Source organism: Streptomyces millisiae, assembly GCF_031845425.1.
GTDB lineage: Bacteria > Actinomycetota > Actinomycetes > Streptomycetales > Streptomycetaceae > Streptomyces > Streptomyces millisiae.
On sequence record NZ_JAVREM010000022.1, the window covers coordinates 1 to 97,583 of the forward strand.

Here is a 97,583-nt window from a genome sequence, read left to right on the forward strand (position 1 = left end):
GCGCCCCGCGCCCCGCACCGCGACGACCACGACCGGCACCCCCCCGCGCGCAGCGCGGGTCCGCGCCAAGGACCCGCCGTCAGGCGGGCCGCATGCGGAACTCGTACCGCTCCGGCAACCGCTCCTCGGTGATCGCGGCCCACGTGTCGCTCAGGATCTCGTCGCCCTCCCGCAGGTCGGCGACCTCGAAGCCGGCGTCGAAGACGGCGCGGGCGTCCGCCCGCCGTCCCTCGGCGAGCAGGATCCGGCTGTCGAGCAGCCGGAAGCGGCCCGTCGCGCGCACCTCCGCCGGCAGGCGGTCGAAGGCCAGGCGGGCGTCCTCGACGCGGCCGGCGGCCAGCAGCGCCGGCACCGCCTCACGGGCCAGCGCGGCCAGCGCGGCCAGCGCCGGCTCCGCCACGTCCGCCCGCGCGAGCGCGAGCGCCAGCGCCAGCGCCCGCTGGAAGCGCTCGGCGGCCGACGCCGTGTCGCCGTCGCAGGCGTCCGCCACGGCCAGGCAGCGCAGCGCCCACGGGTTCGGGTCCGCGGCCAGCGCACGCGACCAGCTGCGCCGCGCCTGCGCGCGGTCGCCGGCGTGCCACTGGGCCACGCCCAGGTGGTAGTCGGTCAGCGGGCCGCCGGGCGCGCACTCGAGCCGTTCCCGCCAGGCGGGCGAGACCAGCGAGGGTCCTGGCACGGCGCCGGCCGGCGGTTCGGGGAGCCGGCCGGTGTCCAGCAGGTCGAGCCAGGGTCGCTGCTCGGGCCCGAGCGTGCCCGGGTCGAACGGGGTGCCGGGCAACTCGTGCCCGCCGCGGGCCACTTCGAGGGCGCCCCAGCCGGAGCCGACGTGCAGGGTCTCGGCCGGGTCGAGGTCGGCGTGCGGCAGCCAGGCCGCGTGGGCGGCGTCCAGCGTGGCCGCGGGCAGCGCCTCGGCCAGCCGCCGCTCGACCTCCGTCCTGGCCGTCGCCCAGTCGGCGTCGTGCACGGCCGCCGGGTCGGCGGCGAGCGGGCCGTACGCCTCCAGCCAGCTGAACTCGGCGCCGGCCGGCAGCGGCACGTGCTCCAGCTGGGTGCGGGCCAGGCCGGCCTGGATCTCGGCGTAGCCGCCGGTGCCGGGTTCGGTCAGCCAGCGCTGCCAGCGGCGCCCGCCGGGTCCGGCCCCCCAGACGAACAGCTTGCGGCCGCGCAGGGTGGCGGTGGAGGTCTGGACGAGCCCGGTGCCGGTCTCGTCGAGGGCGGCGATCCACTTCCTGGCGTCGGCCGGCACCTCGTAGAAGTAGTCGGCGGGGAACGCGCCGCGCAGCGGGTAGCTGCGGTCCTCGCCGCCCCAGCGGGGGGTCGGGATCAGCCGCAGGTCGCGCTCGTAGCCGAAGTGCCAGGCCTCGTCGGCGGGGACGAGGACGCGGGTGTGCTCGGTCTCGGGCACGGCGGTGTTGGACCACCAGTAGACGGGGACGGTGGTGTCGTGCGGGTTGCGGATCCGGACGCCGACGTGGAGGAAGTCGGAGCCCCCGGGCAGCCACAGGTCGACCTGGAACGGCGTGTCGCGCAGCCGTTCCCACTCCCACAGGCGCAGCATCTGGCCGCCGTCGGGGGCCGGCAGGACGGCGGCGTGCAGCGGGGCGCAGGAGAGCGTGGTGTGTCCGGTGGCGCCGATGTTCCACTCGATGCCGCCGGAGAACCAGGCGCCGTTGAGGGCGAAGTCGGCCGGCTGCAGGACGGGGTTGCGGTAGAGGAGTTCCCGGTCGGTGGGCTTGTGGCGCAGGGAGTGGACGCGTCCGCCGTAGCCGGGCAGGACGGTGGCCCGCAGCCGGTCGTTCTCGATGACGAGGGCGTCGACGGCGGTGGGGGTGCGGTCCCGGGTGTAGCCGTCGCGGATCCGGGTGGGCAGCACGGTGGTCAGCGGCGCGTAGCCGATCTGGCGGGCCATCTCGGCCGGCAGGGTGGCGCGTAGTTCCTCGCCGATCCGGTGCGGGTCGTCCCTGGGCAGGAGGGGCGGCAGCGGGTTCTCCGGGCCGAGGGCGGCGGCCGGCAGGGTGAGGGTGGTGCGCGTGACGACGGCCCTGGTGGTGCCGCCGGCCGCTCCGCTGGTGCCGGCTGCCGTGTATGCCGCCATGCTCGCTCCCCTTGCTCGCCTCGCTCCGGGCGCCGCCGGACGGCCGCGTGATCACCATTGGACACGTTGAGCCGTTCGGGTGAAAGGGGGCGCCGGGGGCGGCTACCGCCGGGCGCGCCGCACGCGGCGGCGGTGGGCCCAGAACATGCCGGCGAGCATGCCGAGGAAGGCGGTGCCGAGCAGCACCACCCACAGGGGCAGCCGTAGCTCGGGGATCAGCAGGTGGACCTTGACCGTCCTGGTGTTCTGGAAGATGAAGACCAGGACGAGGGCGCTGATCAGCGCGGCGATGACCCGGCTGGTGTTCCAGAAGCCCGGCTGTACCTCGGTCTGGCTCACCGAGACGTGGGTGGGGCCGCCGACGGGGCGGCCCTCCCCGGCGGGGCCGCCACCCGCGGGGCCGCCGGCGGCGCCGCCGCGCGGGGGCTCGTACGGTCCTTCGTCACTGGTGTCGGGTCTCATGGCTCCAGGATGGGAGCGGGTCGCGGATCCCGCCCGTCGGACCGCTCCCATCCGGTGAGAGCCGCCGGTCAGCGGACGGGAATGGTGACCGTCGACTGGTTGCCGGTGCCGAGGGTGCTCGGGCCGTTGCCGATGGCGTTCCACACCTCGACCCTGACCCGGCCGTTCGTCATGTCGCCGTGGCTTCCGGTGGCGGAGGCCAGTCCTCTGGCCTGGGTGTAGTGCTCGTAGCCGGGCACCGGGTCGGTGGCGAAGTACCGGTAGGTCTCGACCCGCTCCCAGCTGCCGTCACCCGTCCGGTCGTAGGAGACGCGCACCTGCTGCCCGTTGGCGACGGTGGTGCCGGCGTCGACGAACAGGTCGAAGGCGGTGGATCCGCCGGTGTAGGCGCCGGTGACGCCGCTGGCGGTGAAGGTCTGCGGCTGGTACGGCGTGCCGTCGTGGTTGACACCGCCGGCGGACGCCAGCGTGGCGGTGGTCGCCGAGCCGGCCGCCGCGCCGAGGGTGCCGTCGCCGCGCAGGTTGAGGGTGCCGCCGGTGGGCGGGGGCGTGGTGCCGCCGCCCCTGGTCCAGACGGCGACGTAGTCGACGAGCATGGAGCGCCCGGGCACGGTGGCGGCCACGGGCGTGGCGCGGCCGGCCACGCCGTCGGGGAAGGCGCCGCCCATGGCGACGTTGAGCAGGATGAAGTAGCCGGCGTGGCTGGTCATGTTGGACCAGGTGGTGGCGTCGAGCTGGGCCTGGCTGACGGAGTGGTAGAGCTGGTCGTCGACGTACCAGCGCAGCTCGTTGGGGGTGACGCTGCGGTCCCACTCGAAGCGGTAGGTGTGGAAGGCGGACTGGCAGCTGGCGCCGGGGCAGGCCCGGCTGCCGCCGAGGCCGTTGTTCTCGTTGCAGGGTCCGCCGGGCGCGGTGCCGCAGTGCAGGACGCCCCAGACGGTGTTGAGCCCGTTGACGTTCTCCATGACGTCGAACTCGCCGATGCCCGGCCAGTTCCAGTAGTTGCCGCGGTAGGGCGAGCCGAGCGCCCAGAACGCCGGCCAGTAGCCGAGGGCGGCCTCTCCGGTGACGTTGGGCATCTGGATGCGGCCCTCGATGCGGAGGGTGCCGCCGGCCGGGGCGGTGAAGTCGGCGCGCCGGGTCTCGATGCGGGCCGAGGTCCAGTTGCCCGCGCCGTCGCGCAGCGGCGTGATGCGGAGGTTGCCGTTGCCGTCGTGGCTGACGTTGTCGGGCGACGAGGTGTAGTTCTGGATCTCGCCGGTGCCCCAGTTCGCCGGGCCGCCCGGGTAGGAGTGGCCGGTGTCGATCTGCCAGTTGGCGCTGGACGGCAGCGTGCCGGCGGCGCCCGTGAAGTCGTCGCTCCAGGCGAGGGTCCAGCCGGGGAGGGACGGCACGGCGCCGCGCGCCGGTGTGGCGGCCGTGATCGAGGCGAGCAGCCCGACGATCAGCAGCAGGCAGGCGCCGGCTAACCGGGTCGTGGGCGCGGTGGCGCGCGAGGGGGAGGGGATCGAGCTCATGCGGGCGCCTTCCGGTGGGGGGTGGCGGACGACTGAGAGCGCTCTCAGAAACTCTTCTGGCCCTCTTATAAGCCCCACCAACTCCCCCGTCAACGCCCCGGCGCCGCACCGGTGTCGACATGCCGAGGGCCCGGCGGGGGGCCGTGCCCCGCCGCCGGGCCGTCGGGACCGCCCGCCCGGGTCAGGCGTAGACGCGCTCGACGAACTCGGCCAGCTGGTCGTCCGACAGGGCCTTGGCCAGGTCGGTCTCGCTGATCATGCCGACGAACCGCTTGCCCTCGTCGATCACGGGCAGTCGGCGTATCTGGTGGGTCTCCATCTCCTGGAGGATCTCGTCGACGTTGGCGTCGATGCTGACCCAACGCGGCGTGCCCTCGCACAGCTCGCCCGCCGTGACCTGGGCGGGGTCGTGGCCCGCAGCGATGCACTTCACGACGATGTCGCGGTCGGTGATGATGCCGCGCATCCGTTCGTTCTCATCGCTCACGGGCAACGCGCCCACGTCGAACTGGCGCATAAGCTGCGCCGCCCGGTCCAGGGTCTCGGTGGCGGGGATCCAGTGGGCACCGGGGCTCATGATGTCGGCGGCCGTGGTCATGGCATCCCTCCTCGTTTGGATGCGTCCTTACGATTTGCCGGATTGCTCCAGTTCCCATCTTCCCCGCTACCGCGGCCGCCCGCCATTCGGCGGAGGGAAGCGGCTCGTCGCCGGTCAGCCGCGCAGGTCGAGCGGCGGCACCCCGGCCGCGCCCTCGCCCAGGCCGAAGGCGAGCGCGTAGAGCGCCAGCTCCGCCTCCAGCGCCCGGCGGATGGTCTCGGCGCGCCGGAAGCCGTGGCCCTCCCCCGGGAAGGCGAGATAGGCGTGCGGCACCCCGCGCCCGGCCACCGCCGCCAGCAGCCGCTCGGCCTGCACCGGCGGGCAGATCACGTCGTCGAGCCCCTGGAGCAGCAGGAACGGCACCCGCAGCCGGTCGGCGAGGTTGACCGGGGAGCGGTCCCGGTAGCGCTCGGGCACCTTGTCCAGCGGGCCGACCAGCGACTCCAGGTAGTGCGACTCGAAGTCGTGGGTCTCGTCCACCGCCCAGCCGGTCAGGTCGAGGATGGGGTAGCTGATGGTGCCGCACGCGAAGCGCCCCTCGGCGGCCGGTGAGACCAGCGCGGCGGCGGCCGTCCAGCCGCCGGCGCTGCCGCCCCTGATGGCGAGCCGCGCCGGGTCCGCGGTGCCCTCGTCGGCGAGCGCCGTGGCCACCGCCGCGCAGTCCTCGACGTCGACGACGCCCCAGCGCTCGCGCAGCCGGTTGCGGTACTCGCGGCCGTAGCCGGTCGAGCCGCCGTAGTTGACCTCGACGACGCCGATGCCGCGCGAGGTGAAGTAGGCGATCTCCAGGTCGAGCACCAGCGGGGCCCGGGAGGTGGGCCCGCCGTGCGCCCACACCACGTAGGGCGGCCGCTCGCCCTCCGGGCCCGTCGCCTCGGGGTGGTGCGGCGGGTAGACCTGGGCGTGGATCTCGCGCCCGTCGGGCCCGGTGATCACGCGGGCGCGCGGCGTCGGGTGGTACGCGGGGTCGACGACGTCGTGGTGCTCCTCGGCGACCACCCGGCTGTGCCCGCTCGCCGTGTCGAGGCAGACGATCTCGTGGTGCCGGTGCGGTCCCGCGGCGATCCCGGCGACCCGGGTGCCGCGCACCGCGAGCGCGGGCGACCACTCGGTCCAGGGGCCGGTCGCGTCGGCCAGCTCGCCGGTGGCCGGGTCCAGGATGCCGAGCCGCGCCACGCCCCGGCCGTGCACCACGGCGACCGTGCCGTCGTCGAGCGGCGCGAACCAGCGGTGGCCCAGCTTCCACAGCGCGTCGCCGAACTCCTCCTCGCGTGGGCAGAGGTTGACGGCGTGCCCGGTGTCGGGGTCGACCCGGTGCAGGTTCCACCATCCCGAGCGGTCGGTGACGGCCAACAGGCTGCCGTCCGGGGCCCATTCGGCCTGCGCCACGGACTCGTCCGGGCCGCCGGCGATGGCGTGGGCGCCGGTCAGCAGTCCGGCGGTGTCGATCTCGGCGATCACCAGCTCGGTGCCGTCCCACGGCATGCGCGGGTGATCCCAGGCCAGCCAGACGGCGCGGCGGCCGTCCGGCGCGGGGCGTGGCGTGGTGACGAAGCGGTGTGCCTCGGCGGTGAGTTCGCGGACCGCGGCGCGGTCGTCGGCGGCCGAGCCGTCCAGCGGCACGGCGACCGCCACCCGCCGCACGTCCCCCGGCGCCTCGCCGGTGAACTCCTCCAGCACGCACCACACCTCGTCGCCGCGCACCAGCGGGTCGGCCCAGCGCAGGCCGCCGCCGACCGGCGAGACGGGGGTGAGCGGGCGCGGCGCCGGGCCGCCGGGCGCGTCGGGTTCGACGGCGTAAAGCCGCTGGTCGGCGAAGTGGGTGAAGACGACCAGCGGGCCGCCGGCGGGGCGCGGCACCCCGGCCCAGGGCACGCCGCCGTACTCGATCACCCGGTTGCGCACGTTCCACGGCGGCGGCAGCACGCTGACGGCGCCCGCGCCGTCGGGGGTGAGCCGCAGCAGGGCGCGCCGCCCGCCCTCCTCGGGCCGTGGCGCGGTCCACCACAACTCCTCGCCCACGGCGCCCAGGTACTCGGGTTTGCCGTCGTGCGCCGCGACCAGGGCGGCGTCGATCGGCGAGGGCCAGGCGCCGTACGGTGCCGGTCGTGGTGTGGTGCCCATGCGGCCTCCTCGGGGCGGGGGTCAGAGCGTCAGCAGCGCGCGGTCGAGCACGCGGATCCCGAAGCGCAGCGCGGAGACGGGCACGCGCTCGTCCACGCCGTGGAACATCGCCTGGTAGTCGAAGCCTTCGGGCAGCCGCAGCGGCATGAATCCGTAGCCGGTGACGCCGAGTCGGGAGAACTGCTTGGCGTCGGTGCCGCCGGTCATGCAGTAGGGGACGACGTGGGCGTCGGCGTCGAAGTGCCGCAGCGCGTCGCGCAGCAGGTGGAAGGTGGGCGCGTCGACCGGCGCCTGGAGGGGGATCTCGTGGTGCACGTACTCCCAGTCGACGTCGGGTCCCGTGAGCCGGTCGAGGGTGGTGGTGAACTCCTCGTCGCCGCCGGGCAGCACGCGCCCGTCGACGTGCGCGGTGGCGCTGCCCGGGATCACGTTCACCTTGTAACCGGCGTCCAGCATCGTGGGGTTGGCGCTGTTGCGGACGGTGCCGGCGACCAGCGCGGCGGCCGACCCGAGGCGGTCGAGCAACTCCTCGACGCCCCGGGCCAGTTCGTCGGGGTCGGGGGCGTCGAGGTCCGGCAGCGGCTGTCCGTACAGGGCGGCCAGCTCGGTGAGGGCGGCCCGGACGGTGGGGCTGAGGCGGACCGGCCAGGTGTGCTCGCCGATCCGGGTGACGGCGGCGGAGAGCCGGGTGACGGCGTTCTCCCGGTTGATCTTGGAGCCGTGTCCGGCTCGGCCTCGGGCGGTGAGGGCCAGCCAGGAGGTGCCGCGCTCGCCGGCGCCCACCGGGTAGATCCGCCGGCCGTCGCCCGGGTGGTAGGTGTAGGCGCCGGACTCGCCGATGGCCTCGGTGCAGCCCTCGAACAGCTCGGGCCGGTGCCGGACGAGGTGTCCGGCACCGAACTCGGCGCTGTCCTCCTCGTCGGCCGTGAACGCGAGCACGATGTCGCGCCGGGGGCGCACGCCGGCGCGCGCCCAGGCCCGCACCACGGTGAGGACCATGGCGTCCGAGCCCTTCATGTCGACGGCGCCGCGCCCCCAGACCACGTCGTCGACGACCTCGCCGGCGAACGGCGGCACGCTCCACTCGCTCGCGTCGGCCGGCACCACGTCCAGGTGACCGTGCACCAGCAGCGCGTCGGCGCCGGGGTCGGTGCCCGCGACGCGCGCCACCACGTTGGTGCGGCCGGTGGCCTTCTCCACGATGACGGGCTCGATGCCCGCGTCGGCCAGCGCCGCCGCGACGTACTCGGCGGCCGGCCGCTCGACGCCGTCCCCCCCGCCCCGGTTGGTGGTGTCGTGCCGGATGAGGTCGGCGGTGAAGCGCACCACCTCGTCATCGGCGCGATCGTCGATGTGACGCGCGTCAACCCGGGCGCCGGTCATGCCGGCGGACGCGATCCGGTCAGCCATACCATTCCTCCACGGCGGCGGACACCATGGTGGTGACGGCCTTGAAACAGCGGATTCCCTCGTACATGGTGGTCGCGGTGAACGCCACCCGGCGCGGCCCGATCTGCTCGACCCCGGGCACCAGGGCGGCGGCGCCCGCCAGGTGTTCGGCGTCGAACCCGACCTCGATCACCCGCTCCCGGGCGGGGGGCGGCGCGTGGCGGGTGGCGAGGCCCACCGCCTTGGCGGCGGCGGCGCGGATGTCGGCGGCGGTGCGGGTGGGGGTGCGGCAGACCGCCGCGTACCGCGAGACGTAGTCCTTGACCGCGACGGTCCTGGCGTCCGGCGCGTAGCCGGCGGCGTCGGCGCAGGCCCGGTCGTCGCCGGTGACCAGGACGACGGGGGTGCCGTACTCGGCGGCCACCAGCGAGTTGAGCAGGCCCTCGCTGGCGCGGACGCCGTCGACGAAGACCCCGGTGATCGAGTTGCCCAGGTAGGTGTGGGCCAGCACGCCCTCGTCGCCGGCGCCCGTGTGGTAGCCGACGAAGGCGATGCCGTCGACGTCGCCGTGCTGGACGCCCTCCACCATGCTGAGGTCCTTGTGCCGGCCGGTGAGCAGCTGGGCCCGGTCGTCGAGCTGTTCGAGCAGCAGGTTCCGCATGGTCATGTGGGCCTCGTTGACGAGCACCTCGTCGGCGCCGCCGTCGAAGAAGCCGGCGATCGCCGCGTTCACGTCGGAGGTGAACATCGGCCGGCAGCGCTGCCACTCCGGCGTGCCCGGCAGGCAGTCGGCCGGCCAGGTGACGCCGGTGGCGCCCTCCATGTCGGCCGAGACGAGGATCTTCGTCATGCCGCGTCACGTTACCCGGTGCGGCCGACGACCAGCCAGCTTGACGGCAGCTCGACACGGGCGCCTTCCTGGTCCCGCACCGTGGTGGCCAGCGGGGCCCGGCCGGCGGCCAGCACGGCGAGGCCCCGCTCGGCGAAGAGCGCCGGCACGGCCTCGTCGGGCATCTCCATGGGCGAGATGCCGTGCGCGAACACGGCGGCCAGCGAGGGCGGCGGCCCGCCTGGCCGGCGCATCAGGCCGGCCAGCGTCTCCCTGGCGGCCGACGCCGGCTCGACGACGAACCCGCGCCCGGCGGCGCCGAGCAGCGCGGCCACCCCGTCGATGATCCGCGCCCGCTCCTCGGGCCGGGCCTGGTGCAGCACGCCCCGCAGGTAGACGTGGCAGTCCCCGCGCCGCTCGTGGAAGGCGGCGACCGCCGGGCCGTCGGCCAGGTCGAGCACCTCGAACTCCGCGCCGCCCGGCCGGCGGCGCGCCAGCTCCACGGCGGCCGGCGACAGGTCGACCCCGACGACGACGCCGTGCCGCTCGCCGAGGTGACGCGTCTGCGTGCCGTTGCCGCAGCCCGCGTCGACCAGCGGCAGGTCGGCCGTCAGATACGGCTCGAACAGCGCCAGATGCCGCGCCACGACCTCCTCCGGCGGCGCGTCCCAGAAGACGCTCTCCGCCGCCGTCGGTGCCTGCGCCCAGAACCCGTCCCAGCCCTCGTCGACGCGCATGTCCCGCTCCCTCCGACGCCGTCCCCCTGGCACCTTGTCCCCGGGAGGGGTGGCCCCTAAGCACTCGTGGGCATGCCCGGAAGCGGGCCCGCCCGCCGCCCGTTCGGGCATCGGGCGGGCCCGGTGGTCAGTCCCAGGCGTAGCCGTCGCCGAAGTTCAGGGTGTGCTCCAGCACGTCCTCCATCGGGTCGTCGATCTGGCCGATGTTGATCAGCGCGAAGCCCGGCGAGGTCAGCGACCCGTCGGCCCGCGCGACCTCGCTCCCGAGCCCCACGACCGTCGCGACGCCCGCGCCGGCGATCGCCCATCGGCTGACATTCCGTACGAGCCTGCCACTCATGGCGTGCCCCTCCGCTCCCGTTGTCCAAGGTCGACCACCCGGCCACGCGCCGGGTTTCGCCCTGCTTATCGGCTTTGCCGATCAAGGAGTCACGAGGAACCACTCGATACTCCGACCGCGGGAGCGCGGGTTGACCCGCCGCGCGCCCCCTGGGGTCAGCGGTAGCCGGGGCGACGCGCCCGTGGGTCGACCTGGTCCCGCAGGCCGAGCTCGAACCAGACGGTCTTGCCGCGCCCGGTCCGCGTCGTGCCCCAGGCCCTGGCCAGCCTGCTGACCACGTGCAACCCGCGCCCGGCGTCGTCCAGCGGGCCGCAGTCGAGCAGCACCGGCAGCTCGTGGCCCTCGTCGGAGACCTCGCACAGCAGCGCGTCGGCCCGGACCAGGCGGAGCTCGACGGGGCCGCTCTCGCCGTGCCGGACCGCGTTGGTGACCAGCTCGCCCACGAGCAGCTCCGCCGTGGCCCGCACCGGCTCCGGCAGGTCCCAGGCCGCCATCCGCTCCCGGACCACGGCCCTGGCCCGTGGCACCTCGGCGCGGTTGAGGCCGAGGCGCCAGGTGGCGACGTCGTCCTCGGCGATGCCGTTCAGCCTGGCCATCAGCAGCGCCACGTCGTCCTTGCGGTCGTCGGGGGCCGTGGAGGCGGCCAGCGCGCGGATGATGGTGTCGCAGGCCGCGTCCATGGAGGCGGCCGGGTGCGCCGCCGACTCGCACAGCGCGGCGAGCCCGGCCCCGATGTCCTGGCCCCGCACCTCGACCAGTCCGTCCGTGCACATGACGAGCCGGTCGCCCGGGCTGACCGGCACCGTGACCGTGGTGAACGCGACCTGCCCGACGCCGATCGGCGCGCCCGTCGGCAGGTCGAGCAGTTCGCTCGACCCGTCCGCCGCGCGCACCAACACGGGTGGGATATGGCCGGCGTTGGCGATGCGCAGCTCGGAGCGGACCGGGTCGTAGACGGCGTACAGGCAGGTGGCCAGGTAGTGGTCGCCGAGCCGCTGCGCCAGGTCGTCCAGGCTGCGCAGCAGCTGCGCCGGGTCGGTGTCGAGCGCCGCCATGGTCTGCACGGCGGTGCGCAACTGGCCCATCATGGCGGCGGAGTTGAGGCCGTGTCCCATGACGTCGCCGACGACGAGCGCGGTGCGGCAGCCGGGCAGCCTGATGGTGTCGAACCAGTCGCCGCCGACGCGGCCGAGCCGGGTGCCCGGCAGGTAGCGGGTGGCGGTGTCGCAGCCGGCCATCCGGGGCTCGATGCGGGGCAGCATGCTGTCCTGGAGGGTGTCGGCGACGTTCTCCTGGTACGTGTACATGCGCGCGTTGTCCAGCACCAGGCCGGCGCGGGCGGCGAGTTCGGCGCCGGTCACGCGGTCCATGTCGTTGAACTCGGGCCGCTCGCGGTGGCGCAGCAGGATCATGAAGCCGAGCACCACCTGCCGGGCCTTGAGCGGCACCACCAGCATGGAGCGGTGGTTGATCAGCGGCCTGATGTCCCGCTTCTCGAACTGGGCGGCGATCATGTCGCCCATCTGTTCGCTGATGCGTGGCACCAGCACCGGCTCGCCGGTGGTCATGCACTGGAAGAACGGGGTGTTGGCGGGGAACGGCATGGACTCGCCGACCGGCACCACGTCGTCCCAGCGGCCCGGCTCGTCGTTGTGCTCCACGGCCACCCGGTGCCACATCGTGCTGGTGTCGGGCGGCCCGTCGGGGAACCCCTCGCCGGCGACGACCTGTTCGCGCAGGTAGGTGCCGGCGACGTCGGTGAAGCGGGGCACGACGGCCTGGCTGACCTCCTGGATGGTGCGGGCCAGGTCGAGGGAGGAGCCGATGCGCCCGCTCACCTCGTTGAGGAACTCGAGCCGCTCCCGCACGGCCGCGTACTCCAGCTCGGAGGCGAGCTCCGCCTCGGCCGCCGCGGCCCGCCGCTCGTCGTGCACCGCCCGGGCCGCGCGGACGGCGCGCTCCAGGCCCTCGCGCCGCACCACCCGCTGCGGCACGCCCCAGTCGGCGGTGACCGGCACCCGCGCGTGGCGGCTGAACTCCAGCACCGGGTAGCCCTGTCGGATGACCTGCCCGGCGATGTGCCCGGCCTCCTGCGGGCTCATGCTCGGCATGATCTCCGGCAGCCGCTTGGCCAGCTCGTCGGCCTCCTCGAACCTGGTGTGCGGCGCGAAGCCGGGCGAGACGCGGTCCTCGGGGGTCGGCTCGCCGGGCTGAGCCGCCGCGCCGTCGGCGGCGAGCACCAACACCCGGGCGGCCCCGGGACCGTTCAGCGGGTAGGCCCACCACAGCACGTCGCGGGTCTCGGCGAGGACGGGGTCCTGGGTCCAGAAACGGCCGGCCAGCGGCTGGGCGAACGCGACGGTGTCGGTGCCGAAGATGAACTCGACCTGCTCCTCCGGGTCCAGCGGCCCCATGCCGCCGGCCTCGGGCCCCGCCTCGTCCGCCGGGTCGCCCTCGGCGGACATGACGGCCGATATCGGCATGACCTCCGCGGCCCGCCGGCCGACGGCCTCGTCCCGCTCGATGCCGAACAGCCGCCGGGCGCCGGTGCTCCAGTGCGAGATCTCCCCGGCGCCGTCGACAACGACCACCGCCAGCGGGATCCGACCGGTCACCGCGGCGGTGGTCCTGGGCTCTTCGTGCTGTGGGTGGTGGGGTTCCGGATCGGGGGCCACCATCTCTCCTTCCCGGAGGGAGCGTTCACCACCGTACGCCCCGCCGGGGCTTCGGCGGGAGCCAATGGCCAAGGTGGTGGTGCGCCCGCGCGCGTTCGCACCCGCGCGACCGGGAGTACGCCCCCTCGACGATCCGCCCGGCCGCCCCGGCGAGGCGCGAAAAGCCACGATCTTCACCCGAACGGGTGAGTCCGGCTCGACCGGCGGACCCACCCGAACGGCCCACGGCTGAGCGCCCGCCCCTCCCCGCCGGCCGCGGCTCGACCGCCGCCCGGTTGCGCCGGCCACCCCACCCGCGAGGCTGCTGGTGAGACCGAGCACGCAGCGCGTCACCGCGGCGCGTCACCGCGTCCACGCGTCACCGAGAGGAGCACGCCGATGACCACCCTGTCCCGCTCCCCCGCCGAGATCCTGGAGCCCGCGGCCCGGGAGCTGGTCGAGGCCACCGCCCCGCACCCCCGGATCTACGAGGTGCCGCCCGACCAGGGCCGGGACATCCTGGCCGACCTGCAGAACGGCGAGGGCGTGCCCAAGCCGACCGTCGACGAGGCGTGGGTGACGGTGCCCGGCGGCCCGACCGGCGAGATCAGGGCCCGGATCGTGCGCCCGCGCGGCGTGACGGGACCGCTGCCCGTGATGCTCTACATCCACGGCGCCGGCTGGGTGTTCGGCGACGAGCGGACCCACGACCGGCTGGTCCGCGAACTGGCCGTGGGCGCCGGCTGCGCGGCCGTCTTCCCGGTCTACGACCGCTCGCCCGAGGCCCGTTACCCGGTCGCCATCGAGCAGAACCACACGGTGGGCGAGTGGATCGTCGCGGAGGGCGCCAAGCACGGCCTCGACCCGTCCCGGATCGCGGTCTGCGGCGACTCGGTCGGCGGCAACATGTCGGCGGTCCTCGCCCTGATGGCCAAGGACCGGGGCACGATCCCGCTGCGCGCCATGGTGCTCCTCTACCCCGTGACCGACGCCGACTTCGAGACCGGCTCCTACCGCGAGTTCGCCGACGGCTTCTACCTCACCAGGGACGGCATGAGGTGGTTCTGGGACCAGTACCTCCCCGACACCGGCCGGCGCACCGAGCCCTACGCCGCCCCGCTGCGCGCCTCGACCGAGCAACTGCGCGGCCTGCCACGGACGTTGGTGATCACCGACGAGGCCGACGTGCTGCGCGACGAGGGCGAGGCGTTCGCCGCCAAGCTCCGCGAGGCCGGCGTCGACGTGACCGCCGTCCGCGTCGAGGGGATGGTGCACGACTTCCTGATGCTGGACAGCCTGCGGAACTGCAACGCGACGTCCGCCGCCCGCCGCCTGGCGATCGACGCGCTGCGCACCGCCCTGCACGACTGACCGGCTGGCGCCGGAACGTACCGTGGCCGGCGCGGCATCCCCTGTGCCACGCCGGCCACGACGACCCGACCGGGCCGTTTCTCTCCCCCCCACGGACGGTGGGTCCCCACCAGACGGCACCCACCGTCCGGGTCACCGCCCGCGCCGTTCCTGGGTGTCCACGGCGGGGGCGGCCGTCATCAGGCGGCCCGGCGAACGCGCCGGCGATCTTGGCGGAGATCCGCCGCGCCGGTTCGGCCGCGGGGCCGTTCGGACACCTTCACTATTGCGAGGCGGGTCCCGGCTCGTCCATGCTGTTGCACCAGGGGACAAATGCCCAGCTCAAGTGGGGGGACCACGGTGCTGCGTATTCACTTTTCCGACGCGGACCTGGCGAGAACGCGAATCGCGGCGGCGCCCGACCCGCTCTGGGAGGTCGCGTCCAGCCTGCACCGATTACAGAGCCGCACCGGCCGCTGGGCATATGCCGGCTGGTACCGGACCACCCGGCAGCGCGTCGCCGAGCACCGCCTGGAACGGCTGGTCAGGGAAGTCCTCGTCCCGCTCTTTCCACGCGCGGCCTACTTTCCGGACTTTCTGACGCCCAGTCAGTCGGAGCAGGGCCTGGCGGCCGGTCTCGAGGCCATCGCCGCCACCCCGACGCCCCGCGTGGCGCGTGAACTGCGGCTGTTCGAACGGCGGGTCGGCGCGCCGTCGTGGATCGGGCGGCTGACCGGCGGCGGCGAGCGGGCGGAACTGCTGGGAGCGATCCGGACCTACCACGCGGTGGCGCTGGCCCCCGCCGACGACCTGATGCGCGCCCGGGTCGACGCCGAGCGTGCCGCCCGCGCCAGGAACCTGCTCGACGGCGGGGTGCACGCCCTGCTGGACAACCTCGGCCCCTCGATCCGCTGGCGGCCGCCGGTGCTGCACGTCGACTATCCGGCCGAGGAGCGCGACATGCGGCTCGACGGCCGTGGACTGCGCCTGGTGCCGTCGTACTTCTGCTGGAGCAGCCCGGTCAGCATGTACGACCCGGAGCTGCCGCCCGTGCTCTTCTACCCGCTGCTGCACGAGCCGGCCCCGCTCGCCGACGATTCCGGCGAGCCGTTGACCGCCCTGCTCGGCCGTACCCGCGCCACCGTGCTGCGCGCGGCCGCGTCCGGCGCCGGCGCCACCACCGGGGAGCTGGCCCGGGCCGCCGGGGTCTCCGACTCGTCGGCCAGCCGGCACGCCAGCGTGCTGCGCGAGGCCGGGCTGCTCAGCAGCAGCCGGTTCGCCACCAGCGTCCTGCACACCCTCACCCCGGCCGGCGCGGCCATGCTCCGGGCCGGGCGCCGGCCGCCCGGATGACGTCGGCCGCGTCCCGCTTGCCCTGGAGCCCGCTCCAGCTCGTAGCGTCGGAGCCGCACGCCGACGCCGACAGAGGGGAACACCGTGCGGTACACGCTTTTCGGCAGGACGGGGCTGCGGGTCAGCGAGCTGAGCCTCGGCGCCATGACGTTCGGCGAGGACCTCGGCTGGGGCGCCGACCGGGAGACCAGCGGGCGGCTGCTGGACGCCTACGCGGACGCCGGCGGGAACTTCGTCGACACCGCCAACATCTACACGGCCGGCAGCTCGGAGCGGATCCTGGGCGAGCTGCTGGCCGGCCGCCGCGACCGGTTCGTGCTGGCCAGCAAGTACACCTGCCCGACCGTGGACGGCGACCCCAACTCGGGCGGCAACCACCGCCTGAGTCTGGTCCGCTCCCTGGAGGACAGCCTGCGGCGGCTGCGCACCGACCGGCTCGACGTCCTGTGGGTGCACGCGCGGGACAACTTCACCCCGGTCGAGGAGGTGATGCGCGCCCTGGACGACGTGGTGCGGGCCGGGAAGGTCCTCTACGTCGGCGTCTCCGACTGGCCGGCCTGGGAGATCGCCCAGGCCAACACCCTGGCGGAGCTGCGTGGTTGGACGGCGTTCGCCGGCTCACAGCTGCGCTACAACCTGCTGGAGCGCACCCCGGAGCGCGAACTGCTGCCGCAGGCTCGGGCGTTCGACCTGGCGGTGCTGGCCTGGAGCCCGCTGGAGGGCGGCAAGCTCACCGGCAAGTACCGGACCGGCGGCACCGGCCGGCTGTCCGGCGAGGGCTGGGACAACGCCGAGGACCAGCGCGAGGCGGCGATCATCACGGCCGTGCTGGAGATCGCCGAGCAGGGCGGCTGGAGCCCCGCGCAGGTGGCGCTGGCCTGGCTGCGCGCCCAGCCGGGCAACGTGATCCCGATCGTCTCGGCCACCCGGGAGAGCCAGCTCGCGGACAACCTCGCCTGCCTGGACGTCGAGCTCGACGCGGACGCGCTGGAGCGCCTGGATCGGGTCAGCGCGGTGCCGCTCGGCTTCCCACACGCGTTCCTGCGCGAGCCGCCCGTCCTCCGCAACGTCTACGGCGACCGCGCGGCCGACATCGTCGACCGCCGCTCGACCTACCGTCGCACCACCACCGAGGTGCGGTAGGAAGGTCCGATGAGTCGGATCAACCATCGGGTCGCCGTGCTGGTGCTGGACGGCGCGAAGCCGCTCGACGTCGGCATCCCGGCGCAGGTGTTCGCCAACCGGCCGAGCATGCCCTACGAGGTGCGGGTGTGCGGCGCCGCGCCGGGCCCGGTGACCGGCGGCGACGGCCTCTCGTACCACGTGGCCGAGGGCCTCGACGCCGTCGAGCACGCCGACACCGTCTTCATCCCCGGCTACCGGGAGCCGGCGACCACCGAGCCGCCGGCGGCGGTCGTCGACGCGCTGCTCGCCGCCCACGAGCGCGGCACCCGGCTCGCGGCGATCTCCACGGGCGCGTTCGCGCTGGCGGCGACCGGCCTGCTCGACGGCAGGCGGGCGACGACCCACTGGCACTACACGCGGGCACTCGCCGAGCGGCATCCGCGGGTGCGGGTGGACGAGAACGTGCTGTTCGTCGACGAGGGCCAGGTGCTCACGTCGGCGGGCGCCGCCTCCGGCATCGACTTGTGCCTGCACCTGGTGCGCCGCGACCACGGTGTCGGGCTCTCCAACCACGTGGCGCGGCGTCTCGTGGCGGCGCCGTACCGCAGCGGCGGCCAGGCCCAGTACGTGCCCCGCAGCGTGCCGGAGCCGCTGGGCGACCTGTTCGCCGACACCCGCGAGTGGGCCCTGGCACACCTCGACGAGCCGCTGACCCTGCAGACGCTGGCCCGCCACGCGCGCGTCTCGGCGCGCACGTTCTCCCGGCGGTTCGTCGAGGACACCGGCTACACGCCGATGCAGTGGGTGCTGCGGGCCCGGGTGGACCTGGCGCGCGAGCTGCTGGAGCGCACCGACCTGGGCGTGGAGCAGATCGCCACCCGCGTGGGACTCGGCACCGGCGCCAACCTGCGCCTGCACTTCCAGCGCATCCTCGGCACCTCCCCGACCGAGTACCGGCACACCTTCTCGGCGTGAGCCACCCCCTGGCGACATCCTTGCGCACGCTGTCGTTCGAGCCAGTGGCGGCCCAAAGCCCCGCCGCCGAGCATGGACGGTGAGTCGAAAGGAACCCGCAATGACCCGCATCGCCGTCAACGGCTTCGGCCGCATCGGCCGCAGCACCTTCCGCGCCCTGCTCGCCCGGGACAGCGAGCTGGAGGTGGTCGCCGTCAACGACCTCACCGCCCCGGAGACCCTGGCGCACCTGCTCGCCTACGACAGCTCGCTCGGCCAGCTCGACCGCTCCGTCTCGGTCGACGGCACCGACCTGGTGATCGACGGCCGCCGCGTCCGGGTGCTCGCCGAGCGCGAGCCGGCGAAGCTGCCGTGGGCGGAGCTCGGCGTCGACATCGCGCTGGAGTCCACCGGCCGCTTCACCGCGGCCGACGCCGCCCGCGCGCACCTCGACGCGGGCGCCAGGCGCGTGCTGGTGAGCGCCCCCTCGGCCGGCGCCGACGTCACGCTGGCCTACGGCGTCAACACCGAGGTCTACGACCCGGCCCGGCACACGGTCGTCTCGAACGCCTCCTGCACCACCAACGCGCTCGCCCCGCTGGCCTCCGTGCTGGACGACCTGGCCGGCATCGAGCACGGCTTCATGACCACGGTGCACGCCTACACCCAGGAGCAGAACCTCCAGGACGGCCCGCACCGCGACCTGCGCCGGGCCCGCGCCGCCGGCGTGAACATCGTGCCGACCACCACCGGCGCCGCCAAGGCCATCGGCCTGGTGCTGCCGAACCTCGACGGCAAGCTGTCCGGCGACTCGATCCGCGTCCCGGTCCCGGTGGGCTCGATCGTGGAGCTGAACACCACGGTCTCCCGCGACGTGACCAGGGACGAGGTGCTCGCGGCCTACCGCACCGCCGCCGAGGGCCGGTTGAAGGGTGTCCTGGAGTACTCGGAGGCGCCGCTGGTCTCCAGCGACATCACCGGGAACCCGGCGTCCTCGATCTTCGACTCCGCCCTCACCCGGGTCGAGGGCCGGCACATCAAGGTCGTCGCCTGGTACGACAACGAGTGGGGCTTCTCCAACCGCGTGGTCGACACGCTGGAGCTGCTGGCCCGCGACTGAGCGGCCGGGTCGTTCAGTCGGCCGAGCGGAAGGCGGCGCGGCCCATCACGAGCAGGCCGATGGTCAGCGCCGCCACCGCGAGCGCCCGCAGGTAGCGCTGTTCGAGGATCTCGTCCACCACCAGGACGCAGCCGGCCAGCGCGAAGATCGCCATCCCGACCCGCACTGTCGTCTTCCGGCCACGCCCCACCTTGTTTCTCCCTCATTCGGAGCAGTCCCGCCGCGCGATCCTAGCCGCCCGCGGATCCGTCACCCGCGCCGCGGGGCCGACCCCCCGGACCGGCCCCGCGGCACGCTCGGGTCAGTCCTGGCGGATCACGTTGTTCCCGGCGCCGCCGGAGAGCTCGTCGGTGCCCCCGTCGCCGTAGAGCCGGTCGTCGCCGCTGTTCCCGAAGACGAGGTCGTCGTCGGCGCCGCCGTGCAGCTCATCGTTCCCGGTTCCGCCGTGGATCTCGTCCTCGCCGGCGTCGCCGTAGGCGACGTCGTTCCCGTCCTGCCCGTAGATCACGTCGTTCCCGGGCCCGCCGTACAGGCGCTCGTCCCCGGCGTTGCCGACGAGCGTGTCGTTTCCGTCGCCGCCGTAGCCCCAGCCGCCCGGGCTCGGGAGGAGGGTGTCGTTCCCCGAGCCGCCGCCCTGGTAGGAGGCGCCGGTGAGCGAGTCGTCCCCGGCGCCGCCCTGGAGCTCCTGGCCCGTGCTCGCGGCGTGGAGGGTGTCGTCGCCGGTTCCGCCGAACACGTAGCCGATGCCGGTGGTGCGGACCGCCGCCTCGTCGTCCCCGTCGCCGAGGTCAAGACCCACATACGGGATGTCGCCGCTGTCGGCGATGTGGCAGGCGACCACGGTCGGGTCGACCTCGTCGGGCCGGAAGCAGTCCTGCCCCGGGGTGATCGGCACCACGTCGTTGAAGACGTACAGCCACTGGTCGCCGTCGTCGGCACTGGCGACCTGCGTGACGGCCACGTCGTTGGCCTGACCGCCGCCCGCCGTGTAGTGGGCCGTGTTGCCCACGGCGTAGACGGTGGCCCCGGTGGCCGCCGACGCGGGGCTCGCCCCGAGTCCCACCCCGGCGAGCACGCCCGCCCCCAGGACAACAAGAACCTTTCGCATGATTCCCCCTCATTTCCCCATTGCGCCTGTCCACCCGTTCGACTCCCGCCACGGCCCTCGGGTTGCGCGAACGGAAGACGAACGGCGGGGGAACGGTCGGGGGCGGGACGCAGGGGAGCGCCGGGGGCTCCCGGGAGGCGCCTACTCGCCCTTCTCCATCTCGCGGGCGAGGTTGGCCAGAATCCGGTCGTAGATTCCGGCCAGCGCGCGCGGCGCGAAGCGGCGCTCGAAGAAGCCGCCGACGCCGCCCGCGCCCTCCCAGGTGGTGCGCACCCTCACCTGCGCCCCCGCGCCCCCGTCACTCGGCGTGACCGTCCAGGTGGTGACGAGCGTGGAGTTGCGGTCCTTCTCGACCAGCGTGTTGTCCTCGGGCTCGGTGATGTCGAGCAGGAGCTCACGGACCCGCCGCGACGTGGCCGCGAAGCGGACGTGGAGCACGGTCCCCTCGCCGTCGCCACCGTCCCGCACCTCGTACTCCGAGAAGTGCTCGGTGAGCAGCCGGGGGTGCACGTCCTGGTAGTCCGCGATCGCGTCGAACACGTCGTTCGGCTCCGCAGCGATGTCACGCTGCGTGACCACTTCGAGCAACGCCATGCCAATGCTCCTGCCGTCGTAGGGACTTGAGCGGAAAGCCAATCACCCCCGGCCGCCGGGGCCCAAATCTGGCTTGACACCGCCTATTCGAACGTGTGTCCTAATACCGGGACGAGCGGGAGGAGAGCCCCATGCGCTGGAACAACCTGAGTGAGGGCCCTGCGGCGTCGGCGACCCCGGCACTGTTCGGCACGGACGTCGTGACCAGGACGTTCGACACCCCCGAGTTCCGTGGCATCACGTTCCACGAGGTGCGGGCCCGGTCCATCGTCAACCGGGTGCCGGGCGCCTCCCGGATGCCGTTCGAATGGACGATCAACCCGTATCGGGGATGCACGCACGCGTGCGTGTACTGCTTCGCCCGCAAGACGCACAGCTACCTGGACCTGGACACCGGGATCGGCTTCGACACCCAGATCGTGGTGAAGGTCAACGCGCCAGACCTGCTGCGGCGCGAGCTGGCCTCCCGGCGCTGGCAGGGCGACCACATCGCGATGGGCACCAACGTCGACTGCTACCAGCGGGCCGAGGGCCGCTACCGGCTGATGCCCGGCATCATCGGCGCGCTCCGCGACTACGCCAACCCGTTCTCGATCCTCACCAAGGGCACGCTGATCCTGCGCGACCTGGAGCTGCTGCGGCAGGCGGCGGCCGTGACGGACGTCGGCATCTCAGTCTCGGTGGGCTTCGTCGACCCGACGATGTGGCGCACGATCGAACCCGGCACGCCGGCGCCGGAACGGCGCCTGGACGTGGTGCGCCAACTGACTGCCGTCGGCATCCCGTGCGGCGTGCTGATGGCGCCGGTGATCCCCTACCTGACGGACTCACCCGCGCAGCTACGGGAAACCGTCCGCGCCATCGCGGCGGCCGGCGCGAACTCGGTGACGCCACTGGCACTCCACCTGCGGCCGGGCGCGCGGGAGTGGTTCATGCGGTGGCTCGCCACGCACCACCCGAGGCTCGTCCGGAACTACGAGGTGATGTACGCGACCGGTGCGTACGCGCCCAAGTGGTACCAGCGGCGCATCACCGGCCAGGTCCACGAACTGGCCGCCGAATACGGCATGGGCCCGGCCAGACCGGGCGCGCACCGCGCGCCACGCGAACCGGTCCCGGCGGAGCCGGAACCGGTGCCCGGGCCGACGCAGCTCACGATTCTCTGAGGTACCGGACGAAGGACGCCCAGGCGGGCGCGATGAAAGTGACCACCTGCCCGACGGGGACCTTGCTGTCCCGGACCGGCAGGGCCCCGGGGACGCCGTCCCCGACCTCCAGGCAGTCCGCGCCATCGCCGTTGCTGTAGCTCGACTTGCGCCATCCCACCTCGACGCAGTCCCCACCGTTCTGATTGCTGTAGCTGGACCGCCGCCACTGGGGCGCGTCATCTGCTGTAGACATCTAGCGGTACTCCTCCAACGCCTTCTCCATGAACTCAAGCGACGCCTTCGGCGAGAGGGCCTGAGCGCGGATGAGATCGTAACGAAGCGAGCACTCGTCCACTGCCACTCTGGACTCGTCGAGCTCGCCCGTGTGGCTGTTCTCGCGGTATGCCACGGAGGGGTTGTCTGAGAACGTCAGCACCGTCAAGGAGCCACCGAGCGAACCGTGTTCCCCCACCTCGAACGGCAGCACCTGGAAGATCACGTTGGGACGGTATGCGAGTTCGATGGCGTGCTCTAGTTGCGCGGCCATCACGCGCCGGCCACCGATCGGCCGGCGAAGGACTGCCTCGTCCAACACGGTCCACAGAAGTGGAGCGTCTTGCTGCTCAATGAGTTGTTGCCTGCTCAGCCGGGCAACGACGAACTCCTCGATAGCCTCTTCGTCCCTTCTGGGCAAGCCTGCCCGCGTGATCGCCCGGGTGTAGTCCCCGATCTGCAGGATTCCGGGCATCGTCTGCGCCATGTACTTGTACATCGCCGAGGCCCGCACCTCCAGTTCGAGGTAGCGCTGGACATAGTCCGCGAAGGTGCTGTTCCGAGCGGCCAGCCAGAGGCGATTCAGGAGGCCGTTCGCACCCAGCGCCTTGTCAATCGCCGCGATGAAAAGCTCGCTGGGAAACTTCTCGGCCCGCTCCACACGGCTGAGGTATGTCTTGTCGCAACTGGCGATCCGCGCGACCTGTGCGAGCGACAGATTCGCGCTCTCACGCAGTCGACGCGTCTCCACCCCGAGCAAAACCTTGGGAGTAAGCGCCACGAGTTCGCCCCGCTGTGCCTGCATCGACATCTCCTTCGATTGCCCAAGTCCGTGAGCAACGCTCAACCCCTGCCCACGCTACTTCCGGAGCGTCATGCTGGTGACACTTTCCGTGAAAGCGAACCCGAAGGAGAGACCCCCATGGCCGCCACCACCACCGCCGAACGACTCAGGGACGCGGAATCGGCCGCCGAAGAGCTGCGGCAGGCGTTGGAGACGCTCGGCGTCGTCCTGCCCTCGCTCCGCGTCGACCTCGCGTCCTGCACCGCGGAGGCCAACCGGCCGCTTGTGGACCTCGGTTGCTGCAACCTCGCCATGGTCCGCAAGCTGGCGTCCGTGCTGCGGGGGTGCGCGTGATGGCGCCGGACCGGCGGCCGTTGCTGTCGTCCCTGCTACGGCAGGCCAACGCCATCAGCGACCGCAACCGCCGTCACACGCTGGGCGGTTACCCGGTCCTGGGCCGGTCCCTCCTCGTCAGCGAGCCGAACCGCGCGGCCGACGCGCCGCCGTTGACCCACCGCATGCGGTGTGACACGTGCGGCCAACGCTCGGCACGGTGCGTGGAGTTCGGCCGGGTGCAGGACTGGCAGCTGCGGCACGCCGCCGCCCATCCCACGCACCACACCTACACCGAGACGCTGACCAGACCCTGGCTCGTCGCGTTCCGGGGATAGGCCCCCGTCCCCTACTCCAGGTCCGTGACGATCGGCCTGAAGCCGTCGTCGGAACGCGCGGTCGCCACGGCGAGACTCGCGGGCCAGTCGTCCCTCGGGATGTCATAGACCTCGATCGGCACCTCTTCGCCGCTCTCCAACTGCGCGTTCCCGGCGCGGGTGTCCAGGGGAACGAGCGCCAGCATCAGCGAGTCACCCTCCGACGCGACGCTGCACTCGACGTAGTGGCCGTTCGGCGTGTCAGGCGTGTCGATCGAGGGGTCGACGAGCGGCCCGGTGTCGCCGCAGCCCACCGGGCCGCCCACCGTCTCGAAGGCCATCTGCCGCTGGCCACCGGCGGCTTCGGTCTCCCTGAGCCAGATCTCCGTGCCCTGGTGCTCGGCCGCGAGGAAGTACCCCTCGGCGGCGAGTTCCTCCGAGCGTGTGGGCTCGTCGTCGAGCGCCAGGTAGACGCCTCCCGCCCCACCCAGCACCACCACGGCCGCGATCCCGCCCAGCAACCACGTCCTGCTCCTCATGGCCTCCCCCTCCGCAAGAAAACTGATCCCAACTGCACATCCGCAAAGGGACCTTACTCGCGAGTAGCGGCGATGGGTTCGACAGAACGGTCACAGAACCACACCGCCTCCGTGACGAAGGCGCCGCCCGGCGCTACTCGCTCGTCCCCTCCCGCCTGGGTCGACTCGCCACCTGGCTCGCCCAGTTCGAGGCCGAACGGCCCGACTGGTCGCAACGCCTGGCGGCCCTGGGCACCGAGGTCCACCGCACCCGCCGGGACCGGACCCGGGTCGAACCGGCCGACGCCCCGCACCACCGCAGAGAGGAAGACAGCGCATGCCCCCTGCCCCCACCGGGCGGCTCGTACTGACACCGACGGGACACGACCTGGTCCTCACCCGCACCTACCGGGCCCCCGCCGTCGACGTCTGGGCCAGCGTCACGGAACCCGAGCGCACCGCCCGCTGGTTCGGCCCCTGGCGCGGCACGACGGAGCTCCGCCTCGCCACCACCTCACCTCCCGGCTGGGAGTACTACCTGGACATGCTCACCGCCGCGCACACGGGCGAGCCCCGGCCCGACTTCGCGGACTACTACCCCGCTCAGCAGGCCTACTTCGAGTCCCTGGCCTGAACGGTTCCCGCGCCGGCGCGCCGCGCGTACACCTCGATCTCGATCCTCATCCGGGGGTCGGCGAGGCCGCACACCAGCATCGTGGCGGCCGGCCGGACCTCGCCGAAGGCGCGGCGCAGGGCCGGCCAGCAGGGCTCGAAGTCCGCCCGGTCGGGCAGCAGGTACCGCACCCGCACCACGTCGGCGAAGGTGCGTCCCGCCTCGGTCAGCGCGGCCTCGATGTTGCGCAGGCACTGCTCGGCCTGCTCCACCACGTCGTCGGAGATGGTCATCGTGCTGTAGTCGAAGCCGGTCGTCCCCGACACGTGCACCCAGTCGCCGTCGACCACGGCACGCGCGTAGCCGATCTGTTCCTCGAAGGTCGACCCGCTGAGGATCGCACGTCGCTCGCTCATGCGGCGAAACGCTAGGTGACCAGCAGCGATACGTCTAATAGCCCAGAAGTCATGGCCTGATATCTCTGGACGTATGGATCGCCCCGAACTTCCCCTCCCGCAGTTGCACGCCTTCGCCGTGCTCGCCGAGGAACTTCACTTCGGTCACGCGGCCGCCCGCCTGGGCATCGCGCAGCCGCCGCTGAGCCAGCAGATCCGCCGGCTGGAGGAGAGGGTCGGGCACCCGCTGTTCCGCCGTGAACCGGGCCGGGTCACGCTCACCCCCGCCGGCCGCGAGTTGCTGCCGGCGGCCCGGCGGGCGCTCGCCGACCTCGCGGCGGGGCTGAGCGCGGCCCGGGCGGTCGGGGAGGGTCGGGCCGGCTGGCTGCGGATCGGCTTCGCCGCCTCGCTGGCCCTGACGATCCTGCCCGGGCTGCTGCGCGCCTTCCGTGACGGGGCCCCCGGCGTCCAGCTGGACATCCGCGAGATGACGACCGCGCCGCAGCTCGTCGCCCTCCATGACGGGGCCATCGACGTCGGGCTGCTGCGCGAACCGCCCGCCGACGAACCGGGCCTCGCCTTCCGGACCGTGCTCGACGAGCCGTTCGTGGCCGTGCTGCCGTCCCACCATCCCCTGACGGCCCGACGGACCGTGCCGGTCGCCGAGTTGGCCGGCTCGCCGTTCGTGTTGCTGCCGCGCGCGGTCGGTCCGGGACTGCACGACCGGATCACCGGCCTGTGCGCCGAGGCGGGCTTCATGCCCGAGGTGGCCCAGCACGCGGTGGAGTGGGGAACCGTGTGCGGCCTCGTGGGCGCCGGTCTCGGCGTCTCCCTGGCCCCCGCCGGCATCCGGCGGATCCGCCTGAAGACCGTCGCCTTCCGCCCGATCGAACCCGGCGACGCCCGCACGCGGGTCGCCGTCGCCTGGCGCGGGAGTGACCAGAACCCCCTGGTCGCCCGGTTGTTGACAACCATCGCCGGTGAGACGTGACGGTCCGGGCCTCACGACCGGCCGGCCGGGTTCCGGGGACCGGCGGCCAACAGCCGGAACGCCCCGGCCAGCAGCGCGAGCAGTTCCGACACGGCCGCCGCGCCCCCGACGTTCCGCTCCGGATCGCTGACCATGACCGAGACCGCGAACGTCCGGCCGTCCGCGGTCCGGGCCAGGAAGGTGCGCGACAGCACGCCCGGCTCGGCTCCGCCCTTGAACCAGCCGACCGGCCAGGCCGTCGGGTCGAGACCGAGGATCCGGGTGCCCATGAGCGACAGCGCCTGGTGCACCGGTTCCTGCCCTTGGTCCCCGCCGGCCTGGCGCCACAGGCCGGCGAGGGCCCGGCACAGGTCGCCGGGGGTGGCGAACCACTCGACGGAGTCGACGTGCCTCGGCTCGCTCCAGGACGTTCCCGGCACCGGCAGCCCGGCCACGACCCGGTCCAGGTAGGCCCGGCGGCCGGCGCCGTCCAGGGCCGTGTAGGCGTCGGCGTGCCGGGGGTAGTCCACCGTCTTGAGCACCGTCAGCTCCCGGGTGGCCAGCAGCGGCACGTTGGCCCGCGGGCTTGTCATGCCGAGGCGTCCCTGCTGCGCCTCGACGGCCTCCCGGCCCAGCCGGCCGATCAGGTGGTCCGTGGCCGAGTTGTCGCTGTGGAAGATCATGTGCTCGGCGTACTCACGCAGGGTCGGCGTGGCGCCCACCGGCAGGTCCCACACCGGGCCGCCCGGCGCCCGCCACTCCTCCCGCACGGCCAGCGGCTCGTCCCAGGACGCCCGGCCCCCGCGCGCCGCGTCGGCCAGCGCGCCGAGCACGTAGAGCTTGACGGCCGACCCCATCGGGCGCGGCACCTCCGCCGCCAGGCCGTGCACCGGGCGGCAGCGGCCCGTCCCGTCGATCTCGGCGGCCAGGAACGACGCCCGGGGGCCGAGCGCCGCGATCCGCCGGTCGATCTCGGCCCAACTGACCGGCAGCGGGCTGAGGTACACGGCGGCCAGCGCCCCCGAACCGTCGGTGACCAGCACCGCGTGACGCGTCCCCGCCCCGGTGAGCAGGGCGTACGCCTCCGAGCCGGCGCGGGGCTCCCGCTGCGCCCGGTAGGAGTCCAGGCGCAGGGTGCCGTGCCCGGCGGCGGCCCGCAGCATGTCGTTCAGCCCGGCGACGCCGAGGCTCTCGAAGAGCGCCGGGGCCAGGTGGGCGCGGGCCTCCGCCTCCGGCACGGGAAGCCGCCGCGCGGCGTCGAGCAGCCACGCCAACTGCCGCCCCACCGGCGTGTCCGGCGGCACCGGCGGGCCGCCGCCCCGGGCCCAGGCGGAGGTGGGCATCACCGCGCCCAGGGCGAGGGTCGGAACGACCGCGAGCAACCGTCGGCGGGTGGTGGCGGGGCTTGGGGTCATGGCGCTGCCGCTCTCCATGGGTCCGGATCGGCCGGTGTCACCGGCGAGTTGTCGCCCCGACCGTAGTTCCGGCCGGAGCGGCCGTCGTCCGCCCGCGGACGTCACCGGCGTCAGCCTGTGGTCCGACGCGACGGCCCGCCCCGTACGCATCGCGGCTGACCCGCCGGGCGCGGTGTCCCTCATCCCCCGGTCGTGGCCCACCCGGTGAGGCCACTGCCCTGGACGAAGGCGACCGCCCGTTCGACGCTCGGACCTCGGCCGCCGCCGAGGTGCCGCGTCAGCGCCGCGGTCACCGTGGCGTCGTCCGGGTGGCGGCCCAGATACCAGCGGGCGCCGTCGAGTTTGGAACAGAGCCTGCCCTCCTCGGCGAACCGCGCCGCCCGGCAGGCGTTGAGCACGGCATAGGCGGCGTGGCCCGCGTCGATCGCCCACCGCAGGTCGGCCGCCATCGCCGCGAGGATCCGCTGCCGGGGCGGCCGGCCGAAGACCTCGCCCGGCGGCGGGCCGAGGACGGCGCGGCCGAACTCCCGGCAGACGGCGGCGTGCAGGACGAGATCGGGGTCGCCGCCCGCGCCGGCACCCGGCACGATCACGGGCTCGGCGCCGGTCGTGTTGACGTGCGCCTCGAACCGGCAGTCGCCGAGCTCGCGCGCCGTCGCGGCCGTGAGGACGCTCAACTCCAGGCCGGCGCCCGGACATCGCGCCGCCGTCGCGGCGACCGCCTCGCCCGCCCGCCGTTGCGCGGACTCCCCCTCCGGTCCCGCCACGACCGCCAACACGTCGACGTCGCTGCGCGCCGGGTCGAAGCCGCCGAGGACGGCGGAGCCGTGGAGGTAGACGCCGACCAGGTCGGGGCGTTGGGTGGCCAGGGTCGCCGCGATCTCCTCGACGTGGCCGACGACTCGGTCCGGCACGGTCAGTCCAGCGGTCTCGGCCACTCGTGGGCCGGCAGCAGTTCGGCGAGGGTCGCCGACCGGTCCCGGCCCAGGACCACCTCGGTGTCGATGTTGGCCTGGTCGACCTGGCGGATGAACTCGCGGCAGCGCCCGCAGGGCGGCAGCACGTGCAGGGCGCCGTCCTCCTCGCGGCGCCACACGGCGACGATCTTCGCGATGCGGTACTCGCGGGCCGTGACCATCGCGGCGATCGCCGCGTGTTCGGCGCAGAAGCCGAGCCCGCAGGGGGTGTCGATGCAGACCCCCGAGTAGCGGTTGCCCGCCTCGGTGACCAGCACCGTGGCGACGTTTCCGAAGAGCCGGTCCCCCGCCCGGTGCGGATGCAGCACGGCCTCGGCCGCCGCGATGAGCTCGTCGTTGGTCACGGTGGTGGTCGTCATCCGCCAGAAGCTACCGGCCACACCCGGGCGTCGGCCACCGGCTTTCCGGGTGGTGAGGCGCCATTGCCGGACGAGACGGCTGAGCCTACCGTTGTGTGACGCACCGTCAGGCGCACGATCTCGAGACGGCCCCGGGGGGCAGACCGTGGCGCGACCGGCCGACTGGAGTCCCGTCGACATGGACTCCGACCCGACGCCCGGCAGTCCGGACGAGGTCCGCGAACTCGCGGACGAGTTACAGACCTTCGCGGACGACGTCGGCGAGGCGCTGGGCCGTATCCGTGGCATGGCCGAGGACCGGGCCGTCCAGGACTGGGCGGGTCTGTCGGCGGAGCGCTTCCGCTCGGAGTTCGACGGGGTCCCCGGCAATCTCCAGAAGCTGCAGACCTCCTACGACATGGCGGCGCAGGCGCTCCAGACGTACTGGCCGAAGCTGGAGACCGCGCAGGGCATGGCCGACCGGGCCCTGGACCGCGCGATCGCCGCGCAGGCCGACCTGTCCGCCGCCCAGGCCGCGTTGACCGACGCCCAGGACTGGGTGTCCCGGGCCGGCGACGAGGCCGAGCGGTTGCAGGAGGCGGGCGAACGCGAGGGCGTGGAGCCGCCGTCCGAGGCCGAGGTGCGCGCCGCCGCCCGCGACGCCACCGCCGCCGGCGAGGCCGCCTCCTCGGCCCAGGGCCGGGTCGACGACGCCGAGGAACGCCTCACGGCCGCGCGGGCGTTGGCCCAGCAGGCCAGGGAGATGCGGGAGGAGGCGGCCCGGGTCTGCGCCGACGACATCGACGCCGCCTCGGACGCCGGTATCCAGAACCGCAGTTGGTGGGAGAACCTCGTCCGGTGGGTGCAGGACGCCTGGGACACCATCGTCGCCATCTGCAAGGTCGTCGTCGCCGTCCTCGGCGTCATCGCGCTGATCATCGGCGGGCCGATCGCCTGGGTCGTCCTCGCCGCCGCCGTCGTCGTCCTCGCCGACACCCTCATCAAGTTCGCGAACGGCGAGGCGTCGCTGTGGGACGTCGCCTTCGCCGCCCTCGACTGCATCCCCGGCATGCGCGGCCTCACCACGCTCGGCGGCCTGGCCCGCGGCATCCGTGGCCTGGCGAGCACCGGACTGCACGGCCTGACCGCCGGCGTGCGCGGCCTCGCCCAGGGGTTCCGGGGGAGCGGCCGAATCATGTCCGCGCTGTTCTGCCGCTCCGACCCGGTCGACATGGCCACCGGGGACATGGTCATGTCCGCCACGGACGTCGAACTGCCCGGCGTGCTGCCCCTCGTCCTCTCCCGCCACCACCGGACGTCCGTCACCACGGGCCGGCTGTTCGGCCCGTCCTGGACCAGCACCCTCGACCAGCGACTGGTGCTCGCCGACGACGGCGTCCGCCTCCACGCGGAGGACGGGATGACGCTGCACTACCCGCGTCCCATCCCCGGCGAGCCGGTGCTGCCGGTCGAGGGCCCCCGCTGGGAGCTCTCGTGGTCGGGCGAGTCCGGCGCGGCGCTCACCGTCCACCAGCGGGAGGCGGGCCTGACGCTGACCTTCCGCCCCGTCGCCGGCCGACCGGGCCCCGAGCTGCCCCTGACCGAGATCGGCGACCGGCACGCCAACCGGGTGCGCGTCGAGTACGGCGCGCACGGCGACCCGACCGCGCTCGTCCACGACGGCGGCCACCGCGTCGGGATCGCGACCGTGGCGCACCGCGTCAGGGAGCTGCGGCTGCTGAGCGACCCCGACCAACCGGTGCTCAGGCGCTACGAGTACGACGACGCGGGACGCCTGGCCGCGATCCGCGACTCCTCCGGCGCGCCGCAGCGGATCAGCCACGACGAGCTGGGGCGGATCACCGGCTGGCGGGACCGGAACGACGGCTGGTACCGGTACGCCTACAGCCCGGAGGGCCGCTGCGTCGGCACCGAGGGGGCGGGCGGGTTCCTGGCCAGCCGGATCGACTACGACCCGGAGAACCGGCGCACGCTGTTCACGGACTCGCTCGGCCACACGACGGTCTACCAGTTCGACGACTGCTACCAACTGGTCGCGGAGACCGACCCGCTGGGCAACACCACCCGCCGGACGTTCGACCGCTACGACCGGCCGCTGACCGTCACCGACCCGCTGGGCAACACCACCCGCCACGAGTACGACGCGCACGGGAACACGACGACCGTCGTCCGCCCCGACGGCTCACGGCTGGCCGTGGAACGCGACGCGTCCGGCCTGCCCCTCGCCGTGACCGAGCCGGACGGCCGCACCTGGCGGTGGGCGTACGACGAGCGCGGCAACCGCACCGCGGAGACCGACCCGCTGGGCCTGGTCACCCGCTACCGCTACGACGAGCGGGGCGGCCCGGCCGCCGTCACCGACCCCGGGGGCGACACCGTCACCATCGAGTGCGACCCGCTGGGGCTGCCGGTCGCCGTCCGGGACCCGGACGGCGGCGTCACCCGGTACCGCTACGACCACTTCGGCCGCGTCACCCGGGTGACCGACCCCGAGGGCGGCGTCGACGAGACGGAGTGGACGCCCGAGGGCCAGCCCGCCCGGCACCGGAGCCCGGACGGGGCCGAGGAGAGCTGGGAGTGGGACGGCGAGGGCAACTGCCTCCGGTACACCGACCCCACGGGCGCGACGGTGACCACCGAGTACGGCCCGTTCGGTCTGCTCACGGCCAGGACCAACGCCCACGGCCTGCGGTCGCGCCACACGTGGGACACCGAGTGCCGGCCGCTGACCGTCACCGACTCGACGGGCGCGACCTGGCGCTACGCCTACGACGCCGCGGGGAACCTGGTCGCCGAGCACGACTTCGACGGCCACACCCTGACCTACGCCTACGACGCGGCGGGCCGGCTGACCGGCCGCACCAACGCGGTCGGCCAACACGTCGCCTACCACCGGGACCCGGTGGGCCGGATCGTCGGCAAGGACACCGACGGCTCGCACAGCGTCTTCGAGTACGACGCGTCGGGGCGGCTGGTCCGCGCCGCCAGCGACCACACCGAGGTCCGCTACGAGCGCGACCCGCTCGGCCGGGTCCTCGCCGAGATCCGCGACGGACGGACCCTCGCCTACGAGTACGACCCGCGCGGCCGGGTCACCCGGCGCCACACGCCGGGCGGCGTGACCAGCACCTGGTCGTACCCCGACGACGGGCGGTCCACGCGGCTGCTGAGCGCGGGCCGCGTGGTCGAGTTCGTGCACGACGCCCTCGGCCGCGAGGTCGAGCGCCGCGTCGGCCCCGGGCTCAGCCTCGCGTCCCGCTGGCGCCCCGGCGGCGGCCTGGCCGAGCTGACCGTCCGGCACGGAGCCCGGGAACCGCGCCGCCGCTCCTACGCCTACCGCGCCGACGGCCATCCGAGCGGCATCACCGACTCACTCACCGGGCACACCGAGATCCGGCTCGACGGGGCGGGCCGGGTCACCTCGCTGAGCGCCCCGGGGTGGGAGGAGTCCTACGCCTACGACACCGCGGGGAACCAGACCGACGCGCACTGGCCGGCCGCGGCGGGCGCGGCCGCGTCCACCGGCGAGCGGGAGTACGAGGGCACCAGGGTCGTCCGCGCCGGGCACCGCCGGTACGAGTACGACGCCGCGGGGCGGCTCGTCGTCCGGCGCGGGACCGGTCTGGCGAAGGAGTCCGACACCTGGCGGTACGAGTGGGACGCCGAGGACCGGCTCACCGCCGTCACCACACCCGACGGGACCCGCTGGGAGTACCGCTACGACCCGCTCGGCCGGCGCGTCGCCAAGAGCCGCCTCGCCCCGGACGGGAGCGTCGCCGAGCGCACCGAGTTCGTCTGGTCGGGGACGCTCCTGGTCGAACAGCTGGATGTCGACGAAGAGTCGCGGGCCACGTCGAGCACCACCTGGGAGTACCGCGGCCACCATCCCGTCCTGCAGATCGAGGGCCGGGCGGCGGGCGGCGACCCCGAACAGGCCGAGTACGACCGGCGGTTCCTCGCCATCGTCACCGACCTCGTCGGCGCCCCGGCGCAACTGGTCGACGACGCCGGCGAGATCGTCTGGGAGCCACGCGTCACGCTGTGGGGCGCGGCCTCGCCCACCCCACCCGGGGCGCCCGACACCCCGCTGCGCTTCCCCGGCCAGTACCACGACCCCGAGACCGGCCTCCACCAGAACTTCCACCGCTACTACGACCCCGAGACCGCCCGCTACCTCACCCCGGACCCGCTGGGACTCGGCCCGGGCCCCAACCCCCGCGCCTACCCCCACAACCCGCAGGTGTGGGCCGACCCGCTCGGCCTCCTCGGCTGCCAACTCGCCCTCTTCCACGGCACGTTCGGCGCGGCCGCCCGGAACATCCGCACGGCGGGCATCAACCTGACGTACAGCATGCGGGCCATGGACTTCGGGCGCGGCGGCTTCTACGTGACCAACGACCTGGCCCAGGCGCGCCAGTGGGCCAACCGGCTGGCCGGCCGCAACGGCGATGTCGCGGAGGTGCTGCACTTCCGGGTGCCGCAGAATGAGCTGACGAGCTTCAACCGGCGCGTCTTCGACGGGCCGAGCTCCGAGCTGGCGGACTTCATCCGGCACCACAGGAACGGCGGCGCGATGCACGACTACGACCTGGTCGAAGGGCCCATGCTGATGAACGTCGGCCCCTTCCTCAGACGCGGCGCCGACCCCGTCTTCGGGGGCCACCAGATCGCCATCTTCTCGCCCGAGGTGGCCAGCCTCTTCAACCGCTCGCTCCTGCCGTGACCCGGAGGCCACCCGTGCCGGACTTCCTCATGGCGACCGACGACCCCGAGATGCAGCAGTACTTCCGCGAGATCGCCGAGTTCATGGTCGACGAGTTCGCCATCGGCTACCCGGAGGCCGTGGCCCGGGTCAACGAGGCGTTCAAGGACCAGGAGTTCGCCCCGTACCCCGACATCATCTGCCACGAACTGCCGGAGCACTGGGCGTACGGCCTGTACTACGGGGACGTCCCCTACTGGGACGAGGAGGCGGACCGCTCCACCTGGACGGCGCGTCCGGCGCCCGACCCGGCCTCGCCGTCCTGGACGGTGCGCTGAGCTTGACTCTGTCGGGGATCTTGGGACCGGCAGGCCGCTGAGTCGGTCCGCTGCCGCATCGACTTCACGTACGCCATGGCGGAGCGTTGCTTCGCATTCGGCTCTTGCTGCCGTGAGTGATGCTCTTGACCCTCACGTGGCGTCAGGCCGCATAGTCGGTGCCGTGGAAGATCACTGGACCGTGGGACGCGTGGCCGAGCTGGCCGGCGTGAGCGTCCGCACGCTGCATCACTATGACGAGATCGGGCTCGTTCGGCCGTCGGCGCGGACCACGGCCGGGTATCGGGCCTATTCGGCGGGCGACGTGGAGCGGTTGCGGGAGGCGCTGGCCTATCGGCGGTTGGGCTTCGGGCTGCGGGATGTCGCGGAACTGGTCGGCGACCCGTCCACCGACGCGGTCGCGCACCTGCGCCGACTACGCGGCCTGTTGCTGGAGCGGCGTGATCGCGTCGACGCCATGGTGGCGGCCATCGACAGGGAACTTGCGGCACGGGCGAAGGGACTGCTGGTGACACCGGAGGAGCAACTGGAGATGCTCGGCGCACGGCTGTACGACGCGATCGGCGGCGCTTACACCGCGACACGGCGTACCGAGCCGCGGATCGCCGCGCGGATCTGGGACGCGCTCGGCGACGCGCGGACGGTGCTGAACGTCGGGGCCGGCACCGGCTCCTACGAGCCTGCTGATCGCGATGTGACCGCGGTGGAGCCATCCGCGGTCATGCGGGGGCAGCGGCCTGCCGGCTCGGCGCCGTGCGTGGCCGCCGCCGCGGAGAGCCTGCCGTTCGAGGACCAGTCCTTCGACGTCGCGATGGCCGTCTCCACCGTTCACCACTGGGGGGACCCGATAGCGGGGCTGCGCGAGATGCGGCGCGTGGCCCGCCGCGTGGTGGTGCTCACGTTCGACACCGACGAGCCCGGATGGCAGGACAGGTTCTGGCTTACCCGCGATTACCTGCCCGAGTTCGCCACCGTCCTCGCCGAGTTTCCGTCGCTTGCCGGAATGGCCGACGCGATCGGCGCCCGCGCTGAGCCGGTGCCTATCCCGTGGGACTGCGCTGACGGCCTCTTCGAGGCGTACTGGCGCCGACCGGGGGCGTATCTGGAGGATCAGGTGCGCCGTGCGATGTCGGTGTGGACGAGGGTCGGGCCGGAGGCCGAGCGGCGGGCGGTGCGAAGCCTCAGCGACGACCTCGACTCCGGCCGGTGGGCCGAGCGAAACAGCGACCTCGCCGACCTCGACGCGGCGGATCTCGGCCTCCGCCTGCTCATAGCTTGACCTGCGTCGCAGGTTCAGCGTCGCTGAAACTTTCGTTCGAAGCGATGGCGACACCGTTGGGTCGATCGAGGCGTTCGGCTACGGCGTTTCCGCAACCCCCTCCCGCGACGCCTCCCGCTGTCGGCACGCACGTGTCCGGCACCGCGTCGAGCAGGACGCCTCCGCTCGTGCCCGCTCGACCCGGGCCGTCCAAGACCGCCCGCACACCGCCTCACAGCCAGGGTTCTCCGACACCTGCGAGCACCGTCCCACCGTTGGCCGCTCAGCGCAGGAGGTCAGCCCAGCCGTCCAGTGCGCGCATCACCCGTGGCATGTCCGCCGCGGCGGAGGTCACGATGCGCAGTCCGAAGTCGCGACGTTCGGGGTCGGCGCCACGGTGGCCCAGCGCCAGCCAGAGGCACCAGGCGATGACGGCGAGTTGGCTGCGCAGCATGCCGGCGAACGCCGAGACGTCGGCGGGGCCGGCCGGTCCTCCCTGATCGAGGTATGCCGTGATCAGCGGGTCGACCACGCGGGGGTCGCCCTCAGCGGTGGGGCCGTTGAACGGGGTGGCGAACCGGAAGGCGACGTTCACCGCCTCCCACCAGGGAATGTCCGCTCGGGTGCCCTCCCAGTCGATCAGCGCGTACCCGCCGGGGGTGCGCAGCACGTTGGCCCGGGAGGTGTCCCCGTGCACCAGGACGGCACGGGGAGCGTCGCGCCGGGCCTCCTGGATCAGCGTCGTCGCCTCCTCGACGAGCGGGAGCAGGGCGCGGGCCGGCGTGGCGACCGGGTGGCCGCTCGCCTCGGCCTCGGCGACCCACTCGTGCCAGTCCGCCAGGGGGTGCGGCGTGGGCTCGTCGTCGGGGCCGGTGTCGTCCTCGGTGCCGAGCAGGGCGACGCGGGCCAGGGTGGCGCCCACCCACCCGGCCGCTTCCGCGAGGGTCGCGGGAGGCGTCGTGCCGGGCTGCCGCAGATCGTGGCCCTCGAGCCACCCACTCACCCGCACCAGCGTCTCGCCTGCCGGGTTGTGCCAGTACCCGACAGCCGGGGCGGGAGGCTCGACCGGCCGCGGCATCGGGATGCCCGCCTGCCACGCCGCGCTCTCCAGGCGGTGCACGCGGTGCGCGTGCCTGCGATGCCAGTCGCTGAGCAACCGGTCTTTCCGCACCACCCACCGCCCCCGGTCGGTGGTCAACACCCGGCTGTCGGAGGGGTGGTCGCCGTTGGCCAGCGGACGCCAGGGGCCCCGTGGCCGCCCCAGTCCGAAGAGGGCGGCCACCTTGTCGGAGTCGAGATCCATCCGAGCAGTGTGCCGCCGGGGGTGGGAGTGACGCAGGTGTTTTGCGCTCGCCGGTGACGGCCCGGCCCGGGACCCCTCCCGGGCCCCCGGTGCTTGGGTGACCGTGCTGCGGCCCGAGTCGAGGGAGGACATCATGGATCGGCGCGACCCGTTGACCAGCCCGAAGCGGCCGACCCTGCGGCGCGGTCGGTCCCGGGTCCGGAGGGCCCGCGGCGGGTTGCTGCTCTGCGCGGCGGTGAGCGTTGTCCTGGCCGGCTGCGGCTCCTCCTCGCCCGACGCGTCCCCGACCACCTCGCGACCGGGCGGCGACGAGCCGGCGTCCGGGACGCCCGACCCCGCGCCGACGACCGAACCCCCGTCCCCCACCGACGTGCCGCCGACGCCGACCGTCCCCGAGGCGGCGGACGGCACGGACCTCGCCGCGTGCGAGGACGGGCGGTGCGAGGTCCGCGTCACCGCGGGCGGGTCGGTCCCGCTCCCGCAGGCTCCGGTGCGCCTGGCGGCCCTGAGCGCCGACGAGTACACGTTCGTCTTCGAACCGTCCGCCGCCGGCGGCTCCATCGCCTGCCACCAGCGTTGCTCGATGAGCAGCGGCCTCGGCCAGGGGCCGACCACGGTGACCGGCACCGGGGGGTCGATCGACGCCTACGGCACACGGCTCACGGTCGTCGCCCACGACGCCGAGGCCATGGTGCTGCGCGTCGAGCCCGTCCCGTGATCCACACCGCCGCGCGGGAGCCGGCGGGTCAGCTCCAGATGATGGACGTGGTCGCGTCGTTCATGCCGCCGAGGTGGTTGTGGATGGGCACGAAACCGGTGTTGCGGCCGCCGAAGCCCTCGTCCGCGAAGTGGTTGGACCAGCAGTTGCCGCCGGTGGTGAACGAGGAGACGCGGTCGTTCCACCACGGGAAGCCCTGCCCGGGCGGGGGCGCGAACTCCCAGCCGACGTTGACGACGGCGTACTCCAGGTCCGTGAGCTCCCCGGTGCAGGGGCCGTCCTCGCCGATCACGGTGATGGAGGCGCCGCCGAGCCATTCGTGCTCGTACTCGACGCCGATGACGACGGCGTCCAGCGCGGCCAGGTCGTCCTGGAGCGCCTCGTCCTCGGCGGCGACGGCCGCCGCCCGCGGGGCGTCGGTGATCTCGCCGTCCGTGACCCAGGAGGCGAGGGCGCGGAAGTCGCTGAAGCAGGCGGTGTCGACAGGGGCGGTCTCGCCCTTGGCGAGAACGGCGACGCAGGTGTCGGGCTCGGCGTCGGCGGACTGCGCCGGGGCGGCGGCGACGGCGACCAGACCGCCCGAGGCGACGGCGAGCACGGCCGCCGCCCGTAAGGCTCTGTTCACGGAGTCTCCCTTCAGGCGTGAGGGCCCGGGTGGCCCTCGTCGCCCCCATTCAGGACGCCCACGGCGTTGTCCGGCCAGCGTGGCCGTCGAGTTGTCGAACAAAGGCCGACAATGCGCTGTTATCCGGGGGCCTGCATGACGATGCTCGGACAACGCGGGCGCCGGGCGGCGCGCCGTCAGAGGGGGTGTTCGATGGGCAGACCCGAGAGACCCTTGGACCCCGCGACCGGCCCGATCGCGCGATTCGCGGCCGGCCTGCGGGAGTTACGCCACGCGGCGGGCAGCCCCAGCTACCGGGAGCTGGCCCGCCGCTGCAACTACTCGGTCACGACGTTGTCCGACGCGGCGGGCGGACGACGGCTGCCGACGCTGGAGGTCACGCTCGCCTTCGTCGAGGCGTGCGGCGGCGACACCGAGGAGTGGCGACAGGCCTGGTGGCTGGCGTCGAGGCGACGCCGCCCGGCCGCGCTGCCTCCGCCGCCCCTCCCTCGCCGACGGCGCTACGGCGCCCGCACGATCGGCCTCGCCTTCCTCACCGGCGCCCTCCTCGGCGCGGGCGCGGCCGTCGCCCTGCCCCGGGGGAACGGCACCAACGGCTGACGCTCCCCGCCCAGTCGCGCCAGCCGGCCGACACGTGCGCCATTGCGCACAGGACTGGCCGCACCTAATCTCGACTCACACAGCGTCAGGTACATGATCATCAGGCGGCCCGGGGGGGGCGGATCATGGCACGACCTTCCGACTGGAGTCCCGTCGACATGGACTCCGACCCGACACCAGGTGATCCGGACGAGGTCCGGCAACTGGCCGACGAATTACAGACCTTCGCGGACGACGTCGGCGAGGCGTTGGGCCGCGTTCGCGGGATGGCCGAGGACCGGGCGGTGCTGGACTGGGCGGGCCTGTCGGCCGAGGCGTTCCGGGCCGAGTTCGACGGCGTGCCGGGCAACCTGGAGAAGCTCCAGACCTCCTACGACATGGCGGCGCAGGCGTTACAGACCTACTGGCCGAAGCTGGAGACGGCCCAGGGCATGGCGGACCGGGCGCTGGACCGGGCGATCGCCGCGCAGGCCGACCTCTCCTCGGCGCAGGCGGCGTTGTCGGACGCGCAGGACTGGGTGTCCCGGGCCGGTGACGAGGCCGAGCGCCTGGAACGGGAGGGCAAGCGCGAGAACGTGGAGCCGCCCTCCGAGGCGGAGGTGCGGGCGGCTACTCGGGACGCGAACGCCGCGCAGAGCGCGGCCAGTTCGGCCCAGTCGCGGGTCGACTCCGCCGAGGAGGCGCTGTCCGCCGCCCGCCAACTCGCCCTGGACGCCAAGGAGATGCGCGAGGAGGCCGCCCGCACCTGCGCCTCCGAGATCGACGCCGCCTCCGATGCCGGCATCCAGAACCGCCGCTGGTGGGAAGACGCCATCCACTGGGTCTCAGAAAACTGGGACACCATCGTCGAGATCTGCAAAGTCGTCGTCGCCGTCCTCGGCATCGTCGTCATGATCATCGGCGGACCCCTCGCCTGGGTCGTCCTCGCCGCCGCCCTCGTCGTCCTCGCCGACACCCTCTACGACTACGCCAACGGCCGCGCCTCCCTCTGGGACGTCGCCTTCGCCGCCCTCGACTGCATCCCCGGCATGAAAGGCCTCACCACCCTCGGCGGCCTCGCCCGAGGACTCCGCGGCGGCCTCTCCGCCGCCCGCACCGGGCTGCGCGGCATCGCGGAGGGCGTCCGTGGCCTGGGCGAGGGCATCCGCAGTGTCGGGCGCGAGATACGTCGCATGCTGTGCCGCACGGACCCCGTCGACATGGCGACGGGTGAGGTGATCATGTCGGTTCGGGACGTGGAGCTGCCCGGCCGTCTGCCCCTCGTCCTCGAACGCCACCATCGGACCAGCGTCGAACACGGCCGCTGCTTCGGCCCCTCCTGGGCATCCACTCTCGACCAGCGGCTCGTCCTGGAGGAGCACGGCGTCCGGCTCCTGGGCGAGGACGGCGTGGTCCTGCACTTCCCCCGCCCGATCCCCAGCGAGACCGAGTCGGTTCTGCCGATCGAGGGCCCCAGGTGGGAACTGGCGTGGACCGGAGTGCCGGGCTCCGCCCTCACCGTCCACCAACGTGACCGCGATCGCTTCCTCCACTTCGCGGCCGCCACCGGGCATCCCGGAAACGTGCTTCCCCTCGTGGCGATCTCGGATCGCCACGACAACCGCGTGCGTGTCGAGTACGGGCTCGACGGGATGCCCACCGACGTCGTTCACGACGGCGGATACCGCGTCGGCATCGAGAGCCACGAGCAGAGGATCGTCGCGCTTCGGCTCCTCAGCCACTCCGACCAGCCGGTGCTGCTGAGGTACGCGTACGACGGGGCGGGCAACCTGGCCGCGATCCACAACTCCTCCGGTCGACCGTTCGAACTCACCTACGACGAACGGCGTCGCGTCACCGGCTGGAAGGACCGGAACGGCAACCGGTACCGCTATCGCTACGGCCGGGACGGGCGGTGCGCCGCCACTCGCGGCACCGGCGGCTACCTCGACAGCGACATCCGCTACGACGTCGAGAACCGCCGCACGTACTTCACCGACTCCCTCGGCAACACCACCACCTACCAGTTCAACGACGCCTTCCAACTCGTGTCGGAGATCGACCCGCTGGGCAACACCAGTCGGTACTCGTGGGATCGCTTCGACAATCCGTTGACGGCGACGAACCCCGCCGGCCACACGCTGACCCACGTCTACGACGACGGGCGACTGGTCGAGCAGATCCGAGGAGACGGCCACCGGACCCGGTTCGTCCGGGATGGTCTCGGCCGGGTGACAGCCCGGATCGAACCGGACGGCACGCGCTGGGAACAGGAGCTGGACGAGCGAGGGAACCGGGTCTCGCTCACCGACCCCTCGGGCGTCCGGACCCGCTTCACGTACGACGGGAACGGCGCCCTGCTCTCCGTCGTCGACGCCCTCGGCAACGCGTTCCACGTGCGCAACGACGCCACGGGACTTCCCGTCGAGGTCAGGGATCCGACCGGTGGCACGACCCGCTACGTCCGCGACGCCTTCGGGCGCCCCATGGAGATCAGCGAGTCCGGCGGCGGGACGACCCGGCTCGCCTGGACGATCGAGGGCAAGCCGCTCAAGGTGGTCGACCCGGTCGGCGGCGTGCGGACCTGGGACTGGGACGGCCAGGGCAACTGCGTCGCGCGCACGGACGAGAACGGCGGCGTCACGCGGCGGACGTACGGCCCGTTCGGTCTCGTGACCGCACAGACGATGCCGGACGGCTCACGCTGTCGGCTCGAACGGGACACGGAGCTCCGCGCCGTGCGGGTGACCAATCCGCACGGACTCAGCTGGAGTTACACCTACGACGGCGCCGGCCGGCTGGTCGGTGAAACGGACTTCGACGGGGCGAGCCTCTCGTACGCGTACAACGAGAACGGAGAGTTGACGCAGCGGACCAACCGGCTCGGGCAACGCACCAGCTACTCCCGGGACGTCCTGGGGCGCATCGCGAGCAAGCAGACCGCCGAGGGCCTCCGGACCGACTTCTCCTACGACCTGCTGGGCCGCCTGGTCGGGGTCAGGGACGAGAACACCGACCTTCGGATCGAGCGGGACGCCGCCGGCCGCATCGTTCGAGAGACCACCAACGGCCAGGCGATCAGGGTGTCCTACGACTCCGTCGGCCGCGTCGCGTCACGCACGACGCCCTCCGGCCACCACAGCCGGTTCGAGCACGATCCGCTCGGGCGTCGGACGCGGATCGACACCGCGGGGCACCGCCTGCTCTTCGCCTACGACGACGACGGGCGTGAGGTGTCACGGAGCATCGACGGGCGTCCGGCGCTGGCACAGGAGTGGGATCCGGCGGGCCGGCTGACCCGGCAGACGTTCGACGCCGCCGACGGAGGCCCGGGCGAGCGCCGCTTCGGATACCGCGCCGACCACCACGTCGACGAGATCTCCGACCGGCACGCCGGCGCGACCGCCTTCCGGTTGGACCCCGTTGGCCGGGTCACCGAGGTGACCGCGCCGAACGGGACCCAGACCTACCGCTACGACGCCCTCGGGAACCAACACTTCGCCCACTGGCCGGACGACTTCGGGCACCCGGAGGCGACGGGTGCCCGCTCCTACCGCGGAACCCGGATCAGCAGCGCCGGAACGACCCACTACGAGCACGACGAGGCCGGCCGGGTGACGCTCCGAAGACAGGACCACCCGACCGACGGCCAGCGGGTCTGGCGTTACGAGTGGGACTCGGCGGACCAGCTGACGGCGGTCACCACTCCGGGCGGCGCGAGGTGGCGTTACCACTACGACCCGCTGGGCCGGCGGATGGCGAAGCAGCGGATCGACGGTCAGGACGTCGTCGAACAGACGCGGTACACGTGGTTGGGCACCGTGCTCGTGGAACAGGTCACGAGCCGGGGCGCATCGTCGTCGGCCGAGGTGACGACGTGGAACCACCGGGGAAGCCGACCGGTGGCACAGACCGAGAGCCGCGCCCCCGCCGCCATCGAGCAGGGGGAGATCGATCGCCGGTTCTCCGCCATCGTGACCGACGTGGCCGGGAGCCCCACCCACCTGGTCGACGAAGCCGGCCGGGCCCACCCGCTGCGGAGCGCCACGCTGTGGGGGGTTCCCAGCGTCACGGAGGAGACCGACGCGGACTGTCCGTTGCGCGACAGAGGACAGATCGCCGACGAGGAAAGCGGCCTCCATTACAACTACCTACGTTATTACGACCCCAGCACGGCCCGTTATCTGACTCCTGACCCACTCGGTATCGCCCCGCAGCAGAACCCCTACGGGTATGTCGTAAACCCGCTCAACTGGTTCGACCGCCTCGGTCTCGAGAGCGAATACATCTACCGGGGTATACCGATGGGGCACCCCAAGTTCGACGAAGCGATGGAGGGTCGCGCCGTTCCCATGGGCGGGCACAGCGATCCGGCACTCCACAACGGCGGCAACACCAACAGCGTCTTCACCTCCTGGACCACTGATTTCGAAGGGGTCGCCCTCGACGCGGCGGACGAGCTGGGGCCTGGTGGTATCGTCATGCGGCTTCCGGAATCGGACGTTCCGGACTCGCGTCTTGTCGAGTCCCCGGACATCTACGACGAGAGCGAGGTGCTGATCAGAGACGAGATCGGCGGAGCGGAAGTATCCACGGATCGTGGAAGGTCGTGGTTCCAGTGTCCCGGCTGACCCAGGCCCTCGCGGAAGCGGCTGCGAAAGGAGTCGTCACCCCGTCTCTGCTGGAAATCCTCGGCGACTCTCCAACGGTCGAGGGGGAGGAATCCGAGATCACCACCGAAAGTCTCCAACACACCTATGCCCGCAGAGCGCGGAGACTCCCCTCGGACAGTTTCGAGCACCGCGAGGCGAGCCGACTGCTCGACATCCTGGAGGAGACGGACGCGGAACACGTGAAACTCCTCTCGGTCACAGGCGATTCCGGACGCCGAACTCTGCTCCTGATGGATACGGCGTGCCACACGGTGCTCTACTGGTCGCCGATGTGGGTGCTACCCGCCCCGACCTGAACGCGAGGCGCCGACAGCAACCCCGTCGCCTGCGCCCGCAGCACCGCGCCGACGCGGTCGGTGACCCCCAGCTTCCGGTAGATCCGCTGCACGTGCTTCTGGACCGTCCGCGGCGAGATCCCGAGGCGGCGGCCGATCGCCACCGCCGACAGCGACTCGGCCAGGAGCAGCAGCACCGTCGTCTCCCGGGGCGTCAGCCTTCGCTCCTCCGCCCGCTCCTCGCCGTCGGCGACCGTGGTCCGCCAGCGCGCCACCAGCCGCAGGTGGGTGTCGAGGCCGGCGAGCAGCGGCTGCGCGCGCCTGGCGTAGAGCCGCTCGGTGGCGCAGAAGTCGCCCTCCGCGTGGTAGACCACGAACCCCCGGGCCGTGCCGGCCGCCCAGTGCAGCGGTATCCCCATGGCGTGCTCGGCCCCGAGGAACTCCCGGGTGAGGCTGCGCGCCTCGCTGTCCCGCCAGGCCGCCTCGCCGACCAGGTCCGCGGCCGTGCGCGGCTCGTCGTCCCGGTGCGTCGAGTAGTGCCGGGCCAGTGGATGCCCCACCCGCACCATCAGCGGCGACAGCTCGGCCAGCCGGCGCGCCGTCAGCCGCTCCCCGGACCAGGCGTGCGCCCGGCCCTCGCGCCGGTGCCAGGTGGCCTCCGTCAGCACCACCGTGGAGGTGTGCAGCGCCCGCCGCAACTCCCCCATCATCTGCCGCCACGGCTGCTCGGGCCCCCGCCCGCGCAGCACGTCGCTCGCCAGGTCGAGCAGGAACTCGTACTCACGCGGCGCCAACCGCGCCATCGCTCACCCCTCGTGCCGACCGGACGACTCCCAGCGAGTCTAGGCCGACACGCCGCCCAGGTACGCACTTCCGCGTACCGAACGCCCTGTCGTACTTGCCCGCCCTTCCCCCGCCGTGCGACAAAGACCACCCACAACGTGGCCGCCCGAGCGCCAGTGGGGGGCGCCCGGGCGGCCCGCCGCGCCGTTCCTCGCGGCGCCCGTCAGATCCGGGAGACCAGGCCGCAGTCCTCGGACTCGGCCACCTCTTCGCTGCGGTCGTACGGGTCCCGCTCCTCCCCGGAGGGCGGCGGTTGCTCCCACAGCTGCGAGTCGAAGAGCGGGTTGAGGAACCCGTCCGTGACGGCGCAGTCGTCGTTGCCCCGGTCGACCCGCCACTCGCCCGGCCACAGGGTGCCCGGGGTGATCTGCCACCGCTCCGGGTCGAGGACCTGGAGGTCGATGGTGCGGCGGACGATGGTGCGGGTGACCTCCTCGGAGCCGTCGGCCGCGACGAGGGGGTAGACGAAGGTGTAGTCGAGGTGCAGGGTGGCGCTGCCGTCCTCGCCCTCGGTGACCTCGGTCCGACCGCGCACCTTGACGACGTCGCCGAGGAGGGTGGCGTGGTCGGCGTGGAACCGGCTGAAGAGTGACGCGGCGTCGTACTCCCGGCTCGGGTCGCTCAACGCCCGGTCCACGTAGTCGTCGACGTCCGCGGTCGGGTCCAGGATGGCCAGCCCTTCCTCGGGCACCTCCCCGGCGATCACCTCCGGGTCGAGGTTGGTCGCGACGAGGAACTCCCGGGCCAGGTCGAGGGCTTCCGCCATCCGCTCAGCGGAGATGACGCCGACCGCCTCGGGCTCCGGCATCTCGATGCCGTCCGCGTTGTCGGCCCACTCCCGCGCCGGGGAGCCGGCGAACGGGTCGTCGAGGGTGGGCCGGTCGGGCAGCGCCTCGCGTGGCGGCGGCGCCGTCGGCCGCTCGGTCTCGGCCGGCAACACCTCCGCCGGCGCGGGGCCCGCGTCTCCCCCGGACAGCCGGTCGGTCAACAACTCGGGCCGCACGGCGAGCACCGCCACCACGACCGTCACGAGCCCGGCCACCGGCCCGGCCCACCACCGTCTCTCCCTCCGCCGCCACTCCGGCCCGGTCCGCCACCCTTCGGGCTCGCCGTGGAACTTGGAGTCGCCGTTCCTGCCCATGTCGTACGTCTCTTCTCCGCAACCGATACGTGGCCAAGATCGCCAGGCGTTGACGCGAGCCGGTCCAACCGGCGGGGCAGGTATGCGAAGCACGATCCCCCCACGCATCACCAACGCGGCGCCCCGAAGATTTCATGATCTGTTCGCATCGACGCAAGTCGACCACCACTTATCCACCGCGCGGTCACCCCGACAATTCGCCCGGGATCGGGGCATCGCACCTCCGTTCGAGACGGGATCGTTACCGGTGTCAGTGGCATGAGATAGGACTGCGGTGTGACCACTCAACCGTCCCGCCCCTTCCAGGGGTTGATTCTCGACTTCGCCGGGGTGCTGGCCACCGGCATCAGTGACGCCATCCGGGCCTGGTCCCTCGCCGAGGGGCTGCCGGCGGGGGCGTGGCGGCACGCCCTGGAGGGGGATCCGGCGGGGCGTGAGTGGTACGCCGCGCTGGAGTGCGGGCGCATGACGCAGCACGAGTGGAACCGGCGGACCGCGCTCGCGCTCGGTCTCGCCGACGGTCACAACCTCATGGGCCGCGCCTGGGCCGGGATCCGGCCGGCCGAGGACATGATCGCCCTGGCGCGCGCAGCGCGGGCGGCCGGGCTGCGGGTAGCCATGCTCTCCAACAGCTTCGGCCTCGACCCCTACGACCCGTACGCGCACATCGGCGTCTGGGACCTGTTCGACGTCGCCGTGATCTCGGAGCGTGAGGGCCTGGCCAAGCCGGACCCGGCCATCTACCGCCTCACCCTGGAGCGGGTCGGACTGCCGGCCGACGCCTGCGTGTTCGTCGACGACCGACCGGAGAACCTGTCGCCCGCCGAGGCGTTGGGCATCACCACCCTCCACGCCGACGGCCACCCCGACACGGCGGACCGGCTGGCGCGCCTCCTCGGTCTCGGGGGATGACGTTCAGCCGGGGCCGAAGGCCCAGTCGCCCGTCGTGGCCAGGCGGGTCAGGCGTTCGGTGAACGGGGTGGGGTCGAGGTCGGTGGCGGCGGGCCAGGTCGGGGTGGGGGTGGTGTCGCCCATGATGGCGACGACGGTGCCCGGGGTGGCGTCCCGGTGGAGGCGGGCGGCGAGGTGGCAGGCGGCCCAGACGGTGGTGCCGGTGGCGGGGCCCGCCGGGATGCCGAGGGTGTGGAGCCAGCGGAGGGCGGCGAGCGTGGCGGCGTCGGGGACGGGGATGACGAGGTCGACGCGGTCGAGGGGGAAGCCGGGTTCGACGCGGGGGCGGCCGATGCCGGGGACGCGGGACGGCATGCCGGTGGCGTAGTCGCGGCAGTCGCTGGCCCAGGCGGCGAAGTAGGCGGAGTGCTCGGGGTCGGCCACGGCCAGGCGGCCGGCGAGCCGGCCGAGGGTGGCGGCCGTGGTGCCGCTCGCGGCGCCGGTCACCAGCCAGGCGGCGGGGGAACCGGGCCGGCTCTCGATCTCGTCGGCGACCGTCGGCCCCGGGAAGTCGGACATCGCGGGGGCGGCGTCGGCGAAGTGGTCGAGAAAGTGGCCGCCGAGGCGGGCCGCCAGCGCGCGGGCCTCCTGTTGGAGCGCGGCCGGCGGGCCCTCGGCGAGCCGGCAGTGGCCGCCGGCGGCCTCGACGCGGGCCCGGACGGCGGCCGGCACCTTGGGCGGGACGAGGGCCGTGAGCGGGAGGTCGAGGAGGGTCGCGAGGTGGGCGGCGGCGACGGCGAAGGGGCCGCCGGTGGCCACGACCAGTGGGGTGCCGGGGCCGACCGCGCCGGTGGCGACGGCCTGGTGGAGCATGGCCTGGGCGTGTCGGTGCTTGAGGCTGCCGGTGGGGAGCGCGGACTCGTCCTTGAGGTGGAGGGCGACGCCCGGCAGTCCGGGGAGCGGCACGGGACGCAGCGGGGTGGGCCGCACCTCCGCGCCGTCGGTGAGGAGGCGGCGCAGCGCCTGCTGGGACCACGTCGACCGCATGGGGAGGATCCTAGACGCGGGCCGGCCCCGCCCGGCCGGGGAGGCTGGGCGGGGCCGGTCGAGGCTCGGACCGTGGGGTCGGTCAGAGCTCCAGCTCGTTGAAGGAGCAGGCGATGTAGTTCTTCTCGGTGCCCTTGTTGGCGACGAAGTCTCCCCAGGTCTGGCCGTAGACGTTGCAGAAGTCCTCGAACTTGGTGATGTCGATGGCCACGATGGCGTCGGCGTGGGCCGTGGTGGTGGTGGCGGCGGCACCGAAGATCGAGGCGGTGATGGCGGCGACGGCGAGCGCGGAACGGATACGCACGGGCATTCCTCTCGGAGAGTGGTTTTTCGGACTCCTCTGCAATTTGCATGATCAGTCCGGTGGGTCCGGCGCCCGACATGCCGGTTTGCTCCCAACGGTGGAGAGGTTGGTCGCCGAGAAGGGCTCGGCCCGCTTCAGTCCGCCTCGGCGGGGCGGACCGGGGTGACGGCCAGCACGGTGACGTCCTCGGCGGCGCAGCCGGTGAGCCCGTCGTGTGGCAGGAAGAGGGCGGCGCGCTGGTCCGGCGGGTAGATCCGCAGGCCGCGGGCGGCGACCGGCTCGCAGGCGTCGGCGGGGTAGTTCTCGGCCCGGGTGACGCGCACCTCGGTGACCGCGGCGGCGCCGGGAGCGAGCTCGACGCGGACCGGGCCGCCGGCGTCGTCCTCGCGTTCCGCCGGGTTGCCGATCTGCTCGCCCTCGTCGCCGGCGACGAGGGAGACGCCGGGGAAGCCGGTCATGGCGCACAGCGAGTCGCCGACGTTAGTGAGGCTCAGGGTGAGGGTGACGGAGCCCGCGGCACCCTCGGTGGCGGCGACGGCGGCGTCGAGCCGGTCGCTCGGGCACACGGGCAGCGTCTCCCGGCCGCCGTCGGGGTGGGCGGTGCCGGGCGCGGGGTGGGTGGGGGTGGGCTCGGCGGGGTCGGCCGGGCTGCCGCGGTCCTCGACGGCGAGCGGCCGGTCGTCGGGCGCGGTGCCCGGCAGCAGGGTGGCGGCGGCGATGCCGGCGCCGGCCAGGCAGGCCACGGTGACCGTGCCGAGGACGAGGGCCCGGCGGCGCCGGCGGGCGGCGGCGCGGCGCCGGACGGCCTGGAAGTGGCCGGCGGGCGGCGCGAGTCGGCGTTCCCGGGCGGCGAGCGCGGCGAACGCCTGGCCGAGGTCGGCCGTTTCCCGCTGCTCCGAGCCGTGCGATGAGCCGGGTGGCGAGCCGGGTGGTGGGTCATGTGGTGAGGTCATGGAGTCCCCTCAGGGCGGTCCGCAGGCGCGCTCGGGCCTTGTGGAGGTCGCTCTTGACGGTGCCTGGCCGGCGCCGCAGCGCGGCGGCGATCTCGTCGACCGGCAGGCCGGCGTAGTAGTGGAGGAGCACCGGAACCCGCAGCCGGTCGGGCAGCGACTCGACGAGGGCCCGCACGTCCAGGCCCTGGTCGGCGGCGGGCGCGTGCTCCGCGCCCTGGTCGAGCCGGCGGGCGGTGTGGCGCTCCCGGTCGCGGTGCCGCCAGTGGTCCTTGACCAGGTTGGCGGCGACGCTGAACAGGTAGGGCTCGGGGTTGTCCACGGTGGTCCAGCGCGACCAGAGGCGGGTGAAGGCCTCGGAGGCGATGTCGTGTGCGGCCTCGTCGCCGTCGACCAGGCCGCGGCACCACCCGGCGAGCCGCGGGTAGACCGCCTCGAACAGCGCCTCGGCTTCCTGGTCTCCGCTCACGTGCCGCTCGCCCGTTCCTCAGCCGGTCACCACCATGTCCCAGCCGCCGGCCGGGGCCTGCCCGACGCCCAGACCCCGCAGGTTCGCGAGGACCCGCGGCGACTGCGCGTCCAGCCAGTCGCACAGCTGGCGGAACGAGACGAGGCGCACCTCGTCGTGGCCGGCCATCTCGCGCAGCGAGTCCTCGACGGCGTCCATGTAGATGCCGCCGTTCCACTGCTCGAAGTGGTTGCCGATGAAAAGGGGCGCGCGGTTCGAAGTGTAGGCCCGTTCGAATCCGGCGAGGAACGCCCCGGTGGCCTGCCGGCGCCAGGTCTCGTGCATCGCCGGGTCGCCCTGGGTGGTGTCGCCCGACTGGTTGGCCAGCATGCTGTAGTCCATGGCGAGGACCTCGAAGTCGTGGTCGGGGAACGGCAGGGTCTGGAGCGGGAGGTCCCAGACGCCCTCGCGGCGCTCGGGCCAGATCTGGAGGCCGCCGGGCGAGCTGGCGTCGTAGCGCCAGCCGAGTTCGGCGGCGACGGGCAGCAGGTTCTCCTGGCCGAGCAGGCCGGGGGTGCGGCCGCCGACGAGCTCGGTCTCGTAGTCGAAGGGCAGCGGATCGAGGTCGTCGAAGCCGGTGTTGGTACGCCACTGGGTGACGAACGCCTTGGCCTGGGCTATCTCGTTCCGCCAGTCGTCGGGGGTCCAGTTGCCGACGGATCCGGAGCCGGCCAGGAAGTGGCCGTTGAAGTGGGTGCCGATCTCGTGGCCTTCGAGCCAGGCGGCGCGCAATTGCTCGATGGTGTCGCGGATGTGCTCGTCGGTGAGGTAGCCGATGTCGGAGGCGCCGGCCTGGTTGCGCGGCGGCTGGTACTGCTCGCGCCTGGCCTCGGGCAGCAGGTAGAGGCCGGAGAGGAAGAACGTCATGGCGGCGCCGAGTTCGCCGGCGAGCTCGCGGAAGCGGGGGAAGAGGCCGTCGTCGAGAGCGGCCGCGCCGTCCCAGGAGACGACGACGAACTGCGGGGGCCGCTCGCCGGCTTCGAGGGGGCGCGGCGCGGCCGGCTGGTGCGGCTGGGGTCCGGTGTCGGCGGTGGAGCCGTCGCCGATGAGCCGGGGGTTGTCGACGCTGGGCCCCGGGTCCGGGGGCTGGTCGCCCGAGCCGCCGAAGTCCTGTCCCGGCGCGGGGTTGGCGCCGACGGACTTGGCGGGGGCCGCGACGGTCGAGTAGACGCCGGCGCCGAGCAGCGCGGCGGCGCCCAGGCCGAACAGGCCACGGCGGGTGAGACCGCGTTCGGCGTGCCGGGCTCCTGGCGGGTGCTGGCGGTGGTGGGGGGTCACGGCGGCTCGCTCTCTGTCGTACGTCCTGTGGCCGCGGCGCCGGAAGGCGCCGACACCTCATGGACCGGGGCGCGGCCCGTCCGGTTGTCACAGGCGTGCAACAGCGCGTCGGCGCCGGCCGCCTCACGGCGGCCGGCGCCTGCTGTCGGGGCGGGTCCGGCTCAGCCCCGGACGGGTGCCAGCCGGATCAGGTCCAGGTCGGGGGCGAGTCCCGTCGGGTTGGTGAAGGTGAGGGTGTTGCTGCCGCGTTCCAGGGTCACCGGCACGGCCAGGGACCAGAAGTTGGACCAGGAGTAGCTGTTGCGGAAGGTCGCCCGCCGCGCCGGCCCGCCGTTGACGCTGATGTCGGCGGTGCGGGAGATGACGTCCGCGTTGTAGGCGTGGTCGCTGTCGGCGCGCTCGTCGTTGGCGTAGTGGACGAACAGCAGGTAGCGGCCGGCCCGCGGGGCCTGGACGGTCCACCGGGCCGAGGTGTCGGGTCCACCGAGCCAGCCGATGTGACTGCCGCCGCTGGCGTGCGGGTTGTCGGTGATCCTGGCCTGCCCGGCGAGGGTGGCCGTCGTGTCCTGGTAGGTGGCCAGCCCGGTGATGTCGCCGGCTCCGGTCACGTCCAGGGAGCGGACGGTGGCCGAACCGGTGGCGGTGATCCGGTTGTTGCCGGCCTGGAGGAGGACCCGCAGCGGCTGTCCCGGGGTGGCGGTGAGGGTCGTGCCGTGCGCGTCGAGGGTGAGCCGGCCGCCGGTGTGGCGCGGGGTCAGCGTGTAGTAGCCGTCGCGCGGCGCGAACACGTCGAAGATGACCGAGTCGCCGCTGCCGAGCACCAGCGCGCCGGTGCCGGGCCCGGTCGAACTGCCGTAGTCGTAGCGGGGGTTGCCGGTGGTGTCGGCGAGCGTCGCCTCGTATTCCGCGCGCGGGGTGGCGGCCGGGGTGAGGACGATCCGGTCGAGGGTGACCTCGCCGGCCCCCTTGGCCAGGGTCAGGGTGTGGTCGCCGGCGGTCAGTTGGAGCCGGACGGTCCTGATGCCGCGGTAGGTCCAGTTGAGGGTCGACGGGTAGTCGACGGTGGTGGGCGCGGCGCCGTCCACGGTGACGGTCTGGGTGGCGGGCGCGCCCGACTGGTTGCCGTAGTAGACGTCGACGTCGTAGGCGCCGGTGGTGGGCACCGAGACGTCGAAGGCGACCCGGCTCTCCGGCTGGTTGAGCGAGCCGACGTCGCGGGTGCCGGAGGTGGCGTAGCCGTTGGCGTTCTGGACGGTGCCCTGGGTGTAGATCTGGCCCGCCGTGATGGTGGCGTCCTCGGCCTCGTGGGCGGCGCGCCACGGCACGGTCGGCTGGTCCGGGGTGCCGGAGCCGGCCGGGGTGAGGACGACGCGGTAGGCGGACATCCGGTCCATGCCGCGCAGCGGGACGGTGACGGTGCCGTCGGTGGCGACCCGGGCGGTGGCGCGGGACAGCACGCGGGGCGCGGCGTGCGCGCCCTCGTACCCCGACCAGCCGGCCTCGGCGACGGTGACGGACACGGTGGAGCCGAAGGTGGCGGCCGGCACGTCGCGGAAGACGACGTCGGCGTCGCCGTCGCTGCCGCCGACGACGGCGTGCGACTGGCGCCGCTCGGTGTCGAGCGTGGCCAGGCCCTGGAGGGTGTCGATGGTGTCGGGGTTGGGCGGCGTGACGCGGACCGTCTCGCCGGTCATCGCGGCGTACCAGCGGAAGAACCACCAGCCGCCGTTGGGGATGTTGGTCTGCACGACGTTGCCGTCGAGGTTGCCCGCCATGTCCCAGTAGGCCTGGTCGGCGTAGACCTTGTTGCGCTCGAACATGGAGACCCACTGCACGAGTTGCCCTGGCACCGACAGGTCGCGGCGGTTGGCGTACTCGTCGATGTTGATCGGCAGCGGGCCGATGCCCAACTGCCGCTCCAGGGCGCGGTAGTGGTCGTAGTTGCCCTGGAAGTCGCGCAGCGAGGACGAGGACAGCTCGTGCCAGGTGGTGACGTCCGGCAGCACGTCGTGGTCGCGGGCGTAGGCGTAGAAGTCGGGGAGGAAACGGCGGTCGTAGCGCGACTCGTTGGGCCCGGCGATCCTGATGTCCGGGTCGACGGCGCGGATCCGCTCGTACACGGTGCGCCAGTCGGCGAGGAAGCGGTCCCGGTTCCTGGCGTACTGGGCCGGGTCGGAGGCGTTGAGGCCGTACCAGATCAGGTCGGGCTCGTTGAAGGGCACGAGGACGAAGTCGTCGCTCCTGGCGTGCCCGGAGACCTGGCGGGTGATGCTGTCGACCTTGGGGAGGTAGTCCGCCAGGCCGAGGTCCTCGTAGGGCCACTCCTCGTAGATGTCCTGCATCATCACGTAGACGTCGCCGCCGCCGTTGCGGAAGAAGGACTCCGAGACGGTGAGGGCGTCGCCGTTGGGGTGCTGGAGGCCGCCCTCCGGCTTCTGGGTGATGGTCGACAGCTTGAGCGGCGCGAGGATGGCGTCGCTCGGCACGCCGTCGTCGCTGAGCGCGTAGAGGGCGCCGTTGGCGCCGTACATGATGTCGCCCTCGGGCTGCCCGAGGTCGACGGTGATCCGCTGGGCCGCCTGGCCGGCCGGCCCTTCCGCCGACGCGGCCGGCGTCAGCCCGACCGTCGCCAGCGCGACGACGACGGCGGCCGTCACGAGCGCTCTCGTCTTGGACATGTGGGGGTTTCCTCCGGATCTGCGATCTACGGATCTACGGATCTGCTTGCCTACTTGACGGCTCCACTGGTGATTCCGGACACGATCCGCCGCTGGGCGACGAGGAACACGGCGACCATCGGCAGGCTCATCAACACCACGTAGGCGAAGATGAGATGCCAGTTGTTGAGGTAGAGCTGGGCGCTGGCGACCTGGTAGAGGTTGATCGGCAGCGTGGCGGCGTCGCCTCCGCCGAGCACGAAGAACGCGTAGAAGACGTCGCTCCAGGCGTAGAGCATCACCATGATCGTGGCGGTGGCGATGACCGGGCGCAGGAGCGGCAGGACGATGCGGACGAAGACGCGGGTCGGTCCCGCGCCGTCCATCCGGGCGGCCTCCTCCAGCTCCGTGGGGATGGCGCGGATGAAGCCGGTCATGAAGAAGATGGACGTGGACAGGTACATCGCGGTGTAGACCGCGATCATGCCGGGCCGGGTGCCGGCGAGACCGAGCTGCCGCAGCTCCAGCACGATGGTGATGATCGCCGGCGGCAGCAGCAGGCCGCTGACGCAGACCGCGTAGGCCGCCGCGACGAGACGGCCGCGCCGCCGCGCGAACACCCAGGCGGCGCCGGCGCCGAGCACCAGCACGAGCACCACCGAGGGCACGATCACCAGCAGGCTGTTGACCAGCCCGCGCACCATCTCGCCCTCGCTGAGCGCGTCGCCGTAGTTCCGTCCCGGCTGCCACTCCCCCGGCGCCGCCAGGTTCGGCCTGACGGCCTCGGCCTGCGGCTTCGCCGAGGTCACCAACACGAGCCACAACGGCACGCCGACGAGCACGGCCGCGAGCCCGACCACGACGACCCGCCGCGCCCACTCCGCCCTGCCCGGGCGGGCTTGCGCGTTCCGGGCGCTCATGCCGCGCCGCCTCGGTGGCCGGCCGGCGCGACCGAGCCGGAACCGGCGCGTGCCCGCCCGGGGCGCGGCCGGCGCCGACCTGACCGCGCGTCGGGCCGGTCGACGGGGCCACGCACCGGAGCCCTGCCCGGCGACACACCGAAGGTGCGTGGCCCGCGCCGCGGCGCCACGAACGACCCGGCATCGCCCGGGGCGGCCCCACCGACACCGGCACCGTCCGTGGCGGCATCGGCCTGGCCGGGCCACGGCAGGGACGCCGCCCACCGGGCGTGTTCGCCCGGACACCGCCCGGGCACCATCCTGGCGGCGCGCCCCGCAATGCAAGGGTGGCGCCGGTCCACAGGTCCTGAGGCCCGGCGAGGGCCGGCCGGCCTGACCGGCCCGCCGGGCCCGGTCAGGGCACGCCCCATATCGGCCGGCGCGGCCGTGCCGTGGCGCGGAGCCACCCCGCAGGGGTGGCACGTGCCCGGCCGCCGCGCGGACGACTTCCTCGCACCGGCGGCGAAGCCGCCGCCGCACACGGCACACCCCGGCCCGGCCGGGCCGGAGGCCCGGTGGGGGCCGGGCGTCCAGGCCCGTGCGGCGCAGGCACAGCGCAGCGTCATAGCAGCTGCTCCCTTCTCCGCAGGCCCGTGATGAGGGGGATGGCGAGGGCGACGACGATCAGGAAGAGGACCAGGCTCATCGCGGAGGCCTGCGCGTAGAGGCCCTGGCCGAAGACGCGGAACATGTAGATGTTCATGACCTCCGTGGAGCCGGCGGGGCCGCCGCCCGTCGTGGCCTGGACGATGTCGAAGGTGTTCATGGAGCCCAGCAGCGAGGTGGTCACGTTGAAGGTGACGGCCGGCGCCAGCATCGGGAAGCGGATGGCGTGGAACATCCGCCACGGCCCGGCGCCGTCGGCGCGGGCGGCCTCCAGGACCTCGCCCGGGATGCCCTTGAGGCCGGCGAGGTAGATCAGCATCGCGAGGCCCATCCACTTCCAGCCGTGCACGACGGCGACCAGCACGATGGTCCAGGTGGTGTCGCCGAGCCACGGCACGGTCGTGCCGAGCGCCTCGTTGACCGCGCCGTCCGTGTCGAACAGCGCCTGGAAGACGTAGCCGACGGCGAGCGCCGAGATCAGCACGGGCAGGAAGAACACGGCGCGGAAGAAGCGGTTGAACCGCGTGTCGCGCTCCAGCAGCAGCGCGAGGCCGAGCCCGAAGAGGTTCTGGAAGAACGCGGCGAGCACCGCGTAGACGAGGGTGACGCGGACGGCCCGCCACAGCGTGCCGTCGTCGACGATCTCCCGGAAGTTGTCGAGGCCGGTGAAGCGGATCTCGCTCTGGTAGCCGGACCAGTTGGTGAACGGGTACCAGAAGTTGAGGAGGTTCGGCAGCAGGAAGAAGCCGCAGAAGAGGACGACGGCGGGCAGCGCGAACCACCACGGGTGGTGGACGGCGGCGCGCGGCAGCCGGCCCGGTGGGCGGCGGGTGTCGGTCGCCATGCCCGGGCGGCCCTAGAAGCCGTCCGCGCCCTGGGCGCGGGCTATGTCGTCGAACTGGTTCTCCACGAACGCGGCGACCTCCGCTGGGGACTTCTCGCCGTAGATCAGGTCGGCGAGGCCGACGTGGAGTTCCGGCGCGACGATGGCCCTGGCCTGGAAGACGCCGTGTGCCTCAGGCAACGCGGCGACCTGCGCCTGGGCGGTCTCCGGCATGCCGTCCGGGTTGGGCACCGCCGGCTGGACGGAGGGTATCTGCCGGTCGGCGATGAAGTCGGGGTAGTCGGGACCGAGCCAGAAGGCGAGGAACTGCCGTGCCGCGCGCTGTCGTTGTTCGTCGCCGGTGGCGAAGGCGACGACGCCGTTGGTCTGGTCGGGCGAGTAGAGGCCGCGCGCGTCGGAGTTGGCGACGGGGAACCAGCCGACGGTCTCGTCGATCTCCTCGGTGCTGTGCTGGGCCTGGAGTTGGGACTGGAAGGAGGTGACGTTGAGGGCCATCGCGGCGGTGCCGTCCCAGATGGCCTCGGCCTGGCCGGTGAAGGTGCCGGTGCGGTAGTCCTCCTGGGCGAGGCCGGCGCCGAGCAGTTCGTCCTGGTACCGGGTGATGGCGTCGACGACGACGGGGTCGGTCCAGGACTCCTCGTTGCGGTTGAGGCCGTCCCACCACTCGTCGGGCAGGTCGGTGAGCTGGACCTGCACCTGCCACTGGAGGGGCCAACGGTCGCCGCCCACCTCGTAGAAGGCGGGGACGCCGGTGGCGTCCTGGACGGTGTGCGCCAGTTGGAGCAGTTCGTCGTAGCTGCCGGGGAGGTCGTCCTCGGCGACGCCGGCCTGCCGGAAGACCTCCTTGTTGTAGTAGACGCCGAGCATGGCGGGGCTGGTGACGACGGCGGCGTAGCGGGTGCCGTCGACGACGCCGAGCGACTGTTCGGTGGGGCCGAGGTCGTCCACCCACGGCTCGTCGTCCAACGGCAGCAGGTTGCGGGCGGGTTGGATGAACGGGAGGGTGCTGATGCTCGGCTGCCAGAACATCAGGTCGGGGCGGTCGCCGGCGGCGAGCCGGGTGGGGACGTTCTGCTCGTAGAGGTCGGGGATGGCCTCGGTGGTGACCCGGGCGCCGGTGGCCTCCTCGAAGGCGTCGATGACCTGGTCGGCGGCGGTGAGCGTGGACTGCGCCGTCCAGAAGGTGAGTTCGACGCCGTCGAGGGGGGCCAGCGGGTCGATCTCGCCCCCGCCGTCGGCCCCGCCCGGGGTGTCGTCGACGCTGCTGTCGCTGCAGGCGCCCAGGGTCAGGGTGGTGGCGCAGATCAGGGCCAGGGCGGCCGCGGTGCGTTTCATGGCGACTCTCCGAGAGCGGCTCGTCGGGGTGTCCTGGTGGTGTGCGGTGGACCGATGGCGTTCCGATGGCGTTCCGGGGGCGAGGAGTTGGCGGGGCGGCTGGGGGGTCGGGGGCGGGTCAGCGGGCGGGCGCGGGTCCTGTGCTCTCGCGGACGATCAGGCGGGGAGCGGCGGCCACGGGGTGCGGGGCGATCGGCTCGCCCTGCTCGACCAGGCCGTGCAACAGGGCGAAGCAGGCTCGGCCGACGCCGGCGAAGTCGAGCCGGACGGTGGTGAGCGCGGGGGCCAGGTAGGCCGAGTGCGGGGCGTCGTCGAAGCCGACGACGCTGACCTCGTCCGGGACGGCGCGGCCGGCCTCGCGCAGCGCGCGCAGCACGCCGAGCGCCAGGTCGTCGTTGCCGCACAGCACGGCCGTCACGTCGGGGTCGCGGGCCAGCCGGCGGCCGGCGGCGTAGCCGTCGGCGGGCTCCCAGCCGCCCTCGATCGGCTCGGGCACGGGCACCCCGGCGTGGGTGAGCGCGTCGCGCCAGCCGGCGGCGCGCTGGGCGCCGCCGCTGGTGCGGGTGGTGGAGGGGATGGCGAGGTAGTGGACGGTGCGGTGGCCGAGTTCGAGCAGGTGCCGGGTGGCCTCGCGGGCGGCGGCCCGGTCGTCGGTCCACACCCACGGGCGGCCGGCCGGCGGCGGCTCCGCCGGGGTCTCCACGGCGGCCACCAACAGGGCGTCGGCCGGGGCGAGTTCGAGGGCGCGGACGCCGGGGCTGTCGTAGGCGATCAGGATCAGCCCGCCGCCGGGGTCGGTGGCGCGCCGCAGCGCCTCGGTGACGAGCCGCTCGTCGTCGGACTCCAGCACGTGGATGCCGACGGCGAACGAGGCGGCGCGGGCGGCCTCCTCGATGCCCTTGATGGCGGCGGCGTAGCCGTAGTGGACGGTGTTGGAGGTCAGCACGGTCACGGTGCGGGACCGCCCGCTGGCCAGCGCGTGCGCGGTGGCGCTGCGCCGGAAGCCGAGTCGGGCGATGGCGGCCTCGACGCGCTCGCGGGTCGCGGGCCTGACGCTGGGGTGCCCGTTGATGACGCGGGAGACCGTCTGGTGGGACACCCCGGCGGCGGTGGCGACGTCCCGGATGCTGGCCGGGCGTCCTCCCCCGCTCCTTGTGTGACCGGTCACAGACATGCCAGGATTGTGACCGGTCACACAGGGGCCGTCAAGGCATCGGCAGCCGGGTTTCCACGAGGAGTTGAAGCGGTGTCGCAGGGCGCGCTTGCGGAGGGCGGGTACGGGTCGGAGGGCGAGGGGGTGGCGCGGGTTCGTTGGGGGCACGAGGCGCTCGGCGTGGAGGTGGCCGCCGGGCCCGGCGGGCCGCCGCGCCTGGTGGCGCTCGGTCCGGCCGCGCTGGCCGAGGCCGGGGCGACGCCGTTGGTGGAGGTGTTGGCGCTGGGTGAGGGCAGCGAGTGGTCCGGGCAGCGCGGGATCGAGTCCTCGATCGGCGCGCGGCTGCGGCTGGTCGGCCACGAGACGGCCCGGGACGGCGACTGGCACCGGCTGACCCTGCGGCTGCGCGACGAGACCACGGGGCTCGCCGTCGAGGTGCTGCTCGACTCGCCCGACGGGCTGCCGGTGGTCAGGTCCCGGACCCGGGTCACCAACGAGGGCCCGAACCCCGTCACACTGCTGGCGGTCTCCTCCCTCACTCTGGGCGGGCTCCCCTCGCCGGACGTGCTGGATGTGTACTGGGCGGAGAACGACTGGCTGGCCGAGTGCCGTTGGCGCCACGAGCCAATGCGCGACCGCGTGCCGGACCTGAGCCGGTCGCGGAACGCGGCGGACAGCCGGGGCCGGATCGGCTATGCCAGCAAGGGCAGTTGGTCGACCGACGGCCACCTGCCGATGGGCGCGCTCGTCGAACGGGCGGGTGGTGGGGCCTGGTTGTGGCAGGTGGAGTCGTCCACCGGCTGGCTGTGGGAGGTCGGGGAGCGCTCCCCCGGCAGCTACCTTGCGTTGCACGGCCCCACCGACACCGAGCACCAGTGGCGTCAACCGCTGGCCCCCGGTGGGTCGTTCACCACCGAGCCGGCCGCGCTCGCTGTCGGCGGTGACCTCACCGCGGCCTTCGGTGCGCTCACCGCCTACCGCAGGGCCGTGCGCCGGCCGCACGAGGACCACCGTCGACTGCCGATCGTCTTCAACGACTTCATGAACACCCTCAACGGCGATCCCACCACCGCCAAACTGCTGCCCCTGATCGACGCCGCCGCCGAGGTGGGTGCGGAGTACTTCGTGATCGACGCCGGCTGGTACGACGACGACACCCAGGGCTGGTGGGACAGCGTCGGCGCCTGGGAGCCGGCCGCCAACCGCTTCCCCGGCGAACACGGCATCCACGAGGTCCTCGACCGCATCCGCGCCCACGGCATGGTCCCCGGCCTCTGGCTGGAACCCGAGGTCATCGGCGTGCGCAGCCCCCTGGCGAAGACCCTGCCCGACGAGGCGTTCTTCCGCCGCGAGGGGGTGCGGGTCCGGGAGCACGGCCGCTACCAGCTCGACCTGCGGCACCCGGCGGCCGTCGCCCACCTGGACCGCACCGTGGACCGGATCGTCGGCGAGTGGGGCGTGGGCTACCTCAAGCTGGACTACAACATCAGCGTCCCGCCCGGCACCGACACCGGCGGCACCACCAGCCCCGGCGCCGGCCTCCTCGGCCACGCCCGCGCCTACCGCGCCTGGCTCGCCTCACTCCTGGACCGCCACCCCCACCTGGTCCTGGAGAACTGCGCCTCCGGCGGCATGCGCATGGACAGCGCCCTGCACGCCGTCACCCAACTCCAGTCCACCAGCGACCAACAGGACCACCTGCGCTACCCACCCATCGCCGCCGCCGCACCCACCGCCGTACCACCCGAACAGGGCGCCGTATGGGCCTACGCCCAACCCGAGTTCACCACCGACGAGAACGCCTTCATACTCGCCAGCGCACTCCTCGGCCGCATCCACCTCTCCGGCCACCTCAACCACATGACCGACGACCAACTCACCAGCGTGCGCCACGCCCTGGACACCTACCGGGAGATCAGACCCGACCTGCCACACGCCACCCCGTTCTGGCCCCTCGGCCTGCCCCGCTGGACCGACGACTGGACCGCGCTCGGCCTCACCACCGGCCACACCCACTACCTCACCATCTGGCGACGCGCCGGCGAACCACACCACACCCTGCCGCTCCCGGAGTTGGCCGGCAGGCCGGTCCGCGTCGAGGTGCTGCACCCGGCCGGCGCCTCCGACGCCACCACGACCTGGTCGACCGAAACCGGCGAACTGACCGTCGCCCTCCCCCGCACCCCCACCGCGCTACTGCTGCGCCTGACGCCGCTCCCCTGACCGCCGTCGTCGCGGCGGCGCCCGCCCGCGGCGTGTTCTAGGATTTCGCGGACGGTGTCGTGATCATTCGAGGAGTCCTCCCGTGGGCCAGCCGCGTTACCTGGTGATCGCGGACGACCTCAGGGACGGAATCGCCGGGGGGCGCTGGAGCGTCGGGGAGCTGCTGCCGACCGAGCCCGAGCTGGCCGAGCAGTACCACGTGTCCCGGGAGACCCTTCGACGGGCCCTGCGCCGCCTCGAACTCGACGGGCTGATCTCCCGGCAGAAGGGGGTCGGCACCCGCGTCGAGCGGGCCGTGCCGTGGCGCCAGTTCACCTCGAAGCTGGGCAGCGTCGAGGACCTGGTCCAGTACGGCGAGACCGCCGTGCGGCACGTCCTGTCCGTGGACGAGGTGACGGTGGACGCCGCCCTCTCGGCGATCACGGGGCTGCCGGTCGGTTCCCGGCAGGTGTGCGTGACCTCGGTCCGGCGGGACCCCGGGCGTCCCGAGGGCGCCGTGTCGTGGGCGCGGGTCTATCTGGGCCGGGAGGACGCCGAGGCCGTCGCGCCCGATCTGGGCGAGAGCACCCGCCTCATCGCGGATCTGCTGGAGGCAAGGACGGGCCGCGCCGTGGAGCGCGTCGTCCAGCGGACCCGGGCGGTGGCGGTCCCCGAGGAGGCCGCGGCGCACCTCGCCGTGCCGGCCGGGACGCCGGGCCTGGAGTTCGTGCGCCGCTACTACGACGCCGCGGGCGAGCTCTTCGAGGTCTCGGTCAGTACCCACGCCGGCGACCGGTTCGTGCACGAGACGACCCTGACGCGGAGGTAGGCCGCAGCGCTCGGCCGGTCGGGCGCGGGCCCGCGATTCCCTTCACGCACGACCCCTTGACATCGGCAGACCCATCCGCGACCTTGTCTAGACATAGATCCATGTCTAGACAAAGAGGTCACTCAGCATGAGGTCGCAGGAACAACTGCTGGACTCCGCCTCCGCGCGCCCGCCGGGCAAGCGGTGGTATCGGGGGCTCGGGGCGCAGGTCGTGCTCGCCATGGTCCTCGGCATCGCGGTCGGCTTCGCCTTCCCCGACCTCGGGGCCGACCTGAAGATCCTCGGCGACCTGTTTCTCGCCCTGGTCAAGGCCGGGGTCGCGCCGCTCGTCTTCTTCACCATCGTCATGGGCATCGCCTCCGCCGGTGACCTGCGGAAGGCGAGCCGCGTCGGATTCCTGGCCCTGGTCTACTTCGAGGTCGTCTCCACCCTGGCGCTCCTCCTCGGCCTCGTGGCCGCCAACCTGTTCGGCGTCGGGAAGGGCGTCGACGTCGAGGACGCCACCGGCTCGACCGAGGCGCCGGGCGCCGCCGAGGGCGACCACGGGTTCACCGCGTTCCTCCGGGACATCGTGCCCGACAACTTCGTGGGCGCGTTCTCCTCCGGGCAGCTCCTCCAGGTGGTGGTGCTCGCCGTCATCTTCGGCATCGGCCTGCTGGCCCTCGAACCCCACCTGCGGGGCCGGATCAACGGCGGTCTGGAGGTGGTCTCCGAGGCGTTCTTCGGCTTCGTCAACATCATCATGAGGCTGGCGCCCTTCGGCACGTTCGGCGCCATCGCCTACGCCGTGGCGACCAGCGGCGGCGGGATGCTCCTCGCCCTGGCCGAACTCGTCCTCCAGTACTGGCTCGTCATCGCCGTCTTCGTCTTCGGCGTGCTCGGTCTCGTGTGCCTCGTCGCCGGCTTCAACATCCTGCGCATACTCCAGTACGTCCGGACGGAGATGACGCTGGTGCTGGGCACCGCGTCCTCCGAGGCGGCCCTGCCGGGGCTGCTGCGGAAGCTCCCGCTGATCGGCTGCTCCCGGCAGTCCGTCGGCCTGGTCGTCCCCACCGGGTACGCCTTCAACCTCGACGGCACCTCGATCTACATGTCGATCTGCACCCTGTTCGTCGCCAACGTCTACGGCGTCCCCATGGGGCTGCCCGAGCAGCTCGGCCTGCTGGCGATCATGCTGCTCACCTCCAAGGGCGCGGCCACCGTCTCCGGCGGCACCTTCGTGGTCTTCGCCTCCACGGTGGCCGCCACCGACAACCTGCCCGTCGAGGGCATCGGGGTGCTCTTCGGCGTCTACCGCTTCATGTCGATGGCCACGGCCTTCTGCAACACCTTCGGCAACGTCGTCGCGACCTTCGTGGTCGCCAGGTGGTGCGGGGAGATGGACGTCGAGAAGGTCAGGGGCGCCCTGGCCGACCCCAACGCCTTCCTGGCCAGGGCCGAGGCGGAGGGCTCCGCCGAGCCGACAGCGCCGGACCAGGACCCGGCGGACCAGGACCCGGCGGACCGGGACGCCGCGCCCGCGGAGGCCGCCCGCACCGCCCCCACCACCCTCAGGAAATGAGAGCGCGCATGAGCACCACCGTCTTCGACTCCCTGCTGTTCCGCGACATGTTCGGCACCCCGGCCATGCGGGAGATCTTCAGCGACACCGCCTATGTCCAGCGCATCATCGACACGGAGACCGCCCTGGCCCGAGCGCAGGCCGAGGTCGGCGTCATCCCCGCCGAGGCCGCGGCCGAGATCACCGCCAAGGCCGACTTCGCCGGCCTGGACGTCGAACGGCTCAGGGCCGAGACGGAGATCGTCGGCTACCCGGTGCTGCCCATCATCAGGCAGCTCTCCGACCAGTGCGGCGACGCGGGCCGCTACCTCCACTGGGGCGCCACCACGCAGGACATCATGGACACCGCCGTGATGCTCCAGTGCCGGCAGGGCCTGGCGCTGCTGGGCGACCAACTCGACCGGGTGCGCGCCACCCTGCGGCAGCTCGCCGAGGACCACGTGGACACCGTCGCGGCCGGACGCACCCACCTCCAGCACGCGCTGCCGGTCACCTTCGGCTACCGCTGCGCGGTCTGGCTCTCCGCCCTCGACCGCCACGCCGAGCGCCTGGCACAGGCCGGCGAGCGGGCCCTCATGGTGCAGTTCGGCGGCGCCGCCGGCACCCTGGCCTCCCTCGGCGAGGGCCCCGAGGGCCTGCGGACCCGCGCGGCCCTCGCCGCGGAACTGGGGCTGCGCGACCCCGAGATCACCTGGCACGTCGCCCGCGACGGACTCGTCGAACTGGTCTCGCTGTTCGCGGCCGTCGGCGGTTCGCTCGGCAAGATCGCGTGGGACGTGATGATGATGAGCTCCTCCGAGTTCGGCGAACTCGCCGAGCCCTTCGTGCCCGGCCGGGGAGCGAGCTCCACCATGCCGCAGAAGCGCAACCCCATCTCCAGCGAGCTGATGTTCGCCGCCGCCAAGCTCCTTCGGGACCGGGCCGCCACGATGCTCGACGCCATGATGCAGGACTTCGAACGGGCCACCGGGCCCTGGCACCTGGAGTGGGCCGCCGTCCCCGAGTCCTTCCTGCTGCTGTCGAGCTCGCTGCACCAGGCCGAGTTCATGCTCGGCGGCCTGGAGGTCGACGTGGACCGGATGCGTCGCAACACCCGGCTCACCGGCGGGCTCATCGTCGCCGAGGCCGTGATGATGGCGGTCGCCCCGGTGCTCGGCAGGCAGCGGGCCCACGAGGTCGTCTACGACGCGTGCCGCACCGCCATCGAGACCGGCACCACCCTCGAAGTCGAACTCCTCGGCCACGCCGAACTGGTGGGCCACCTCGGCGCCGAGCGCGTCGCCGAGCTCTGCGACCCGGCCCGCTACCTCGGCAGCGCCGCGTCGATGACCCGCCGGGTCATCGACGCCGAACGCCCCGCCACCCGTCACTCCTTCACGGAGCCCGAGTTGGCGCCGCGGATGAAGTAGCGCTGGAAGCAGAAGAAGAGGATCGCGACCGGGATGGTGGACAGGGCGGCCGCGGCCAGCTTCAGCGGGTACTGGGTGCCGCTGCCGAGGCCGCCCGCCACCAGCCGGGCCAGGCCCGTGGTCAGCGTCTCGTACTCGCTGGACTGGGTCGACACCAGGTAGTGGGTGAACTCGTTCCAGGAGCCCTGGAAGGAGAGGATGGTCAGGGTGATCAGCGCCGGCCTGGCCATCGGCAGCACCACCGACCAGTAGATCCGGAAGGCCCCGGCGCCGTCGATCCTGGCGGCCTCCTCCACCTCCCGCGGCACCGACTCGAAGAACTGCTTCATGATGAAGATCCCGGCCGCGTCCACCAGCAGCGGCACCACCATGCCGGCGTAGCTGTCGAACATCCCGAAGGTGTTGAGCACCAGGAACTTCGGGATCAGCAGCACCACGCCCGGCACCGCCATGACGGACAGCAGCAGCACGAACAGCAGCCGCCGCCCTGGGAAGTTGAGCCGGGCCAGCGCGTAGCCGGCCATCGAGTCGAACAGCACCCGGCCGCCGGTGACCAGGAGCGTCACCACCGTCGAGTTGCCCAGCCAGCGCAGGAACGGCACGCTCTCGGCCGAGTCCGCGATCCCGAACAGCCGCTCGTAGGCGGCCGTGGTGGGAGTGGTGGGCCACAGGGTGAGGGGGTTGGCGGCGGCGTCCGGCATGGTCTTGAAGCTGGTCGCGACCTGGATGGCGAACGGCAGGACGTACAGCAGGGCCAGGCCGGCGACCAGGGTGTAGCCGACCGCCCGCCAGGGCACGGCGAACCGCGGCAGCACCGGGGCCTCGGGCGCCCGCTTCGTGGGTGACCTCATCGCGCGGACCTCCCGGAGCGCTCGCGCAGCAGCCAGCGTTGCAGGCCGGTGCAGATCAGGATGATGGCGAAGAGGATGAACGCGATGGCCGCGCCCTGCCCGAAGTCGGCGTTGTCGAAGCCGGACTGGTAGGAGAGGAAGGCCGGCGTGAGGGTGGTGTTGCCCGGCGCGCCCTGGCCCATCACGTACACCATGTCGAACACCTGCCAGCTGCCGATCAGGCCGAGCGTCAGCACCAGGAACAGCACGGGCCGCAGCGCCGGCAGGGTGACGTTGCGCAGCAGCTGGCGGCGGTTGACGCCGTCGAGCGCCGCGGCCTCCTCCAGCTCGCGCGGGATGTCCTGGAGCGCGGCGAGGAAGATCAGCATGAAGGTGCCCGAGGTGGTCCAGATGGCGAGCAGGATCATCGTGCACATCGCCACCGAGGGGCCCGACAGCCACTCGAACCAGCTCAGGCCGAGGAAGTCGTGCTCGGTGAGGAAGCCGCTGGGCCGTTCCGGGTCGACGAGCCCGAGCGCGCCGAGCGCGACCCAGACGACGCCGCGCGAGTCGGCGAACCAGTTGGGCCCGGTGATCCCGACCCAGGACAGCAGCCGGTTGACGGCGCCGCTGCCCTGGAAGAGGAAGAGGAACACCGTGGAGACCGCGATGGTGCTGGTGACGGACGGGAAGTAGAACGTGGTCCGCAGCAGCGAACGGCCCCTGATCAGGCGCTGGTTGACGATCATCGCCAGGGCGAGGGAGAGGATCGTCACCAGCGGCACGAACAGCAGCACGTAGTAGGCGTTGTTGCGCAGCGAGGTGGCGAACAGCGTCCGGTCCAGGCCGTCGTCGACGAGCAGGTCGCGGTAGTTGTCCAGGCCGACGAACTCGGCGCGCCCGCCGGTGAACGGGTTGGACTGGCCGTCCCAGTCGAGCAGGCTGACCCAGGCGGCCATCAGGATGGGCAGCAGCAGGAACAGGCCCAGCACGGTCACGGACGGGCTGACGAACAGCCAACCCATCAGGGACGAACGCCGGCGACCGGCTGTCTTGCGCCGCCAAGGGGTCCGGCCCCCGTCGGCGGCGGTGTCGCGTGGGTGGTCGGTGGCGAGGGTCACCGCGACCTCCTACCGACGGGGGTTCGAGCCGGCCGCCCGGCCGCCGCCGACCGCCCGGGCCGGCTGACGCCGGCGGTCGGGGCGGGTCGACGGACGGCCCTGACGGGTCGTGCGGTTGGAGCGACAGCGTGCGTCACTGGTTGTCCTCGAGCGCCGCCTCGCCGTAGGTCTGGAGGTTCGCGAGGATCTCGGAGACGTCGGCGGTGCGCAGCGACTGCAGGTCGGTGTTGAACTGGCCGAGGACGCGGTCGAAGCCGGCCACGGTCACGGGGCCCTGCACCCAGTCACCGGTGACGCCCCACGCGGCCTCCTCCGGGTGCGCGGCCAGGTACTCCTCGGCGGCGCTCTGCCGGGACGGGATGGCGCCGAACGCCTCGCCCATCGCGATCTGCTGGTCGCCCTGGGTCAGGAAGCGGACCAGGTCGACGGCTGCGGCGCGGTGCGCGCTGTCCTGGGCGACGCCCCAGCAGTTGGTGTAGGCGAGGGTGCCCTGGCCCGCCGGGCCCTCCGGCATCGGCACCACGGTGTAGTCGACGTCCGGGTAGTCGGCCTCCATGGCGCCGGCCAGCCAGCCGCCCTCGATCGTCATGGCCGCCTGGCCCTTGCCGAACGCCTCGCCGCCCCAGCCGGCGTCCACGTCGGTGGCGAACGCCATCACGCCGTCGTTGAGCAGGGTCTGGACGAACTCCAGCGCCTCGACGTTCTCCGGCGAGTCGGCGGTGACCTCGGTCTGGTCCGCGTTGGTGATCCAGCCACCGGCCTGGGTCATGAAGGCGCCGAGCCGCTGGTACTCGCTGCTGGTGACCAGGCCGGTGACGCCGTCGCCGGTCAGCCGCTCGGCGACCGCGGCCAACTCCTCCCAGGTGCCCGGGTAGTCGTCCTCGGTGAGGCCGGCCTGCTCCCAGAGCGTGTCGTTGACGGCGAGCGCCAGCGCCGAGGTGTCCTTGGGGAGGCAGACCAGTTCGCCGTCCCGGGTGAAGGACTGGAGCAGCGCGGGCGAGAAGTCGTCGACGTCCTCGATCTCGGCGCCGTAGGGGTAGAGCGAGCCGCCCTGCGCGTAGTTGGCGAACTGGCTGGAGTCGACGTAGAAGACGTCGGGCGGGTTGCCGCCCGCGAAGGCCTGGCTGAGCTGCTGGTTCATGTCCTGCGCGACGTCCAGGTTGACGGTGTTCCCGGACTCCTCCTCGTACGCCTCGACCGTGGCGCGGACGGCGGCGGTCTCGGCGTCGCCCGAGGAGGCGATGAGCACGCTCAGCTCCTGCGGGCCGCTGCTCTCCTCCTGCTCGGTCTCGCCGTCGTCGAAGCTGGACGAACAGGCGGCGGCGGCGAGCAGCGTCGCGGCGCCGACGAGGGCTATCTGGCGGCTGGTTCTACGGGCGGTCGAGTGGTGCGTCATCGCGTTCCTCTGGGTGATGGTGCGGCTCGGGTTTACGGGGTCAGTCGGTCTGAGGGGGGCGTGACCGTGCTCTCACGGACCACGAGGGTGGGGGCGAGCACGACGTGTTCCGGCTCGCGCGCCGGGTCGGCGACCCGGGCCAGCAGCAGCCGGACGCACTCCCGGCCCACGGTCGTCATGGGCTGGTCGATGCTGGTCAGGCCGGGCGAGACCAGCGCGGCGGCCGGCGAGTCGTCGAAGCCGACGACGGACACGTCCTGTCCCGGGCTGAGATCCCGGTCGCGCAGGGCGCGGTAGCAGCCCATGGCGAGGGTGTCGCTCGCGGCGATGATCGCGGTCATCCCGGCGTCGAGCAGCGGCTCGACCGCCGCCGCGGCGTGCGCGACCTCGTCGGTGCTCTCCGCCCGCCGGCCGCGGCTCGGCAGGCCGTGGCGCTGGACGGCGCGCTTCCAGCCGAGCGCCCGGTCGTCGCCGGCGCCCGAGCCGCGCGGCCAGCCGAGGAAGCCGATCCTGGTGTGGCCGAGCTCCACGAGGTGGTCGACGGCCGCCTCGATGCCGGCGGCGCCGTCGATGTCCACGAAGTCGCCTATCTGACGCCCCGTCCACATACGCCCGAAAGCGGCGAACGGCACACCGTGCTTTTCCAGCCACGCCTGGCGAGGGTCGCCGCGGGTGGTGTCGCTCAACACGAAACCGTCGACGCTGTAGGTGTCGAGCAGCTCCTGGTAGGCCGAGAGCAGCGCGGGGCCGGTGGGCGAGGCGAACAGCAGGATGCGGTGCCCGGCCTCCTCGGCGGTCTGCGTGAGGGCGTGCAGGAAGCGGTCCATCACCGGCGTCGAGCGGTCGACGGCGACCGACTGGATGCCGTAGCCGATCAGCCGGCTGGAGCGGGTGCGCAGGGCCTGGGCGGCGCGGTGCGGGCGGTAGCCCATCGCCTCGATGGCCTGCTGGACCCGCTCCAGGGTGTCGGGACGCAGCAGCTCCGGCGCGTTGATGGCGTTGGAGACGGTCTGGGGCGAGACGCCGGCGCGGCGCGCGACCATGGCGAGGGTCACCCCTCCCTGTCGTCCTGCCTGCCGGCCGGCCGGTGGCGTCATCGCTCGTCGTCTCCCGTGGTCTGTCGTCGGCCCGTTGGATGTTGCTCTTGTGTTTCTTGGAGCGCTCCAGGGGCATTGCCGAGCCGCTGAACTGCGTCTACATTCATTTGAACGCTCCAATGGCTGAGAAGATTGGTATCAACGTTCATGAGTGTCAAGTCCCCGGTCGAAACCGAGGCCGGGCTGCAACCGTTCCTGCACGACGCGTGCGTGACGCTGTACGCCCCGAGCTTCGCCGTCTCCCGTCCCGACGGGCAGTTCGAGCGGGGCGTCGACGGCTTCTACCACGCCGACGTGCGGGTGCTGTCGCGGCTGCGGGTGGCCGTGGACGGGGTGCCCGTGGTGGCGGCCGGAGGCGGCCTGGAGGGCGCGGACGGCGCGCTGTTCAGGTCGGTGCTGCGCGGGGTCGCCGAGGCCACGGCCGACCCGGCGGTGACGTTGACCAGGCGGCGGGCGATCGGCCCCGGGGTGCTGACGGAGGCCCTGGAGGTGGTCAACGCGGGCGGGCTGCCGGCGCGGATATCCCTCACCGTGGACGCCGGCACCGATCTCGCGGCGATGGAGCGGGTCAAGTCGGGGACGGCGACGGCCGAGGTGGCCGCGGACACCTTCGGGGACGCCGGCCTCGGGTGGACCGATCCCGACGAGGCCGGCACGACCGTGCGGCTGTCCTCGTCACCCGCGCCCGAGGAGCTCACGGCGGGTCCGGACGGCGGGCTGCTGCGCTACGACATCTCCCTGGCCCCGGGCGCGAGTTGGTCGGCCGAGCTGGTGGTGACGGTGGCCGACGGCGGCCCGCCCACCTTCCCCGCCGCCGAGCCAGGGTCCACGCCGTGGCGCGAGCCGCGACTGCGCAGCGCCGACCGCCGCTTCGACCGCTGGCTCACCCAGTCCCACCTGGACCTGGAGCGGCTGCTGCTCGCCGACCCCGAGCAGCCGTCCGACCTGTTCCTGGCGGCCGGCGCACCCTGGTTCGCCACCCTCTTCGGCCGCGACTCGCTGTGGGCGGCGCGGATGCTGCTGCCGCTGTCCACCTCGCTCGCCGCCGGCACGCTGCGGGTGCTGGCCCGCAGGCAGGGCGGCGCGGTGGATGAGAACAGCCAGGAGCAGCCGGGCAAGATCCTCCACGAGGTGCGCCGCGCGGGGCTCGAACTCCCCGACCACGGCCTGTCGTTGCCGCCGCGCTACTTCGGCACGGTGGACGCCACCCCGCTCTGGGTGACGCTGCTGCACGACGCCTGGCGCTGGGGCCTCGACCCGGCCGAGGTCGCGGCCCTGCTGCCGCACGCCGAGGCGGCGCTCGGCTGGATGCGGGACCACGGGGACGCCGACGGCGACGGCTTCCTCGAGTACATCGACACCACAGGCCGTGGCCTGGCCAACCAGGGCTGGAAGGACTCCGGCGACTCCATCCGCTACCGGGACGGCTCCCTCGCCACCGCGCCGATCGCGCTGTGCGAGGTGCAGGCCTACGCGTACGAGGCGGCGCTGGCCGGCGCGGCCCTGCTGCGCGCCTTCGACCGACCGGGCGCGGACGAGTGGGAGGAGTGGGCCGAGCGGCTCAGGTCCCGCTTCCGGCAGCGGTTCTGGGTGCGGGACGAGTTCGGCCCCTACCCGGCGGTCGCGCTCGACCGCGACAAGCGGCCGGTGGACTCGGTCACCTCCGGCTTCGGTCACCTGCTGGGCACCGGGCTGCTCGACCGCGAGGAGAGCGCGCTGCTCGCCGCCCGGCTGGCGGGCCCGCACCTGGACTCGGGCTTCGGCCTGCGCACGTACAGCAGCGCCGGCGCCGGCTACAACCCGCTCGGCTACCACGTCGGCGCGGTCTGGCCGCACGACACGGCCATCGCCGTCTCCGGCCTGGCCAGGGCCGGATTCCCGGAGGCGGCCGGCCAGTTGGCCGGCGGCCTGCTGCGGGCCGCCGACGGCTTCGAGGCCCGGCTGCCCGAACTCTTCGCCGGCTACGGCGCGGACGAGGGCGCCCGCCCGGTGCCCTACCCGGCGTCCTGCCGGCCCCAGGCGTGGGCGGCGGCGGCCTCCGTCCAGGTGCTGACCTCGCTCCTCGGCCTGGCGGCGGACGTGCCGGGCGGCACGCTCACGGTGGCCCCCGGCCTCCCGGACGAGCTGCGCCCGCTGAGCGTCTCCGGCCTGGCCGTGGCCGGCTCCCCGCTGGAGATCGCGGTCCCCGTGACGGGCGCCCCGACGGTGACGACGAAGGCCGCGGTGCGGGTCGACACGCGCTGACCCGGCGGGGTTCCGGGTGGGTGGGAGGCGCCGCGCCACGGGTCCCACCCACCCGCGCCCGCTCGCGGGCGTGGCGGTCGGGCCGGCCGGTTGGGTCAGTCGTCGGCCAACAGGCCGTTCCGCTCGGCCAGTACGCCGGCCTGGAAACGGGTGCGCGCGCCGAGCCGGTCCATCAGGTCGGCGACGTGCCGGCTGACCGTCCGCGTGCTGACGCCGAGTTGGCGGGCGATCGTCTCGTCCTTGAGGCCGGCGACCAACAGCGTCAGCAGGTCCTTGTCCCGCGCCTTGTCCTCGTCCGCGACCAGCAGGGGCGCGGCCTGCTCCCAGAGGAGTTCGAAGAGGGCGACCAGCGCGTCGAGCAGTGCGCTCGGGCGGACGATCACCGCGCTGGTCACCATGTCGTCGAGCACCAGCGGCAGGAGCGCGACCTGCCGGTCCGTGATCGCCAGCTTCATCGGGACCCGGGGATGCACCCGTGACAGCTCGCCCCGCTTGGCCGCCAGCACCGCCGCGTCCAGGCCGCCCGGCTGGCTCAGCGACTCCGGCGCGTAGATGCCCCGCACCCGAACGCCCTCCCGCAGCAGCCCGTTGACCGCGCCCTGGCCGTCCTCCTCCGTGGGGCTGGCATAGGGCGGGCGGTCGAACACCAGCAGTTCCGCACGGCAGTTGCGGGTGAACTGGGTGAAGCGGGCGGCGATCGCGGCCTGTCCGACCACGATCTCCAGCAACTCGCTCGGCTGGCGCTCGACATGGACCTCTGCCGCCAGGGCGCGCGCCGTCACCCGGATCTTCTCCAACTCCTCGCGCCGCCGCGCCACCAGCAGGTCGATCGCGGAGTCCGGGTGGGTCGCCAGCAGTCGCACCGGCCGGCCCGGCAGGCGGCTCACCAGCCCCAGCTCCTCGAGTTCGCCGGCTGCCCGCCGGGTCGCCCCGGACGATCGCCCGAGCCGCCCGGCGAGTTCGGGGACGGTGAGCCCGGGGGCTGCCAGCAACGCTCGGTAGGCGGTTTCGGCGAAGTCGGTGACGCCGAGGGGTTGCAGCATTCCGCGATGCTGTCGGAAAGCAGACGTGGCGACAAGACGAACCCGAGGCTTATTTCGTCACACCCCGCCGTGGGATAGGACTCGGTCATGTCCCATCCTCGGCAGTCCACCTTCCGAAGAGCCGCGCTGATCAGCGGCCTCGTCGCCGTGCTCGGCGCGCTCGCCGCCCCGCCCGCGCCGGCCGTCCCCGGGCCCCCGCCCCCGACCGCCGGAACCGGCACCGGTGCCGGCGCCGTGCTGCTGGTCACCGGGGACCGGGTGACGCTCGGACCGGACGTCGACGGCGCACCCTCCGTGACGGTGACGCCGGCCGACCCCTCGGCCGCCTTCGCGTTCCAGACGCTGCGGCAGAACGGCGACGTCTATGTGCTGCCGGGCTCCGTCGCCCCCCTCGTTCCCGACGTGCTCGACCTGGAGCTCTTCAACGTCACCCGCCGCGCCGCCGAGGACGGCGCGGCCGCCGCCGACACCGTGCCGCTGATCGTGCGCGGCGCCGGGGCGCCGGACACGCTCGCCGACGACCCCGACACGCTTCCGCTGCCCAGCATCGACGCCGACGCGCTCGCCCTCGACGCGCGCGAGGCCCCCGACTTCGTCGACTCGCTGCGCACGGCCCGGTCGTCGCTCGCCGCCGGTGAACGCCCGCGGGTGTGGCTCGACCAGCGCCTCACCGCGGCCGAACTCGACCAGAACCTGCGGCAGATCGGCGCGCCCGAGGTGTGGGACGCGGGACTCGACGGCTCGGGCGTGGACGTGGCGGTGCTCGACACCGGCGTCGACCGCGCCCACCCGGACCTCGCGGGACAGGTCGTCGCCGAGGCCGACTTCACCGCCGACGGCTCGCCCGCCGACGAGAACGGCCACGGCACCCACGTCGCCTCCGTGCTCGCCGGCACCGGCGCGGCCGCGGCGGGCGCCCGACACGGGGTGGCGCCCGGGGCCCGGCTGCTGTCCGGGAAGGTGCTCGACGCCGCCGGCACCGGGTACGCGTCCTGGGCGATCGCCGGCATGGAGTGGGCGGTCGAACGCGGCGCGGACATCGTCAACCTGAGCCTGGGCGGCCGCGCCTCGGGCGACGACCCGGTCTCGCTCGCGGTGGACGCGCTGAGCGCCGAGCACGGCACGCTGTTCGTCGTGGCGGCCGGCAACGTCGGCCCCACCATCGGCTCGGTCGGCTCCCCGGGGGTGGCGGAGAGCGCGCTGACCGTGGGCGCCGCCCGGGCCGACGGCGGCACGTACCGCGGCTCGTCGCGCGGGCCGACCGCCGGCACCTACCGGGCCAAGCCCGACCTGCTGGCGCCCGGCGTCGACATCGTCGGCGCGCGGGCCGGCGGCGGTGCCGCGGACCCCTACACGACGATGACGGGCACCTCGCAGGCGACGCCGCACGTGGCGGGGGCGGCGGCGCTGCTCTGGCAGCGGCACCCCGACTGGGACTGGCGGCAGGTCAAGGCCGCGCTGACCACCACCGCCGACCCCTACGACGTCGAACAGGTGTGGTCGCACGCGGAGGGCGGCGGGCTGCTCGACCTGCCGCAGGCGGCCAACGAGACGCTGGTGGCCGACCGCTCCAACCTCGACTTCGGCTACCTGCGGGACGGCACCGCCGGGGACGGGCTCAGCCTGCCGCTGACGCTCACCAACACCGGAACCACGCCCGAGCGGTTGACGCTGCGCGACTGGCAGCAGAACGTCGCGACCACCGCGGACGCGCCCGCCGACCTGGTGCGCGTCTCCCCCGCCGAACTGACCGTCGCCCCCGGCGCCGCCGCCGAGATCACCGTCACGCTCGACCTGCCGGCCGGGCTGTACGGCGTCCACACCGGGGCCGTGACCGTCACGCGGGCGGGCGCCGGCGGCGAGCCGCTGGTGCTGCCGGTGAGCCTGTACGCCGAGCCGCCGCGCCGCGACCTCGACGTGACGGTGCTCGACCGCAGGGGCGAACCGTTCGCCGGCGGCAGCGTGCTGATCGGCAACATGGAGTCGGCGTGGCTGCCGACGGGCGGCACGTTCGCCGTGCTGCCGCTGGACGAGAACGGCCGGGCGCACGCCCGGATGGCCCCCGGCCCCTACACCACGATGGTCACCGTCGAGACGCCGGCGCGCGGCGCGGAGCCGGCGAGCTGGGCCATCGCCGGCGATCCCGAGGTGGCGCTCTGGGAGGACGCGTCGGTGGTGATCGACGCGCGCCGGGCCGAGCCGCTGGCGCCGGCCGAGGTGGCGGGCGTCGACACCCGGGTCACCGAGGCGTACCTCGCCTACGAGCGGCGGGACGCGGCCGGGCTCGGCACGGTCGGCGCCCAGTTGTACGCGCCACCCGAGGACATCGAGCGGGGGCGGGTGTTCCTCCAGCCGACCGCGCCGGTGACGCACGGCGAGGCGGCCGCCGAGACCAGGTGGCGGCTGGCCGCGACCGGCCGTCCCGCGCCCGGGCGGGCCGACCTCTACGACCTGGCGCTCGGCGGGCCCACGATCCCCGACCCGCCGGTGTACGGCGTCTCCCGGGCCGAGGCCCGCGAACTGGTGCGCGTCGACGCCGACTACCGGGCGCTGGGCGAGGACGTCTCGAACGTCACCGAGTTCCGGCTGGCCCGGCTCGGCCTCGGCGCGACGGACCTGGCCGTCGCGCACCCGCTGCCGCTGCCCGGGCGGCGAATCGAGATGGTCAACGCGCGCCCCGACCTGGCCTGGGTGCAGTGCGTCAACGGGCCCGACCCCGACCTGGCGCAGTTCTGCGCGCCGCCCACCGCGTACGAGCCGGGCGGCAGCGACGCGCCGGTGTGGTTCAGGGGCGCCACGGTGTCGGCGACCGGGCTCCAGCACGAGGACGACCGCCTCGCGGTGGGCGTCGGGCTGAGCGACGGCCAGCACATGGGCCACCTGCGGGACCCGGACGCGGCCGGCTTGCGGCCGATGCGGCTGTTCCGCGACGGGGCGGAGCTGGCGCCGCTGTACGAGGGGGTGTTCCCGACGCCACCCGGGCGCGGCACCTACCGACTCGAGTCCTCGGCGCGGCCCGACCAGGAGCGGCTGCCGATCGGCCGGGCCATCGACACGGCCTGGACGTTCACGTCCGAACCCGGGGACGCGCCGCGGCCGCTGGTCGTCGACTACCGCCCGGCCGACGGCGCGTTCCCCGCCTGGCGGCCGCCGACGCTGCGGCTGCGGCTGGCGAGCACCGACCACATCGGCGGCGAACTGCCGACGGTGGCCGGCACGCTGCGGGTCTGGCTCTCCAGGGACGGCGGCGAACGGTGGACGCGGGCGCTCGTCCTGCCGAAGCCGGACGGCACGTCGCTGGTGGCCGCGCCGCTGCTGCCGCGGCCCGGCGACCACCTCTCCATCCGCGTCACCGGTGAGGCGCGCGACGGCCGGGCCATCGAACAGACGATCCACGACGCGTACGCGGTCGGGCGCTGAGCGGGGCCGCGCGCGGCGCGGAGCGGCGCGAAGCGCCGCGCTGTGCCGCCGCGCTCCGCGCGGGTGCCGGCGCCGGGGCGTGGCGGCTGCGCCGCCGGGCACCCGGGCGCTCCGCGCCGGGTTTCCCCACCGCCCGCCCTTTCACGCCCTGCGCGCGGCCCGCGCCGGTGGTCCGCCTCGGTCGTGGCGTGTGCCAAGCCCGCGGCGGAACGTCAAAGGCGGCGCCGGCCCAGTTCGGTGAGGAGTGTGGGGAGCGCGGCGAGGGTGGTGATCCGGTGGGGCGGCGGGGGGCCGCCGGCGGCGTCGCGTTGTCCCGTGCGGTCGAGCCAGATGCCGTGCAGGCCGGCCGCGGTCGCGCCGGCGGCGTCGATGTCGGGGCGGTCGCCGACGTAGGCGACGGCCTCCGGCGGCAGCCCCAGCGCCGCGCAGGCCGCCCAGAACGCCTCGGGTGCCGGCTTGGCGTGGCCGAGTTCGTCGGAGCAGACGAGGACCTCGAAGCGTTCCCTGATGCCGAGCGCCGACAGCTTCGCCTCCTGGCCGCGCAGGCCGGAGTTGGAGAGCAGGCCGTGCCGGTAGCCGGGGGTCAGCGCGTCGAGGGCCGGCAGCACGTCCGGGAACGGCACGTGGTGGCCGTCCCGGTGGGCCAGGTAGCGGTCGAACCAGGCGTCGGCCTCGGCGTCGGTGAGCGGCTGGCCGAGGAACGCGCGGGCCCGCTCGCGGCGCTGCTGCTCGAAGGTCAGCTCGCCGGCCTCGAAGCGGGCGTAGTGCTCCTCCATCACCGAGCGCCAGCGCAGCAGCGCCGCCTCGGGGTCGGCGAACCGGTCGAGCAGCCCCTCGGCCGCCAGGTGGCGCAGCGCGCCGGCGCGGTCGGAGCCGGTGTAGTCCCAGAGGGTGTCGTCGATGTCCCACACCACGGCCCGAATCGTCATGGTCCGGACCGTAACACCGGCCGCCCGGCGAGCGCGCCGGGGGCCAGGTCAGCTCACATAGAGGGACCTGCCGTGCGTGGCGGCGACCCCCGGGGCCGAGACGCCGCCGGGCGTGATGACCTCGATGACGCGGCCCACGCAGTCCGCGTGCTCGTAGACGAGGACGTTCTCGTCGGTGTTGTTGCGCACCTCGGACGGGTGTCCCGGCACGTTGTAGCAGCCGCTGGGGTTGGTGATGTGCCAGCCGTCGCCGCGGATGTCGCCGTTGGCGGCGTGTGCGGGGATGGTGAGGCCGAGGGCCAGCACTCCGGCGGCCACGACGGCACCGAGGGGGGCGGTGATCCGACGCATGAGGAACTCCTTCAGCAAGGGGACCATGCGGACCCACGGTAGTAAGACGTGCGCCCGCTGTAATCACTCACAGGCCTGAACCCGCCCCGGGCTCAGTGCGACGCGACGGCGCGTCCGGCTCGCGCGCGGCGCACGTCTCAGCCCACGCCCCTGTCGAACAATCGGCGGAACCAGCGGGTCAGGACGTCGTCGACCGCCCTGGCCGTGGGCAGCTGTGGGGCCGGCTCCAGGCCAGGTTCCTCGGCCAGGGGGTGCGCCAGGTCAGGCACGGTGACGAGTTCGACCTCGCCCGGCCGCGGGTGTCGCTCGCGCAGCGCGTCGACCAGGGCGGCCGCGTCCGTGCGCAGGTCCTGGTGATCCCGCTCGCCGCTGACGAGCAGCAGCGGCGGTCGTGCCGTGAGATCGTCGACGCGGGCGACGAAGTCCAGTTCGTCGGCGACCTGGTGGGACTCCGCGGTCCACCGGTACGGCCGTCCGGTGAGGCCCTCGACGAGCCCGACGACGGACCGGATCCGCACCGCCGGGTTGACCAGGGCGACCGCCCGGATCGGGATCCGGCCCGTGGCCAGCACCCGCAGCGCCACGGCCCCGCCGAGCGAGGCGCCGAGCACGCTGATCGGCCCGTCGTCGACCGGCAGCTGGTCGCGCAGCGCGGTGAGCGCGGCCGGGAACTCGTCGGCGGCCTGCCGGGCGAGCGGGGCCAGAAAGGCCGTCAGCGGTTCCTGGCGGGCGAGTTCGAGGACGGCGTCGACCCGTCCCTCGACCATCCGCGCGCCACACATCGGCATACCCAGGTGGACCCGCCAGGCGGGCACCCCGGCCATGGGCAGCGCGGCCGCGAACGCCGCGGCCGTGCGTGGCGCGTCCAGCATGTGCCACGTCACGATCAACGGCGCGGGACCGTCGAAGGCCGCCGGTGGGAGCGCCGTGAACGGCACCCCGGCCGCGGTTCCAGTGATCGTCTCCATGGTTCCTCCCTCGGCTCCAGGCTTGACACCGTAGGGAGTTCGGCGGGGCCGGCGGCCCGCGTTCTGCCGCCAGCCGATTCACCGACCGCGAACCGCCGCCGGCCCTCCGCTGCGCGCGGAGGCGTCAGAGTCCGCCACCCCCGCCACCCCCGCCACCGCCGCCGAACCCGCCGCCGCCACCCATCCCGCCGCGACCACCGATGCCGTGGCGGCTTCGACGTCCCCTCGTCAGCGCGCCGTAGATGATCAGCACGAAAGCGAGGCTGAAGAGCACGACCCCGCTCACGGCGATCACGACGAACATGGTGCTGGCGTCCATGGCCCCTCCCCGGGTTCCGAGACCGGATTCCCCGCCCCTACCCACGTGCCGGGTCGCGACTCGCTGCGACGGCTTCGGGCCGGCCTGCCGGCCGGTGGCAGCCCGTAGCATCGGCCCCGTGCGCATCATGACGTGGAATCTGTGGTGGCGGTTCGGCGACTGGCGGGCGAGGCGGGCGGTCATCCTGGACTGGCTGCGGCGGGAGCGCCCCGACGTCTGCGGGTTCCAGGAGGTCTGGGCGACGGAGGACGAGAACCTGGCGGGCTGGCTGGCCGGGGAGCTCGGCATGCACTGGGCGTGGGCGCCGGGCGCGGTGTTCGAGCACTGGCGGGGTCGGGCCCGGGAGCCGGCCGACGGGGTCGGGAACGCGGTGCTCAGTCGGTGGCCGATCGTGGACTCCGAGGTGCGGCGGCTGCCGACGGCCGGTGGTCCCGACGAGGTGCGGACGGCGTTGTTCGCGCTGGTCGACGCGCCCGGGGCGCGGGTGCCGTTCTTCACCACCCATCTGCACTCGGACCCGGCGGGCTCCGCGGTGCGGGTCGCGCAGGTGACGGAGCTCGCCCGGTTCGTCGCCGAGCGGCGGGGCGGGACGCCGTTCCCGCCGGTGGTCACGGGGGACTTCAACGCCGAGCCGGGCGCCGACGAGCTGCGGCTGTTCGGCGGGACGCTGACCGCGCCGGCCGTGCCAGGGCAGGTCATGACCGACGTCTGGCGGTTCGCGGATCCCGGCCGGCCGGCCGACACGTTCCGCTCGGGGCCGCCCCCGGCCGACGGGGCGCTTTCCTTCGGGAGCCGCACCGACTACATCCACCGGGGCTCGACGGGGCCCGGCGGCGAGGGCGCGGTCACCGCCGTGTGGCGCACGGGCGCCGGGCCCGTCCCCGGGGGCGACTCCGACGTCTGGCCCTCGGACCACGCGGCGGTGATGGCCGAGCTCTCCGCCTGATCAGCGGATCGGCGGGCCGGGGCCCAGCGGGATCGTTCGTTGATCCGCCGCGAGCGACGTGACGGCCCGCCCCTTCCCGACCGTCAGAGCGGTGGCGCGATCGGCCCGTCGGGGCGCTGGCGGCGCTGGTCGAGCACGGCGCGGGCCAGCTCGGCGACGCGGTCCTGCGGCAGTCGGCGGTAGCCGTCCTCGGTGATGAGCGCGACACTCGGGAAGAGCTCGCGGGTCAGGTCGGGGCCACCGGTGGCGGTGTCCTCGTCGGCCGCGTCGTAGAGCGCCTGGACGACGGCGGTGACGATCTCGTCCTCGCTCATGCCCTCGCGGTGCAGCTTCTTGAGGGAGCCACGCGCGAACGGCGATCCCGAGCCGGTGAAGGCGAAGCCGAACTCCTCGCTGTGGCCGCCGGTGATGTCGAAGGAGAAGATCCGGCCACGGCGGGCGGCCAGGTCGTAGCCGGCGAAGAGCGGGACGGCGGCGAAGCCCTGCATGGCCATGCCGAGGTTGTCGCGGATCATGGAGGTCAGCCGGTTGACCTTGCCGACCAGGGAGAGCGGGACGCCCTCGACCTTCTCGTAGTGTTCGAGCTCCAGCTGGAAGAGCCGGACCATGTCGACGGAGAGGCCGACCGTGCCGGAGATGCCGACGGCGGAGAACTCGTCGGCGGGGAAGACCTTCTCGCCCTCCCGGTGCGCGATCAGGTTGCCGGCGGTGAACCGGCGGTCGCCGGCGAGGAGCACGCCGTCCGCGTAGGTGGCCGCGACGATGGTGGTGCCGTGCCGCACCTCGGCCGCCGCGCGCCCGGTCGGGGTCTCGGGCAGCGGCGGCAGCACCCCGGGCGAGTGCTCCTTGAGGAAGTCGAGGAACGACGAGGAACCGGGCGTCAGAAACGCGGCGGGCAGCGGCCCCTGCCCCGGGACATCAGCGGACATCCGTTTCCCCTCTCCTCCCGTGGCCCCCACACGGACCACAGCTCGGACGGACGCTGCCCATCGTAGGCGCACCCCATGTGCGTGATCACCTTCCGAACCGAAAACGTCGCGCCGTCGGAGTGACGCCGAACTACGCTGCGGCGCATGGGCATATCGGTCAGAGGGCTCCAGCCGGCGGACGCCGAGCCGGCCGGGCCGCGGGCCGGTCTGGCGAAGGAGCCGCCGGGCGTCTCCCACCTGGTGGCCGAGGTCGACGGGCACGGCGTGGTCGGCTGGGGCGAGCTCCACGCCGTGTACGTGCGGCCGGAGTTCATGGGTGCCGGGGTGGTGCGGGCCCTGCTCGGCGCCGCGCTCGACGGTCTCGCGGCGCTCGGGCACGCGCGGGGGTGGCGGCGGGCGGCCCCGGCTCGGTAGGCTGCTCATCAGAGCGCCTTGTGGCTCATGCGATGCGACGGTGACGCGGTCGCGAACCTCTTCGGCGGGCTCCCGGGACAGGGGCCGGTCGGCCGACAGTTCGCCCCTGCCCGGTCGTCACCCTGGAGTTCGCCATGGACCAGCGCACCGCCGCCTCGGCCGCCCTCCTCTCCCCCGCGCCCGCCCCGCCGGTCCTAAGGACCGTCGCCGTGGTGGGGCTCGGCACCCTCGGCGCCGGCCTCGCCGAGGCCCTCGTCAGGTCGGGGCGGGAGGTGGTCGGCGTGGACGTCGACCCGGCCGCCGCCGGCCGCGCGCTCGCCGCGTCCGCCGGGCTCGCCGGCTCCGGCCGCCTCACCACGCACGCCGAGCTCACCGCGGTCGCCAAGGCCGACCTGGTGGTCGAGGCGGTGCCCGAGGACTTCGCCCTCAAGCGCGCCGTGCTGCGGGACCTCGACGCCGTCGTCCGGCCCACCGCCGTGCTGGCCACCACCACGGACGCGCTGCCGGTCACCCGGCTCGCGGCCGAGACCGCGCGGCCCGGCCGGGTCGTGGGGCTGCACTTCTTCCACCCGGTGCGCGCCATGCGCCTGGTCGAGGTGGTCTCCTCGGTGCTCACCGCGCCCGAGGCGCTGGCCGCCGTCGCCGCGCTCGTCCACGACCTCGGCAAGGAGCCGCTGCCGGCCGGCGACCGTCCTGGGCTGGTCGCGGACGGGCTGCTGTTCGGCTACCTCAACCAGGCGGCCGCGATGTTCGAGTCGCGCTACGCGACCCGCGAGGACATCGACGCGGCGATGCGCCTGGGCTGCGGGCTGCCGATGGGGCCGCTGGCGCTGCTCGACCTGATCGGCCTCGACACGGCGCGCGCCGTGCTCGACGCGCTACACCGCCGCACCGGGCACCGGCCGTACGTGCCGGCGCCCATCCTGGGGCAGCTCGTCGAGGCGGGGATGACGGGACGTAAGGCGGGGCGCGGATTCTACACCTATCGCGCGCCGCACGACGGCGCGGCGGTGCCGGACGAGCTGACCCCGACCGGCGGCGCGCGGCTCGGCGAGCCGCGCGAGGTGGCGGCCGTGGGCGTGGTCGGCTCGGGCACCATGGCCGCCGGGATCGCCGAGGTGTTCGGCGCGGCGGGGCTGCCGGTGACGCTGGTGGGGCGCGACGCGGGGCGCGCGGCCGCCGCGCGGGACCGGATCGCGGGATCGCTGGAGCACAGGGTGCGCAAGGGCAGGATCACGGCGGCCGAGCGGGACGCCGCGCTGGCCCGGGTCCGGCCGGCCGGGTCGCTGGCGGCGCTGGCCGGCGCCGACCTGGTGATCGAGGCGGTGGCCGAGGAGTTGACCGTGAAGCGGCGGCTGTTCGCGGCCCTCGACGCCGAGTGCCGGCCGGGCGCCGTCCTGGCGACCACCACCTCGTCGCTGCCGGTGATCGCCTGCGCCCGGGCCACCTCCCGGCCCGCGGACGTCGTCGGCATGCACTTCTTCAACCCGGCCCCCGCGATGCGCCTGGTGGAGGTGGTGCGCACCGTGCTGACCGGCGGCGCGGCGCACGCCACCGCGCACGCCGTCTGCGCCGCGATCGGCCGGCACCCGGTGGACTGCCGCGACCGGGCCGGCTTCGTCGTCAACGCCCTGCTCTTCCCCTATCTCAACGACGCGGTGCGGATGGTGGAGGAGCACTACGCGACGCCGGCCGCGATCGACACCGCGATGCGGCTCGGCGCCGGCTACCCGATGGGCCCCTTCGAACTGCTCGACGTCGTGGGCCTGGACGTGGCGCTCGCCATCCAGCGGACCCTGCACCGCGAGTTCGGCGAGCCGACCCACGAGCCGGCGGGCCTGCTGAGCCAGCTGGTGGCCGCCGGCTGTCTGGGGCGGAAGTCGGGTCGCGGCTTCCACTCCTACGGCTCCACCGGCTGACGGCGTGGAACGCGGAAGCGTCGCGAGTGACGGATGGAGTACGTTCGCCTCATGGCCCAGCCCGTGAAGTCCGTCCGTCCCCAGGTTTCCCACCAGCGGCTCAAGGTGCGCCGACAGCTCGCCGGCGCCGCGATGGAGCTGTTCGCGAGCAAGGGGTACGAGGCCACCACGGTGGACGAGATCGCCGCCGCGGCCGGGGTCGCCCGCCGGACGTTCTTCCGCCACTTCCGGTCGAAGGAGGAGGCGATCTTCCCCGACCACGACGACACGCTGGAGCGCGCCAAGGCCGTGCTGGACGCGGCGCCCGCGCACGAGAACCCGATCGACACGGTGTGTCGCGGCATCAAGGAGGTCATGAAGATGTACGCGGCGGCGCCCGCCGTGTCGGTGCAGCGCTACCGGCTGACCCGCGAGGTGCCGGCGCTGCGCGAGCGGGAGATCGCCTCGGTGGCCCGCTACGAGCGCCTCTTCACCCGCTACCTGCTCGGGCAGTTCGACGAGAACTCGCACAACGGGGACGAGCCGCTGCTCGCCGAGGTGGCGGCGGCGGCCGTGGTGACCGCCCACAACCACGTGCTGCGGCGCTGGCTGCGCCGGGACGGCGAGGGCGACGTGGAGGCCGAGCTCGACCACGCGTTCGCGATCGTGCGCCGGACCTTCGCCTCGCTGCCGGTGATCGCCGCCACCGCCTCGCCCCCGGCCGCCTTCGCGTCGACGAAGGGCGAGGTGCTGGTGACGGTGGCGCGCACCGACGCGCCGCTGAGCGAGGTCATGCGCACCATCGAACAGGCGCTGACCGACAGGTCGTAGTCCGCTCCCCCCGAAACCCCCTCCGCTCGTATGCGCGAGGGGTGATGACAAATGAGCGGAATTGTTGGCACGCAGTGCCTTGCGGGGCGGCACCGGGTGCCATACGGTACGAGCATCCGGGCGCTGTCCCACGCAATCGCGGGCGCCCGTCACACCGCGCCACCGCGCGAGCCGCAACCACGCGCTCACAGTTCGCAGTTCAAGCGCTCAGCCAACTGTCGTGACCCCCGCCTGCCCTCGGAGGCAGCCCGTGAAGGAGATCCTCGCGGCGATCGCCGCGCTCGACGAATCGGCCGCCGGCGAAGCGGACTTCGCCGCACTGCCGCTCCCCGAGTCCTACCGCGCCATCACCGTGCACCGCGACGAGACCGCGATGTTCGACGGCCTGCCGAGCCGGGCCAGGGACCCGCGCGCCTCCCTGCACCTGGACGAGGTGCCGGTGCCCCCGCTCGGCCCAGGCGAGGCCCTGGTCGCCGTGATGGCCAGCTCGGTCAACTACAACTCGGTGTGGACCTCGATCTTCGAGCCCGTCCCCACCTTCGCCTTCCTGCGGCGGTACGGCCGGCTCTCGCCGCTCGCCGCCCGCCACGACCTGCCCTACCACGTCATCGGCTCCGACCTGGCCGGCGTCGTGCTGCGCGTCGGCGAGGGCGTCAACGCCTGGCGCCCCGGCGACGAGGTGGTCGCGCACTGCCTCTCCGTCGAGCTGGAGTCGGCCGACGGGCACGACGACACCATGCTCGACCCCCAGCAGCGCATCTGGGGCTTCGAGACCAACTTCGGCGGCCTCGCCGAGCTCTCGCTGGTCAAGGCCAACCAGCTGATGCCCAAGCCCCGCCACCTCAGCTGGGAGGAGGCCGCCGCGCCAGGTCTGGTCAACTCCACCGCCTACCGCCAACTGGTCTCCCGCAACGGCGCCGCCATGAAGCAGGGCGACAACGTGCTGATCTGGGGCGCGAGCGGCGGCCTCGGCTCCTACGCCACCCAGCTGGTGCTGGCCGGCGGCGCCACCCCGGTGTGCGTCGTCTCCAGCCCCGAGAAGGCGGAGCTCTGCCGCCGGATGGGGGCCACCGCCGTCATCGACCGCGGCGCCGAGGGCTACCGCTTCTGGCGCGACGAGCACACCCAGGACCCGCGCGAGTGGCGGCGGTTCGGGGCCAGGATCCGTGAACTCACCGGCGGCGAGGACGTCGACATCGTCCTCGAACACCCCGGCCGTGAGACGTTCGGCGCCAGCGTGTACGTCACCCGCCGCGGCGGCACCGTCGTCACCTGCGCCTCCACCACCGGCTACCACCACGCCTACGACAACCGCTACCTGTGGATGAGCCTCAAGCGGGTCGTCGGCTCCCACTTCGCCAACTACCGCGAGGCGTGGGAGGCCAACCGACTGGTCGCCAAGGGCCGGGTCCACCCCACCCTCTCCCGGGTCTACCCGCTGGCCGAGACCGGACAGGCCGCCCACGAGGTGCACGCCAACCGCCACCAGGGCAAGGTCGGCATCCTCGCGCTCGCCCCCGCCGAGGGCCTCGGCGTCCGCGACCGCGAGCTGCGCGAGCGCCACCTGACCGCCATCAACCGGTTCCGCGCACCGGCCCCCCAACCCGTCGGCGGCGGTGCCTGAGATGGCGAGACGCGACCGCCCCTGGCTGATGCGCACCTACGCGGGACACTCCACGGCACGGACCTCCAACGAGCTCTACCGCCGCAACCTCGGCAAGGGACAGACCGGCCTGTCCGTCGCCTTCGACCTGCCGACCCAGACCGGCCACGATCCGGACCACGTGCTGGCCCGCGGCGAGGTCGGCCGGGTCGGCGTCCCGGTCGCCCATCTCGGCGACCTGCGGGAGCTGTTCGACGGCATCCCGCTGGAGCGCGCCAACACCTCGATGACCATCAACGCCACCGCCATGTGGCTGCTCGCCCTCTACCGCGTCGTCGCCGAGGAGCAGGGCGCCGACCCCACGCTGCTGCGCGGCACCACGCAGAACGACATCGTCAAGGAGTACCTGGCCCGCGGCACCTATGTCTTCCCGCCCGGCCCCTCGCTCCGGCTGACCACCGACACCATCACCTACGCGGTCAGCCACCTGCCCCGCTGGAACCCGGTCAACATCTGCGGCTACCACCTCCAGGAGGCCGGCGCCACGCCGGTGCAGGAGATCGCCTACACCATGACCAGCGCCATCGCCGTCCTCGACGCGGTGCGCGACTCGGGGCGGATCAGCCCGGGGCGGTTCGGCGACGTCGTCGGGCGGATGTCGTTCTTCGTCAACGCCGGCGTCCGCTTCGTCGAGGAGATGTGCAAGATGCGGGCGTTCGGGGACGTGTGGGACCGGATCACCCGCGAGCGCTACGGCGTCAGGGACCCGGCCCAGCGCCGCTTCCGCTACGGCGTGCAGGTCAACTCGCTCGGCCTCACCGCGGCGCAGCCGGAGAACAACGTGCAGCGCGTGGTGTTGGAGATGCTGGCCGTCACGCTCTCCCGGGACGCCCGCGCCCGCGCCGTTCAACTCCCGGCATGGAACGAGGCGTTGGGGCTGCCGCGGCCCTGGGACCAGCAGTGGTCGCTGCGGATCCAGCAGGTGCTCGCGGAGGAGAGCGACCTGCTGGAGTACGAGGACCTGTTCACCGGCAGCCACGTGGTGCGGGCCAGGACCCAGGCGCTGGCCGCCGAGGCGTGGGCGGAGATCGGCCGGGTGCAGGAGATGGGCGGCGCGCTGGCGGCCGTCGCCTCCGGCTACCTCAAGGAGCGACTCGTCGAGTCGCACGCCCGCCGCCGGGCCCGGGTGGAGAGCGGCGAGGAGCGGATCGTCGGCGTCAACTGCTACCCCGAGACCGAGCCGAGCCCGCTGACCGCCGACCCGGACGCGGCCGTGCTGACCGTGGACCCGGCGGCCGAGGGCCCGGTGATCGAGGAGCTGGAACGCTGGCGCGGCCGGCGCGACGCGGCGGCGGCCGGCCGGGCGCTCGACGCGCTGCGGCGCACCGCGGGGACCGGGGAGAACCTGATGTTCCCCACCCTGGACTGCGCCCGCGCCGGCGTGACCACCGGGGAGTGGGCGGACGCGCTGCGGGAGGTGTTCGGCGAGTACCGCGCGCCCACCGGCGTGAGCGGCGCCGCGCCGACCGGCGCGGCGCCCGACCCGGCGCTCGCCGCGGTCCGGCGGGCCGCCGCCGGGACGGCGCGCGAGCTCGGCGTCGGCCGACTGCGGCTGCTGGTCGGCAAGCCGGGACTCGACGGCCACAGCAACGGTGCCGAGCAGATCGCGGTACGGGCCAGGGACGCCGGCTTCGAGGTGGTCTACCAGGGCATCAGGCTCACCCCGGCGCAGCTGGTGGCGGCGGCGGTGGAGGAGGACGTGCACTGCGTGGGCCTGTCCATCCTGTCGGGATCGCACGCCGCGCTGGTGCCCGACGTCCTGGAGCGGCTGCGGGCGGCCGGCGCCGGCGAGCTGCCGGTCGTCGTCGGCGGCATCATCCCGGCCGGCGACGCGGCGGCGCTGCGGGCGGCCGGGGTGGCCGCGGTCTTCACCCCCAAGGACTTCGGCATCACCGCGATCATCGGCCGTATCGTCGACGAGATCCGTCTCGCGCACCGTCTCGACCCCCTGGAGGCCCTGTCATGATCCGCCCACGCCGCTCCTGCCTGGCCGTCCCCGGCAGCAACCCGCGGTTCCTGGAGAAGGCCCAACAGCTCCCCGCCGACCAGGTGTTCCTCGACCTGGAGGACGCCTGCGCGCCGCTGGCCAAGGAGGGCGCCAGGCACGCGATCGTCAAGGCCCTCAACGAGGGCGACTGGGGTGGGAAGACGCGGGTCGTGCGGGTCAACGACTGGTCGACCGAGTGGACCTACCGCGACGTGATCACGGTGGTCGAGGGCGCGGGCGCCAACCTGGACTGCCTGATGCTGCCCAAGGTCCAGGACGCCGAGCAGGTACGGGCGTTGGACCTGCTGCTGACGCAGATCGAGCGGACGACGGGGCTGCCGGTGGGCGGGATCGGCATCGAGGCGCAGATCGAGGACGCCAGGGGGCTGGTCAACGTCGACGCCATCGCGGCGTCCTCGCCCCGCCTGGAGACGCTGGTCTTCGGCCCGGCGGACTTCATGGCCTCGATCAACATGAAGTCGCTGGTGGTCGGCGAGCAGCCGCCGGGCTACCCGGCAGACGCCTACCACTACATCCTGATGCGGATCCTGATGGCCGCCCGCGCCCACGGCCTCCAGGCGATCGACGGGCCCTACCTGCAGATCAGGGACGTCGAGGCGTTCCGGGAGGTGGCCGGCCGGGCCGCGGCGCTCGGCTACGACGGCAAGTGGGTGCTGCACCCGGGACAGATCGAGGCGGCCAACGAGGTCTTCTCGCCGACCCAGGACGACTACGACCACGCCGAACTCATCCTGGACGCCTACGCCTACCACACGTCGGCGGCCGGCGGCGCGAAAGGCTCGGCGATGCTGGGCGACGAGATGATCGACGAGGCCAGCCGCAAGATGGCCCGCGTCATCGCCACCAAGGGCCGCGCCGCGGGCCTCACCCGCACCAGTTCCTTCACTCCCCCGGCCTGAGCCGGCCGGGACCCACCGCTCACCCCGCCCGATCAACCGCCCGGGAGGACACCGTGCGATTCGGCCGCATCTTCGAGGAGTTCAGCGTGGGGGACGTGTACAAGCACTGGCCGGGCAAGACCATCACGGAGTACGACGACCACCTGTTCTGCCTGCTCACCATGAACCACCACCCGCTGCACCTCGACGCCGAGTACGCCGCGCGGGAGACGGAGTTCGGGCGGAACGTGGTGGTGGGGAACTACGTGTACTCGCTGCTGCTCGGCATGTCGGTGCCGGACGTGTCGGGGAAGGCCATCGCCAACCTGGAGGTGGAGTCGCTGCGGCACACCGCGCCGACGTTCCACGGCGACACCGTCTACGGCGAGACCGCCGTGCTGGCCAAGCGGGCCTCGACGTCCAAGCCGGACCGGGGTGTGGTGACCGTGGAGACCCGCGGCCACAACCAGGACGGCACGCTGGTCTGCGTGTTCCGCCGCAAGGTGCTGGTGCCCACGGCCGGGCGGCCGGACGGGGGGCGCTGAGATGCGGCGGCTGGCGAGCACGGAGGGGCTCACCGAGGTCCAGCGGGAGATCGTCGAAACGGTACGGCGCTTCGTCGACAAGGAGATACTTCCGGTCGCCGGCGAGCTCGAACGCCGGGACGAGTACCCGGAACGGATCGTCGCGGGGCTGCGGGAGTTGGGGCTCTTCGGGCTGACCATCCCCGAGGAGTACGGCGGGCTCGGCGAGTCGCTGCTGACGTACGCGCTGTGCGTGGAGGAGCTCTCCCGCGGCTGGATGAGCGTCTCCGGCATCGTCAACACCCACTTCATCGTGGCGCACCTGCTCGTCCACCACGGCACCGAGGAGCAGCGCGGCCACTTCCTGCCCCGGATGGCGACCGGCGAGGTGCGCGGGGCGTTCTCGATGTCGGAGCCGGGCCTCGGCTCCGACGTCGCCGCGATCGCCACCCGGGGCGTGCGCGCCGCGGACGGCGGATTCCGGTTGAGCGGGCAGAAGATGTGGCTGACCAACGGCGGCTCGTCGCATCTCGTGGCCGTGTTGTGCCGGACGGACGAGGGACTTCCGGCCGACACGCCGCCGCACCGCTCGATGACGACGTTCCTCGTCGAGAAGGAACCCGGATTCGGCCTGATCAGGCCCGGTCTCACCATTCCCGGCAAGATCGACAAGATGGGCTACAAGGGGGTGGACACCACCGAAATGGTCCTGGACGAACTGCCCGTCCCCGCCGATCGGGTGCTCGGCGGCACGACCGGCCGAGGTTTTTACCAAATGATGGACGGAGTCGAGGTGGGCCGGGTGAACGTGGCCGCCCGCGGCTGCGGCGTGGCCCTGCGCGCCTTCGAACTCGGCATCTCCTACGCGCAGCGGCGCAGGGCTTTCGGCCGGCCCATCGCCGAGCACCAGGCGATCCAGTTCCGGCTGGCCGAGATGGCGGTCCGGGTGGAGGCCGCGCACGGCCTGATGGTGCGGGCCGCGCGCGCCAAGGACGCGGGCCGGCGCAACGACCTGGAGGCCGGGATGGCGAAGTACCTGGCCGCCGAGTACTGCAAGGAAGTGGTGGAGGACTCGTTCCGCATTCACGGCGGCTACGGATTCTCGAAGGAGTTCGAGATCGAGCGGCTCTACCGGGAGGCGCCGATGCTGCTCATCGGCGAGGGCACCGCGGAAATCCAGAAGATGATCATCGGTCGGCGGCTGCTCGAGGAATACCGACTGCCGGGCTGAAATGCGGTGATTGCCCGAGCTCAGACGGGGGTAGGCGGGCGGCGGCCGGCCCCCGATCGGCCCGCTGGCTTGCCGAGTTACGGTCCGGGACCTATAGCATCGAGACACGCGCACCGCTTCGGGGCCCTCTCCGCGCCAGCGGAGGTGCACCGGTGCAATGTTCCCCGCTACGAAGGTCTCCCATGCCTTACCGCTCTTCCCTTTCCCCCGGCGGCCGGGTCCGACTGGCGCGCGGCGCCTCACCATGGCTGCTCCCCACCATGGCCGCGGCCGCCGTCACCCTGGTGAAGGCCCGCCGCTCCGGAGCCTGGGCCGCCGCGGCCGTCCCGACCACGGCACTGGCCGCCGGGATGCTGTGGTTCTTCCGCGACCCGGAGCGGGAGCTCGGGCAGGGGCGGGTGCTCTCGCCCGCCGACGGGGTGGTGCAGAGCATCATGCCGTGGCCCGACGGGCGGACGCGCGTGGCGATCTTCATGAGTCCGTTGAACGTGCACGTCAACCGCGCCCCGGTGGCCGGGACCGTGGCCTCCGTCGAGCACATCCCCGGCGGGTACGTCCCCGCGTTCGACAAGGAGAGCGAGAACAACGAGCGCGTCGTGTGGCGCTTCGACAGCGAGCTGGGCGACCTGGAGATGGTGCAGATCGCCGGCGCGGTGGCGCGGCGGATCGTGCCGTACGTGCCGCAGGGCTGCAAGGTGGAGCAGGGCGACCGGGTCGGCCTGATCCGGTTCGGCTCACGGGTGGACGTCTACCTCCCGGAGGGCGTCGAGCCCGCCGTCGAGGTCGGCCAGCACACCACCGCGGGAGTGACACGTCTTGACCGTGACTGAGCGATCGACCTCGGAGACCAGGGCCCCGGCGGCGTCCTGGGTGGCGGACGACGACGACGCGGAGGTCGACGATCTTCCGCTGTCGATGCGTCTCTCGATAGCGGACACCCTGACGCTGTCGAACGCCACCTGTGGCTTCCTCGCCGTCTACTTCACGACCACCGGTGTGCTGATCCCGCACCTCACCAACAGCGGGGACGCCGGTGTGGTGCGGAACAACGCGGCGACCGCGGTGCTGCTGATGCTGCTGGCCTCGGTCTTCGACCTGTTCGACGGCCTGGTGGCCCGGAAGCTGCGGGCCTCGCCGATGGGCGCCGAGCTGGACAACCTGTCGGACCTGATCAGCTTCGGTCTTGCCCCGGCCTACTTCGTGCTGGTCTGGGGGATGGTGGTCGGCGACGTCCACGAGCCGCTGTCGGCGCTGGCGGCCACCGTGGTGTTGCTCGCCGTGGTGCTGCGGCTCGCCAGATTCTCGTGCGTGACGATGCCCGACGGCGTCTTCCAGGGCATGCCGAGCCCCTTCGGCGCGCTCACCGTGGTCTCGATCGTGCTGCTGGAGCTGCCGTTCACGCCGACGCTGCTGGCGATCCTGGGCGTGGCCTGGCTGATGGTGAGCCGCGTGGAGTACCCCAAGCCGCGCGGCACGCTCGCCATCGCCATGCTCTCCTGGATCGTGCTGTCCATGGCCCTGCTGACCGCCTGGGCCTTCGACGCGCCCGGCGGCCTGCTGCTGCTCCAGACCGGCTGCTCGCTCCAGCTGGTGCTCGGCGCGGTCATCCCGCTGTTCGCCATGGCCCGCCGGGTGTACGCGTTCCGCGACAACCGGCGCGAGGCCAGGGCGGGCGCCGAGTCCTGACGGGCGCCGTCCGTCCTTCCGCCCGGTGGCCGCCCGCGAGGGCCGGCCGCCGGGCGGTTTTCGCGTTCCGGGAGCTCCGGCCCGGGGCCTTCGTCGGCCGCTGTCGGTGGCGCGTAGCAGAATGGCCGGCATGGAGCTCACCAAGAAGGGCCACTCCTGCGTCCGCCTCACGCGGGAGGGCCGCACGCTGGTCATCGACCCCGGCGCGTTCAGCGAGGAGGACGCGGCCCTCGGCGCCGACGCCCTGCTCGTCACCCACGAGCACCCCGACCACTTCGACGAGGGCCGGCTGCGCGCCGCCCTGGAGTCCTCCCCCGCCACCGAGCTCTGGACGCTGCGCAGCGTCGCGGAGCAGCTGTCCGCGGCGTTCCCCGGCCGGGTGCACACGGTGGGCCACGGCGACACCTTCGAGGCGGCCGGCTTCGAGGTCGAGGTGCACGGCGAGCTGCACGCGGTGATCCACCCGGACATCCCGCGCATCACCAACGTCGGCTTCCTGGTCGGCGGCGCGCTCTTCCACCCGGGGGACGCGCTGACCGTGCCCGAGCGCCCGGTGCACACCCTGCTGCTGCCGGTGCAGGCCCCGTGGAACAAGCTCTCCGAGGTCGTGGACTACGTGCGCGAGGTGCGCCCGGAGCGGGCCTTCGCCGTCCACGACGCGCTGCTCACCGACCTGGCCCTCCCGGTGTACGCCCGCAACCTGAGCCCGCAGGGCGCGGGGATCGCCCCCACCGAGTACGCGAGGCTGGCCCCCGGCGAGTCGGCGGCCGTCTGAGCCGTCGCCGTCCCGTCCCGCCGCGTCACCGCCGACCAGAGAGCAGAGCCGAGAGAGCCGTCATGCGCATCGCCACCTGGAACATCAACTCCGTCACCGTCAGGACCGACCGGCTGCTGGCCTGGCTGGAGCGCAGCGGCACCGACGTGCTCTGCCTCCAGGAGCTGAAGTGCGAGGCCGGCGCCTTCCCGGCCGAGCGGCTGCGGGAGGCGGGCTACGAGGCGGCCGTGCACGCCGGCGGCCGGTGGAACGGGGTGGCGGTGCTCTCCCGCGTCGGCCTCGACGAGGTGACCAGTGGGCTGCCCGGCGGACCCGAGTACGACGGGGTGGCCGAGCCGCGCGCGGTGGCGGCCACCTGCGGCGGGGTCCGGGTGTGGTCGGTCTACGTGCCCAACGGCCGCGAGGTCGGGCACGCGCACTTCGACTACAAGCTGAGCTGGCTGAAGGCCCTTCGGGAGGCGGTCGCGGAGGACGCGGCGGGCCCCCGACCGTTCGCGGTGCTCGGCGACTTCAACGTGGCCCCGGAGGACGCCGACGTGTGGGACCGCTCGGTCTTCGAGGGGAGCACCCACGTCACCGAGGCGGAGCGGGCGGCGCTGGCCGCGCTGCGCGAGGCCGGCCTCTCCGACGTGCTGCCGCGCCCGCTGAAGTACGAGCGGGCGTTCACCTACTGGGACTATCGGCAGCTGGGTTTCCCGAAGAACCGGGGGATGCGGATCGACCTGGTCTACGGCAACTCGCCGTTCACCGGGCTGGTCACCGACGCCTACGCGGATCGCGAGGAGCGCAAGGGGAAAGGCGCCTCCGACCACGCCCCGGTCGTGGTCGACCTGGACCTGGAGCCCACTTCCCCCGGCATGTGAGGCGGTTCGCAAACCGAATCTGTGAACAACTGATGACATCTCTGGGTGGCCTGGTGGGCCGACGTGGTGGGACCCTGTACGCATGAACATCCCTTTCCTGGACAACTGGCGCAAGCAGCCCACCGCCACGCCGACGGGCTCCTGGGCGGACCCCGAGGGAGTGGCCCAGCTGTTGTCCGAGTGCGAGCTGCTGCGGGCCCGCGCGCAGCGTGCCGGGGTGGTGCTGAGCGACACGCCGAGGTCGCTCGAGGCCCTGGACCAGTTGCTCCCGGGATGGCGGGACGACCCCGAGGAGCTGCCGTGGCTGGCCAACGACGTCGGCCTGTTCCTCGGCACGGTGATCGTGCGCACGGTGCCCGGCGCGGCCTGGGCCCCAGGGCCTGGCGGCCGGCCGGTGGTGGTGACGGCCTCGGGTCGCGAGGTGGACGTGGTGGCCACGGCCGAGGAGTGGGCTGACACCGGCGCCCCCGGGCTGTCCCAGGCCTACGCGGAGGCCGCCGAGTCCTAGACACCCGCTCCTAGGCGAACGCGATGTCGTACGCCAGGCGCCAGCGGTCGCCGAGCACCACGGTGTCCGAGGTCTCCACCGGCCGGTCGTCCGCGTCGTAGTGGGTGCGCTCCACGGCCGTGACGCACTGCCCGGGGGCGCAGCCGAGCACCTCCGCCTCCGGGCTGGTGGCCGGCCGGGAGCCGACGATCTCGCGCGCGTGCACGACCCGGATGCCGATGGCCGCGAACCGGCCGCGCACCCCACGGCGGGCGTACGGACCGCGCTCCGGGTAGGCCACGTCGGTGCCCTCGGTCAGCGCCAACGGCTCCCAGCTGGTGGCGAGTTGAAGCGGGCGCCGGTCGGCCAGGTACTCGTAGCGGGTGCACATCACCCGCGCGCCGGGCGACAGTTCAAGCCGGGCCGCGATGTCGGGCGGCGCGGTGGTGGCGGTGGAGACGGCTTCCCAGGCCAGGTCAGGCGTGCCGCCCGACGCCTCCTCGCCCAGCACGCTGACCCGGGCGGCGAGCGGCGAGTCGACGGCCGCCGTGCTCCGCACCAGGGCCCCGATCGGCACCCGGTCGCTGACGAACACCCCGCGGCCGAACTGTCCGCTGGCGTAACCCGCGGCCTTCAGCACCCGCACGGCCCGGTCGACGGTCTGGTCGCTGGCCGCGTAGGCCCGCTTGAGCTCGGCGCGGGAGGGGATCCGGTCCCCCACGGCGAGCTCGCCCTCGTCGATCCGCCGGCGCAGATCGTCGGCGATCCGCTGGTACACCGGCCGGCTGTCGCCCATCCCCGGGACTCCTTCCGCTGCGCTACGTGGCTGGGTGGCTACCCGCCTCGCTAGGCTACGTCACACCGGGTCAGAGAACCTTACTCATGGTGAGTGACGACGGGAGCGGCCGATGGCGGACGTGGTGCGGGCGGCGCTGCTACAGGCGAGTTGGACCGGCGACGGCGAGTCGATGATCGCCAAGCACGAGGAGCACGCCAGGCGGGCGGCGCGGAAGGGCGCCGTGATCATGGGGTTCCAGGAGGTGTTCAACGCCCCCTACTTCTGTCAGGTCCAGGAACGCGAGCACTACCGCTGGGCGGAGCCGGTGCCCGAGGGGCCCACCGTGCGGCGGATGCGGGAGCTGGCCAGGGAGACGGGCATGGTACTCGTGGTGCCGGTCTTCGAGGTCGAGCATCCGGGCGTCTACTACAACACGGCCGCGGTGATCGACGCGGACGGCACGGTGCTCGGCAAGTACCGCAAGCACCACATCCCGCAACTCCCCGGTTTCTGGGAGAAGTTCTACTTCAGGCCGGGCAACCTCGGCTGGCCGGTCTTCGAGACCGCGGTGGGCCGGGTCGGCGTCACCATCTGCTACGACCGGCACTTCCCCGAGGGCTGGCGCGAGTTGGGCCTGGCGGGCGCGCAGCTGGTCTACAACCCGTCGGCGACCTCGCGCGGCCTGTCGGCGCACCTGTGGCGTCTCGAACAGCCGGCCGCCGCGGTGGCCAACGGGTACTTCGTCGCGGCGATCAACCGGGTGGGCCGCGAGCCCTACGGCGACGACGACTTCTACGGCACGAGCTACTTCGCCGACCCGCGCGGCCAGTTGGTGGGCGCGGCGGCCAGCGACAGCGAGGAGGAACTCGTGGTCCGCGACCTGGACTTCGGGCTGATCGAGGAGGTGCGCCAGCAGTGGGCCTTCTACCGGGACCGGCGCCCGGACGCGTACCGGGGGCTGGTGCGGCCATGAGCGAGCCGACCACCACGACCACCGCCGTCCACCCGGCGCTGCTCGACCGGCACCGGGCGGTGCTGCCGGACTGGCTCGCGCTCTACTACCGGCGGCCGATCGAGTTGACGCACGGCGCGGGCCGGCATGTCTGGGACGCCGAGGGCAACCGCTACCTGGACTTCTTCGGCGGCATCCTCACCACCATGACCGCCCACGCGCTGCCCGAGGTGGCCGACGCGGTGGCCGAGCAGGCCACCCGGATGCTGCACAGCTCGACGCTCTACCTCAACCGGCCGATGGTCGAGTTGGCCGAGCGGATCGCGGCGCTCTCCGGGATCCCGGACGCCCGGGTCTTCTTCACCACCTCGGGCACCGAGGCCAACGACACGGCGCTGCTGCTGGCCACCGCGTTCCGCCGCTCCAACCAGGTGCTGGCGATGCGCAACGGCTACCACGGCCGGTCGTTCTCGGCGGTCGGGGTCACGGGCAACTCCGGTTGGGCGCCGACCAGTCTCTCGCCGCTGCGCACGCTCTACGTGCACGGCGGGGTGCGCACCCGGGGCCCGTTCGCCGAGCTCGACGACGCGGGGTTCGTCGCGGCCTGCGTGGCGGACCTGCGCGATCTGCTCGCCCAGACCAGGGGCGGGGTGGCGGCGTTGATCGCCGAGCCGGTGCAGGGGGTGGGCGGCTTCACCTCGGGCCCCGACGGGCTGCTGGCGGCGTTCCGCGAGGTGCTGGACGAGCACGGCGTCCTGTGGATCAGCGACGAGGTGCAGACCGGCTGGGGGCGGACCGGGGACCACTTCTGGGGCTGGCAGGCACACGGCGCGAGCGGCCCGCCCGACATGCTGACCTTCGCCAAGGGCATCGGCAACGGCATGTCGATCGGCGGGGTGGTGGCCAGGGCCGAGGTGATGAACTGCCTGGACGCCAACTCGATCTCCACCTTCGGCGGCAGTCCGGTCACGATGAGCGCCGGCCTCGCCAACCTGGGATATCTGCTGGAGCACGACCTGCCGGGCAACGCGCGGCGGGTGGGCGGCCTGCTCATCGAGCGGCTGCGGGCGGCGACCGCCGGTCTCTCGGTGGTGCGGGAGGTGCGCGGCCGGGGGCTGATGATCGGCGTCGAGCTCGTCGCGCCCGGCACGGACGAGCCGTCGCCTGAGGCGGCGGCGCTGGCGCTCGAAGCGGCCAGGGAGGGCGGGGTGCTGATCGGCAGGGGCGGCCCGCCGGGCTCCGGGGTACTGCGGATCGCCCCTCCCCTGTCGTTGACCGTGGCCGAGGCCGAGCAGGGCGTCGAGGTGCTGACGCGGGCGCTGGCCACCGTCGACTCCCGGCTGCGGGGCGGCCCCGGGGGCCGCGATTGACCGTGCGCGAACGTTGACACGACTCCGGCCTCCCCTGATAGCTTTGCTTTGAAACCAAAATAACTAGGGGAGGCCGAGCCATGGGCTTCAACGATCAGGTCATCACGGAATTCCGCGCCAACAACGGCCGGGTGGGCGGCCCGTTCGAGGGCACGGACCTCGTACTCCTGACCACCGCGGGACGCAGGACCGGCCGCCCGCACACCACCCCGACGGTCTACCGACGGGACGGCGACCGGCTGCTCGTCTTCGGCTCCAACGCCGGTGCCCCGACCCACCCGCACTGGTACCTCAACCTGCTGGCCAGCCCCCAGGTGACCGTCGAGATCGGCACCGAGGCGGGCCGGGTCCAGCCCTTCGCGGCGCGGGCCGAGCCGCTCGGGGACGCCGAGCGCGACCGCGAGTGGGCGACCCAGTGCTCGCTCGACCCCGGCTTCCGCGACTACCAGGCGCGCACCACCCGCACCATCCCGGTCGTCGCGCTGCACCCGCTCGACCTGTCGGGCGACCCGGAGCGCGGCCGGCTCATCGCCCGGCAGCTGCTGTCCCTGCACGACGGGATGCGCGACCAACTCCGGGCCGCCCGCGCCGAGTTCGAGGCCGCCCTGGCCGGCGGGCCGGCGGCCGCCGAGCCGCGCCCCGCCCGGCCGGTGATCGAGCAGCTGCACCGCACCTGCCTCACCTTCTGCCACGGGCTCCAGCTCCACCACACGAGGGAGGACGGCGCGTTCACCGCCTTCGAACGCCAGTACCCGGCGCTGCGGCCGGCCCTCGACAGGCTGCGGGCCGAGCACGAGGTGGTGGCCCGCTCGCTGGCGGCGCTCGACGCGCTGCTCTCCGCCGGGCTCCCCGGCGACCGCGGGGAACTGGCCGCGCTCCGCGCGGAGTTCGAGCGGGTGGCGGCCGGTCTTGAAGAGCACTTCGCCTACGAGGAGGAGCAACTGCTCGCCGCCGTCGGGTAGCGTTGGCCGCCCCAGCGAGATCACCGGGGGTGCGGCATGTCAGCGCGGCGGGAGCGTGACGACGCGGAGCCGGAGTCCGGCCTGAGCCCGGACGAGGCGGTCCGCGCCATGCTGCTGCTGATGCCCCGGCTGGCCGCCCGGCTCAAGCGCGTCCCGCTCCCCGAGCCGCTGCGCTCCTTCCACCTCGCGCCGCGGCACCTCTCGCTACTGGGGCTGCTGCTCTTCGACGGCCCGATGCAGGTCGGCCAGCTCGCCGCGCGCCTGGAGGTCGCGCCCACCACGGTCAGCCTGATGGTCAGCGACCTCAGCAGGCAGGGCGTCCTGGAACGGCACGCCGACCCGGCGGACCGGCGGCGCACCATCGTGACCATCACCCACGAGCCGGAGACCCGCCGGGCCATCGAGGACTGGCTCGCCAACGGCGCGGTGGCCTGGCGCTCGGCCTTCGAACCACTGACCCCGGCGCAGCGGGCGCTCTTCGTCCGAACGATGGTGACGTACGAACGGAAAACCAGCGGTGCGCCTGCCGACGGTGCGCCTGCCGGCAGCCAAGCCGACCCGGCGGCGGAGGCCGGCCCGCCAACGGCGGAGTAGCCCGTCCCGCCCGGCGGGCGGGCGGCCTGATGCCTAGCCGGCAGCCCGGCCGACGGCAGGCCCCCGGCACCCGCTTCTCATCCGGGGCCCACACGGGGCTGATGCCCGGCGCAATGCGTGATGCCTAACCGGCGGCTCGGCCAGCCGCAGCCCCGCGCAAGCCGCCCATCAGCGGCGGCCCACGGGGAGCCGATACCCGGCGCAAAGCCTGACGCCTGGCCGGCAGCTCAGCCGGCGCCGGCCCACGGCACGCCGCCCCCTCAGCAGGGCGCCAGACGGCTGACGCCCGGCGCTGGGCCTGACCGAGGCCCGCCCCCCGGCGGAGCGTCGGGCGCCGGCCGGCGCCTGGCCGGCGGCTCGCCCGTCCGCCCCCGGCACCCGCCGGGGCCCACACGGAGCCGACGCCCGGCGCGAAACCTGACGCCTGGCCGGCAGCTCAGCCGGCGCCGGCCCACGGCACGCCGCCCCCTCAGCAGGGCGCCAGACGGCTGACGCCCGGCGCTGGGCCTGACCGACGCCCGCCCCCCGGCGGAGGACCGGCCGCCGGCCCGGCACGCCGGCGCCCGACGCGAAGCGATGCGCCTGACCGGCAGCTCAGCCGCCACCTGGCCCTCACGCGGAGCCCGCGCCCTTGGCC

The 97,583-nt window shown here is 73.4% G+C and carries 87 protein-coding genes; 42 read left to right on the plus strand and 45 right to left on the minus strand.

The features are described from left to right. Nucleotides 1–79 precede the first annotated feature (79 nt). The 10 genes from RNC47_RS17825 to RNC47_RS17870 all read right to left on the minus strand — a co-directional run bounded on the left by RNC47_RS17825 (nucleotide 80) and on the right by RNC47_RS17870 (nucleotide 12,769). The gene (locus tag RNC47_RS17825) at nucleotides 80–2,095 is read right to left on the minus strand and encodes a DUF5107 domain-containing protein (RefSeq protein ID WP_311599948.1); all 2,016 of its coding nucleotides are present in this window, start codon (nucleotides 2,093–2,095) and stop codon (nucleotides 80–82) included. Between the two features lie 102 nt (nucleotides 2,096–2,197). Further along, entirely contained in the window at nucleotides 2,198–2,557 is a 360-nt protein-coding gene (locus RNC47_RS17830; protein ID WP_311599950.1) for a LapA family protein, read from the minus strand. 68 nt (nucleotides 2,558–2,625) lie between these two features. Further along, on the minus strand, nucleotides 2,626–4,074 hold the full coding sequence (locus tag RNC47_RS17835) for a glycoside hydrolase family 16 protein (RefSeq protein WP_311599951.1): 1,449 nt from the start codon (nucleotides 4,072–4,074) through the stop codon (nucleotides 2,626–2,628). Between the two features lie 181 nt (nucleotides 4,075–4,255). Continuing rightward, nucleotides 4,256–4,672 carry a CBS domain-containing protein gene (locus tag RNC47_RS17840; RefSeq protein WP_311599952.1) on the minus strand — a complete coding sequence of 139 codons (417 nt, stop codon included), beginning with the start codon at nucleotides 4,670–4,672 and terminating at the stop codon, nucleotides 4,256–4,258. Between the two features lie 114 nt (nucleotides 4,673–4,786). Beyond that, nucleotides 4,787–6,796, minus strand: coding sequence for a S9 family peptidase (locus RNC47_RS17845; RefSeq protein ID WP_311599954.1), 2,010 nt, complete (start codon nucleotides 6,794–6,796; stop codon nucleotides 4,787–4,789). A gap of 21 nt (nucleotides 6,797–6,817) precedes the next feature. After that, entirely contained in the window at nucleotides 6,818–8,206 is a 1,389-nt protein-coding gene (locus RNC47_RS17850; protein ID WP_311599956.1) for a M20/M25/M40 family metallo-hydrolase, read from the minus strand. Then, nucleotides 8,199–9,035, minus strand: a complete 837-nt coding sequence (locus RNC47_RS17855) for a M55 family metallopeptidase (protein ID WP_311599958.1) — start codon at nucleotides 9,033–9,035, stop codon at nucleotides 8,199–8,201. Before RNC47_RS17855 ends, RNC47_RS17850 begins: the two co-directional genes overlap by 8 nt. 11 nt (nucleotides 9,036–9,046) lie before the next feature. Then, a complete protein-coding gene (locus RNC47_RS17860) occupies nucleotides 9,047–9,751 on the minus strand; it encodes a class I SAM-dependent methyltransferase (RefSeq protein WP_311599960.1) in 705 nt (234 codons plus the stop codon). Nucleotides 9,752–9,878: 127 nt separating this feature from the next. Beyond that, nucleotides 9,879–10,091, minus strand: a complete 213-nt coding sequence (locus RNC47_RS17865) for a hypothetical protein (RefSeq protein WP_311599962.1) — start codon at nucleotides 10,089–10,091, stop codon at nucleotides 9,879–9,881. Between the two features lie 155 nt (nucleotides 10,092–10,246). Beyond that, nucleotides 10,247–12,769 carry an ATP-binding SpoIIE family protein phosphatase gene (locus RNC47_RS17870; protein ID WP_311599964.1) on the minus strand — a complete coding sequence of 841 codons (2,523 nt, stop codon included), beginning with the start codon at nucleotides 12,767–12,769 and terminating at the stop codon, nucleotides 10,247–10,249. 375 nt (nucleotides 12,770–13,144) lie between these two features. Here RNC47_RS17870 and RNC47_RS17875 point away from each other — a divergent pair, with 375 nt between their 5' ends. The 5 genes from RNC47_RS17875 (at nucleotide 13,145) to gap (ending at nucleotide 18,647) form a co-directional block, all read left to right on the plus strand. Then, nucleotides 13,145–14,116, plus strand: a complete 972-nt coding sequence (locus RNC47_RS17875; RefSeq protein ID WP_311599965.1) for an alpha/beta hydrolase — start codon at nucleotides 13,145–13,147, stop codon at nucleotides 14,114–14,116. A 339-nt stretch (nucleotides 14,117–14,455) separates the two neighbouring features. Further along, entirely contained in the window at nucleotides 14,456–15,448 is a 993-nt protein-coding gene (locus tag RNC47_RS17880) for an ArsR/SmtB family transcription factor (RefSeq protein ID WP_311599967.1), read from the plus strand. A gap of 84 nt (nucleotides 15,449–15,532) precedes the next feature. Beyond that, nucleotides 15,533–16,591 (plus strand): aldo/keto reductase, encoded by a 1,059-nt coding sequence (locus RNC47_RS17885; protein WP_311599969.1) that lies wholly within the window; start codon nucleotides 15,533–15,535, stop codon nucleotides 16,589–16,591. A gap of 9 nt (nucleotides 16,592–16,600) precedes the next feature. After that, nucleotides 16,601–17,548 (plus strand): GlxA family transcriptional regulator, encoded by a 948-nt coding sequence (locus RNC47_RS17890; RefSeq protein WP_311599971.1) that lies wholly within the window; start codon nucleotides 16,601–16,603, stop codon nucleotides 17,546–17,548. Nucleotides 17,549–17,648: 100 nt separating this feature from the next. Continuing rightward, nucleotides 17,649–18,647, plus strand: a complete 999-nt coding sequence (gap, locus tag RNC47_RS17895; protein ID WP_311599973.1) for a type I glyceraldehyde-3-phosphate dehydrogenase — start codon at nucleotides 17,649–17,651, stop codon at nucleotides 18,645–18,647. Between the two features lie 13 nt (nucleotides 18,648–18,660). Here the strand turns inward: gap and RNC47_RS17900 are convergent, their stop codons facing one another. The 3 genes from RNC47_RS17900 to RNC47_RS17910 form a co-directional block, all read right to left on the minus strand. Next, entirely contained in the window at nucleotides 18,661–18,837 is a 177-nt protein-coding gene (locus RNC47_RS17900) for a hypothetical protein (protein ID WP_311599975.1), read from the minus strand. Nucleotides 18,838–18,948: 111 nt separating this feature from the next. Continuing rightward, nucleotides 18,949–19,755, minus strand: coding sequence for a calcium-binding protein (locus RNC47_RS17905; RefSeq protein WP_311599977.1), 807 nt, complete (start codon nucleotides 19,753–19,755; stop codon nucleotides 18,949–18,951). 141 nt (nucleotides 19,756–19,896) lie between these two features. After that, nucleotides 19,897–20,349 carry an SRPBCC family protein gene (locus RNC47_RS17910; protein WP_311599978.1) on the minus strand — a complete coding sequence of 151 codons (453 nt, stop codon included), beginning with the start codon at nucleotides 20,347–20,349 and terminating at the stop codon, nucleotides 19,897–19,899. Between the two features lie 131 nt (nucleotides 20,350–20,480). On the opposite strand from RNC47_RS17910, the gene RNC47_RS17915 reads away from it, so the two are divergent. Beyond that, nucleotides 20,481–21,515: an Rv2578c family radical SAM protein gene (locus RNC47_RS17915; RefSeq protein WP_311599980.1), complete on the plus strand. Its 1,035-nt coding sequence runs from the start codon at nucleotides 20,481–20,483 to the stop codon at nucleotides 21,513–21,515. Here the strand turns inward: RNC47_RS17915 and RNC47_RS17920 are convergent. Next, nucleotides 21,502–21,750 carry a DUF397 domain-containing protein gene (locus tag RNC47_RS17920; RefSeq protein ID WP_311599982.1) on the minus strand — a complete coding sequence of 83 codons (249 nt, stop codon included), beginning with the start codon at nucleotides 21,748–21,750 and terminating at the stop codon, nucleotides 21,502–21,504. The genes RNC47_RS17915 and RNC47_RS17920 overlap by 14 nt on opposite strands. Then, nucleotides 21,751–22,575, minus strand: a complete 825-nt coding sequence (locus RNC47_RS17925; RefSeq protein ID WP_311599983.1) for a helix-turn-helix domain-containing protein — start codon at nucleotides 22,573–22,575, stop codon at nucleotides 21,751–21,753. A 117-nt stretch (nucleotides 22,576–22,692) separates the two neighbouring features. On the opposite strand from RNC47_RS17925, the gene RNC47_RS17930 reads away from it, so the two are divergent. Beyond that, a complete protein-coding gene (locus RNC47_RS17930; protein ID WP_311599984.1) occupies nucleotides 22,693–22,908 on the plus strand; it encodes a hypothetical protein in 216 nt (71 codons plus the stop codon). Then, the gene (locus RNC47_RS17935; protein ID WP_311599985.1) at nucleotides 22,908–23,225 is read left to right on the plus strand and encodes a DUF7848 domain-containing protein; all 318 of its coding nucleotides are present in this window, start codon (nucleotides 22,908–22,910) and stop codon (nucleotides 23,223–23,225) included. Before RNC47_RS17930 ends, RNC47_RS17935 begins: the two co-directional genes overlap by 1 nt. Before the next feature lie 11 nt (nucleotides 23,226–23,236). Here the strand turns inward: RNC47_RS17935 and RNC47_RS17940 are convergent, their stop codons facing one another. Beyond that, the gene (locus RNC47_RS17940) at nucleotides 23,237–23,743 is read right to left on the minus strand and encodes a hypothetical protein (RefSeq protein WP_311599987.1); all 507 of its coding nucleotides are present in this window, start codon (nucleotides 23,741–23,743) and stop codon (nucleotides 23,237–23,239) included. Between the two features lie 316 nt (nucleotides 23,744–24,059). On the opposite strand from RNC47_RS17940, the gene RNC47_RS17945 reads away from it, so the two are divergent. Further along, complete coding sequence (locus RNC47_RS17945) at nucleotides 24,060–24,356, plus strand: SRPBCC family protein (RefSeq protein ID WP_311599989.1); 297 nt, start codon at nucleotides 24,060–24,062, stop codon at nucleotides 24,354–24,356. Here RNC47_RS17945 and RNC47_RS17950 read toward each other — a convergent pair. Then, complete coding sequence (locus RNC47_RS17950; protein WP_311599991.1) at nucleotides 24,335–24,751, minus strand: RidA family protein; 417 nt, start codon at nucleotides 24,749–24,751, stop codon at nucleotides 24,335–24,337. The genes RNC47_RS17945 and RNC47_RS17950 overlap by 22 nt on opposite strands. 73 nt (nucleotides 24,752–24,824) lie before the next feature. Between RNC47_RS17950 and RNC47_RS17955 the strand changes: the two genes are divergently transcribed. Continuing rightward, the gene (locus RNC47_RS17955; RefSeq protein ID WP_311599993.1) at nucleotides 24,825–25,721 is read left to right on the plus strand and encodes a LysR family transcriptional regulator; all 897 of its coding nucleotides are present in this window, start codon (nucleotides 24,825–24,827) and stop codon (nucleotides 25,719–25,721) included. A gap of 11 nt (nucleotides 25,722–25,732) precedes the next feature. Here the strand turns inward: RNC47_RS17955 and RNC47_RS17960 are convergent, their stop codons facing one another. The 3 genes from RNC47_RS17960 to RNC47_RS17970 form a co-directional block, all read right to left on the minus strand. Further along, nucleotides 25,733–27,115, minus strand: a complete 1,383-nt coding sequence (locus RNC47_RS17960; RefSeq protein ID WP_311599994.1) for a serine hydrolase — start codon at nucleotides 27,113–27,115, stop codon at nucleotides 25,733–25,735. 179 nt (nucleotides 27,116–27,294) lie between these two features. Continuing rightward, entirely contained in the window at nucleotides 27,295–28,029 is a 735-nt protein-coding gene (locus RNC47_RS17965) for an aminoglycoside adenylyltransferase domain-containing protein (RefSeq protein ID WP_311599995.1), read from the minus strand. Between the two features lie 2 nt (nucleotides 28,030–28,031). Further along, complete coding sequence (locus tag RNC47_RS17970) at nucleotides 28,032–28,451, minus strand: cytidine deaminase family protein (protein ID WP_311599996.1); 420 nt, start codon at nucleotides 28,449–28,451, stop codon at nucleotides 28,032–28,034. A 145-nt stretch (nucleotides 28,452–28,596) separates the two neighbouring features. On the opposite strand from RNC47_RS17970, the gene RNC47_RS17975 reads away from it, so the two are divergent. The 3 genes from RNC47_RS17975 to RNC47_RS17985 all read left to right on the plus strand — a co-directional run bounded on the left by RNC47_RS17975 (nucleotide 28,597) and on the right by RNC47_RS17985 (nucleotide 34,770). Further along, on the plus strand, nucleotides 28,597–33,174 hold the full coding sequence (locus RNC47_RS17975; RefSeq protein WP_311599997.1) for a DUF6531 domain-containing protein: 4,578 nt from the start codon (nucleotides 28,597–28,599) through the stop codon (nucleotides 33,172–33,174). Nucleotides 33,175–33,188: 14 nt separating this feature from the next. Then, nucleotides 33,189–33,491 carry a hypothetical protein gene (locus RNC47_RS17980; protein ID WP_311599998.1) on the plus strand — a complete coding sequence of 101 codons (303 nt, stop codon included), beginning with the start codon at nucleotides 33,189–33,191 and terminating at the stop codon, nucleotides 33,489–33,491. Between the two features lie 181 nt (nucleotides 33,492–33,672). After that, nucleotides 33,673–34,770, plus strand: a complete 1,098-nt coding sequence (locus RNC47_RS17985) for a MerR family transcriptional regulator (protein ID WP_311600085.1) — start codon at nucleotides 33,673–33,675, stop codon at nucleotides 34,768–34,770. Between the two features lie 262 nt (nucleotides 34,771–35,032). On the opposite strand, the gene RNC47_RS17990 is transcribed toward RNC47_RS17985, so the two are convergent. Next, nucleotides 35,033–36,052: an aminoglycoside phosphotransferase family protein gene (locus RNC47_RS17990; RefSeq protein WP_311599999.1), complete on the minus strand. Its 1,020-nt coding sequence runs from the start codon at nucleotides 36,050–36,052 to the stop codon at nucleotides 35,033–35,035. 133 nt (nucleotides 36,053–36,185) lie between these two features. Here RNC47_RS17990 and RNC47_RS17995 point away from each other — a divergent pair, with 133 nt between their 5' ends. After that, entirely contained in the window at nucleotides 36,186–36,770 is a 585-nt protein-coding gene (locus tag RNC47_RS17995) for a hypothetical protein (protein WP_311600000.1), read from the plus strand. A gap of 28 nt (nucleotides 36,771–36,798) precedes the next feature. Here the strand turns inward: RNC47_RS17995 and RNC47_RS18000 are convergent, their stop codons facing one another. After that, nucleotides 36,799–37,395: a hypothetical protein gene (locus RNC47_RS18000; protein WP_311600001.1), complete on the minus strand. Its 597-nt coding sequence runs from the start codon at nucleotides 37,393–37,395 to the stop codon at nucleotides 36,799–36,801. A 192-nt stretch (nucleotides 37,396–37,587) separates the two neighbouring features. Here RNC47_RS18000 and RNC47_RS18005 point away from each other — a divergent pair, with 192 nt between their 5' ends. The 3 genes from RNC47_RS18005 to RNC47_RS18015 all read left to right on the plus strand — a co-directional run bounded on the left by RNC47_RS18005 (nucleotide 37,588) and on the right by RNC47_RS18015 (nucleotide 42,943). Next, a complete protein-coding gene (locus RNC47_RS18005; RefSeq protein ID WP_311600002.1) occupies nucleotides 37,588–37,995 on the plus strand; it encodes a helix-turn-helix domain-containing protein in 408 nt (135 codons plus the stop codon). A gap of 125 nt (nucleotides 37,996–38,120) precedes the next feature. After that, nucleotides 38,121–42,605, plus strand: coding sequence for a DUF6531 domain-containing protein (locus RNC47_RS18010; protein ID WP_311600003.1), 4,485 nt, complete (start codon nucleotides 38,121–38,123; stop codon nucleotides 42,603–42,605). Next, complete coding sequence (locus RNC47_RS18015; RefSeq protein WP_311600004.1) at nucleotides 42,593–42,943, plus strand: hypothetical protein; 351 nt, start codon at nucleotides 42,593–42,595, stop codon at nucleotides 42,941–42,943. Before RNC47_RS18010 ends, RNC47_RS18015 begins: the two co-directional genes overlap by 13 nt. Here the strand turns inward: RNC47_RS18015 and RNC47_RS18020 are convergent. Together RNC47_RS18020 and RNC47_RS18025 are read right to left on the minus strand one after the other, a co-directional pair. Continuing rightward, nucleotides 42,904–43,725 (minus strand): response regulator transcription factor, encoded by an 822-nt coding sequence (locus tag RNC47_RS18020; RefSeq protein WP_311600005.1) that lies wholly within the window; start codon nucleotides 43,723–43,725, stop codon nucleotides 42,904–42,906. The genes RNC47_RS18015 and RNC47_RS18020 overlap by 40 nt on opposite strands. A 203-nt stretch (nucleotides 43,726–43,928) precedes the next feature. Further along, on the minus strand, nucleotides 43,929–44,906 hold the full coding sequence (locus RNC47_RS18025; protein ID WP_311600006.1) for a hypothetical protein: 978 nt from the start codon (nucleotides 44,904–44,906) through the stop codon (nucleotides 43,929–43,931). 276 nt (nucleotides 44,907–45,182) lie between these two features. Here RNC47_RS18025 and RNC47_RS18030 point away from each other — a divergent pair, with 276 nt between their 5' ends. Beyond that, nucleotides 45,183–45,818, plus strand: coding sequence for an HAD-IA family hydrolase (locus tag RNC47_RS18030; protein ID WP_311600007.1), 636 nt, complete (start codon nucleotides 45,183–45,185; stop codon nucleotides 45,816–45,818). 3 nt (nucleotides 45,819–45,821) lie between these two features. Here the strand turns inward: RNC47_RS18030 and RNC47_RS18035 are convergent, their stop codons facing one another. The 10 genes from RNC47_RS18035 to RNC47_RS18080 form a co-directional block, all read right to left on the minus strand. After that, entirely contained in the window at nucleotides 45,822–46,844 is a 1,023-nt protein-coding gene (locus RNC47_RS18035) for a pyridoxal-phosphate dependent enzyme (RefSeq protein ID WP_311600008.1), read from the minus strand. Between the two features lie 82 nt (nucleotides 46,845–46,926). After that, nucleotides 46,927–47,148, minus strand: a complete 222-nt coding sequence (locus RNC47_RS18040; RefSeq protein ID WP_311600009.1) for a hypothetical protein — start codon at nucleotides 47,146–47,148, stop codon at nucleotides 46,927–46,929. Between the two features lie 134 nt (nucleotides 47,149–47,282). Next, the gene (locus RNC47_RS18045; protein WP_311600011.1) at nucleotides 47,283–48,101 is read right to left on the minus strand and encodes a DUF4232 domain-containing protein; all 819 of its coding nucleotides are present in this window, start codon (nucleotides 48,099–48,101) and stop codon (nucleotides 47,283–47,285) included. Next, nucleotides 48,085–48,567 (minus strand): RNA polymerase sigma factor, encoded by a 483-nt coding sequence (locus tag RNC47_RS18050; protein ID WP_311600013.1) that lies wholly within the window; start codon nucleotides 48,565–48,567, stop codon nucleotides 48,085–48,087. The genes RNC47_RS18045 and RNC47_RS18050 overlap by 17 nt, the downstream gene beginning before the upstream one ends. Before the next feature lie 18 nt (nucleotides 48,568–48,585). Further along, complete coding sequence (locus RNC47_RS18055) at nucleotides 48,586–49,884, minus strand: polysaccharide deacetylase family protein (protein WP_311600014.1); 1,299 nt, start codon at nucleotides 49,882–49,884, stop codon at nucleotides 48,586–48,588. 161 nt (nucleotides 49,885–50,045) lie between these two features. After that, a complete protein-coding gene (locus tag RNC47_RS18060; protein ID WP_311600015.1) occupies nucleotides 50,046–52,562 on the minus strand; it encodes a CBM35 domain-containing protein in 2,517 nt (838 codons plus the stop codon). Between the two features lie 50 nt (nucleotides 52,563–52,612). Beyond that, nucleotides 52,613–53,461, minus strand: a complete 849-nt coding sequence (locus RNC47_RS18065) for a carbohydrate ABC transporter permease (protein ID WP_311600017.1) — start codon at nucleotides 53,459–53,461, stop codon at nucleotides 52,613–52,615. 601 nt (nucleotides 53,462–54,062) lie between these two features. After that, nucleotides 54,063–54,950: a carbohydrate ABC transporter permease gene (locus tag RNC47_RS18070; RefSeq protein WP_311600019.1), complete on the minus strand. Its 888-nt coding sequence runs from the start codon at nucleotides 54,948–54,950 to the stop codon at nucleotides 54,063–54,065. A 12-nt stretch (nucleotides 54,951–54,962) separates the two neighbouring features. Then, complete coding sequence (locus tag RNC47_RS18075) at nucleotides 54,963–56,285, minus strand: ABC transporter substrate-binding protein (RefSeq protein WP_311600021.1); 1,323 nt, start codon at nucleotides 56,283–56,285, stop codon at nucleotides 54,963–54,965. 118 nt (nucleotides 56,286–56,403) lie between these two features. Then, nucleotides 56,404–57,459 carry a LacI family DNA-binding transcriptional regulator gene (locus RNC47_RS18080; protein WP_311600023.1) on the minus strand — a complete coding sequence of 352 codons (1,056 nt, stop codon included), beginning with the start codon at nucleotides 57,457–57,459 and terminating at the stop codon, nucleotides 56,404–56,406. 123 nt (nucleotides 57,460–57,582) lie between these two features. Between RNC47_RS18080 and RNC47_RS18085 the strand changes: the two genes are divergently transcribed. From RNC47_RS18085 to RNC47_RS18100, 4 genes are all read left to right on the plus strand, one after another. Continuing rightward, nucleotides 57,583–59,661, plus strand: a complete 2,079-nt coding sequence (locus RNC47_RS18085; protein WP_394814809.1) for an alpha-galactosidase — start codon at nucleotides 57,583–57,585, stop codon at nucleotides 59,659–59,661. 82 nt (nucleotides 59,662–59,743) lie between these two features. Next, nucleotides 59,744–60,469: a GntR family transcriptional regulator gene (locus RNC47_RS18090; RefSeq protein ID WP_311600026.1), complete on the plus strand. Its 726-nt coding sequence runs from the start codon at nucleotides 59,744–59,746 to the stop codon at nucleotides 60,467–60,469. Between the two features lie 127 nt (nucleotides 60,470–60,596). Next, nucleotides 60,597–62,030, plus strand: coding sequence for a cation:dicarboxylate symporter family transporter (locus RNC47_RS18095; protein WP_311600028.1), 1,434 nt, complete (start codon nucleotides 60,597–60,599; stop codon nucleotides 62,028–62,030). Nucleotides 62,031–62,038: 8 nt separating this feature from the next. Further along, nucleotides 62,039–63,439 carry a class-II fumarase/aspartase family protein gene (locus RNC47_RS18100; RefSeq protein WP_311600030.1) on the plus strand — a complete coding sequence of 467 codons (1,401 nt, stop codon included), beginning with the start codon at nucleotides 62,039–62,041 and terminating at the stop codon, nucleotides 63,437–63,439. Here the strand turns inward: RNC47_RS18100 and RNC47_RS18105 are convergent. The 4 genes from RNC47_RS18105 to RNC47_RS18120 all read right to left on the minus strand — a co-directional run bounded on the left by RNC47_RS18105 (nucleotide 63,397) and on the right by RNC47_RS18120 (nucleotide 67,841). Then, complete coding sequence (locus RNC47_RS18105; RefSeq protein WP_311600032.1) at nucleotides 63,397–64,290, minus strand: carbohydrate ABC transporter permease; 894 nt, start codon at nucleotides 64,288–64,290, stop codon at nucleotides 63,397–63,399. The genes RNC47_RS18100 and RNC47_RS18105 overlap by 43 nt on opposite strands. Beyond that, nucleotides 64,287–65,390: a carbohydrate ABC transporter permease gene (locus tag RNC47_RS18110; RefSeq protein WP_311600033.1), complete on the minus strand. Its 1,104-nt coding sequence runs from the start codon at nucleotides 65,388–65,390 to the stop codon at nucleotides 64,287–64,289. Before RNC47_RS18110 ends, RNC47_RS18105 begins: the two co-directional genes overlap by 4 nt. A gap of 133 nt (nucleotides 65,391–65,523) precedes the next feature. Further along, nucleotides 65,524–66,786, minus strand: coding sequence for a sugar ABC transporter substrate-binding protein (locus RNC47_RS18115; protein ID WP_311600035.1), 1,263 nt, complete (start codon nucleotides 66,784–66,786; stop codon nucleotides 65,524–65,526). 32 nt (nucleotides 66,787–66,818) lie between these two features. Continuing rightward, nucleotides 66,819–67,841, minus strand: coding sequence for a LacI family DNA-binding transcriptional regulator (locus tag RNC47_RS18120; RefSeq protein ID WP_311600037.1), 1,023 nt, complete (start codon nucleotides 67,839–67,841; stop codon nucleotides 66,819–66,821). Nucleotides 67,842–68,030: 189 nt separating this feature from the next. Between RNC47_RS18120 and RNC47_RS18125 the strand changes: the two genes are divergently transcribed. Beyond that, nucleotides 68,031–70,127, plus strand: a complete 2,097-nt coding sequence (locus tag RNC47_RS18125) for an amylo-alpha-1,6-glucosidase (protein ID WP_311600039.1) — start codon at nucleotides 68,031–68,033, stop codon at nucleotides 70,125–70,127. 95 nt (nucleotides 70,128–70,222) lie between these two features. Here the strand turns inward: RNC47_RS18125 and RNC47_RS18130 are convergent, their stop codons facing one another. Further along, entirely contained in the window at nucleotides 70,223–71,170 is a 948-nt protein-coding gene (locus RNC47_RS18130; RefSeq protein ID WP_311600040.1) for a helix-turn-helix transcriptional regulator, read from the minus strand. An 87-nt stretch (nucleotides 71,171–71,257) separates the two neighbouring features. Here RNC47_RS18130 and RNC47_RS18135 point away from each other — a divergent pair, with 87 nt between their 5' ends. After that, nucleotides 71,258–74,590, plus strand: a complete 3,333-nt coding sequence (locus tag RNC47_RS18135) for a S8 family serine peptidase (RefSeq protein ID WP_311600042.1) — start codon at nucleotides 71,258–71,260, stop codon at nucleotides 74,588–74,590. A gap of 212 nt (nucleotides 74,591–74,802) precedes the next feature. Here RNC47_RS18135 and RNC47_RS18140 read toward each other — a convergent pair whose 3' ends face one another. The 4 genes from RNC47_RS18140 to RNC47_RS18155 all read right to left on the minus strand — a co-directional run bounded on the left by RNC47_RS18140 (nucleotide 74,803) and on the right by RNC47_RS18155 (nucleotide 77,157). Then, the gene (locus RNC47_RS18140; RefSeq protein WP_311600044.1) at nucleotides 74,803–75,519 is read right to left on the minus strand and encodes an HAD family hydrolase; all 717 of its coding nucleotides are present in this window, start codon (nucleotides 75,517–75,519) and stop codon (nucleotides 74,803–74,805) included. 48 nt (nucleotides 75,520–75,567) lie between these two features. Then, nucleotides 75,568–75,897 carry a hypothetical protein gene (locus RNC47_RS18145; RefSeq protein ID WP_311600045.1) on the minus strand — a complete coding sequence of 110 codons (330 nt, stop codon included), beginning with the start codon at nucleotides 75,895–75,897 and terminating at the stop codon, nucleotides 75,568–75,570. Nucleotides 75,898–76,007: 110 nt separating this feature from the next. Then, the gene (locus RNC47_RS18150; protein ID WP_311600047.1) at nucleotides 76,008–76,838 is read right to left on the minus strand and encodes an alpha/beta hydrolase family protein; all 831 of its coding nucleotides are present in this window, start codon (nucleotides 76,836–76,838) and stop codon (nucleotides 76,008–76,010) included. A 124-nt stretch (nucleotides 76,839–76,962) separates the two neighbouring features. Next, a complete protein-coding gene (locus tag RNC47_RS18155; protein WP_311600049.1) occupies nucleotides 76,963–77,157 on the minus strand; it encodes a hypothetical protein in 195 nt (64 codons plus the stop codon). 127 nt (nucleotides 77,158–77,284) lie between these two features. On the opposite strand from RNC47_RS18155, the gene RNC47_RS18160 reads away from it, so the two are divergent. Continuing rightward, nucleotides 77,285–78,103 carry an endonuclease/exonuclease/phosphatase family protein gene (locus RNC47_RS18160; RefSeq protein WP_311600086.1) on the plus strand — a complete coding sequence of 273 codons (819 nt, stop codon included), beginning with the start codon at nucleotides 77,285–77,287 and terminating at the stop codon, nucleotides 78,101–78,103. Nucleotides 78,104–78,186: 83 nt separating this feature from the next. Here the strand turns inward: RNC47_RS18160 and prcB are convergent, their stop codons facing one another. Next, nucleotides 78,187–79,032 (minus strand): proteasome subunit beta, encoded by an 846-nt coding sequence (prcB, locus tag RNC47_RS18165; RefSeq protein WP_311600051.1) that lies wholly within the window; start codon nucleotides 79,030–79,032, stop codon nucleotides 78,187–78,189. 144 nt (nucleotides 79,033–79,176) lie between these two features. Here prcB and RNC47_RS18170 point away from each other — a divergent pair, with 144 nt between their 5' ends. The 13 genes from RNC47_RS18170 (at nucleotide 79,177) to RNC47_RS18230 (ending at nucleotide 92,311) form a co-directional block, all read left to right on the plus strand. Then, the gene (locus RNC47_RS18170; protein WP_311600053.1) at nucleotides 79,177–79,446 is read left to right on the plus strand and encodes a GNAT family N-acetyltransferase; all 270 of its coding nucleotides are present in this window, start codon (nucleotides 79,177–79,179) and stop codon (nucleotides 79,444–79,446) included. 134 nt (nucleotides 79,447–79,580) lie between these two features. Continuing rightward, entirely contained in the window at nucleotides 79,581–81,365 is a 1,785-nt protein-coding gene (locus RNC47_RS18175) for a 3-hydroxyacyl-CoA dehydrogenase family protein (RefSeq protein WP_311600055.1), read from the plus strand. A gap of 33 nt (nucleotides 81,366–81,398) precedes the next feature. Beyond that, nucleotides 81,399–82,175 carry a TetR family transcriptional regulator gene (locus RNC47_RS18180; protein WP_311600057.1) on the plus strand — a complete coding sequence of 259 codons (777 nt, stop codon included), beginning with the start codon at nucleotides 81,399–81,401 and terminating at the stop codon, nucleotides 82,173–82,175. A gap of 250 nt (nucleotides 82,176–82,425) precedes the next feature. Next, on the plus strand, nucleotides 82,426–83,799 hold the full coding sequence (ccrA, locus tag RNC47_RS18185; protein ID WP_311600059.1) for a crotonyl-CoA carboxylase/reductase: 1,374 nt from the start codon (nucleotides 82,426–82,428) through the stop codon (nucleotides 83,797–83,799). A 1-nt stretch (nucleotide 83,800) separates the two neighbouring features. After that, the gene (locus RNC47_RS18190; protein ID WP_311600061.1) at nucleotides 83,801–85,804 is read left to right on the plus strand and encodes a protein meaA; all 2,004 of its coding nucleotides are present in this window, start codon (nucleotides 83,801–83,803) and stop codon (nucleotides 85,802–85,804) included. Beyond that, entirely contained in the window at nucleotides 85,801–86,745 is a 945-nt protein-coding gene (locus tag RNC47_RS18195; RefSeq protein WP_311600063.1) for an HpcH/HpaI aldolase/citrate lyase family protein, read from the plus strand. Before RNC47_RS18190 ends, RNC47_RS18195 begins: the two co-directional genes overlap by 4 nt. After that, a complete protein-coding gene (locus RNC47_RS18200; protein WP_394814810.1) occupies nucleotides 86,742–87,269 on the plus strand; it encodes a MaoC family dehydratase in 528 nt (175 codons plus the stop codon). Before RNC47_RS18195 ends, RNC47_RS18200 begins: the two co-directional genes overlap by 4 nt. Nucleotide 87,270: 1 nt before the next feature. Continuing rightward, nucleotides 87,271–88,479, plus strand: coding sequence for an acyl-CoA dehydrogenase family protein (locus RNC47_RS18205; protein ID WP_311600065.1), 1,209 nt, complete (start codon nucleotides 87,271–87,273; stop codon nucleotides 88,477–88,479). 182 nt (nucleotides 88,480–88,661) lie between these two features. After that, entirely contained in the window at nucleotides 88,662–89,309 is a 648-nt protein-coding gene (locus RNC47_RS18210) for a phosphatidylserine decarboxylase (protein WP_311600067.1), read from the plus strand. Between the two features lie 85 nt (nucleotides 89,310–89,394). Further along, complete coding sequence (pssA, locus tag RNC47_RS18215; protein WP_311600088.1) at nucleotides 89,395–90,165, plus strand: CDP-diacylglycerol--serine O-phosphatidyltransferase; 771 nt, start codon at nucleotides 89,395–89,397, stop codon at nucleotides 90,163–90,165. 130 nt (nucleotides 90,166–90,295) lie between these two features. After that, entirely contained in the window at nucleotides 90,296–90,940 is a 645-nt protein-coding gene (locus tag RNC47_RS18220; protein WP_311600069.1) for an MBL fold metallo-hydrolase, read from the plus strand. Nucleotides 90,941–91,002: 62 nt separating this feature from the next. Further along, a complete protein-coding gene (locus RNC47_RS18225) occupies nucleotides 91,003–91,803 on the plus strand; it encodes an exodeoxyribonuclease III (protein ID WP_311600071.1) in 801 nt (266 codons plus the stop codon). 82 nt (nucleotides 91,804–91,885) lie between these two features. Continuing rightward, on the plus strand, nucleotides 91,886–92,311 hold the full coding sequence (locus RNC47_RS18230) for a DUF6278 family protein (RefSeq protein WP_311600073.1): 426 nt from the start codon (nucleotides 91,886–91,888) through the stop codon (nucleotides 92,309–92,311). Nucleotides 92,312–92,321: 10 nt separating this feature from the next. Here RNC47_RS18230 and RNC47_RS18235 read toward each other — a convergent pair whose 3' ends face one another. Then, nucleotides 92,322–93,086 (minus strand): GntR family transcriptional regulator, encoded by a 765-nt coding sequence (locus tag RNC47_RS18235; protein ID WP_311600075.1) that lies wholly within the window; start codon nucleotides 93,084–93,086, stop codon nucleotides 92,322–92,324. A 112-nt stretch (nucleotides 93,087–93,198) separates the two neighbouring features. Between RNC47_RS18235 and RNC47_RS18240 the strand changes: the two genes are divergently transcribed. From RNC47_RS18240 to RNC47_RS18255, 4 genes are all read left to right on the plus strand, one after another. Next, entirely contained in the window at nucleotides 93,199–94,041 is an 843-nt protein-coding gene (locus tag RNC47_RS18240) for a nitrilase-related carbon-nitrogen hydrolase (protein WP_311600077.1), read from the plus strand. Next, on the plus strand, nucleotides 94,038–95,390 hold the full coding sequence (locus RNC47_RS18245) for an aspartate aminotransferase family protein (protein ID WP_311600079.1): 1,353 nt from the start codon (nucleotides 94,038–94,040) through the stop codon (nucleotides 95,388–95,390). The genes RNC47_RS18240 and RNC47_RS18245 overlap by 4 nt, the downstream gene beginning before the upstream one ends. A gap of 80 nt (nucleotides 95,391–95,470) precedes the next feature. After that, the gene (locus RNC47_RS18250; RefSeq protein ID WP_311600081.1) at nucleotides 95,471–96,352 is read left to right on the plus strand and encodes a nitroreductase/quinone reductase family protein; all 882 of its coding nucleotides are present in this window, start codon (nucleotides 95,471–95,473) and stop codon (nucleotides 96,350–96,352) included. A 36-nt stretch (nucleotides 96,353–96,388) separates the two neighbouring features. Next, nucleotides 96,389–96,946 carry a MarR family winged helix-turn-helix transcriptional regulator gene (locus RNC47_RS18255; RefSeq protein WP_311600083.1) on the plus strand — a complete coding sequence of 186 codons (558 nt, stop codon included), beginning with the start codon at nucleotides 96,389–96,391 and terminating at the stop codon, nucleotides 96,944–96,946. The last annotated feature ends 637 nt before the right edge of the window (nucleotides 96,947–97,583 follow it).

Bases quoted from the DNA above. Each gene is read 5' to 3' on its own strand.
- RNC47_RS17935 (WP_311599985.1), top strand. From the start codon at position 22,908: ATGGCGCCGGACCGGCGGCCGTTGCTGTCGTCCCTGCTACGGCAGGCC.
- RNC47_RS18240 (WP_311600077.1), top strand. From the start codon at position 93,199: ATGGCGGACGTGGTGCGGGCGGCGCTGCTACAGGCGAGTTGGACCGGC.
- RNC47_RS17970 (WP_311599996.1), bottom strand. From the start codon at position 28,451: ATGACGACCACCACCGTGACCAACGACGAGCTCATCGCGGCGGCCGAG.
- RNC47_RS18245 (WP_311600079.1), top strand. From the start codon at position 94,038: ATGAGCGAGCCGACCACCACGACCACCGCCGTCCACCCGGCGCTGCTC.
- RNC47_RS18115 (WP_311600035.1), bottom strand. From the start codon at position 66,786: ATGACGCACCACTCGACCGCCCGTAGAACCAGCCGCCAGATAGCCCTC.
- RNC47_RS18250 (WP_311600081.1), top strand. From the start codon at position 95,471: ATGGGCTTCAACGATCAGGTCATCACGGAATTCCGCGCCAACAACGGC.
- RNC47_RS18010 (WP_311600003.1), top strand. From the start codon at position 38,121: ATGGCACGACCTTCCGACTGGAGTCCCGTCGACATGGACTCCGACCCG.
- RNC47_RS17910 (WP_311599978.1), bottom strand. From the start codon at position 20,349: ATGGCGTTGCTCGAAGTGGTCACGCAGCGTGACATCGCTGCGGAGCCG.
- RNC47_RS17920 (WP_311599982.1), bottom strand. From the start codon at position 21,750: ATGTCTACAGCAGATGACGCGCCCCAGTGGCGGCGGTCCAGCTACAGC.
- RNC47_RS17960 (WP_311599994.1), bottom strand. From the start codon at position 27,115: ATGACCCCAAGCCCCGCCACCACCCGCCGACGGTTGCTCGCGGTCGTT.
- RNC47_RS18155 (WP_311600049.1), bottom strand. From the start codon at position 77,157: ATGGACGCCAGCACCATGTTCGTCGTGATCGCCGTGAGCGGGGTCGTG.
- RNC47_RS17840 (WP_311599952.1), bottom strand. From the start codon at position 4,672: ATGACCACGGCCGCCGACATCATGAGCCCCGGTGCCCACTGGATCCCC.
- RNC47_RS18100 (WP_311600030.1), top strand. From the start codon at position 62,039: ATGAGCACCACCGTCTTCGACTCCCTGCTGTTCCGCGACATGTTCGGC.
- pssA (WP_311600088.1), top strand. From the start codon at position 89,395: ATGCGTCTCTCGATAGCGGACACCCTGACGCTGTCGAACGCCACCTGT.
- RNC47_RS17870 (WP_311599964.1), bottom strand. From the start codon at position 12,769: ATGGTGGCCCCCGATCCGGAACCCCACCACCCACAGCACGAAGAGCCC.
- RNC47_RS18070 (WP_311600019.1), bottom strand. From the start codon at position 54,950: ATGGCGACCGACACCCGCCGCCCACCGGGCCGGCTGCCGCGCGCCGCC.
- RNC47_RS18180 (WP_311600057.1), top strand. From the start codon at position 81,399: ATGGAGTACGTTCGCCTCATGGCCCAGCCCGTGAAGTCCGTCCGTCCC.
- RNC47_RS18095 (WP_311600028.1), top strand. From the start codon at position 60,597: ATGAGGTCGCAGGAACAACTGCTGGACTCCGCCTCCGCGCGCCCGCCG.
- prcB (WP_311600051.1), bottom strand. From the start codon at position 79,032: ATGTCCGCTGATGTCCCGGGGCAGGGGCCGCTGCCCGCCGCGTTTCTG.
- RNC47_RS17955 (WP_311599993.1), top strand. From the start codon at position 24,825: ATGGATCGCCCCGAACTTCCCCTCCCGCAGTTGCACGCCTTCGCCGTG.
- RNC47_RS17845 (WP_311599954.1), bottom strand. From the start codon at position 6,796: ATGGGCACCACACCACGACCGGCACCGTACGGCGCCTGGCCCTCGCCG.
- RNC47_RS18045 (WP_311600011.1), bottom strand. From the start codon at position 48,101: ATGACCTCACCACATGACCCACCACCCGGCTCGCCACCCGGCTCATCG.
- RNC47_RS17825 (WP_311599948.1), bottom strand. From the start codon at position 2,095: ATGGCGGCATACACGGCAGCCGGCACCAGCGGAGCGGCCGGCGGCACC.
- RNC47_RS18035 (WP_311600008.1), bottom strand. From the start codon at position 46,844: ATGCGGTCGACGTGGTCCCAGCAGGCGCTGCGCCGCCTCCTCACCGAC.
- RNC47_RS17915 (WP_311599980.1), top strand. From the start codon at position 20,481: ATGCGCTGGAACAACCTGAGTGAGGGCCCTGCGGCGTCGGCGACCCCG.
- RNC47_RS17945 (WP_311599989.1), top strand. From the start codon at position 24,060: ATGCCCCCTGCCCCCACCGGGCGGCTCGTACTGACACCGACGGGACAC.
- RNC47_RS17830 (WP_311599950.1), bottom strand. From the start codon at position 2,557: ATGAGACCCGACACCAGTGACGAAGGACCGTACGAGCCCCCGCGCGGC.
- RNC47_RS18005 (WP_311600002.1), top strand. From the start codon at position 37,588: ATGGGCAGACCCGAGAGACCCTTGGACCCCGCGACCGGCCCGATCGCG.
- RNC47_RS18125 (WP_311600039.1), top strand. From the start codon at position 68,031: ATGAGTGTCAAGTCCCCGGTCGAAACCGAGGCCGGGCTGCAACCGTTC.
- RNC47_RS17850 (WP_311599956.1), bottom strand. From the start codon at position 8,206: ATGGCTGACCGGATCGCGTCCGCCGGCATGACCGGCGCCCGGGTTGAC.
- RNC47_RS18020 (WP_311600005.1), bottom strand. From the start codon at position 43,725: ATGGCGCGGTTGGCGCCGCGTGAGTACGAGTTCCTGCTCGACCTGGCG.
- RNC47_RS17860 (WP_311599960.1), bottom strand. From the start codon at position 9,751: ATGCGCGTCGACGAGGGCTGGGACGGGTTCTGGGCGCAGGCACCGACG.
- RNC47_RS17925 (WP_311599983.1), bottom strand. From the start codon at position 22,575: ATGCAGGCACAGCGGGGCGAACTCGTGGCGCTTACTCCCAAGGTTTTG.
- RNC47_RS18170 (WP_311600053.1), top strand. From the start codon at position 79,177: ATGGGCATATCGGTCAGAGGGCTCCAGCCGGCGGACGCCGAGCCGGCC.
- RNC47_RS18135 (WP_311600042.1), top strand. From the start codon at position 71,258: ATGTCCCATCCTCGGCAGTCCACCTTCCGAAGAGCCGCGCTGATCAGC.
- RNC47_RS18060 (WP_311600015.1), bottom strand. From the start codon at position 52,562: ATGTCCAAGACGAGAGCGCTCGTGACGGCCGCCGTCGTCGTCGCGCTG.
- RNC47_RS18205 (WP_311600065.1), top strand. From the start codon at position 87,271: ATGCGGCGGCTGGCGAGCACGGAGGGGCTCACCGAGGTCCAGCGGGAG.
- gap (WP_311599973.1), top strand. From the start codon at position 17,649: ATGACCCGCATCGCCGTCAACGGCTTCGGCCGCATCGGCCGCAGCACC.
- RNC47_RS18195 (WP_311600063.1), top strand. From the start codon at position 85,801: ATGATCCGCCCACGCCGCTCCTGCCTGGCCGTCCCCGGCAGCAACCCG.
- RNC47_RS18075 (WP_311600021.1), bottom strand. From the start codon at position 56,285: ATGAAACGCACCGCGGCCGCCCTGGCCCTGATCTGCGCCACCACCCTG.
- RNC47_RS18210 (WP_311600067.1), top strand. From the start codon at position 88,662: ATGCCTTACCGCTCTTCCCTTTCCCCCGGCGGCCGGGTCCGACTGGCG.
- RNC47_RS18145 (WP_311600045.1), bottom strand. From the start codon at position 75,897: ATGGTCCCCTTGCTGAAGGAGTTCCTCATGCGTCGGATCACCGCCCCC.
- RNC47_RS17990 (WP_311599999.1), bottom strand. From the start codon at position 36,052: ATGGATCTCGACTCCGACAAGGTGGCCGCCCTCTTCGGACTGGGGCGG.
- RNC47_RS18105 (WP_311600032.1), bottom strand. From the start codon at position 64,290: ATGAGGTCACCCACGAAGCGGGCGCCCGAGGCCCCGGTGCTGCCGCGG.
- RNC47_RS18150 (WP_311600047.1), bottom strand. From the start codon at position 76,838: ATGGAGACGATCACTGGAACCGCGGCCGGGGTGCCGTTCACGGCGCTC.
- RNC47_RS17940 (WP_311599987.1), bottom strand. From the start codon at position 23,743: ATGAGGAGCAGGACGTGGTTGCTGGGCGGGATCGCGGCCGTGGTGGTG.
- RNC47_RS17855 (WP_311599958.1), bottom strand. From the start codon at position 9,035: ATGACGAAGATCCTCGTCTCGGCCGACATGGAGGGCGCCACCGGCGTC.
- RNC47_RS17905 (WP_311599977.1), bottom strand. From the start codon at position 19,755: ATGCGAAAGGTTCTTGTTGTCCTGGGGGCGGGCGTGCTCGCCGGGGTG.
- RNC47_RS18235 (WP_311600075.1), bottom strand. From the start codon at position 93,086: ATGGGCGACAGCCGGCCGGTGTACCAGCGGATCGCCGACGATCTGCGC.
- RNC47_RS18130 (WP_311600040.1), bottom strand. From the start codon at position 71,170: ATGCTGCAACCCCTCGGCGTCACCGACTTCGCCGAAACCGCCTACCGA.
- RNC47_RS17930 (WP_311599984.1), top strand. From the start codon at position 22,693: ATGGCCGCCACCACCACCGCCGAACGACTCAGGGACGCGGAATCGGCC.
- RNC47_RS17995 (WP_311600000.1), top strand. From the start codon at position 36,186: ATGGATCGGCGCGACCCGTTGACCAGCCCGAAGCGGCCGACCCTGCGG.
- RNC47_RS17835 (WP_311599951.1), bottom strand. From the start codon at position 4,074: ATGAGCTCGATCCCCTCCCCCTCGCGCGCCACCGCGCCCACGACCCGG.
- RNC47_RS18065 (WP_311600017.1), bottom strand. From the start codon at position 53,461: ATGAGCGCCCGGAACGCGCAAGCCCGCCCGGGCAGGGCGGAGTGGGCG.
- RNC47_RS17890 (WP_311599971.1), top strand. From the start codon at position 16,601: ATGAGTCGGATCAACCATCGGGTCGCCGTGCTGGTGCTGGACGGCGCG.
- RNC47_RS18140 (WP_311600044.1), bottom strand. From the start codon at position 75,519: ATGACGATTCGGGCCGTGGTGTGGGACATCGACGACACCCTCTGGGAC.
- RNC47_RS18220 (WP_311600069.1), top strand. From the start codon at position 90,296: ATGGAGCTCACCAAGAAGGGCCACTCCTGCGTCCGCCTCACGCGGGAG.
- RNC47_RS18160 (WP_311600086.1), top strand. From the start codon at position 77,285: ATGACGTGGAATCTGTGGTGGCGGTTCGGCGACTGGCGGGCGAGGCGG.
- RNC47_RS18225 (WP_311600071.1), top strand. From the start codon at position 91,003: ATGCGCATCGCCACCTGGAACATCAACTCCGTCACCGTCAGGACCGAC.
- RNC47_RS18190 (WP_311600061.1), top strand. From the start codon at position 83,801: ATGGCGAGACGCGACCGCCCCTGGCTGATGCGCACCTACGCGGGACAC.
- RNC47_RS18175 (WP_311600055.1), top strand. From the start codon at position 79,581: ATGGACCAGCGCACCGCCGCCTCGGCCGCCCTCCTCTCCCCCGCGCCC.
- RNC47_RS18230 (WP_311600073.1), top strand. From the start codon at position 91,886: ATGAACATCCCTTTCCTGGACAACTGGCGCAAGCAGCCCACCGCCACG.
- RNC47_RS17865 (WP_311599962.1), bottom strand. From the start codon at position 10,091: ATGAGTGGCAGGCTCGTACGGAATGTCAGCCGATGGGCGATCGCCGGC.
- RNC47_RS18255 (WP_311600083.1), top strand. From the start codon at position 96,389: ATGTCAGCGCGGCGGGAGCGTGACGACGCGGAGCCGGAGTCCGGCCTG.
- RNC47_RS18025 (WP_311600006.1), bottom strand. From the start codon at position 44,906: ATGGGCAGGAACGGCGACTCCAAGTTCCACGGCGAGCCCGAAGGGTGG.
- RNC47_RS17875 (WP_311599965.1), top strand. From the start codon at position 13,145: ATGACCACCCTGTCCCGCTCCCCCGCCGAGATCCTGGAGCCCGCGGCC.
- RNC47_RS17950 (WP_311599991.1), bottom strand. From the start codon at position 24,751: ATGAGCGAGCGACGTGCGATCCTCAGCGGGTCGACCTTCGAGGAACAG.
- RNC47_RS18080 (WP_311600023.1), bottom strand. From the start codon at position 57,459: ATGTCTGTGACCGGTCACACAAGGAGCGGGGGAGGACGCCCGGCCAGC.